The 88,752-nt window shown below is 73.5% G+C and carries 68 protein-coding genes and 1 pseudogene; 37 read left to right on the forward strand and 32 right to left on the reverse strand.

The window, feature by feature from the left end; genetic code table 11:
* Both AB0C99_RS24660 and AB0C99_RS24665 read left to right on the forward strand, forming a co-directional pair.
* Positions 1–423: pseudogene (locus AB0C99_RS24660) on the forward strand (glycosyl transferase); the annotation flags it as partial.
* 3 nt (positions 424–426) lie between these two features.
* Positions 427–1,650 carry a PP2C family protein-serine/threonine phosphatase gene (locus AB0C99_RS24665; RefSeq protein ID WP_362478848.1) on the forward strand — a complete coding sequence of 408 codons (1,224 nt, stop codon included), beginning with the start codon at positions 427–429 and terminating at the stop codon, positions 1,648–1,650.
* Between the two features lie 16 nt (positions 1,651–1,666).
* On the opposite strand, the gene AB0C99_RS24670 is transcribed toward AB0C99_RS24665, so the two are convergent.
* Positions 1,667–2,809, reverse strand: coding sequence for a PP2C family protein-serine/threonine phosphatase (locus AB0C99_RS24670; RefSeq protein ID WP_362478851.1), 1,143 nt, complete (start codon positions 2,807–2,809; stop codon positions 1,667–1,669).
* A gap of 182 nt (positions 2,810–2,991) precedes the next feature.
* On the opposite strand from AB0C99_RS24670, the gene AB0C99_RS24675 reads away from it, so the two are divergent.
* Positions 2,992–3,270 (forward strand): hypothetical protein, encoded by a 279-nt coding sequence (locus tag AB0C99_RS24675; RefSeq protein WP_362478854.1) that lies wholly within the window; start codon positions 2,992–2,994, stop codon positions 3,268–3,270.
* 184 nt (positions 3,271–3,454) lie between these two features.
* Positions 3,455–4,558 carry a hypothetical protein gene (locus AB0C99_RS24680; protein WP_362478856.1) on the forward strand — a complete coding sequence of 368 codons (1,104 nt, stop codon included), beginning with the start codon at positions 3,455–3,457 and terminating at the stop codon, positions 4,556–4,558.
* Here AB0C99_RS24680 and AB0C99_RS24685 read toward each other — a convergent pair.
* Together AB0C99_RS24685 and AB0C99_RS24690 are read right to left on the reverse strand one after the other, a co-directional pair.
* Positions 4,527–5,297: a GNAT family N-acetyltransferase gene (locus tag AB0C99_RS24685; protein ID WP_362478859.1), complete on the reverse strand. Its 771-nt coding sequence runs from the start codon at positions 5,295–5,297 to the stop codon at positions 4,527–4,529. The two genes, AB0C99_RS24680 and AB0C99_RS24685, sit on opposite strands and share 32 nt — an antisense overlap.
* A 42-nt stretch (positions 5,298–5,339) precedes the next feature.
* Positions 5,340–6,185 carry a class I SAM-dependent methyltransferase gene (locus AB0C99_RS24690; RefSeq protein ID WP_362478861.1) on the reverse strand — a complete coding sequence of 282 codons (846 nt, stop codon included), beginning with the start codon at positions 6,183–6,185 and terminating at the stop codon, positions 5,340–5,342.
* A gap of 168 nt (positions 6,186–6,353) precedes the next feature.
* On the opposite strand from AB0C99_RS24690, the gene AB0C99_RS24695 reads away from it, so the two are divergent.
* Positions 6,354–7,832 carry a N,N-dimethylformamidase beta subunit family domain-containing protein gene (locus AB0C99_RS24695; protein WP_362478863.1) on the forward strand — a complete coding sequence of 493 codons (1,479 nt, stop codon included), beginning with the start codon at positions 6,354–6,356 and terminating at the stop codon, positions 7,830–7,832.
* On the opposite strand, the gene AB0C99_RS24700 is transcribed toward AB0C99_RS24695, so the two are convergent.
* A complete protein-coding gene (locus AB0C99_RS24700; protein WP_362478865.1) occupies positions 7,783–8,559 on the reverse strand; it encodes an HAD family hydrolase in 777 nt (258 codons plus the stop codon). The genes AB0C99_RS24695 and AB0C99_RS24700 overlap by 50 nt on opposite strands.
* Before the next feature lie 9 nt (positions 8,560–8,568).
* Positions 8,569–9,744, reverse strand: a complete 1,176-nt coding sequence (locus tag AB0C99_RS24705; protein ID WP_362478867.1) for a serine/threonine protein kinase — start codon at positions 9,742–9,744, stop codon at positions 8,569–8,571.
* A gap of 196 nt (positions 9,745–9,940) precedes the next feature.
* Here AB0C99_RS24705 and AB0C99_RS24710 point away from each other — a divergent pair, with 196 nt between their 5' ends.
* The 4 genes from AB0C99_RS24710 (at position 9,941) to AB0C99_RS24725 (ending at position 14,125) form a co-directional block, all read left to right on the forward strand.
* Positions 9,941–11,239 carry an extracellular solute-binding protein gene (locus AB0C99_RS24710; protein WP_362478868.1) on the forward strand — a complete coding sequence of 433 codons (1,299 nt, stop codon included), beginning with the start codon at positions 9,941–9,943 and terminating at the stop codon, positions 11,237–11,239.
* Positions 11,229–12,143: a sugar ABC transporter permease gene (locus AB0C99_RS24715; protein WP_362478870.1), complete on the forward strand. Its 915-nt coding sequence runs from the start codon at positions 11,229–11,231 to the stop codon at positions 12,141–12,143. The genes AB0C99_RS24710 and AB0C99_RS24715 overlap by 11 nt, the downstream gene beginning before the upstream one ends.
* The gene (locus AB0C99_RS24720; protein WP_362478873.1) at positions 12,140–12,964 is read left to right on the forward strand and encodes a carbohydrate ABC transporter permease; all 825 of its coding nucleotides are present in this window, start codon (positions 12,140–12,142) and stop codon (positions 12,962–12,964) included. The genes AB0C99_RS24715 and AB0C99_RS24720 overlap by 4 nt, the downstream gene beginning before the upstream one ends.
* A gap of 63 nt (positions 12,965–13,027) precedes the next feature.
* A complete protein-coding gene (locus tag AB0C99_RS24725) occupies positions 13,028–14,125 on the forward strand; it encodes a radical SAM protein (protein ID WP_362478875.1) in 1,098 nt (365 codons plus the stop codon).
* Positions 14,126–14,138: 13 nt separating this feature from the next.
* On the opposite strand, the gene AB0C99_RS24730 is transcribed toward AB0C99_RS24725, so the two are convergent.
* The 3 genes from AB0C99_RS24730 to AB0C99_RS24740 are packed head-to-tail and all read right to left on the reverse strand — an operon-like array spanning position 14,139 to position 16,749.
* Positions 14,139–15,131: a galactokinase gene (locus AB0C99_RS24730; RefSeq protein ID WP_362478878.1), complete on the reverse strand. Its 993-nt coding sequence runs from the start codon at positions 15,129–15,131 to the stop codon at positions 14,139–14,141.
* Positions 15,128–15,622: an NUDIX domain-containing protein gene (locus AB0C99_RS24735; RefSeq protein ID WP_362478880.1), complete on the reverse strand. Its 495-nt coding sequence runs from the start codon at positions 15,620–15,622 to the stop codon at positions 15,128–15,130. Before AB0C99_RS24735 ends, AB0C99_RS24730 begins: the two co-directional genes overlap by 4 nt.
* A 59-nt stretch (positions 15,623–15,681) precedes the next feature.
* The gene (locus AB0C99_RS24740) at positions 15,682–16,749 is read right to left on the reverse strand and encodes an NAD-dependent epimerase/dehydratase family protein (protein ID WP_362478882.1); all 1,068 of its coding nucleotides are present in this window, start codon (positions 16,747–16,749) and stop codon (positions 15,682–15,684) included.
* A 337-nt stretch (positions 16,750–17,086) separates the two neighbouring features.
* On the opposite strand from AB0C99_RS24740, the gene AB0C99_RS24745 reads away from it, so the two are divergent.
* The 12 genes from AB0C99_RS24745 (at position 17,087) to AB0C99_RS24800 (ending at position 37,380) form a co-directional block, all read left to right on the forward strand.
* Positions 17,087–18,823 (forward strand): hypothetical protein, encoded by a 1,737-nt coding sequence (locus tag AB0C99_RS24745; RefSeq protein WP_362478885.1) that lies wholly within the window; start codon positions 17,087–17,089, stop codon positions 18,821–18,823.
* A gap of 59 nt (positions 18,824–18,882) precedes the next feature.
* Positions 18,883–19,758: a glycosyltransferase gene (locus tag AB0C99_RS24750; protein ID WP_362478887.1), complete on the forward strand. Its 876-nt coding sequence runs from the start codon at positions 18,883–18,885 to the stop codon at positions 19,756–19,758.
* A gap of 66 nt (positions 19,759–19,824) precedes the next feature.
* Positions 19,825–20,397 carry a dihydrofolate reductase family protein gene (locus AB0C99_RS24755; RefSeq protein WP_362478890.1) on the forward strand — a complete coding sequence of 191 codons (573 nt, stop codon included), beginning with the start codon at positions 19,825–19,827 and terminating at the stop codon, positions 20,395–20,397.
* A gap of 91 nt (positions 20,398–20,488) precedes the next feature.
* On the forward strand, positions 20,489–21,499 hold the full coding sequence (locus tag AB0C99_RS24760) for a LacI family DNA-binding transcriptional regulator (RefSeq protein WP_362478892.1): 1,011 nt from the start codon (positions 20,489–20,491) through the stop codon (positions 21,497–21,499).
* Positions 21,500–21,728: 229 nt separating this feature from the next.
* Positions 21,729–25,094, forward strand: a complete 3,366-nt coding sequence (locus tag AB0C99_RS24765; RefSeq protein WP_362478895.1) for a CARDB domain-containing protein — start codon at positions 21,729–21,731, stop codon at positions 25,092–25,094.
* Between the two features lie 204 nt (positions 25,095–25,298).
* Complete coding sequence (locus AB0C99_RS24770) at positions 25,299–29,585, forward strand: discoidin domain-containing protein (RefSeq protein ID WP_362478898.1); 4,287 nt, start codon at positions 25,299–25,301, stop codon at positions 29,583–29,585.
* A 121-nt stretch (positions 29,586–29,706) separates the two neighbouring features.
* A complete protein-coding gene (locus tag AB0C99_RS24775) occupies positions 29,707–31,125 on the forward strand; it encodes an extracellular solute-binding protein (RefSeq protein WP_362478901.1) in 1,419 nt (472 codons plus the stop codon).
* Between the two features lie 82 nt (positions 31,126–31,207).
* The gene (locus AB0C99_RS24780; protein WP_362478904.1) at positions 31,208–32,086 is read left to right on the forward strand and encodes a sugar ABC transporter permease; all 879 of its coding nucleotides are present in this window, start codon (positions 31,208–31,210) and stop codon (positions 32,084–32,086) included.
* An 18-nt stretch (positions 32,087–32,104) separates the two neighbouring features.
* Complete coding sequence (locus AB0C99_RS24785) at positions 32,105–32,980, forward strand: carbohydrate ABC transporter permease (RefSeq protein WP_362478907.1); 876 nt, start codon at positions 32,105–32,107, stop codon at positions 32,978–32,980.
* A gap of 94 nt (positions 32,981–33,074) precedes the next feature.
* Complete coding sequence (locus AB0C99_RS24790; RefSeq protein ID WP_362478909.1) at positions 33,075–34,685, forward strand: glycoside hydrolase family 13 protein; 1,611 nt, start codon at positions 33,075–33,077, stop codon at positions 34,683–34,685.
* Positions 34,686–34,744: 59 nt separating this feature from the next.
* Positions 34,745–36,766: a glycosyl hydrolase family 28-related protein gene (locus AB0C99_RS24795; RefSeq protein WP_362478912.1), complete on the forward strand. Its 2,022-nt coding sequence runs from the start codon at positions 34,745–34,747 to the stop codon at positions 36,764–36,766.
* Between the two features lie 194 nt (positions 36,767–36,960).
* On the forward strand, positions 36,961–37,380 hold the full coding sequence (locus tag AB0C99_RS24800) for a TOBE domain-containing protein (protein ID WP_362478914.1): 420 nt from the start codon (positions 36,961–36,963) through the stop codon (positions 37,378–37,380).
* Positions 37,381–37,424: 44 nt separating this feature from the next.
* Here AB0C99_RS24800 and AB0C99_RS24805 read toward each other — a convergent pair whose 3' ends face one another.
* From AB0C99_RS24805 to modA, 3 genes are all read right to left on the reverse strand, one after another.
* Positions 37,425–38,096: a pyridoxal 5'-phosphate synthase gene (locus AB0C99_RS24805; RefSeq protein ID WP_362478917.1), complete on the reverse strand. Its 672-nt coding sequence runs from the start codon at positions 38,094–38,096 to the stop codon at positions 37,425–37,427.
* 56 nt (positions 38,097–38,152) lie between these two features.
* Complete coding sequence (locus AB0C99_RS24810) at positions 38,153–40,096, reverse strand: ABC transporter permease (RefSeq protein ID WP_362478920.1); 1,944 nt, start codon at positions 40,094–40,096, stop codon at positions 38,153–38,155.
* 81 nt (positions 40,097–40,177) lie between these two features.
* Positions 40,178–40,990, reverse strand: a complete 813-nt coding sequence (gene modA, locus AB0C99_RS24815; protein ID WP_362478923.1) for a molybdate ABC transporter substrate-binding protein — start codon at positions 40,988–40,990, stop codon at positions 40,178–40,180.
* Between the two features lie 361 nt (positions 40,991–41,351).
* Here modA and AB0C99_RS24820 point away from each other — a divergent pair, with 361 nt between their 5' ends.
* Complete coding sequence (locus AB0C99_RS24820) at positions 41,352–43,019, forward strand: PucR family transcriptional regulator (RefSeq protein WP_362478925.1); 1,668 nt, start codon at positions 41,352–41,354, stop codon at positions 43,017–43,019.
* A gap of 52 nt (positions 43,020–43,071) precedes the next feature.
* Here the strand turns inward: AB0C99_RS24820 and AB0C99_RS24825 are convergent, their stop codons facing one another.
* A complete protein-coding gene (locus AB0C99_RS24825; RefSeq protein ID WP_362478928.1) occupies positions 43,072–43,470 on the reverse strand; it encodes a helix-turn-helix transcriptional regulator in 399 nt (132 codons plus the stop codon).
* Between the two features lie 92 nt (positions 43,471–43,562).
* Between AB0C99_RS24825 and AB0C99_RS24830 the strand changes: the two genes are divergently transcribed.
* Positions 43,563–44,363 (forward strand): DUF4239 domain-containing protein, encoded by an 801-nt coding sequence (locus tag AB0C99_RS24830; protein WP_362478931.1) that lies wholly within the window; start codon positions 43,563–43,565, stop codon positions 44,361–44,363.
* 18 nt (positions 44,364–44,381) lie between these two features.
* Here the strand turns inward: AB0C99_RS24830 and AB0C99_RS24835 are convergent, their stop codons facing one another.
* Positions 44,382–45,677, reverse strand: coding sequence for an MFS transporter (locus AB0C99_RS24835; RefSeq protein ID WP_362478934.1), 1,296 nt, complete (start codon positions 45,675–45,677; stop codon positions 44,382–44,384).
* Positions 45,674–47,059 (reverse strand): GH1 family beta-glucosidase, encoded by a 1,386-nt coding sequence (locus tag AB0C99_RS24840; RefSeq protein ID WP_362478937.1) that lies wholly within the window; start codon positions 47,057–47,059, stop codon positions 45,674–45,676. The genes AB0C99_RS24835 and AB0C99_RS24840 overlap by 4 nt, the downstream gene beginning before the upstream one ends.
* A gap of 223 nt (positions 47,060–47,282) precedes the next feature.
* Between AB0C99_RS24840 and AB0C99_RS24845 the strand changes: the two genes are divergently transcribed.
* Positions 47,283–47,939: a hypothetical protein gene (locus tag AB0C99_RS24845; protein ID WP_362478940.1), complete on the forward strand. Its 657-nt coding sequence runs from the start codon at positions 47,283–47,285 to the stop codon at positions 47,937–47,939.
* Between the two features lie 103 nt (positions 47,940–48,042).
* On the opposite strand, the gene AB0C99_RS24850 is transcribed toward AB0C99_RS24845, so the two are convergent.
* Together AB0C99_RS24850 and AB0C99_RS24855 are read right to left on the reverse strand one after the other, a co-directional pair.
* The gene (locus AB0C99_RS24850) at positions 48,043–48,828 is read right to left on the reverse strand and encodes a TetR/AcrR family transcriptional regulator (protein WP_362478943.1); all 786 of its coding nucleotides are present in this window, start codon (positions 48,826–48,828) and stop codon (positions 48,043–48,045) included.
* Positions 48,825–49,871 (reverse strand): LacI family DNA-binding transcriptional regulator, encoded by a 1,047-nt coding sequence (locus AB0C99_RS24855; RefSeq protein WP_362478946.1) that lies wholly within the window; start codon positions 49,869–49,871, stop codon positions 48,825–48,827. The genes AB0C99_RS24850 and AB0C99_RS24855 overlap by 4 nt, the downstream gene beginning before the upstream one ends.
* 232 nt (positions 49,872–50,103) lie before the next feature.
* On the opposite strand from AB0C99_RS24855, the gene AB0C99_RS24860 reads away from it, so the two are divergent.
* Together AB0C99_RS24860 and AB0C99_RS24865 are read left to right on the forward strand one after the other, a co-directional pair.
* Positions 50,104–52,368 (forward strand): RICIN domain-containing protein, encoded by a 2,265-nt coding sequence (locus AB0C99_RS24860; RefSeq protein WP_362478949.1) that lies wholly within the window; start codon positions 50,104–50,106, stop codon positions 52,366–52,368.
* Positions 52,369–52,510: 142 nt separating this feature from the next.
* Positions 52,511–53,770 (forward strand): NAD(P)/FAD-dependent oxidoreductase, encoded by a 1,260-nt coding sequence (locus AB0C99_RS24865; protein WP_362478952.1) that lies wholly within the window; start codon positions 52,511–52,513, stop codon positions 53,768–53,770.
* A gap of 48 nt (positions 53,771–53,818) precedes the next feature.
* Here AB0C99_RS24865 and AB0C99_RS24870 read toward each other — a convergent pair whose 3' ends face one another.
* The 5 genes from AB0C99_RS24870 to AB0C99_RS24890 form a co-directional block, all read right to left on the reverse strand.
* Entirely contained in the window at positions 53,819–55,369 is a 1,551-nt protein-coding gene (locus tag AB0C99_RS24870) for an SPFH domain-containing protein (protein WP_362478955.1), read from the reverse strand.
* Positions 55,370–55,441: 72 nt separating this feature from the next.
* Positions 55,442–55,948 (reverse strand): hypothetical protein, encoded by a 507-nt coding sequence (locus AB0C99_RS24875; protein WP_362478958.1) that lies wholly within the window; start codon positions 55,946–55,948, stop codon positions 55,442–55,444.
* A gap of 136 nt (positions 55,949–56,084) precedes the next feature.
* The gene (locus AB0C99_RS24880) at positions 56,085–57,167 is read right to left on the reverse strand and encodes a helix-turn-helix domain-containing protein (RefSeq protein ID WP_362478961.1); all 1,083 of its coding nucleotides are present in this window, start codon (positions 57,165–57,167) and stop codon (positions 56,085–56,087) included.
* Between the two features lie 212 nt (positions 57,168–57,379).
* The gene (locus tag AB0C99_RS24885; protein ID WP_362478964.1) at positions 57,380–57,598 is read right to left on the reverse strand and encodes a twin-arginine translocase TatA/TatE family subunit; all 219 of its coding nucleotides are present in this window, start codon (positions 57,596–57,598) and stop codon (positions 57,380–57,382) included.
* Between the two features lie 134 nt (positions 57,599–57,732).
* Complete coding sequence (locus tag AB0C99_RS24890) at positions 57,733–58,308, reverse strand: TerD family protein (RefSeq protein WP_362478967.1); 576 nt, start codon at positions 58,306–58,308, stop codon at positions 57,733–57,735.
* 348 nt (positions 58,309–58,656) lie between these two features.
* Between AB0C99_RS24890 and AB0C99_RS24895 the strand changes: the two genes are divergently transcribed.
* The 5 genes from AB0C99_RS24895 to AB0C99_RS24915 all read left to right on the forward strand — a co-directional run bounded on the left by AB0C99_RS24895 (position 58,657) and on the right by AB0C99_RS24915 (position 64,351).
* Positions 58,657–59,982, forward strand: a complete 1,326-nt coding sequence (locus AB0C99_RS24895; RefSeq protein WP_362478970.1) for a hemolysin family protein — start codon at positions 58,657–58,659, stop codon at positions 59,980–59,982.
* Entirely contained in the window at positions 59,979–60,998 is a 1,020-nt protein-coding gene (locus tag AB0C99_RS24900; protein ID WP_362478972.1) for a hemolysin family protein, read from the forward strand. The genes AB0C99_RS24895 and AB0C99_RS24900 overlap by 4 nt, the downstream gene beginning before the upstream one ends.
* Positions 60,999–61,070: 72 nt before the next feature.
* Complete coding sequence (locus AB0C99_RS24905; protein ID WP_362478975.1) at positions 61,071–61,430, forward strand: metalloregulator ArsR/SmtB family transcription factor; 360 nt, start codon at positions 61,071–61,073, stop codon at positions 61,428–61,430.
* A gap of 85 nt (positions 61,431–61,515) precedes the next feature.
* A complete protein-coding gene (locus tag AB0C99_RS24910) occupies positions 61,516–62,901 on the forward strand; it encodes an MFS transporter (protein WP_362478978.1) in 1,386 nt (461 codons plus the stop codon).
* Positions 62,902–62,911: 10 nt separating this feature from the next.
* The gene (locus AB0C99_RS24915; protein WP_362478981.1) at positions 62,912–64,351 is read left to right on the forward strand and encodes a DUF1775 domain-containing protein; all 1,440 of its coding nucleotides are present in this window, start codon (positions 62,912–62,914) and stop codon (positions 64,349–64,351) included.
* A gap of 87 nt (positions 64,352–64,438) precedes the next feature.
* Here the strand turns inward: AB0C99_RS24915 and AB0C99_RS24920 are convergent, their stop codons facing one another.
* The 3 genes from AB0C99_RS24920 to AB0C99_RS24930 form a co-directional block, all read right to left on the reverse strand.
* A complete protein-coding gene (locus AB0C99_RS24920) occupies positions 64,439–65,716 on the reverse strand; it encodes an MFS transporter (protein ID WP_362478984.1) in 1,278 nt (425 codons plus the stop codon).
* Between the two features lie 130 nt (positions 65,717–65,846).
* Positions 65,847–66,704 (reverse strand): hypothetical protein, encoded by an 858-nt coding sequence (locus AB0C99_RS24925; protein ID WP_362478987.1) that lies wholly within the window; start codon positions 66,702–66,704, stop codon positions 65,847–65,849.
* A 187-nt stretch (positions 66,705–66,891) separates the two neighbouring features.
* Positions 66,892–68,370, reverse strand: a complete 1,479-nt coding sequence (locus tag AB0C99_RS24930; protein ID WP_362478989.1) for a catalase — start codon at positions 68,368–68,370, stop codon at positions 66,892–66,894.
* Positions 68,371–68,541: 171 nt separating this feature from the next.
* Between AB0C99_RS24930 and AB0C99_RS24935 the strand changes: the two genes are divergently transcribed.
* Positions 68,542–69,084 (forward strand): SMI1/KNR4 family protein, encoded by a 543-nt coding sequence (locus tag AB0C99_RS24935; RefSeq protein WP_362478992.1) that lies wholly within the window; start codon positions 68,542–68,544, stop codon positions 69,082–69,084.
* A gap of 72 nt (positions 69,085–69,156) precedes the next feature.
* Here the strand turns inward: AB0C99_RS24935 and AB0C99_RS24940 are convergent, their stop codons facing one another.
* The 3 genes from AB0C99_RS24940 to AB0C99_RS24950 form a co-directional block, all read right to left on the reverse strand.
* Complete coding sequence (locus AB0C99_RS24940) at positions 69,157–73,620, reverse strand: hypothetical protein (protein ID WP_362478995.1); 4,464 nt, start codon at positions 73,618–73,620, stop codon at positions 69,157–69,159.
* A 44-nt stretch (positions 73,621–73,664) separates the two neighbouring features.
* Positions 73,665–74,609, reverse strand: coding sequence for a hypothetical protein (locus tag AB0C99_RS24945; protein ID WP_362478998.1), 945 nt, complete (start codon positions 74,607–74,609; stop codon positions 73,665–73,667).
* Between the two features lie 701 nt (positions 74,610–75,310).
* The gene (locus AB0C99_RS24950; protein WP_362479001.1) at positions 75,311–76,447 is read right to left on the reverse strand and encodes a magnesium and cobalt transport protein CorA; all 1,137 of its coding nucleotides are present in this window, start codon (positions 76,445–76,447) and stop codon (positions 75,311–75,313) included.
* A 148-nt stretch (positions 76,448–76,595) separates the two neighbouring features.
* Here AB0C99_RS24950 and AB0C99_RS24955 point away from each other — a divergent pair, with 148 nt between their 5' ends.
* The gene (locus AB0C99_RS24955) at positions 76,596–77,729 is read left to right on the forward strand and encodes a winged helix DNA-binding domain-containing protein (RefSeq protein ID WP_362479004.1); all 1,134 of its coding nucleotides are present in this window, start codon (positions 76,596–76,598) and stop codon (positions 77,727–77,729) included.
* Between the two features lie 19 nt (positions 77,730–77,748).
* Here the strand turns inward: AB0C99_RS24955 and AB0C99_RS24960 are convergent, their stop codons facing one another.
* Positions 77,749–78,570, reverse strand: coding sequence for a helix-turn-helix transcriptional regulator (locus tag AB0C99_RS24960; protein WP_362479007.1), 822 nt, complete (start codon positions 78,568–78,570; stop codon positions 77,749–77,751).
* A gap of 108 nt (positions 78,571–78,678) precedes the next feature.
* On the opposite strand from AB0C99_RS24960, the gene AB0C99_RS24965 reads away from it, so the two are divergent.
* Together AB0C99_RS24965 and AB0C99_RS24970 are read left to right on the forward strand one after the other, a co-directional pair.
* Positions 78,679–80,397 carry an AMP-binding protein gene (locus tag AB0C99_RS24965; RefSeq protein ID WP_362479010.1) on the forward strand — a complete coding sequence of 573 codons (1,719 nt, stop codon included), beginning with the start codon at positions 78,679–78,681 and terminating at the stop codon, positions 80,395–80,397.
* Positions 80,394–81,983 (forward strand): AMP-binding protein, encoded by a 1,590-nt coding sequence (locus tag AB0C99_RS24970; RefSeq protein WP_362479013.1) that lies wholly within the window; start codon positions 80,394–80,396, stop codon positions 81,981–81,983. The genes AB0C99_RS24965 and AB0C99_RS24970 overlap by 4 nt, the downstream gene beginning before the upstream one ends.
* Here AB0C99_RS24970 and AB0C99_RS24975 read toward each other — a convergent pair.
* The 3 genes from AB0C99_RS24975 to AB0C99_RS24985 all read right to left on the reverse strand — a co-directional run bounded on the left by AB0C99_RS24975 (position 81,968) and on the right by AB0C99_RS24985 (position 84,519).
* Positions 81,968–82,537 carry a GNAT family N-acetyltransferase gene (locus tag AB0C99_RS24975; protein ID WP_362479016.1) on the reverse strand — a complete coding sequence of 190 codons (570 nt, stop codon included), beginning with the start codon at positions 82,535–82,537 and terminating at the stop codon, positions 81,968–81,970. The genes AB0C99_RS24970 and AB0C99_RS24975 overlap by 16 nt on opposite strands.
* A gap of 52 nt (positions 82,538–82,589) precedes the next feature.
* Entirely contained in the window at positions 82,590–83,378 is a 789-nt protein-coding gene (locus tag AB0C99_RS24980; protein ID WP_362479019.1) for a TIGR04222 domain-containing membrane protein, read from the reverse strand.
* Between the two features lie 103 nt (positions 83,379–83,481).
* Complete coding sequence (locus tag AB0C99_RS24985) at positions 83,482–84,519, reverse strand: hypothetical protein (RefSeq protein WP_362479021.1); 1,038 nt, start codon at positions 84,517–84,519, stop codon at positions 83,482–83,484.
* Positions 84,520–84,766: 247 nt separating this feature from the next.
* Between AB0C99_RS24985 and gcl the strand changes: the two genes are divergently transcribed.
* The gene (gene gcl, locus AB0C99_RS24990) at positions 84,767–86,554 is read left to right on the forward strand and encodes a glyoxylate carboligase (protein ID WP_362479023.1); all 1,788 of its coding nucleotides are present in this window, start codon (positions 84,767–84,769) and stop codon (positions 86,552–86,554) included.
* 40 nt (positions 86,555–86,594) lie between these two features.
* Here gcl and AB0C99_RS24995 read toward each other — a convergent pair whose 3' ends face one another.
* Entirely contained in the window at positions 86,595–87,626 is a 1,032-nt protein-coding gene (locus tag AB0C99_RS24995; RefSeq protein WP_362479025.1) for a DUF5937 family protein, read from the reverse strand.
* A 78-nt stretch (positions 87,627–87,704) separates the two neighbouring features.
* On the opposite strand from AB0C99_RS24995, the gene AB0C99_RS25000 reads away from it, so the two are divergent.
* The coding region (locus tag AB0C99_RS25000) for an MFS transporter (protein WP_362479027.1) at positions 87,705–88,752 on the forward strand (1,048 nt) is incomplete at its 3' end.

An 88,752-nucleotide genomic window follows, 5' to 3' on the forward strand; every position in this document is an offset into this window, starting at 1 on the left:
CGCTACACCGGCCGCATCATCGGCTCCCGCCACTACAAGGCATCCGGAGTCCTCGAATCCCTCTACACCTTCTTCCAGCCCATCGCCCACCTCGCCACCCTGGTCCTGACCGCGATCATGGCCGGCGCGTTCGTCGTCGCCGGGGCCGCGCTGATCGCCTTCTGGCCGATCGCGCTCACCCTCGCCCTGCTGTCGATCGTGCCCTTCGTCCTGTGGGGCCCGGTCTACCGCCGCGAGTTCGCCCCCGAGCGCTCCCGCCTGACCGGGGTGCTGTGGGGCCTGGCGCAGTGGCTGTACGCCTACCACCTGTTCATCGTCTCCGCCCGCGGCTTCGTCCGGCTCCTTCGTGGCCGTACCGGCTGGGCGAAGACCCGCCGCAACGCCGAGACCGCCGGCGTCGGCCCCACAGCGACGGAGCGCTGACCGATGTCCCGCACCCGCGTGAACCCCCGACCGTCCCTGTCCGCCCTGGCGGACTCCAGGGGCCTGAGCCTGCTGCTCGCGACGGCCCTGCTCGACGTCGTCCTCGGCGAGGCGGCCGTCCTGCTGCCGCTGTACGCCGCCGGACCGGCCATGGCCGCGGCGCGGGCCGTTCCGAGCGCCGTCGTCGGGACCGGCCTCGTGGCACTGCTGCTCGGGGTGCTCCTCGCCTATGACGACGACCTGCTCGGCTCCCGCCGGGGTGCCGCGTCCTTGCTCGGGATCGGCTGCGTCACCGTGTTCTCGACGCTCGCGGCCCGGCGACGGGTCCGCCAGGAGCGGCGGCTCGCGACGGCCCGGGACGTCGCGACGGCCGCCCAGCGGGCGATCGCCCCACCCCTGCCGCCCGTCGAGGGTCCGGTCCGCATCGCCTCCTCGTACGAGTCGGCCGCGACGGGCGCGGTGGTCGGCGGCGACTTCCACGAGGTCGTGCCGATCAGCGGCGGCGTACGGGTCGTGATGGGCGACATCCAGGGCAAGGGGCTCGGCGCGGTCGGCCTGGGCGCCGCCCTGCTCGGTGCCTTCCGCGAGAGCGCGGCGTCCGAGGAGTGCCTCGCCGACGTCGGGGTGCGCATGTCCTGCGCCCTGCACCGCAGGCCGGACGAGGAACGTTTCGCCACGCTGGTCCTCGCCGAACTGACCGACGGGGGAGAGCTGACCGTGCTCAACTACGGTCACCCCAGCCCGCTCGTCGTCCGGGCCGGGGGCTCCGTCCACTGGGCCGACCCGGAGTGCCCCGGGCTCCCGCTGGGCCTGGCCGCGCTCGCGGACGCCGTGCCGGGCCGCCATCGCTGCCTCCTCCACCCGGGGGACCGGCTGCTCCTGGTCACCGACGGGCTGACCGAGGCGCGGGACGAGTCGGACGCGTTCTATCCGCTGGAGCGCCGGTCCGGGCTGCTGTGCGGCGGACGCGCGGCCGAGGCGCTGAAGCGGCTGCGGACGGACGTGCGCGAGCACACGGCCCGTGACCAAGACGACTCCGCGCTGCTGCTGCTCGAATACACCGGCCGGTCCGGCGACGGGACGTTCCGCGGCCGTACCGGCAGCGGGCGGCGCCACACGCCGCGGTCCCTGGGCTGCCATGTCTGCGCGGTCGTCGACTGCCCGGTGCTGGCCACGCTCGCGAGCCCGGAGCAGAACACCGCCGACCGGCTCGGCGGTGCGCTGTGACACCGGACGCCCCCGGCTACCTCGGCGCCCGCCCGCGCGGCCGGTGGGCGGCGAGGAGCGCCATGTCGTCCGTCGCCTGCCCGTCCGTGAACTGCTTGACGTCGCCGACCAGGGTGCCGAGCAGCCGCGCGGGAGAGGAGAAGACCTGGCCGTCCAGCCGGGCCGCCGGGTCGTAGAAGGCGCCGTTCTCGTCCCGCGCCTCGCACAGCCCGTCCGTGTACAGCAGCAGGGTCGCCCCGGCGGGGAACTCCCACTCGTCCGGCTCCGGAGGCTCGGGCGCCAGGTCCGAGAGGCCCAGCGGCACGCTGAAGGACCGGGGCGCGAGGGTGTCCACGGCGCCGTCCGGCAGGAGCAGCAGCGGCGGCGGATGGCCCAGGTTCAGGGTCCGCAGCACGGCGGCACCGGCCGGGACCTCGACCAGCACGCAGGTCGCGAAGCCCTCGGCGTCCGCGAAGGCGCTGCGCCCCGCCGCCTCCCTGGCCAGCGCGCGCTCCAGGCCGCTGGCCAGCCCGGTCAGCGTGCCGGCGCGGTCGGCCGCCTCCCAGAAGGCACCCAGGATGACGGAGACCGTCTCGATCGCGCCGAGCCCCTTGCCCCGTACGTCCCCGATGACGAGCCGCACCCCGTACGGCGTCGCCCGCGCCGCGTACAGGTCGCCGCCGATCAGCGTGTCCCGCTCGGCGGCCTCGTAATGGCTGGCGAGCCGCAGTCCGTCGATCCGCTCCGGGGGCGTCGGCAGCACCGCGCGCTGGGCGGCCTCCGCCACCCCGCGCGCCGCGGCGAGCTGTTCCTGGCTGCGGTGCACGACCTGGTTGAGGAGCGCGGCCATGGCGGTGGCGAAGGCGATGGTGGCGAGCTCGGTCAGCAGGTCCAGGGCGGCGGCGGACTCCCACACCGACCCGGCGACCAGATGGAGCAGCGCGGCGGTGGCGAGGCCCGAGGCGCCGAACGCGAGGGTCCCGATCCAGGAGTAGAGCGGGGCGGCCGTGAGCGGGGCGGCCACGAAGAACGGGCTGCCGGTGAGCTGGGCGGGTGTGATCAGCTGGAAGACCACACCGCAGACGATGAGCGCCAGGGGCATCCCGCGGGACAGGGTCAGGGCCGTGCGCACCCGCCCGTCCGCCGGACCGCCGGGCGGACCCGTCGGTCTGCTGTCCACGCCCACCTCCCGCCTGTCCGAACAGGACATTCCGGTCACTAGCTGAATTATCGCCCCAGTCGGGCGCCGGAGGCCGTGTGGCTGGGGCGGACGGCGGCCGGCCTGTCCGGAACAGGCCGTCACACCGGCCCCGCCCGTCCCGTTGACTGCTGGAAGCACGGGGGCGGGTCGAGGGAGGCGCGGTGGGCAGAGCCGGGTGGCTGGTGGCGGGCGGGGCCGGGGCGGTCCTGACGGCCGGTGTGGTGGCGGCCGTGCACGGCGGCGGACGGCCGCCGCTGGCGGTGGCCCTGTGGGCGGACGCCCTGCTCGCGCTGGGCTGGTGCTGGGCGGGCGCCGCCTGGGCCCGCCGCCGCCGGGGCGGCGCGGCCCGCCCCGGCGGGCCGTCCGGCACCGGGGCCCGGCACCGGGCGGAGGGCGAGCCGCTGGCGCGGGACCGCTGGGGCAACCGGCACCGGCGCTGACCCGGCCCGTCCGGGGCGGGCCGGAACCGGCCAACGTCGGCACCGGGCGCCCCGCCCGGGCGCGGCTTCTGCCACGATGACCGCGGATTCCCTGGAGTACGGCGGAAGCGCGACGGAAGTACGGCGGAAGTACGGCGGAAGCGCGACCGGTGTACGGCGGAAGCACGGCGGAGGGAGAGCGGCGGTGCCGACGGTGCGCCTGAGTTCGGTGGTCATGACCCATCCCGTACGCCTGGAGCAGGCCCGTGAGCTGGCCGGCCGGCTCCGGCTGGACGGGCTCGCGCTCGACCCCGCGCCCGACGGCCCGCCCTCGGCGCTGCGCACGGCCCTGGTCGCCTGGGCCGCGGCGGCCCCCGGGGCGAGCCACCACCTGGTGGTGCAGGACGACGTGTCCGCCCCCGAGGAGCTGACGGCGCTCGTCGGGCGCGCCGCCGGGCGCTTCCCCGCCGAGGCCCTCGTCTTCTACACCAACTGGCACGCCCGCAACGGCGGCGCGGCCCGGCTCGCCGCGCTCGCCGGGGCGGGCTGGGTGCGGGCGGTGCCCGACGAGTTCACGCCGTCCCTCGCCGTCTGCCTGCCCGTCGCGACGGCCGCGGAGTTCCGGCGATTCGCCGAGGGCAGCGCCGAGCGGCACGACGACGAACTGCTCTCCGTCTTCTTCCGCGCCCGCGGCCCGATGAGCCTGATCGCCGTGCCCAACGTGGTCGAGCACATCGGCACCAGCAGCATCAACGGCCACGCCGCCCAGGGCATCCGGCTCGCCGTCTGCCCCCTGGACGCGGCCGACGCCGGGCCCGTCCTGGAGCACGGCCCGGTCCTGGAGGAGCCGGGCTGGATCCCGTACATGCGCTACGGGGAGGGGTATGTGCGGCTCGTCGGGCAGGAGCGGGCGCCGGACGGGGGCCGCGGCCACCACCCGTGGCGCGAGGCCCTGCCGCACACCGGGATCGGCGCAGAGGACGTGCGCGGCGCGGTCGCGGACGCGATGCCGAAGGAGCTCGCGGACGAGGTCGCGCACCGCTTCGGGCGGGCCTTCGCCGAGGAGCTGTGGATCCACTGCCTGCTGCTCGGCCGGCAGGCCGCCGGGGCCGCCCGCCGGCTCGGCGGCGCCCCCGGCGGCGTCCCGGCGGACGCCCTCGCCCGGATGCGGGAGGCCGCGGTCGCCACCGCGGGCCCCGCCGGACTGCCCCCGGAGCGGCGCCCCGAGGCCGGTCCGGACGAGGTGCGGCTCATGGCCGCCTTCGCGGGGACCGCCGTCAGCGCGGCGGAGCTGCTTCCTCCGGCGTGACCGGGTGGGTGATCCAGACCCCCGGCTCCCAGTACGAGCCGAGGTCCCGCGAGTGCTCCACCACCAGCGGCGACAGCCCGCCCGGGAAGACGTACGAGCCGTCCTCGGGGAAGGCGAGGCCCGTCCAGCCCTCCCACTCGGCGACCGTCCCGGTGATCCGCGAGGAGCGCTCCGAGGTGCCGGCGACCGTGCCGCCCGCCGCGACCTGGGTGCGGATCCACGGGTCGAGCGGGCTGCCGTCCTCCCGGGTCCAGGTCGCGTACCGGCCGATCGGCACCAGCGGGTAGCGGTCCTTCCAGGTGGGCCGCACCGGCACCAGGACCGTCGGCAGCCCGGCCCGCCGCGCCACCGTGCGCATCGCGCCCAGCAGCACTGAGGACAGGCCGCGGCGCTGGTAGTCCTCCGCCACCTCGATGCCCAGGGCGCACAGCGCGCCCGGCGCCCGGCCCGCCGCGCGGTCCGCGAACGCGCGGGCGATGGAGTCGTCGAGCCCCGGGCCCAGGTCCACGGCGGAGCCGTCCCAGCCGCGCGGCAGCGACCGGCCCGCCCCGGCGACCTCCTCGCGCTCCTCGTCGTAGAGCACGAACTGGTACGCGGGGAACTCGTCGAACAGGCGTTTCCAGTAGGTGTCGTTGACGTCGCCGTGCAGGTTGTACTCCGGCACCACCCCCGCGAACCGCTCGGGCATCCGCTCCCACAGCTCGGGGCGCTCCTCGTGGGTCACCACCACCAGGGCCATCCGGCCACTCCTCTCTTCTCCGGGCCTTCTCCGGCGGACGGGCTACGCGGGGACCTCGACGTCCCAGACGACGACGATCGGCAGGTCCCGCCAGGCGGCCAGGGCCGCGTCGGCGATGAACTCCTCGTACCCGCCGGGCGCCAGCCGCCCGTTGAACAGCGGCTCGTGACAGGCGCGGACCCGGAGCCCGGCCGCCGCGAACGCCGCGAGGTAGGCGCCCGGCAGGTGCACGTGGTTGCGGACGAAGGCCAGCCGGTCCTCGCCGTCCACGAAGACGCACTGGCCCTGGAGCGCGATGACGAACGGGTGCAGGTCCGACACGAGGATCCGGCCGCCCGGCCGGACCACCCGGGCCAGCTCCGCCACGCCCGCCGTCAGGTCCGGCAGATGGGTCAGGGCCAGCGAGCAGACGGCGACGTCGACGGAGTCCTCGTCCAGTGGCAGCGCCTCCAGGTGCCCGGTGCGGAACGTGCCGCCCGGCACCCGCTCCCGCGCCCTCGCCAGCATCCTGTCCGACTGGTCCACCCCGATCACCCGGTGCCCGCGCGCGGCGAGGGCGGCCGACTGGCGTCCGGTGCCGCAGGCGGCGTCGAGGGCGGTGCCCGGCGGGAGACCGTCGAGGATCCCGTGCAGCACCGGCTCCTCGACCTCGATGTACGAGCTGGGCAGCGAGTCGTACCGCGCCGACCAGGAGGCGTAGCCCGCCGCCGCGTCGAGCTCGCTCACCTCGGCGCCGCCGTCGGGCAGCGGCTCGTCGCCGGAGACGAACCGCCGGATCTCCTCCACGCGCTCCTTCAGGAACTTCTCGTCGCCGTCCAGGGAATGGCGCAGAAGTGCCAGTCCCTCGATTCCCAGGATCAGTTCCCGTACGCGGAATTCACCGCTCATGCGAGCCCCTTGTCTGTGGTGTCGATAGCGGGGTGTGACGGGTGGTTCCGCACTACCCGGCTTCTCCCGGGCGGATTCCACCGCCCCGCGCCCTGTCCGAAAGGGGGCCTGGAATGGCCGGTTCGCGGCACCATTGCCCAGAATTCCCGAGGTGCCTAGCCTGGCGCGATGATCGAAGGATATCTGGGCAGCGAAAGCGTCCGGCCCGGCGGGGAACTGACCCTCCATGTCTCCACCGACGCGCCGGGATTCCGGCCGCGCTTCTACCGGCTGGGAAAGGAATTACGCCACCTCGGCGCCGGGGAGCGGATACCCGGGGCCGAACACCGGCCGCCCGCGCACCCCGACGGCGTCCCCGGCCGCGCCTCGCCCGCCGAGGACTGGGACTGGCCGGCGCACACCCTGCGCGTCCCCGAGGAGTGGACACCCGGGATGTACCTCGTCGAATTCGTCGAGGACCGGGCCGACGGCACCGCGCCGCCGCCCCTCGACACCGCCGGGATCGAGGGCCACGGACGCGAGTTCTTCGTGGTCAGGCCCCGGCGGGCGGGCAGCCGCTCCCGCATCCTCTACAAGAAGTCCACCTTCACCCGGCACGCCTACAACCGCGCCGACCGGCCCGGCGGCGATCGCCCCGGAGCCGACCGAGGGGCCAGCCTCTACGACCACCCCGTGTACCGCGACGGCACGGCCGCCGCCCCGCGCGGCCACCAGGTCAGCCTGCGCCGCCCCGGCGGAGTGATCGACCTCGCCTACTGGGACGCCCCTTTCATCGGCTGGCTGGAACGCCACGGCTATCCCGTCGAATTCTGCACCGACCTCGATCTGCACGAGGACCCCGAACTGCTCTCCTCCTACGACCTGCTGCTCAGCGTCGGGCACGACGAATACTGGAGCGAGGCGATGCGCGACCACGCCGAGGCATTCGTCCGCGACGGCGGGAACATCGCCTTTCTCAGCGCCAACACCTGCTGGTGGCGGGTGCATCCGACCGACCGGAACACCGCCTTCGTCTCCGATACCGACCACCATGTCGGAGACGTCTATCCGCACCTTCCCGCGACCGACCAGTGGTGGCCGCCCCGGCCCGAGGGGGCGGGCCGCCCCGAGAACTCCCTGACCGGCGTCAGTTTCCGCACCGGCGGAATGTGGCCGAGCACCGAATGGCCCGGCGACCGGCCCCGCCCCGGCTACACCGTCCAGCACGCCGACCACTGGATCTGGGCCGGCACCGGACTGCGCGACGGCTCCGACGGCGGGCCGCCGGACCGGCTCGGCGCCGGGACCCCGCTCATCGGCTACGAGTGCGACGGCACCGACCTCGCGTTCGACGAGCACGGCACCGCCCGCGCGACCGGCGCCGACGGCACCCCCGACGGCTTCCTCGTCCTCGGCCTCCACCTCCTGGAGCCGTTCCACGACGACTTCCACGCCTTCAAGTGGGGCCACTGGAACGGCCCGGCCCGCGAACCGCACCTGACCGGCCCCCGCGCCGCCACCATGGGCCTGTACACGGCGGGCGGCACCGTCTTCACCGCCGGCACCACCGACTGGCCCGTGGTCTGCGGCCGCGAGGAGGACCCGGGCGTCGTCCGGGTCACCCGCAATCTGCTGGACCGGCTGCGGCACCGGGCCCCGGCCCCCTGAGCGGCTCCCCGAGGATCCCCCCGAGGAGCTCGCCGAGCCCGCGGATCCGGACCGCCCCGGCCGGCAGGGGCGGCTCCGGACCGGTCACCGCCGGGTCCGGCCGGCACAGGTGCGCCGCCCGCATCCCGGCCGCCAGCGGACCGCGCACGTCCGGCGCCCACATGTCGCCGACGAACAGCACCTCCGCCGGGGCCGCCCCGCACCGGGCCAGCAGCTCCCGGTAGATCAGCGGATGCGGCTTGCGCGCCCCCGCCCGGGCCGAGCCGACCACCACGTCCACCAGGCCGGCCAGCCCGGCGGCGGCCACGCACTCCTCCAGGTTCCAGAACCAGTTGGAGCAGATCCCGACCAGCAGCCCCCGGGCCCGGAGCTCCCCGAGGACGCCGGTGACGTCCGCGAAGAGCTCCAGCCGGACCGCCTTCATCGCCGCGTCGATCTCCTCGACCAGGCCGTCCAGCGCCGCCTCCGGCACCCCGCAGCCCCGCGCCCGGCGCCGCAGCCGGGCACGCTCCCACCGGGTGTACGCCGCCTCGCTCACCGAGTGCGCCGCGTGCTCCTCGCCCTCGGCCGGGCCCACCGCCCACCGGTCGCCCCAGCGGGCGCCCTGGGCGGCGAGCCCGTGACGTACGAAGATCTCCCGGTGGTCCGGCGGCAGCGGCTCCACCATCCGCGTCAGCGTCCCGTAGAAGTCGAAGACGACGGCCCGGACCCGCGGCTCCCGCGACACGGCCCGGCCTCAGTAACGCCCGTACCGGCGCGGGAAGTAGTCCTGGAGGGTGCCGTCCCGCTCGATGTCCACCGTCGCGCAGTGCAGCCCGCCGCCGAACGGGCCCACGGCCCGGAACGGCACCGGCACGATCTCGAAGCCGTACGAGGCCAGCTGCTCGGAGAGCCGCACCTCGTTCTCCTCGACGCACAGCGTGTTCTCGTCCAGGTTCAGCATGTTCCCGGCCAGCCACGGGCTGCAGAACGACAGCTTCGGCGGATGGTCCCAGCTCGCCGGCTGCACCGCCTCCACGATCTCCCAGTCGTTGAGCTTGAAGAACTCCATCAGCTCGGCGTCCGCCAGCCGCTCCCCGCAGTGCAGCACCAGCCCCGGACGCAGCGGCACCCACGTCGCGTCGATGTGCAGCGGATGCGTGTTGGTCGAGGTCACCGCGTGCACCCGGTGGTCCGGGAAGTGCCGCCTGAGCCACTGGTAGCCGCTCTTGTTCGTCACGAACGACAGCTGCACGAACAGGTCCTTGCCGAAGCGCGCCACGTCGGCCGCGTCGAACAGCGGCTCCGCCTCGGTCAGCACCAGGTCGTAGTCCCGCACCCGGGCCAGCTGCTCCTCGGTGGACAGCTCGTTGTACGTGTCCCAGAAGCCCACGTTGTACGAGGCGTCCGTGAGCCGAGGCTTCGGCGCCGCCTCCCAGCGCATCCGCTCGTCGGAGTCGAACAGGTCCTGGAGCAGCGGCCGGTAGCACAGGTACTCGTGCCAGCGGCTGCGGTACGACATCGTGGCCTCCAGGACCTCGTTGCCGACGGTCAGCAGCAGGTCGCGCGGCGGCATGCAGCCGAACATCGAGTCGTGCGTCCACTCGGGCGTGCCCACCGGCCGGTCGAAGGCGACCGGGGTCGGGCGGTCCACCCGCACGCCGCGCCGCCGCAGCATCGCGGCGAAGGCGTCCAGCTGCTCGTCGGCCTCCGCGACCATGTCCTCGGGCATCGGCCCGAAAGTGCCCAGCGGGAAGCCGTCGTCCGGATAGTCCCGGCGCACCGCGTGCTCCGGCGCCTGGACCACCGTGCCCTCGGCCCGCCCGACGATCACATGCCGCAGCGGGTCCCAGCCGTTCCAGGAGTTGACCCGTACCGGCCGCGCCGAGGTGTCGGGGGTGGCGCCGGACGCGGTCGTCGTCTGCTCGGTCACGTACAAGCCCTTCGATCGGGGTCGTGTGGGTGACGCAGAGGCCCAACCTGAGGGTGCGGTGCCGGGGGCGTCAAGGTCGCCCTCCGTTCGCGGGACAGCGAGCGGCTTCTTCCGGCCGAATGTCCGTGTCCTCGCGAGTCACCCGTGTCCGCGGGGTAGGCAGGACACCGTCCCCGAAGCCCGCACGGAGGAATCCATGGCCAAACGCATGTCCCGCAGGCCCGTCGTCCTGGCGCTGCTCCTGTCCCTGGCCGCCGCCGGATGCGGGTCCGGGGGAGCGGGCTCGGGAGGAGCGGACCCCGGGAAGGGCGGGAAGCTGACGGTCTGGCTCGCCGTGGACGCCAAGGAGAGCTGGCCGGAGCTCGTCGACGACGTCAACAAGCGCTTCGCCGCGGCCCACCCGGGCGTCGAGGTCGCCGTCCAGTACCAGCAGTGGACGACGAAGAACCAGAAGCTGGACGCCGTCCTCGCCGGGAACAACGTCCCCGACGTGGTGGAGATGGGCAACAGCGAGACCACCAACTACATCGTCAACCGCGCCTTCGCCCCGCTCGAACCGACCGCCTTCGAGCAGTCCGACCGCTGGCTCCCGGCGCTCGCCGACGCCTGCCGCGACGGCGGCCGGACCTACTGCGTGCCCTACTACGCGGGCGCCCGCGTCGGCGTCTACCGCACCGACTACTTCACCCGCGCCGGCGTCGCCGGGCCGCCCCGCAGCTACCCCGAGCTGATCGCCGCGCTCGACCGGCTGAAGGCCACCCTCGGCGCGAAGGACCCGAACTTCTCCGCCCTCTACCTGCCCGGCCGGTACTGGTCCGCCGCCATGGCCTTCGTGAAGGACGCGGGCGGCGAGATGGCCGTCAAGGACGGCGACCGCTGGAAGGGCGCGCTGTCCTCGCCCCGCTCCGTCGCCGGGCTCACCACCTGGAAGGGCCTCATCGACGCGTACTACGTCGGCGACCGCGCCAAGGACAACGGCGACCAGCCGGCCGTCATCGGCCAGGGCCGCGTCGGCGTCTTCTACGGCAACACCTGGGAGGCGGAGGCCGCCGCCGACGCCCGCTCCGGCGGCGACCCCAAGCTGAAGGGGAAGTTCGGCACCTTCGCCTTCCCCGGCCCCTCCGGACAGGTCCTGCCGCCCTTCCTCGGCGGCTCCACCCTCGCCGTCCCCGCCAAATCGGACCGCAAGGAGCTGGCCACGGCCTGGATCAAGCTCTTCACCGACCGGCGCTCCCAGGAGGCGCTGATCAAGGCCAACACGCTGCCCAACAACACCGCGCAGCTCGCCGACGTCGCCGCCGGCGGCATCAACGGGCCCGCCGCCCAGGCCGCCGCCCGCGGCTGGGTCACCCCGCTCGCCCCCGGCTGGACCTCGGTGGAGAAGTCCAACGTGCTCCCCGAGATGCTCGAACGCATCGCCACCGGCAAGGCGTCCGTGGCGGACGCGGCCAAGGAGGCGGACCGGCGGATCGACGAAGTGATCAATGAGCGCTGACCGGGCGCGGCGGAGGTCGCCGATCCTCCTGCCGTACCTGCTCATCGGCCCCACCGTCCTCGCGCTCGTCCTCGTCCTCGGCTACCCGCTCGTCGACATGGTCGCGCTCGCCTTCCAGGACATGACCCGCGAGCAGCTCTTCAGCGGCACCGCGCCGCCCTGGGCCGGGCTCGACCAGTTCGAACGGATCCTCGGCGACGGCTTCTTCTGGACGGTCGTCGCCCGCACGGTCCTCTTCACCGCCGTCTGCGTCGTCCTCACCATGCTCAGCGGACTCTTCACCGCGCTGCTCATGCACCGGGTCCGCCCCTGGGTGCGCACCGTCATGTCCGTCGTCCTCGTCACCGTGTGGGCGATGCCCGTGATGGTGGCCGGCTCGATCTTCCGCTGGCTCTTCGACGCCGACTACGGGGTGGTGAACTGGACCCTCTCCACGCTGCCCGGCGTCGACCTGGAGCGGCACAACTGGTTCACCGACCCCTGGCAGGGTTTCGCCGTCATCGTCGCCGTCGTCGTCTGGGGCTCGCTGCCCTTCGTCGCCATCACCCTGCGCGCCGCGCTCGCCCAGGTCCCGCCCGAGCTGGAGGAGTCCGCCGTCCTCGACGGCGCCCGGCCGCTGCAGATCCTGCGGCGCATCACCCTCCCGGTGATCAAACCCGTCTTCCTCCTCGTCACCACCCTCACCGCCATCTGGGACTTCGGCGTCTTCAACCAGATCTGGATGATGCGCGGCGGCCAGCCCGAGCGGGAGTACTACCTCCTCGGCGTCTACTCCTTCATCGAGTCCTTCGCCGTCAACCGCTACAGCACCGGCGCCGCCATCGCGCTCGTCACCGTCGTGCTGCTGCTCGCCGGATCCGTCGTCTACCTGCGCCAGATGCTGCGGACGGGAGAGATCGAGTGAGGCGACGGCCGGCCCTCCGCCACGACCTGCTCGGCCTGCTCGTCGCCGCCGTGACCGGATTCCCCGTCTACTGGATGGTGCTCACCGCCTTCCGGCCGGCCACCGACATCCTCAGCCTGCCCCCCGCGTTCTGGCCCACCCGGCCCACCCTCGACAACTTCGCCCGCGCCCTGTCCAGCGACACCTTCTGGGCCAACGTGCGCTCCAGCGTCGTCATCGGACTCGGCACCGTCGCCGTCTCCCTCGTCGTCGGCGTCCTCGCCGCCTACGCCCTCGCCCGCTTCCGCTTCGCCGGGCGCAAGGCGTTCGTCCTGGTCCTGCTCACCGTCCAGATGATCCCGCTCGCCGCCCTGATCATCCCGGTGTACCTGCTCCTCAACGACGCCGGGATGACCGACAGCCTCACCGGGGTCGTCCTCGTCTACCTCGTCTTCACCCTGCCGTTCACGGTGTGGATGCTGCACGGCTTCGTCGTCGCCGTCCCCGTCGAACTGGAGGAGGCCGCCCTGGTCGACGGCTGCGGCAGGCTCGGCGCCTTCTGCCGGGTCACCCTGCCGCTGCTCGCCCCCGGCCTCGTCGCCACCTCCGTCTTCGCCCTCGTGCAGGCGTGGAACGAGTACGTCCTCGTCTACGTCCTGCTGTCCACGCCGGAGAAGCAGACCGTCAGCATCTGGCTGGTGTCCTTCCAGACCGGCTTCGGCACCGACTACGGCGGGCTCATGGCGGGCGCCACCCTGACCGCCCTGCCCGTCGTGGTCTTCTTCCTCGCCGTCCAGCGCAGGATCGCCTCCGGCCTCGCCGTCGGCGCGGTCAAGGGCTGAGCCCGACCGCAGGAGGCGTCCGGCCGCCCGGCGGCACCCTTCCCATGTCCTCAGGAGGATCCCGTGACGCACGACCGCCTCGACCTCGTCTCCAAGCTGTACCAGCCGGCCGGCTGGCCCCGCGTCCTGCAGGCCGCCTCCGGCGCCCCGTCCGGCGCCCCGCTCGTCGTGGACCTCGACCCGACCACCTTCTGCGACCTCGCCTGCCCCGAGTGCATCAGCGGCAAGCTCCTCAACCAGGGCCGCTTCACCCCCGACCGGCTCGCCGCCCTCGCCGAGGAGATCGTCGCCATGGGCGTCCGCGCCGTCGTCCTCATCGGCGGCGGCGAACCCCTCGCCCACCGCGGCACCCGCAGGGTCTTACGCATCCTCGGAGAGGCCGGACTGGCCGTCGGGGTCGTCACCAACGGCACGATGATCCGCCAGAACCTCTCCGAACTCGCTCAGTACGCCTCCTGGGTCCGGGTCTCCGTCGACGCCGGCACCGCCGCCACGTACGGGCGGTTCCGGCCCGACCGCAAGGGCCGCAGCGTCTTCGACAAGGTCATCGAGAACATGCGGCTGCTCGCCGCCGAGAAACGCGGCGCCCTCGGCTACTCGTTCCTCGTCATGTCCCGCCAGGAGCCCGACGGCAGCACCGTCACCAACCACCACGAGGTGCTGACCGCCGCCGAACTCGCCCACGACATCGGCTGCGACTACTTCGAGACCAAGGCCATGTTCGACGACGACCACCACATCGTGCAGGTCCCCGGCGAACTCCTGGCCTCCGTCGACGCGCAGCTCGCCCAGGCCGCCCGGCTGGAGAGCGAGCGCTTCCAGCTCGTCAACTCCTCCACGCTCACCTCGCTGCGCAGCGACGCCGGAGCCGTCCAGCCCAAGGCGTACGACCGCTGCCGGGTCGCCGAACTGCGCACCCTCATCACCCCGTCCGGGGTGTACGTCTGCGCCTACCACCGCGGCAACCCGCTCGCCCGCATCGGCGACGCCGTCACCGACGACCTCGCCACCCTCTGGGAGAACTCCGACCGGGGCATCGTCGACCCGAGCCGGGACTGCCGGTTCCACTGCGCCCGCCACCGCTCCAACCTGGAGCTCGAACGCATCGGCCGCGGAACCGGCGAGCTCCCGCCCGTCGCCGACTACGACCCCTTCCTGTAGGAGTCGCTAGCCGCTAGCCGCCCGGGACCGGCAGCGGTCCGCCGGTCCGCCGGGTCCCGGGCGCCGCCGTCGTCGGCAGCACCCGGGCGCCCGGGAAGGACCGGCCGAGCGCCCGGCCCAGCCGCTCCACCGTCTCCGCCAGCGCGTCCGCCCGGCAGACCCCGACCAGGGCGCCCCCTCCGCCGGCCCCGCTCAGCTTCAGCGGCAGGCCGGCGGAGAGCGCCGCCGCGCGCCGCAGCTCCTCCAGGAGCGGTGTCGACATGCCCTGGTGGTCCCGCATCGCCGCGTGCGCCTCGCCCATCGCCGCCCCGAGCCCCGGCAGGTCCCGGCCGCGCAGCGCCTCCCACACTCGCCCCGACGCCCCGTCGGCCGCCCGCCGGTACGCCGCGAGCGCCCGGTCGCCGGCCGCGAGCCGCGCCCGCACGTCCCGGATGTGGTTCCGGGTGTCCTTGCGGGTGCCCGAGTCCACCACGACCACCCGCCACTCGGGCGGCAGCTCCAGCCGCTCCCGCACCACCGGCAGCCCCCGCTCCCGCCCGTCGAGCAGCAGCGCGCCGCCCTCGACGACGGCCAGGTGGTCCATCCCGCCCCCGTTGAACCGGGCGAACTCGAACTCGTACGCCCAACGGGCCAGCGTACGGTCCGAGGGCGGCCTGCGGCCCGGCGCGCCCGCCGTCGCGAACGCCCCGAACAGCGCCACGATCAGCGCCGTCGACGAGGAGAGCCCGCTCGCCTGGGGCGCCTCGCTGCGCACCCGGACCGGCGGCGGCACCGGCCCGAGCCCCGGCAGCCGGCCGCGCAGGAACGCCCACACCTCGCCCCGCCAGCCGCCCGGCGGCTCCGGGGGACCGGCCGCCGGGGACGCCCGCGGCAGCACCTCCACCGTCGTCGGCAGGCCCAGCGCGAGGCTGACCGAACGCCCCCCGCCCAGCCAGTCCAGATCCTCTCCCGACAGACACGCCCGGCACGGCACCACCGCGCGTATCGCCTGCGGTTCTCCGCTCATCTCGCCTGGAACCTCCCGTCCCGGTGGAACGCCTGATACATCGCCAGCACCACCCGCGTCGGCGGGTGCAGCGGGCCCGGCGGCTCGTCCAGCGGCCGGAACTCCGCCCGGCGCACCTCGTCCGCGCCGGGCGCGAGCTCCCCGGACCAGCGCCGGGCCACGAAGCAGAGCGCGAAGCAGTGCGTGACGTCCCCGTTCGGGTACGTCAGGGTGTGCACGGCCGGGTCGGACAGCGAGCCGAAGGCCACCAGGTCCGCGCGGTCCACCCGCAGCCCGGTCTCCTCCGCCACCTCCCGCACCGCCGCGTCCGCGAAGTCGCCGTCCTCCTCGCAGGCGCCCGCGGGCAGCTCCCACACCCCCGTGTCGGCCCGCTGCTGGAACAGCCCCCGGCCCGCCGCGTCCAGCAGCAGCACCTGCGCCCCGGGCACGAGCAGCTTCCGCCGGCCCACCCGCTGCCGCAGCTCCCAGATGTACGACCCGACATAGCCCATGCCCGCACCGCCTCCCGTGCCGTCCGCCGCGCCCGGCGCGGCCAAGGAGCCGCAGGGTGTCACGCGCGGTCCTCCACCAGCCAGCGCGGCATCGCCTCCGGCGTGGCGAGCAGCCAGCGCACATACCGCTCCACGCCCTCCGCCACGTCCACCCGGGCCCGCCAGCGCAGCAGCTCCTCGGCGCGCGCGGTGTCGGCGTAGCCGCCCAGCGGGTCGCCCTCGGGGCGCGGGGTGACGATCCGGCGGGCCCCGGGGAAGTGGCGCTGGACCAGGTCCGCGACCTCCCGGACCGAGGTCGGCACGCCCGTCCCCACGTTCACGGTCCGCTCCGCCATCCCCTCCTCCACCAGCGCCAGCGCCGTCGCCTCGGCCACGTCCTCGACGTGCACCAGGTCGCGGACCTGGACCCCGCCCCCGTTCAGCCGCATCGGCCGGCCCAGCCGCGCCTGGAGCGACAGCCAGGGCACCATCCACGAGTGGCTGCCCGGCTTGGGGATCTGCGGCTCCCCGTACACCGAGAAGTAGCGCACGATCGCGTACTCGCAGCCCGAGTCCGCCCCGAGCATCAGCCGCGTCTGGTGCTCCGCCCACAGCTTGCCGTTCGCGTACACCGACAGCGGGAACAGCGGCTGGTCCTCGTGGAACACGTGCGGGCCGGGGGAGTCGGCGGGCCCGTCGCCGTACACCGACGCCGAGGACACCAGCACCAGCCGCCGCACCCGCGCCCGCGCCGCCTCCTCCAGGACGGTCTGGGTGCCCTCCACATTGGCCCGGAAGGCGATGTCGGGGCGCCGGGTGCAGGCCGCCACGTCCGCGTAGGCGGCGGCGTGCACCACGAAGTCGGCGTCCGTGAGCAGCCCGGCGACCGCCGCCCGGTCGCAGACGTCGCCCACCACCAGCCGGGCGCCGGTGCGGGCCGTGCCGAAGGTGGTGTGGGCGGACTCCGGATACGCGTCCATCCGGTCCAGGACGGCCACCTCGGCGCCGGCCCGGCACAGCAGGGCGACGAGGCGGCTGCCCACCAGGCCCCCGCCGCCGGTCACGACGACCCGGGCGTCGCGGAGCTTCTCCAGCCGGGACTCGACCGAGTCCGCGAGGGCGGCTCCCGTTCCGTGCGTGCCGTTCATACCAGGCGTGCCGTTCATTCCGTGCGTGCCGTTCGTGCCGTTCGATAACGCGTGCGATCCAGCGGACATGAACGTCCCTTCCGGGGTCGACGACGAACTCGTGGGGCGAGCGGACGCGCCCGGGGGGTCCCCGAACGGAGATCGGCCCCAGGCGCGTCTGGTCAGCATCCGTGGCCCTCCCGGCACTCCGCCAGAGGGCGGATTCGGCACTCTTGCGGGGCCTTCGGGCCCTCCGTACTGTCCGGATCCGGCGGTCCCGGAGCCCCGGTCACGCCGCCGAACTCCCCCTGGGAAGCCCCGGAACCACCGGATCCGTCTGCGGAAGAGGAGAGACCGCGTGACCCGTCATCGGCTCAGCGGGGTCGTCATGACCCACCCCAAGCGTCGTCGAGCCGCAGAGAGGACGGCCGAGGCCGCCCCGCCGGGCGCCCTGCGCGTGGTGATGGACCCCGACCCGACGGGCACCCCCTCGGTGCTGCGTACCGCGCTCGCCGCGTGGGAGTCGATCGAGGAAGGCGCCACACATCAACTGGTGGTCCAGGACGACATGGTGTTGTCCGAAACGTTCTTCGCGCGGGTGCGGCTCGCGGTGGACGCGATGCCGGACGCCGCCCTCGCCCTCTTCGCCCTCTGGGACTCCCGCAACGGGGCCGCCGTCCGCTTCGGCGCGCTGACGGGAGCCCGCTGGGTGGGCGCGGTCAACGAGTACTTCCCCTGCGTGGCGATCGTCCTGCCGAGGGCCGTCGCCGAGGGCTTCGTCGGCTACGGCCGGGCGCGGCTCGGCGGCTGGCCCGACGACATCCTCATGCACCGCTACCTGAAGGAGGAGGGCGTCCCCCGCTACGTCTCCGTGCCCAGCCTCGCCGAGCACGAGGACCGCGGCTCGATCTCCGGCAACGCCTTCCGGGGGCCCCGCCGTTCGGTCTGCTTCCTGCCCGGCGACCGGCCCGGCGACGAGGAGCGGCGGCTGACCGGCCTGCGGGTGCTGCCCTTCTTCAAGCACGGCGTGGCCCGCTGCGCGGTACGGGTCCCGGGCCCCGGCCCCGAGCGCTGGCTGCACCTGGACGCCGAGCAGCACCTGCGCGGCCTGGGCCTGCCCGAGGCGCTGCTGGCGCCCCCCAGGCCGGGCGGCGCCGCCCCCGACGTCCGGGGCACCTGGCTGACCGCCCTGGCCATGGGCCACGAGGCCGCCCGGCTCGCCCCTGGGACCGCGCTCCGCCCCGAGGCGGCGGCCGAGGCGCTGGCCACGATCGGGCCCGGCGGCATCAGCGACTCCAGCACCGAGGAGCGGATCGCCGCCCGCCGCGACGCTCTCGCGGCGGTGGCCCGCCGGGCGTTCGACGCGGGACGCGAGGCCGCCGCCGCCCCGGTCCGGCGGCGCGCCGCGGCGCCCGCGCCGGGCCCGGGGCTCGTCGTGCGCGGCGGCGCCTCCCCGCTCGGCGAGCACCTGGCGCGCCGGCTCGCCGACCTGACGGCCGGGGACGCGGCCCCGGACGCCGTGGTGGACCTGCGGGGCCTGCGCGAGGGGGCCCCGGAGCGGGCGCTCACCGTCACCCCGGGCGGGGTGGGGCGCCCGTACACCCTGCGGGTGGGGGAGGTGTACGGGCCGGGGTGTTCGCGCCACACACCGATCGGCCGGATGGTGTGGGACGCCCTGCGCAGCCGGCCCGTGACGGTGCCGGGCGACCCGGAGCGCGAGGAGTTCCCCGTGAACCCTGTGAACCCCGTGAATCGCGTGAACCCCGTCTACCCCGTCTACGTCGACGACCTGGCCGACGCCGTGCTGGCGGTGCTCCGGGAGCGGCCCGCCGCACACGTGCTGACCGTGGCGGGGGAGAAGCCGACCACCCTGGGCGCGCTGGCGCGGGCCGTGTGCTCCGCCGTCCGCCCCGTGCCGGTGCGCGAGGACCCGGCGGCGGCCACCGGCAAGTCCGCCGGGGGGCCCTGCCCGGGGCCCGGGTTCGCGGACGGTCCCCGGCCGCCGGGCTGGGCCCCGGCGACCGACGAGCGCAAGGGGCTGCACGCCTTCGCGCAGTGGCTGGCCTACGAGGGGGTGCTGCTGACGGCCGAGTGAGGGGACGGCTCCGCGCGGCGCTAGCATCGGCACTCCGCCGACAACTGGAGTTCACCGCCATGTCCTTGCCGCGCATCGGAGTCGTCATCGTCACCATGGGCAACCGCCCGCGGGAGCTGGAGGCGCTGCTCGCTTCGGTGGAGAAGCAGGACGTGCCCGCGGAGCGGGTGGTCCTGGTGGGCAACGCGACCCCGCTGACCGACGTCGCCACGGACGCCACGAAGATCCCGCTGACGGAGAACCTGGGCTGCCCCGGGGGCCGCAACGTCGGCCTGGAGCTGCTGCGCGACTCGGGCGAGGTCGACGTCGTCGTCGAACTGGACGACGACGGGCTGCTCATCGCCGACGACGTGTTCCGGCGGGTGCGGGACCTGTTCGCGGCGGACCCGGGGCTGGGCATCGTCGGCTTCCGGGTCGCCGACGAGCACGGCCACACCGAGCGGCGGTGGATCCCCCGGCTGCGCGCGGACGACCCGATGCGCGGCGGCGAGGTGACCGCCTTCCTCGGCGGCGGCCACGCCTTCTCCATGCCGATGCTCCGTCAGACGGGGCTGTGGCCCGGGGAGTTCTTTTTCACGCACGAGGAGTCCGACCTGGCCTGGCGGGCCCTGGACGCCGGCTGGCGGATCGTCTACGAGCCGGAGCTGGTCCTCCAGCACCCGAGGACCTCCCCGGCCCGGCACGCCGTCTACTTCCGCAACACCGCCCGCAACCGGGTCTGGCTGGCCCGCCGCCGCCTCCCGCTCCCGCTGATCCCGGTCTACCTGGGGGTGTGGATCCTCATCACCCTGCTGCGCACCCGCGACGCGGCGGGCCTGCGGGCCTGGTGGGGCGGGTTCTTCGCGGGCCTGCGCACCTCCTGCGGCGAGCGGCGCCCGATGCGCTGGCGCACGGTCTGGCGGATGACCCGCCTGGGGCGCCCGCCGATCCTCTGAGGGGACCGGCGTGGTACGGATGTCCCGTACGACCGAGCACCACTGTGAACCGGAGGAATCGAGTACATGCGCACCCTGATCAGCACCGCCTTCGTCTCGCTCGACGGGGTCGTGGAGGGCCCGGGCGGCGAGCCCGGCTACCGGAACTCGGGGTGGACCTTCAAGCACACCGAGTTCCTTCCCGAGTCCTTCGAGATCAAGGGCCGGGAGCAGCGGGAGGCCGCCGCCGTGCTGCTGGGCCGGGTCAGCTACCAGGCGTTCAGCCCGGTGTGGCCGGGCATGGCGGAGTTCGCCGACTACAAGGAGATGCCGAAGTACGTCGTCTCCACCACGCTCACCGAGGACGACCTGGTCGCCGACTGGGGCGAGACGACGATCCTGCGCTCGCTCGACGAGGTCGCCGCGCTCAAGGAGACCGAGGGCGGACCGATCATCGTGCACGGCAGCGCGACGCTGAACCAGGCGCTGTCCGACGCGGGCCTGATCGACCGTTACCACCTGCTCGTCTTCCCGCTGCTGCTCGGCGCGGGCAAGCGGCTGTTCAGCGCCACGGACAAGGACGTCCAGAAGCTGCGGCTGGTCGAGAGCGAGGCTTACCCGAACGGGCTGCAGAAGCAGGTCTTCGACGTCGTCCGCTGACACCGGTGCCGGGCCCCGGGCCCGGCACCGTTTGCGCTGGGACCGCAATCGACTGTCAAAGTCTTGCGGTCCTTGCGCTAGTCTTGCGTGTATGACGCGACGACTTGCTCAGGTGGCGAAGAAGGTGGGGGTCAGCGAGGCGACGGTCAGCCGGGTCCTCAACGGCAAGCCGGGAGTCTCCGAGGCCACCCGGCAGTCCGTGCTCACCGCCCTGGACGTGCTCGGCTACGAGCGGCCCACCCAGCTGCGCGGCGAGCGCGCCCGGCTCGTCGGCCTGGTCCTGCCCGAGCTGCAGAACCCCATCTTCCCCGCCTTCGCCGAGGTCATCGGCGGCGCCCTCGCCCAGCAGGGGCTCACCCCCGTGCTGTGCACCCAGACCAAGGGCGGCGTCTCCGAGGCCGACTACGTCGAGCTGCTGCTCCAGCAGCACGTCTCCGGCGTGGTCTTCGCGGGCGGGCTCTTCGCGCAGGCCGACGCCCCGCACGAGCACTACCACCAGCTCGCCGAGCGGAACATCCCGGTGGTCCTGGTCAACGCCTCCATCGAGGGCCTCGACTTCCCCTGCGTCGCCTGCGACGACGCCGTCGCCGTCGAGCAGGCGTGGCGCCATCTGTCCTCGCTCGGCCACGAGCGGATCGGGCTGCTCCTCGGCCCCGCCGACCACGTGCCCTCCCGGCGCAAGCTCCGGGCCGCCCGCGCCGCGGCCGAGGCGGCCGGCACCCCGCTGCCCGAGGAGCGGATCGTCCGCTCGATCTTCTCCCTCGAAGGCGGCCAAGCCGCCGCCAACACCCTGCTCGAACAGGGGGTCACCGGCATCGTCTGCGCCAGCGACCCGCTCGCCCTCGGCGCGATCCGGGCCGCCCGGCGGCGCGGGCTGAGCGTCCCCGGCGACGTCTCCGTCCTCGGCTTCGACGACTCCGCCTTCATGAACTGCACCGAGCCGCCGCTCTCCACGGTCCGCCAGCCGATCGAGGCGATGGGCCGGGCCGCCGTCGACCTGCTCTGCTCCCAGATCCAGGGCCTCCACTCGCACCCGGGCGAGCTCCTCTTCGAGCCCGAGCTCGTGGTGCGCGGCTCCACCGCCCCGCCGCCCGCCCGCTAGCGGGCACCCCGGGCCGTTCCGGGCGCTCCCGGGCCCACTCCGGGCCCGGGAGCGCCCGAACCGCTTCCTCCGCATAGGCACCGTTTCCTACCGTCCTCGGACGGCTCCGGAAGCGGTGCCTTTGTCATTTCCCTGTCAGTTCCGTTGACACGGTCGTCATCCGGTAGAAATCTGTGCCCCCAGAATCCGCAAAACATTGACTGTATTACTCAAAAGATTGCGAGTCACTGTGTACGGACGTCTGCTCGGACCGCTCAGAGGGCTGCTGATCGTGGCCCTCGTCGCCCTCGGCCTGCTGCCCCCGCCCGCCTCGGCCGCCACGGCCGCCGACACCGACCTCGCGCGCGGCAGACCGGTCACCGCCTCCGGAGCCCTCGGCGGCTATCCGGCGGCCAACCTCACCGACGGCAGCCAGGCCAGCTACTGGGAGGGCCCGGCCGGAGCCTTCCCGCAGTGGGCCCAGGTCGACCTCGGCGCCGCCGTCCGCGTCGACCGCGTCGTCCTCAAGCTGCCCACCGGCTGGGAGGCCCGCGACCAGAACCTCGCCGTCCTCGGCTCCACCGACGGCAGCGCCTTCACCACCCTCGCCCCGGCCCAGGCCCGCCGCTTCGACCCGGCCGCCGCCAACGCCGTCACCGTCACCCTGAGCGGCCCCCAGGTCCGCCACCTGCGCGTCCAGATCGGATCCAACTCCGGCTGGAACGCCGCCCAGCTCTCCGCCCTGGAGGTCTACGGCGAGGCCGGCCCGGGCGAACCGCCCGTCGGCGGCACCAACCTGGCCCGGGGCAAGCCGGTCGAGGCGACCTCGGTCACCCAGAACTACCAGGCCGCCAACGCCGTCGACGACTCCACCGCCAGCTACTGGGAGTCCGCCGGCCTGCCCGCGAGCCTCACCGTGAAGCTGGGCGCGGACGCCGACCTCGCCGGTGTCGCCGTCAAGCTCAACCCCGACCCGGCCTGGGGCCCGCGCACCCAGTCCTTCGAGATCCAGGCCCGGCCCGCCGGAGCCACCGCCTTCACCACCCTCAAGGCCCGCGCCGACTACGCCTTCAGCCCCTCCTCCGGGCAGAACACCGTGACCGTCCCCGTCACCGGCCGCTTCGCCGACGTCCGGCTCACCTTCCACGCCAACACCGGAGCCCCCGGCGCCCAGGTCGCCGAACTCCAGGTCCTCGGCACCGCCGCCCCCGCCCCCGACCTCGTCGTCACCGACCTCACCTGGACCCCGGCCGCCCCCACCGAGACCGACCCGGTCACCGTGCGGGCCACCGTCCGCAACGCGGGCACCGCGACGGCCGCCGCGTCCGCCGTCGCCGTCAGCGTCGAGGGCGCCGTCGCGGGCACCGGCCAGGTCGCCGCCCTCCCGGCCGGGTCCTCCGCCACGGTCGACGTCCCCGTCGGGCGCCGCCCGGTCGGCGCGTACACCGTCTCGGCCGCCGCCGACCCGGCGAACGCGGTCCCGGAGCTCGACGACTCCAACAACAGCCGCACCGCCGCCGCCAAGCTGACCGTCGGCCAGAGCCCCGGCCCGGACCTGATGATCACCGGGATCACCGCCAACCCCTCGGCCCCCGCGGTCGGCGCCCCCGTCTCCTTCACCGTCGCCGTGCTCAACCGGGGCACCACCGCCGTCCCGGCGGGCACGGTCACCCGGCTCACCGCCGGGACCACCACCCTCAACGGCACGACCGGCGCCGTCGGCGCCGGCCAGACCGTCACCGTCGCCGTCCCCGGCACCTGGACCGCCGCCGCGGGCGCCGTCACCCTGACCGCGACCGCCGACGCGACCGGCACCCTCGCCGAGACCGACGAGACCAACAACGTCTTCAGCCGCTCCCTGGTGGTCGGCCGGGGCGCCGCCGTCCCGTACACCGAGTACGAGGCGGAGAACGCCCGCTACCAGGGCACCCTGCTCACCGCCGACCGGCTGCGCACCTTCGGGCACACCAACTTCGCCACCGAGTCCTCGGGCCGCAGCTCCGTCCGGCTCGACACCGGCGGGCAGTACGTCGAGTTCACCTCGGTCAACCAGGCCAACGCCCTCACCGTCCGCAACTCCATCCCCGACGCCGCCGCCGGAGGCGGCCAGGAGGCCACCCTCAGCCTCTACGTGAACGACGTCTTCCTCCGGAAGCTGACGCTCTCCTCCAAGCACAGCTGGCTCTACGGCACCACCGACGACCCCGAGGGCCTGACCAACCGCCCCGGCGGCGACGCCCGCCGGCTCTTCGACGAGTCGCACACGCTGCTCGCCCAGTCCTACCCGCCGGGCACCCGCTTCCGGCTCCAGCGCGACAGCGACGACCGGGCCGCGTACTACGTCCTCGACCTCGTCGACCTGGAGCAGGTGGCCCCGCCGACGCCCCAGCCGGCCGGCTGCGTCTCCATCACCGAGTACGGGGCGGTGCCCAACGACGGCATCGACGACACCGACGCCCTCCAGCGGGCCGTGACCGCCGACCAGAAGGGCGAGATCGGCTGCGTCTGGATCCCGGCCGGACAGTGGCGCCAGGAGCAGAAGATCCTGACCGACGACCCGCTGAACCGGGGGCAGTACAACCAGGTCGGCATCCGGGACGTCACCATCCGCGGCGCCGGCATGTGGCACTCCCAGCTCTACACGCTGACCCCGCCGCAGAACGCGGGCGGCATCAACCACCCGCACGAGGGCAACTTCGGCTTCGACATCGACACCAACACCCGGATCTCCGACATCGCCATCTTCGGCTCGGGCACCATCCGGGGCGGCGACGGCAACGCCGAGGGCGGGGTCGGGCTCAACGGGCGCTTCGGCAAGGGCACGAAGATCAGCAACGTCTGGATCGAGCACGCCAACGTCGGCGTCTGGGTCGGCCGCGACTACTCCAACATCCCCGAGCTGTGGGGTCCGGGCGACGGCCTGGAGTTCACCGGGATGCGGATCCGCAACACGTACGCCGACGGCATCAACTTCGCCAACGGCACCCGCAACTCGACCGTCTCCGACTCCTCCTTCCGCAACACCGGCGACGACGCCCTGGCCGTCTGGTCCAGCAAGTACGTCAAGGACACCTCGGTGGACATCGGCCACGACAACCACTTCCGCAACAACACGATCCAGCTGCCCTGGCGGGCCAACGGCATCGCGGTCTACGGCGGCTACGGCAACACCATCGAGAGCAACGTCATCTCCGACACCATGAACTACCCGGGGATCATGCTGGCAACCGACCACGACCCGCTGCCCTTCACCGGGCAGACCCTGATCGCCGACAACGCCCTCCATCGCACCGGCGGCGCCTTCTGGAACGAGGACCAGGAGTTCGGCGCCATCACCCTCTTCGCGCAGGGCCAGAACATCCCCGGCGTCACCATCCGGGACACCGACATCCTCGACTCCACCTACGACGGCATCCAGTTCAAGACCGGCGGCGGGGTCATGCCCGACGTGCGGATCAGCAACGTCCGCGTCGACGGCACCGTCAACGGCTCCGGGCTGCTCGCCATGAGCGGGGCCAGGGGCAGCGCCACCCTCACCGGGGTGACCTTCGCGCGCACGGCCGAGGGCGACGTACTCGTCGAACCCGGCTCGCAGTTCGTCGTGAACCGGGGCTGACCAGGCCCCTCCGGACGGCGGCCCGCCCTCGGCGGTCCGCCGTTCCGGCACGCCCCTGACCAGGGAAAACACGTCTCAACTCGCCGTGCCCAAGCGGTAGACGGTGCCTCGATCCTCTGCAACTCTCTGAGCGTCCCGCGCAAAGAACCGACATTCAAGCGCGATTTCTGGACGCCCCCCCACACGAGTGAGAACAGAGGAGCGATGAGCATCCGCAACTGGAGATCACGGGGCCTCAGCGCCGCGATCGTCACGAGCCTGCTGGCACTCGGCGGTCCCGCGCTGACCGCCCACGCCGCCGGCGGCCCCAACCTCGCCCTGGGCGACCCCACCGCGGCGAGCAGCGCGCTCGCCGGCTACGGCACCGCCAACATCACCGACGGCGACCAGGGCACCTACTGGCAGAGCTCCGGCTCCGCCCTGCCGCAGTGGGTGCAGGCCGACCTCGGCACCGCCACCCGCGTCGACGAGGTCGTGCTCAAGCTGCCCGCGGGCTGGGAGAGCCGCAACCAGACGCTCTCCGTCCAGGGCAGCGCCGACGGCACCTCCTTCACCACCCTGAAGTCCTCCGCGAGCTACGCCTTCACCCCCGGCGCCGGGAACACCGTCACCATCGCCTTCCCGGCCGCCCAGACCCGCTTCGTCCGGGTGGACATCACCGCCAACACCGGCTGGAGCGCCGCCCAGCTCTCCGAACTGGAGGTGCACGGCGCCGACACCGCCTCCCCGAACCTGGCCGCCGGGAAGACCCTCACCGCCAGCAGCAGCACCCAGACCTACGCCCCCGCCAACGCCAACGACGGCAACCGCGCCAGCTACTGGGAGAGCACCGGCGGCGCCTTCCCGCAGTGGCTCCAGGCCGACCTCGGCGCCGCCCTCCGCGTCGACCGGGTCGCGCTGCGGCTGCCCGCCACCTGGGAGGCGCGCAGCCAGACCCTGAAGATCCAGGGCAGCACCGACGGCAGCTCCTTCACCGACCTGACCGCCGCCCAGTCGTACGCCTTCGACGCGGCGAGCGGGCGCAGCGCGACGATCACCTTCGGCGCCACCACCACCCGCTACGTGCGGGTCGTCGTCACCGCCAACACCGTGCAGAACGCCGCCCAGTTCTCCGAGTTCGAGATCTACGGGCCGACGAGCGGCGACACCCAGGCGCCCAGCGCGCCCGCCAACCTCGCCTACACCGAGCCCGGCTCCGGCCAGATCCGCCTCACCTGGACCGCCTCCACCGACAACACCGGCGTCACCGGCTACGACATCTACGCCAACGGCACCCTGCTGACCGGCGTCGCCGGGAACGTCACCACCTTCACCGACACCCGCCCGGCCAACCAGACGGTGTCCTACACGGTCCGCGCCAAGGACGCCGCCGGGAACCAGTCCGGCGACTCCAACACCGTCACCCGGATCGGCGACGCCGGAGACACCCAGGCGCCGACCGCCCCGGCGAGCCTCGCCTACACCGAGCCCGGCTCCGGCCAGATCCGGCTGACCTGGACCGCCTCCACCGACAACACCGGCGTCACCGGCTACGACGTCTACGCCAACAACGTCCTGCGTGCCTCCGTCGCCGGGAACGTCACCACCTACACCGACACCCAGCCCGCCTCCGCCACCGTCACCTACACGGTCCGTGCCAAGGACGCCGCCGGGAACCAGTCCGGCGCCAGCAACGGCGTGACCCGCAACGGCACCGGCGGCAGCGGCTCCAACCTGGCCGTGGGCAAGGCGATCAGCGCCTCCTCCAGCGTCTTCACCTTCGTCGCCGCCAACGCCAACGACAACGACCCGGCCACCTACTGGGAGGGCGCGGGCGGCAGCTACCCGAACACCCTCACCGTCAAGCTCGGCGCCGACGCCGACCTCGACCGGCTCGTGCTGCGGCTCAACCCCGACACCGCCTGGGGCGCCCGCTCCCAGACCGTCGAGGTCCTCGGCCGAGGCCAGAACGCCACCGGCTTCACCGGGCTCGTCGCCGCCAAGAGCTACGCCTTCGACCCCGGCAGCGGCAACCAGGTGACGATCCCGCTCACCGCCCGCGTCGCCGACGTGCAGCTCCGCTTCACCGCCAACACCGGCGCCCCGGCCGGACAGCTCGCCGAGCTCCAGGCGATCGGCGTCCCGGCGCCCAACCCGGACCTGCGGGTCACCGGGCTCACCGTCTCGCCCGCCGCGCCCGTCGAGTCGGACCAGGTCACGGTCAGCGCGACGGTCCGCAACGACGGCACCGCCGCCGCCGGGGCCAGCAGCGTGGCCGTGCGGCTCGGCGGCAGCAAGGTCGCCTCGGCCGCCGTCGGCGCGCTCGCCGCGGGGGCGCAGACCACGGTGACCGCCTCGATCGGGGCGCGCGACGCCGGTTCGTACGAGCTGAGCGCCGTCGCCGACGAGACCGACGCGGTCATCGAGCAGAACGAGACCAACAACACCTACACCAGCCCGACCGCGCTCGTGGTGCGGCCGGTGGACAGCTCGGACCCGGTCGTCGCCTCGGTGGCCACCACGCCGTCCAGCCCCTCGGCGGGCGACGCGGTCACCTTCAAGGCCGTGGTCCGCAACCAGGGCACGGTCGCCACCGCCACCGGCTCCCACCCGGTGACGCTGACGCTGCTGAACGCCCAGGGCGGCACGGTGAAGACCCTCACCGGCTCCTACTCCGGCGCGCTGGCGGCGGGGGCGCAGACCGAGGTGGCCCTCGGGCCCTGGACCGCCGCCGACGGCTCGTACACCGTCCGCACGGTCCTCGCCGACGACGCGAACGAGCTCCCGGTGAAGCGGCAGAACAACACCGCGAGCCAGCCGCTCTTCGTCGGGCGCGGCGCCAACATGCCGTACGCGATGTACGAGGCGGAGGACGGCGTCGCGGGCGGCGGCGCGACCGTCGTCGGGCCCAACCGCACGGTCGGCGACATCGCGGGCGAGGCGTCCGGCCGCAAGGCCGTCAACCTGGACGCGACCGGCGAGTACGTCGAGTTCACCACCCGGGCCGCCACCAACACCCTGGTCACCCGCTTCTCCATCCCGGACGCCCCGGGCGGCGGCGGCATCGACGTGACGCTCGACGTCTACGTCGACGGGGTCCTCAAGAAGGCCATGCCGCTGACCTCGAAGTACGCCTGGCTGTACGGCTCCGAGACCGCGCCCGGCAACTCCCCGGGGGCGGGCGGTCCGCGGCACATCTACGACGAGGCCCAGCTGATGTTCGGGGAGACCATCCCGGCCGGCAGCCGGATCCGGCTCCAGAAGGACGCGGCGAACACCACCTCGTACGCGATCGACTTCGTCAACCTGGAGCAGGTCGCGCCGGTCGCGAACCCCGACCCGGCCGCGTACGCGGTCCCGGCGGGCTTCGGCCAGCAGGACGTGCAGAACGCGCTGGACCGGGTCCGGATGGACTCCACGGGCACCCTGGTGGGCGTCTACCTGCCGGCCGGCGACTACCAGACGTCCAGCAAGTTCCAGGTGTACGGCAAGGCGGTCAAGGTGGTCGGGGCCGGGCCCTGGTTCACCCGCTTCCACGCCCCCTCGACGCAGGACAACACGGACGTCGGCTTCCGCGCGGAGGCGGCCGCGAAGGGCTCGCTCTTCAAGGGCTTCGCCTACTTCGGCAACTACACCTCGCGGATCGACGGCCCCGGCAAGGTCTTCGACTTCGCCAACGTGACGGACATCGTCATCGACGACATCTGGAACGAGCACTTCGTCTGCCTCTACTGGGGCGCCAACACCGACCGGATCACGATCAAGAACTCGCGGATCCGGAACCTGTTCGCCGACGGGGTCAACATGACCAACGGCTCGACGGACAACCTGGTGACCAACAACGACGCCCGGGCCACCGGCGACGACAGCTTCGCGCTCTTCTCCGCGATCGACGCGGGCGGCGCGGACATGAAGAACAACGTCTACGAGAACCTGACCAGCACCCTCACCTGGCGGGCGGCGGGTGTGGCCGTCTACGGCGGCTACGACAACACCTTCCGCAACATCCACATCGCCGACACCCTGGTCTACTCCGGCATCACCATCTCCTCGCTGGACTTCGGCTATCCGATGAACGGATTCGGAACCGGTCCGACGACCTTCGAGAACATCTCCATCGTCCGCGCCGGCGGGCACTTCTGGGGCGCGCAGACCTTCCCCGGCATCTGGGTCTTCTCCGCCTCGAAGGTCTTCCAGGGCATCCGGGTCAACCACGTCGACATCGTCGACCCCACCTACAGCGGGGTGATGTTCCAGACGAACTACGTGGGCGGCCAGCCGCAGTTCCCCATCAAGGACACCGTCTTCAGCGACATCTCCATCACGGGGGCGCGCAAGAGCGGTGACGCCTTCGAGGCCAAGTCAGGCTTCGGCCTGTGGGCCAACGAGCTGCCGGAGGCGGGCCAGGGCCCGGCGGTGGGCGAGGTGACCTTCAACGGGCTGCGGATGAGCGGCAACGCCGTCGACGTCCGCAACACCACCAGCACGTTCAGGATCAACGTCAACCCGTAATTCCCTAGCGCTGTCGTAGATTTGCGAAATCAGCGCGATATCTTGCGTTCATCTGTCGCGGGTGGTTGAGTGTGGCGCACCCCGCTCACCCACCCGCGCATCGCCCGAAGGGGACCCACCCATGAGAAGTGCCAGGCTCCGCCGTACCCGCAGACCCGCCGCCGTCGCCCTCGTCTCCGCGCTCGCGCTGACCGCCCTCGCCGCCTGCGGCACGAGCAGCAGCGCGGGCGGCGACGACAACGGCGGAGCCGGCGCGGGGTCCTCCGACCCCTCCGCGCCGCTCGACCCCAAGACCAAGGTCACCCTGACCATCGACTGCATGCCGCCCGCCGCCAAGGCCGCCGAGCTCAAGGAGTGGAAGGAGGACGTCGCCGCCTTCAACAAGACCTACCCGAACGTCACCGTCGAGGGCCGCTCCACCGCCGGCCAGTGCCTCGAACCCCCGCGCTTCACCGCGATGCTCAAGGCCAAGTCGCAGCCCGACGTCTTCTACACCTACTTCACCGACCTGCCCCAGGTCCTCTCCGAGGACGGCGCCGCCGACATCAGCGCCTACGTCAACGACAAGACCGTCCCGGCGCTGGCGGACATCGACCCCAACGTCCTCGGCTCCCTCAAGCAGGACGGCAAGCTCTACGGCCTGCCCACCAGCAACTACACAATGGGCCTGCTGATCAACCGCAAGCTCTTCAAGGACGCCGGCCTCGACCCCGACAGCCCGCCGCGCACCTGGGAGGAGGTCCGCGCCGCGGCCAAGAAGATCGCCGGACTCGGCGGCGGCGTGGCGGGCTTCGGCGAGTACAGCGCCGGCAACACCGGCGGCTGGCACTTCACCGCCCAGATGTACAGCCTCGGCGGCGACGTCGTCGACGCGAGCGGCAAGAAGGCCGCCTTCAACAACGACCTCGGCAAGCAGGTCGCGAAGAACCTCCACGCCATGCGCTGGCAGGACGACAGCATGGGCAAGACCCAGCTGCTCAAGTGGGGCGACCTCCAGAAGCAGATCGCCACCGACAAGCTCGGCATGTTCCTCGCCGCCCCCGACGACATCGCGTACATGGTCCAGCAGCTCGGCGCCAAGTACGAGAACTTCGGCATGGGCCCGATACCCGGCGGCAAGAACACGCTCGCCGGCGGCAACAACTACATGGTCAAGAAGGGCATCTCCGGCGACAAGATCAAGGCCGCCGTCGCCTGGCTCAACTTCAAGAACCTCACCGTCGGCAAGGGCCAGTTCGACTGGGCCCGCTCCAAGGCCGACGGCCTCCCGGTCGGCGTCCCGCAGCCCAACTTCTGGCTGAACGACTCCAAGGCCAAGGACGACGCGAGCCGCGTCCAGAACGCCACCATGCCCGTCGCCAACTTCAAGGCGTTCATGGACAACCCGGTCGCCGGCAAGGCCGAGCCGCCGAAGGCCCAGGAGGTCTACAAGGTCCTCGACAACGTGATGTCCGGGCTCCTCACCGACAAGAACGCCGACGTCGACAAGCTCCTCGCCACCGCCGAGGCCCAGGTCAACCAGGTCCTGTCCCACCAGTGAGCCGACCGGGCGGCGGCGGACCCCACCCGGTCCGCCCCGCCCGTCACACCCTCGACAGCGGCACCAGCGTCAAGGAGCGACGATGCCGGCCCTCCGTACCACCCTGCGGCGCAACCTGACCGCCCACGGCTTCCTCATCGGCGCCGTCCTCTGCTTCGCCCTGTTCTCCTGGTACCCCATGGTCCGCGAGGTCCTCCTCGCCTTCCAGCGCACCGAGAACGGCCGGACCACCTGGACCGGCCTCGACAACTTCCGCACCGTCGCCGACGACCCCGCCTTCTGGCAGGCGTGGGGCAACACCCTCCTCTTCACCGCCCTCGCCCTCGTCCTCGGCTTCGCCGTCCCGTTCGTCGCCGCCCTCGTCATCAACGAGTTCCGGCACGCCCAGGGCTACCTCCGGCTCCTCGTCTACCTGCCGGTCATGCTCCCCCCGGTCGCCGCGGTCCTCCTCTTCAAGTACCTCTACGACCCCGGCTACGGACTCCTCAACGAACTCCTCGGCCTCCTCGGACTCCCCGCCCAGCAGTGGCTCCAGGACCCCGACCTCTCCATGCTCTCCGTCGTCCTCGCCGCCACCTGGATGAACATGGGCGGCGCCACCCTGATCTACCTCGCCGCCCTCCAGTCCATCCCCGGCGAGCTCTACGAGGCCGCCGAACTCGACGGCGCGGGACTGTTCCGCAAGATCTGGCACGTCACCATCCCGCAGACCCGCCTCGTGCTCTCGCTGATGCTCCTCATGCAGGTCATCGCCACCATGCAGGTCTTCGTCGAGCCGTTCCTGCTCACCGGCGGCGCCGGACCCCAGGGCTCCACCACCACCGTCGTGTACCTCATCTACCAGTACGCCTTCAGCTTCAACGACTACGGCGCCGCCGCCGCGCTCGGCCTCATGCTGCTCGTACTCCTCGCCGGATTCTCGGCGGCGTACGCCCGGCTCAGCCGCGCCGAGGACGCGTAGCACCCGGGGGAGACGCACATGTCCACACGCACGCTCATCGCACCGGCCCGGCTCGCCCGGCCCCGCGGCAAGGCCGTCTACCGGATCGTCCTCGGCCTCGTCCTCGTCCTCTTCACCCTCGCCTTCCTCGGCCCCCTCTACTGGCTGGCCTCCAGCGGGCTCAAGGACGCCCAGGAGGTCGTCGCCACCCCGCCCACCCTGATCCCCGGCAGCTTCACCCCCGGCAACTACACCCGGGCCTGGGAGGTCATGGACCTCGCCACCCTCCTGCTCAACACCCTCTTCTACGCCTTCGGCGCCCTCGCCTTCCAGCTCGTCCTGGACGTCGCCGCCGCCTACTCCCTCTCCAAGCTCCGCCCCGTGCTCGGCAAGGCCGTCCTCGGCATGATGCTCGCCACCCTGATGATCCCGGCGACCGTCCTCATCGTGCCCCAGTACCTCACCGTGCTCGACGTGCCGCTCGTCCAGCGCAACCTGCTCAACAGCCCCTGGGCGATCTGGCTGCCCTCCGTCGCCAACGCCTTCAACATCTTCCTGCTGAAGCGGTTCTTCGACTCCATCCCCAGCGAGCTCCTGCACGCCGCCGCCATCGACGGCGCGGGCCCCCTGCGGATCCTCTGGTCGATCGTCCTGCCCATCTCCCGGCCGATCCTCGGCGTCGTCTCGATCTTCGCGGTCGTCGGCGTCTGGAAGGACTTCCTCTGGCCGCTCCTCACCCTCCCCGACCCCGCCAAGCAGACCCTCAACGTGGGCATCTACTCGCTCTCCAACGGCGTCCCGGTCAACGTCCTCATCGCCGCCCTCACCATCGCCTCGCTGCCCACCCTCATCGTGTTCCTGATCTTCCAGCGGAACATCATGGGCGGCCTCACCGCCGGCGGCCTCAAGGGCTGATCACCGCGCCGCCCCTCCCCGCGCCGCCCTTCCCCGCGCCGCGGGCCCTCCCCGCACCACCACCGCACCCGTCCCTGCCCGAAAGGACCCTCACGTGGCAGCCCCCAACCCGACCCGAGACGCCGACTGGTGGCGCGACGCCGTCATCTACCAGGTCTACCCGCGCAGCTTCGCCGACGGCGACGGCGACGGCACCGGCGACCTCGCGGGCGTCCGGGCGCGCCTGCCCCACCTCGCCGCCCTCGGCGTCGACGCCGTCTGGTTCACCCCCTGGTACGCCTCCCCGATGGTCGACGGCGGCTACGACGTCGCCGACTACCGCGCCATCGACCCCGCCTTCGGCACCCTCGACGAGGCCGAGAAGCTCATCGCCGAAGCCGCCTCCCTCGGCCTGCGCGTCATCGTCGACATCGTCCCCAACCACGTCTCCGACCGGCACGCCTGGTTCACCGCCGCCCTCGCCGCCGGCCCCGGCAGCCCCGAACGGGCCCGCTTCCACTTCCGCCCCGGCCGCGGCGCCGACGGCGAACTCCCGCCCAACGACTGGCCCTCCCAGTTCTCCGGCGACACCTGGACCCGCGTCCCCGACGGCGAGTGGTACCTCCACCTCTTCACCCCCGAACAGCCCGACCTCAACTGGTCCCACCCCGACGTCCGCCGCGAACACGAGGACGTCCTGCGCTTCTGGTTCGACCGAGGCGTCGCCGGCGTCCGCATCGACTCCGCCGCCCTGCTCACCAAGGACCCCGAACTCCGCGACTTCGTCGAGGGCGTCGACCCCCACCCGTACATCGACCAGGACGAGATCCACGACGTCTACCGCTCCTGGCGGGCCGTCGCCGACACCTACGGCGGCGTCTTCGTCGGCGAGGTCTGGCTCCCCGACGCCGAACGCTTCGCCCGCTACCTGCGCCCCGACGAACTCCACACCGCCTTCAACTTCAACTTCCTCGCCTGCCCCTGGGAACCCGGCCGGCTCCGCCGCACCATCGACGACACCCTCGCCGAACACGCCCCCGTCCACGCCCCCGCCACCTGGGTCCTCTGCAACCACGACGTCACCCGCACCGCCACCCGCTACGGACGCGCCGACACCGCCTTCGACTTCGCCGCCAAACGCTTCGGCACCCCCACCGACCTGGAGCTCGGCACCCGCCGCGCCCGCGCCGCCGCCCTCCTCACCCTCGCCCTGCCCGGCTCCGTCTACCTCTACCAGGGCGAGGAACTCGGCCTGCCCGAGGCCGACATCCCCCGCGACCGCATCCAGGACCCCATGCACTTCCGCTCCGGCGGCACCGACCCCGGCCGCGACGGCTGCCGGGTCCCCCTCCCCTGGGAGGCCGAGGCCCCCGCGTACGGCTTCGGCTCCGACAGCCGCGACACCTGGCTGCCCCAGCCCGCCGACTGGGCCCGCTACGCCGTCGACCGGCAGAGCGCCGACCCCGGCTCCATGCTCAGCCTCTACCGCGAGGCCCTCGCCCTGCGCCGCACCGTGCCCGGCTTCGGCGACGGCCCGCTGCGCTGGCTCCCCGCGCCCGACGGCGTCCTCGCCTTCACCCGCGACCACGGCCTGAGCTGCCTCGTCAACCTCGCCGCCGCCCCCGTCCCGCTCCCCGACGGGGCCGAACTCCTCCTCGCCAGCGGCCCGCTCGGCCCCGACGGGACCCTGCCGCCCGACACCGCGGCCTGGCTCCGCACCGCCTGACCCTCCCCGTACCCCCTCCCCGCCGCCGCCCGCGCCCCACCCGAGAGAAACGAGGCCCCATGGCCCGCCCGCACGGCAGGGCGCAGGCGCTCGCCGCCGCCCTCCTCGCCCTCGGCACCACCCTCACCGCGCTCACCGGCACCGCCGTCGCCGCCCCACCGGGCGCGCCCCCCGGCCCGGCGCCCGCCGTCACCCGCGCCGGGCTCGACCCCGCCCTCACCGCCGGGCGCGGCGCGGACGTCGCCTTCGACGAGCAGGAGGCCGAGAACGCCCGTACCGACGGCACCGTCATCGGCCCGGACCGCACCCCGTACACCCTCCCCTCGGAGGCGTCCGGCCGGAAGGCGGTGCGGCTCACGCCGGGGCAGTACGTGGAGTTCACCCTGCCCCGCGCCGCCAACGCCCTCACCGTGCGCTACAGCATCCCCGACGCCCCCGGCGGCGGCGGGACCACCGCCCCGCTCGCCGTCTCCGTCGGCGGACGCCACCAGGACACCCTCACGCTGACCTCGGCGTACTCCTGGCTGTACAACCAGTACCCGTTCACCAACGACCCCGGCGCCGACCTGCTCCACCCGGACTGGTGGCTCGCCGAATGCTCCTGCGTCCCGGCCGCCACCACCCCCGCCCCCGTCCTCACCAAGCCCTTCCGCCCCACCCACTTCTACGACGAGCAGCGCCTGCTCCTCCGCTCCACCCACCGGGCCGGCGAACGCGTCCGCCTCACCGTCCCCGCCGGCAGCCCCGCCGCCTGGACCGTGATCGACCTCCTTGACACCGAGCGGGTCGCCCCGCCGCACGTGGAGCGCGGCGGGCTCGACATCCGCGCCTTCGGCGCCGACCCCACCGGCCGCCGCGACGCGGCCCCCGCCATCGAACGCGCCATCGCCGCGGCCCGCCGCGCCGACCGGCCCGTCTACCTGCCGCCGGGCACCTTCCGCGTCGACCGCCACATCACCGTCGACGACGTCGCCCTCGTCGGCGCGGGCAACTGGCACACCGTCCTCAAGGGCCGCGAGGTCGCCCTCCCCGTCCCCGCGCCCGACGGCTCCACGCACACCGGCGTCGGGCTGTACGGCAGGAGCGCCGCCGAGGGCGGCAGCCGCCACGTACGCCTCTCCGGCTTCGCCATCGAGGGCGACGTCCGCGCACGCGTCGACACCGACCAGGTCAACGCCATCGGCGGCGCCTTCAGCGACTCCACCATCTCCGGCCTCTACCTGCACCACACCAAGGTCGGCATCTGGCTCGACGGCCCCATGAGCCGCGTCCGGATCACCGACAACATCATCACCGACCAGATCGCCGACGCCCTCAACTTCCACACCGGCGTCACCGACTCGCTCGTCCGGAACAACTTCGTCCGCAACACCGGCGACGACGGCATCGCCCTCTGGTCCGAGAAGACCGCCGACGCCCGCAACACCATCGCCCGCAACACCGTCCAGTCGCCCACCCTCGCCAACGGCATCGCCGTCTACGGCGGCACCGACACCACCGTCGAGGGCAACCTCGTCGCCGACCCCGTCCGCGAGGGCAGCGGACTGCACGCCGGCTCCCGCTTCGGCGCCGAACCCTTCTCCGGCGCCCTCCACTTCACCGGCAACACCACGGTCCGGGCCGGCGGCCTCGACCTCAACTGGCGAATCGGCCTCGGCGCGCTCTGGCTCTACGCCCTGGACCGCTCCATCGACGCGGACATCCGCGTCACCGGCGACCACTACCTGGACTCCACCCACAACGCGATCATGCTGGTCAGCGAGTACGGCGTGAAGGACCGCTACGACATCCCGGCCGTCCACTTCAAGGACATCCGCGTCGACGGCACCGGCAACTCCGTGCTGAGCGCCCGCACCAAGGGCTCCGCCACCTTCGAGAACGTCGACGCCCGCAACGTCGGAGCCGTCGGCGTCAACAACTGCGGCTCCTTCAACTTCCCCGCCACCGGCTCCGAGTTCTCCCTCGCCGACCTCGGCGGCAACGACGGCGGCTGGCTCGCCCCCTGGCTCCTGCCCAACACGATCACCTGCGACGACCGCCCGCCGGTCGTCCCGCCCCCGGCCCCCGCGCCCTGGTCCTGACCCCGGGGCGCGCGCCCTGGTCCTGACCCCGGGGCGCGGGACCCCCGCGCGGCATTTCACAGGAATCACCCGCGTTTCGCCTGGTGCCTGCGACGCGTCGCGCGGAGGGCCGTCCGCCGTCCGGTAGTTTCGGAAGAACCGCAGGTCACAGAAGTGACGACTGCTCCTTCCCGGCTATGTGAGGCGCGTTCACCATGACCCTGTCCATCCGTAACCAGCTCCCCGGCACCGTCACCTCCGTCACCGCGGGCGAGGCCATGGCCTCGGTGAAGGTGACCCTCGCCGGCGGCCAGGACATCACCGCCGCCATCACCACCGAGGCGGTCAAGGACCTCGGCCTGGCCGCCGGCTCCTCGGTCAAGGCCCTGGTGAAGTCGACCGAGGTCGTCCTCGCCACCGGCCCGGTCGAGGGCATCTCGATCCGCAACCAGCTCCCCGGCTCCGTGACCGAGGTGGCCACCGGCGGCGCCATGGGCTCCGTCAAGGTCTCGGTCCAGGGCGGCGAGCTCACCGCGGCCATCACCAAGGAGGCCGTGGAGGAGCTCGGCCTGAGTGCCGGGACCTCCGTCGTCGCGCTGATCAAGTCGACCGAGATCTCGCTCGCCTCGGCCTGACCCGCCCCCGCCCGACCCGCCCCCGCGCGGCCTTCGACGGCCGGTCAGGGCCAGAGCCGCCGCCGCTGCCAGCCCCCGCCCTCCCGCTCGTACCGCAGCCGGACGTGGGAGCGGTCGGCGGTCGCCTGCCAGAACTCGACGACCTCCGGCACGAGCGCCCACAGCGTCCAGGCGGGCTCGACGAGGCCGGGGTCGGCCGCGATCCCGGCCAGGCTCCGGGCGAGCGCGCGCTCGCGCTCGTCCGGGTCGCCGAGGTAGCGGCTCTGACGCCCCAGGACCGCCTCGGCCCGCGCGCTGTCGGAGCGCGCCAGGAAGTCCGCCGCCGAGCGGGCGGCCGACTCCCGCCGGACCGCGCCCCGCACCCGCACCTGGCGGCCGAACTCCGCCCAGTAGAAGGTCAGCGCCGCGCGCGGAGCGCCGCCGAGCTGGACCCCCTTGGGGCTGGTGGCGTGCCCCGCGAAGAGGAAGCCCCCGGCGTCCCCGACGTCCTTCAGGATCAGCACCCGGGCGTCGGGGTCGCCGGCCTCGTCCACCGTGGACAGCGTCATGGCGTGCGGGTCGGGCACCCCGGCCGCCACCGCCTCCCGCAGCCAGCCGAGGAAGAGCTCCACGGGACCGTCCGGGGCGAGCTCGGGACGGAAGGCGGGCAGCGGCCGGTCGAAGACCTCGATGCCGCGCAGCCAGTCGCGCACGGCGGAGGGCCCGTTCTCGGTCATATCGTCCTCACTCCTTGTCGGTCACTCGGCACCGGCCCGCCCGGCGGGGGCGCCGGTCACAGCACGACGACGGTCACCTCGGTCGCCTTCACACCCGCCCACACCGACACCCCGTCCGCGAGCCCGAGCTCGGCGGCGGCCCCCGGGGTGATCTCCGCGACCAGGTCCGGCGTCTCCCCGGACGTCACGAGCACCCGCAGCCGGCTGCCGCTCGCCGTGATCTCGCGTACGGTCCCGGGCCAGACGTTACGGGGACTCCCGGCCGGCTTCTCGCGGTGCAGCGACACCGCCTCGGGCGCGACGATCGCCAGCGCCCGGGTCCCGGCGGGCGGCGGCTCGGCCGCGACCAGGGCGCCGCCGCCGTCGAGCGCGAGCCCCTCGGGGGCGGCGGTCCCGGGCCAGGCGTTGCGGCCGAGCATCCGGGCCACCCAGGGGGAGCGCGGATTCCGGGTCACCTCGGCCGGGGCCGCGTCCTGCAGCGCCCGCCCGTCCTCCAGCACCAGCACCCGGTCGGCCAGCGACACGGCCTCCACGGGATCGTGGGTGACGATCAGACAGACGCCGCCGAACCCCGCGAGGTGCCCGCGCAGGGTGTGCCGGACGTGCGCCCGGGTCGTCTGGTCGAGCGCGGCCAGCGGCTCGTCGAGCACCAGCAGCCGGGGGCGGGCGGCCAGCGCGCGGGCCAGCGCGACCCGCTGCGCCTGCCCGCCGGAGAGCTGCCCCGGGCGCCGGTGCGCCAGGTGCCCGACGCCGAGGCGGTCGAGCCAGAGCCGCGCCTCCCGGCGGGCCTCGGCCCGGCCGACACCCTGGGCGCGCAGCCCGTACGCGGTGTTGGCGAGCGCGGTCAGGTGCGGGAACAGGGCGCCGTCCTGCGGCACCCAGGCGACCCGCCGCCGGTGCGGGGGCAGCGCGGTGACGTCGGTGCCGCCCAGGGACAGGTCGGCGTGGGCGCGGGGGGTGAGCCCGAGCAGGGCCCGCAGCAGGGTGGTCTTCCCGGCGCCGTTCGGGCCCACCACGGCGATGGTCGTGCCGGGTTCGGCGTCCAGCGTCAGCCGGGTGAAGCCGGTGACCTCGGCGTGCAGCGCCCACCGCGCGTCGGGTGCGGCGGGTGTGCTGGGAGCGTCAGGCGTGGCGGGCGCGGTGTCCGGAGCGTCCGGGGCGTCCGGGGCGGGTGCCGGCGTGCGGGCCCGGTCGGCGGGGGTGCCGGTCCAGCGGCCCCGCAGCGCGATGAGCACGGCCATCGCGATGGCCAGGAGCAGCAGCGAGACCGAGGTGGCGGCCTCCGGCTCGTCCTGGAGCAGCAGATAGACCTGGAGCGGAAGGGTCTGGGTGGTGCCCGGCAGGTTCCCGGCGAAGGTGATCGTCGCGCCGAACTCGCCGAGCGCGCGGGCCCAGGTCAGGGCCGCGCCCGCGACGACGCCGGGCGCCACCATCGGCAGCGTGACGGTGAAGAAGACCCGGACCGGCGAGGCGCCGAGCGAGGCGGCCGTCTCCTCGTACCGGGGCCGCAGCCCGCCCAGCGCGCCCTCCAGGCTGATGACCAGGAACGGCATGGCGACGAAGGTGGCCGCGAGCACGGCGCCGGAGGTGTGGAACGGCAGCGTGATGCCGAAGGTGGACTCCAGCCAGGGCCCGAGGAGGCCGCGCCGCCCGAAGGCGAGCAGCAGGGCGACGCCGCCGACGGTCGGCGGGAGGACCATCGGCAGCAGGACCAGCGAGCGGACGAACGCCTTGCCGGGGAAGGGCACCCGGGCCAGCAGCCAGGCGAGCGGCACGCCGAGGAGCAGGGAGAGGCCGAGGGCCCAGAAGGACACCAGGAGCGACAGCTTCAGCGCCTCGACGGTGCCGGGGGCGGTGAGGTGGCCGGCGAGCTCGCTCCACTCGGTCCGCACCAGGATGCCGAGGAGGGGAAGGGAGAGGAAGGCCACGGCCGCCAGCGCGGGCAGCGCGAGCAGCAGGGGCGGCCGGGCACCGGAGGCGCGGGGGCCTGCTCGTTTCATCGAAGATCCCGAGGGCGGGGGAGTGGGGCGGAGGGGCCGTCCGTTCCCCCGGGACGGACGGCCCCGCGTGCTGGCTCGGGGTTACGGCTTCTGGAAGCCGGCGTCCTGGAGGATCTTCTGGGCTTCGGGGGTGCTGAGCCAGGCGACGAAGGCGGTGGCGGCGTCGGTGTTCTTGCTGTTCTTGAGGGCGGCGGCGGGGTATTCGGCGATGGCGTTCTGGTCGTCGGGGATCTCGATGGCGTCGACCTTGTCCTTGGCGCTTTCGGCGTCGGTCTTGTAGACGAGTCCGGCGTCGGCTTCGCCGAGTTCGACCTTGCTGAGGACGGCGCGGACGTTCGGCTCCTGGGAGACGGGCTTCACGGTGATCTTCTGGGTGTCGAGGATCTTGGCGCTGTATTTGCCGGCGGGGACTTCGGGGGCGGCGAGGACGACCTTGAGCTTGGGGTCGGCGAGGTCCTTGAGGGTGCCGATCTTGTGGGGGTTGCCTTCGCCGGTGGCGATGACGAGGCGGTTCTTGGCGATGACGACGGGGGTGGCGGTGTCGTTCTTGACCTTGTCCATGGACTTGGTGTCGGCGGTGACGAGGGCGTCGGCGGGGGCGCCTTGTGCGACCTGGGCGACGAGTTCCTGGGAGCCGGCGAAGGAGAAGGTGATGGTGGTGCCGGGGTGGGTCTTCTCGTAGGCGGCGCCGGCGGTCTTGAAGACGTCGGTGAGGGAGGCGGCGGCGAGGACGGTGAGCTGGGCCTTGGGGGCGGCGCTGGTGGTGGGGGTGGAGCCGCTGGTGTCCTTCTTGGTGTCGTCGCTGCTGGAGCAGGCGGCGAGGGGGACGAGCAGGGCGGCGGTGAGCGCGGCGGCGGCGGTGCGGCGTCTGGCCGGGGAGAGGGCGAAGGACATGACGGTACGACTCCTTGGGCATGACGGGGAAAGTGCGGGAGTACTGCGTGGGGCTCAGGTGTCAGGTGCGGCCGACTTCCCCTCCCGGCAGGACTGCATGTGCGACACCGTAGGACGGCCCGGCTCTCATCTGCAACAAACATGGAGGACCCTCCATCGCGAATGAGAGGAGCCCTGGAGGAACGACCGAGAACCCCGGACGGCCCCCGGCGAAGCTCCAGCTCCGGCGGCCCCGCCCTGTGTGTTCGAACGAGAGGCGTTTCCGCACTCTGACATGGCATCTACGATGGAACGTCTCGTATTCACCTTGCGCATGTGAGGTGGAGGCGTGCGCAATTCATCAGGGGGCAAGGAGTTCCGTATGCAGGTCGACCATCTTCTCCGCCTCGACCGTCTCGACCTCTCCCTGGTCTGGGGGGACCGGGCGCTCCTCGGCCAGGAGGTCGGCGGCGTCACCGCCACCGACCTGGAGGACCCGGCCCGGTTCCTGGAGGCCGGCGAGATCGTGCTGAGCGGACTGGTCTGGTGGAACAGGGCGGACGACCCGGCCAAGGCCGACCGCTTCGTCTCCGCGCTCAGCGGCGCGGGCGCGGTCGCGCTGCTGGCCGGCGAGGAGACCCACGGCGGGGTGCCGAGGGAGGTCGTCGACGCCTGCCGCCGGCACCGCGTCGCCCTGCTCGCCGTCCCCGCGCACACCAGCTTCCGGGCCGTCACCGAGGCCGTCTACCTCCGCCAGTGGGGCGAGCTCAGCCGCCGCCCCACCGACCACTACGCGCTGCCGGAGAACGTCCGCGCCGACCTCGACCGCGCCCTCGAACGCGGCGCCTCGGTCGCCGAGTTGCTCGACCGGGCCTTCGCCCACCTCGGCACCCCCGACTGCCATCTGCTCACCGGCAGCGGCCGTACGGTTGCCCGGACCGCGGGCGCGCCCGGGCTGCCGGCCCCCCGGGCGGCGGAGCTGCTGCGCGGGGTGCGCGGGACGACGGTCCGCGTCGAGGCCGACGAGGACACCGCCTTCGACGCCTGGCATCTGCACCTGCCCGAGGAGGGCCAGGTCCCGCCCCGGGTCCTGCACGAGATCGCCGAACTCCTCGGCCGCCACCGGCGCCGCGAGGACCGCCGCCGCGCGGCCCGGGCCGCCGCCGCGCGGGAGCTGACGGCCGCGGTGGGCGCCGCCTACCCCGACCCGGCCCGCGTCCAGGCCGCCCTGACCGCCTGCGGGGTGGGCGAGGGCCGCGCGTACACGGTGCTCGTGGCCCACCTCGACCAGCGCGGCCACGCGACGGCCGGAGGGCGCCCCGGCGGGCCGGGGGCCGGTCCCGGCCTCGGGGGAGCCCGCAGGACCGGCGACGCCGGGGCCGCCGCCGGGGCCGGCGCCGGGGCCGGCCCCGGGTCCGGGGACACCGGCGCCGCCGACGGGGCCGCCGCGCTCGCCGAGGCGCTCGGGCACCTGCCGCCCGGCCGGGTCGCCGTCGCCGTCGCCGAGCGCCCCGGCGGCGAGGCGATGGCCGTCCTCGCCCACGACGAGGACGCCGGGCCGGAGCTGCGCGCGCTGCTCGCCGAGGTGTGGCCGCTGGTGCACGCCTGCCGCCCCGGCACCGCCCTGCACGCCGGGATCAGCGAGCCCGTGGCCGCCGCCGCGGGGCTCGACTCCGCGCTCGCGCAGGCCCGTTACGCGCTCGCCGGCGCGCGGGCCGACGCGCCCGCCCGGCAGCGGGTGGCGGGCCTCGGCGACCTGCGCGGCCTCGACTCCCTGGTGGCCGGCATCCCCGCCGAGGTGCGGGAGGTCTACCGCGAGACCGTCCTCGGCCCGCTGCTGGGCCCCGGCCGCGCCTCGCACGCCACCCTCCTGGAGACCCTGGAGGTCTTCCTCGCGCACAACTGCTCCTGGGCCAGGACCGCCGAGGCCCTGCACCTGCACGTCAACACGGTCCACTACCGCATCGAACGCGTCGAGGCCCTCACCGGCCGCGACCTGTCCCGGCTCGACCACAAACTCGACCTGCGGGCCGCCCTGTTGTGCCGCTGAGGGCCGGGGGCCGAGGGCCGGGGGGCTGAGGGCCGAGGGCCGCTCGGCCCGGTCAGGGCAGGTCGACGTGCACGCTCGTCGACTTCACCCGCGCGGTGACCGTCACCCCGACCGCCAGCTTCAGCTCCTCGACCGCCTCCCGGGTCACCAGCGACACCAGCCGGTGCGGCCCCGACTGCACCTCGACCTGCGCGGCCACGTCGTCCACCCGTACCGCCGTCACGATCCCCACGAAGGAGTTCCGCACCGAGGTCGGCACGGCGTCCTCCGGCACCGCGTGCAGCCCGGCCCCGCGCTCCACGGCGAAGCGGGCCAGGTCGGCGCCGTCGACGACCCGGGCCCCCGCGCCGTCCCTGGCCACCCGGAGCCGGCCGGCGTCCGCCCAGCGGCGCACGGTCTCCGGGCTGACGCCGAGCAGCTTCGCGGCCTGCCCCATGCTGTACGACGGCACTGCGGCACCCTCTCACTCGATGGTGTGGAAAGCGGCCAGATGGCGCCTTTCCGGTCCCGACCCAGGAATGTTGAACCCTAGACTTCCCGCACATGTCGCTCTGGCTGCTCAATCATTTCAGCACCCTCACCCTTACCGTGGTCACCGTGGGCGGTACGGTCCTGCTCGCCGTCGTCGGCAGCGTGCTGGCCCGCCGCCGCTACCCCTCGCTCGTCCGGGGCGAGCACAACGACATGGTGGGCGTGACCCTGGGCATGTTCGGCGCGATCTACGGGATCATCCTCGCCTTCGTCATCGTCGCCCTCTGGACGCAGCTCGACACCACCCAGACGATCGTCTCCACCGAGGCCACCGACATCGCGCTCATCGCCCGGGACGCCGCCGCCTTCCCGCCGCCCGTCCGCGCCGACGTCGACGCGGCGCTCAGCGGCTACGTCCACGCGATCGTGGACGACCAGTGGCCCCGGATGCGCGCCGGGCAGCCCAGCTACGGGGTCACCGCCGAGAAGCTCCAGGACGTCTTCGACGCGCTCCAGGCGTACGAGCCGAAGACCTCCCGCGAGGAGGTCTTCTACGAGGAGGCCGTCGGGCGCCTCAACGACGTGGCCGGCCAGCGCCGCGCCCGCCTGAACATGGCGGAGCAGGAACTCCCGCCGCTGCTCCAGGCGCTGGCCTTCGGCGGCGCGCTCGTCCTCATCCCGCTCACCTTCCTGTACGGGGTGCGCCGGCTGCGGATCCAGCTCCTCTTCGTCGGCGCCGTCGCCGGGCTCGTCGGCTTCAGCCTGCTGCTGGTCTTCGTCCTCGACCGCCCCTTCGCCGGCGACCTGAGCGTGAGCCCCGCCCCGTACAAGGAGGGCGCGCTGGCCCGCTACTGGGGCGGCGGGCCGGGCTGACCGGGCGCCCGGCCCGGGTCACGCCACGCCGCGGATGCGGGTGACGAGGAGCCCGCCGAGCAGGATGACCAGGGCCGCGGCGGCGTACAGGCCGGTGTAGCCGCCGAGATGGGCGATGACCGGCGCGGCGAGCGCGGGGGCCAGCACCTGGGGGCCGGAGTTGGCGATGTTGATGACGCCGAGGTCCTTGGCCCGGTCGGCGGCGCGCGGCAGCACCTGGGTCACCAGCGCCTGGTCGACGGCGAGGTAGATCCCGTACCCGGCGCCCAGCACCGCCGCGGCGAGCAGCGCCGAGGGCCAGGTGTGCAGCAGGGCCAGCAGCAGCGCGGCGGCGGCCATGACCAGCGAGCACACCACGACGAAGGTCCGGCGCCGCCCGGCCCGGTCCGAGAGCCGGCCGACGGGGATCGCGGTGGCCGCGGCGCTGAGCGTGTAGACCCCAGTGAGGATCAGCACCCCGGTGCCGGGGTCGGCGTACCGCACGGCGTCGGCGAGGAAGTAGAAGAGGTACAGGGTGCCCAGCGCGTTGCCCAGGTTGATCAGGAAGCGGCTGAGCCAGGCCCAGCCGAAGTCCGGGTGCCGCCGCGGGCTCACCCAGAAGCTCCGCGCGAAGGCGCGGGCGTCGAAGGCGGGGCGCAGCTCCCGGGGGAGCGCGGGCTCCGTGTGGCGCAGCGTGAACGGCAGGGCGAGGGCGACGGTCAGCACGGCGAGGGTGACGTAGCCGGAGCCGACGCCGGTGACGAGCAGGGTGGTGATCAGCGCGCCGAGGACGAGGCCGATGGACTGCATCAGGCCCGTCCAGCCGGAGACCTGGGCGCGCTGGCTCAGCGGCACCCGGTCGGCGACCGGGGTGGTCACCCCGGCGAGCATCGCGTTCAGGCCCGCCTGCGCCAGGCACCAGCCGACGGCGACCCCGGCGACGGTGTGCTGGACGGCGGTGAACGCCAGCCCGGCCGCCCCGGCGAGGGCGCCGCCGAGGATCCAGGGGCGGCGGCGTCCGAACCGGCTGGTGGTGCGGTCCGACCAGGCGCCCGCGAGCGGGTTGACGAGGACGGCGACGAGGGCGCCGAGGCCGGTGACGAGCGAGAGCGCGGCGCTCTTGTCCTGCGGGGCGATCCGTTCGAGCTGGAGCGGCAGCAGGATCTGGATCGGGGTCATGAAGGCCATGAAGACGGCGAGGGTGGCCAGCGAGAGCCCGGTGGTCCAGCCGGGCCCGACCGGGACGGTGGGCTCGTCGAGCAGCGCGGCGGCGGACGCGGGGCCCGTGGGGGAGGGGGAGGGGGAGGCCGGTTCGGCGGCGGACGCGCCGCTCATGAGCGGTGGGCGGCGATCAGCGCGCGGTACCACTCGAAGCTCGCGCGGGGGGTGCGGAGCCCGGTGGCGAAGTCGACCTCCACCAGGCCGAAGCGCTGGTGGTAGCCCTCGGCCCACTCGAAGTTGTCGAGCAGCGACCAGGTGAAGTAGCCGCGCACGTCCACCCCGCGCTCGACGGCCCGCGCCACGGCCGCGAGGTGCCCGGCGAGGTAGTCGATCCGCGCCGGGTCCTCGGTCCCGGCGGGCTGTGAGCAGCCGTTCTCGGTGATCCAGACCGGCGGGAGGGCGGCCCCGTAGCGCTCCTTGAGGCCGGTGAGCAGCTCGGTGAGGCCCTCGGGGACGACCGGCCAGCCGAACGAGGTCCGCTCGTACGCCTCTTCGGGCTCGGCCAGGTCGAAGGGCAGGCCGAGCTCCGGCGCGGCGGGGGCGGTGATCCAGGTGGGGTTGTAGTAGTTGATCCCGAGGCCGTCCAGCGGCGCCGCGATGGTGGCGAGGTCGCCGTCGCGCACGACGCCGCCCCAGGCCGGGTCCGGCATCCCGTACGCCGAGAGGTCGGGGTACGCGCCGTGCAGCAGCGGGTCGTTGAAGAGGCGGTTGTGCAGCACGTCGTACGCCTCGGCGGCCGTCGCGTCCGCGTCGGCGCGCGCGTCGGAGCGCAGCCGGACCGGGGTGCAGTTGTTGGCGATCAGGACCCGCGCGTCCGGGACGGCGGCCCGCACGGCGGCGGTCGCCAGCCCGTGGCCGAGGAGCTGGTGGTGGGCGACGGGCAGCGCGTCCAGCATGAGGGTGCGGCCGGGGGCGTGCACGCCGAAGGCGTAGCCGAACGACAGGTGCACGAAAGGCTCGTTGAGGGTGATCCACCGCTTGACCCGGTCGCCGAGCCGCTCGGCGACGACGCCCGCGTACGCGCCGAAGCGCTCGGCGGTGTCCCGGTTCAGCCAGCCGCCCTCGTCCTCCAGGGCCTGCGGCAGGTCCCAGTGGAAGAGGGTGGGGGTGGGCTCGATCCCGGCGGCCAGCAGGGCGTCGACCAGCCGGTCGTAGAAGTCGAGCCCGCGCGGCTCGACCTTCCCGGACCCGGCCGGCAGCACGCGCGGCCAGGAGACCGAGAAGCGGTACGCGTCTAGGCCGAGCCGCCGCATCAACTCCACGTCCTCGGCGAACCGGTGGTAGTGGTCGCAGGCCACCTCGCCGGTGTGCCCGTCGCGGACGGCGCCGGGGCGGCGGACGAAGGTGTCCCAGATCGACGCGCCCTTGCCGTCCTCGTCGGCCGCGCCCTCGATCTGGTACGCGGCGGTGGACGCGCCCCAGACGAAGTCGGCGGGGAGGGAGGGGAGTCGGGTGGGACCGGTGGGGCTGGTGGGGCTGCTCGGAGTCACGGGCACCTGCCTTGTCGCCTGATCGCGCTGCTGCGGAATCGCACACGTGCGGCCGCCGGGCTGCGCGGCGGCGGCAACATAACATGAACTCTTGTTCATGTTCTATGGGTGGGAAGGGTGGGAGGGGGCTTCAATCGCCGCCCGGGACGGCGGTGTTGTGAACCGGTCCGCCTTCGGGCGGTGCTAATCTGAACGCGTTCAAGAAGGTGTGCGGATACGGGGGCGAACCATGGACGAGGACCGCGTGCGGCCGGGGGCGGGCGGCGCCTGGACGGTCGCGGCGGCCGTCGCGGCGGGGGTCGCGGCGCTGCTGGGGCTGGTGATCGGGCCTCTGCTGGGCGCGCTCTTCGTGATCTCCGCGCTCGCGGCCGTACCGCCGCTGCTGCTGCGCGGGCACCCGAAGGCCCGTGCGCGAGCGAGCCTGGGACTGGGGGTCGGGCTGCTCGCCTGGTCGCTGACCGGCGCCGTCATCGGCATGTTCCTGTTCCTGCCGGCGGCCCTGCTCCTGATCGTCGCCGCTTTCGCGGACCGCCGCCACCGGCCGGGCGCCCTGCTCGCCGTCCTCGCGCCGCTCGCCGCGGCGGCGGTCCTCGTCCTGAACCTCACGCCCGGCGAAGACCCGGGCCAGGAGCCGCCGCCCTACTTCCGCGCGACCCTGGACTCCATGGACCGCGGGCGCGACCAGCGCTTCCAGGAGGGCGTGGACCGGCTCTGGTACTACGGGGCCACCCGGACCGAGGTCTACGAGCTCGCCGGGCGGCTCATGCTGGACGTGGAGATGCCGCGCGACTTCACCGGCCGGGACACCGAGGAGGGCCTGCGGCGCGGGGTCACCGTCCTCCCCGGGGTCGTCGACGTCCGGCGCTGCACCTTCCACACCTGCTGAGACCGGCGGGACCGGCGGGACCGGCGAGACCGCCGAGGTCGGCGAGACCGCCGAGGTCGGCGAGCCCGGCGCCTCTCCACGAGACCGCCGAGACCGGCGGGCGCTACGGCCGGGCCGTCTCCGCCAGGCGGGCGCGCAGGTCCGCCCAGTAGAGGTCCAGCATCCGCTTCAGCTCCGCCACGGTCTCCGGGTCCGGCTCCCCCTCGCCCTTGCACACCTCGTGCAGCACGGCGTTGGCCGCCCACACCACCATCCGGGTCGCCCGCCGCGCCCGCTCCCCGCCCGGCCCGCCGGTCAGGTGCTCCACGATCCGCCGCAGCCCGTCCGCGACCAGCGCGTTGCTCGCCTCGTCGGCGCGCGCCAGCTCGGGGCTGAGGTGCCGGCCCGCCCAGAGGGTCATGCCGCCCGGCTGGGAGCGGAACAGACCGGCGTAGACGTCGACCATCGTGCCGACCAGATCGGGGAGTTCGTCCGCCAGCGCCCGCTCGACGAGCTCGTCGATGGTCCGCTCGAACGCCTCCAGATAGCGCCGCCCGAGCGCGTCCACCACGGCGCCCTTGTCGGCGTAGAACTGGTAGATGCTGCCGACCGGCGCGCCCGACTCCTCCGCGATCCGGCGCATGGTCAGGGCCTCGTACCCCTCGCCCGCCAGGATGCGGTCGGCCGCCGCCAGGATCGCCTCGACCCGGGCCCGGCTGCGGGCCTGGCGGGGCTGCCGGGCCTGGCGAGACCGGCGGGGTGGTCCGGGCGTCTCCGGCGCCTCCGCCTTGCCGGTCGCCTCCGCCGTGTCCGTCGCGTCCGTCGCCTCCGCCGTGCCCGCCGCCTCCGCCGCGTCCGTCGTCTCCCTCGTCTCCCTCGTCTCCGTCGTCTCCGTCGTCTCCGTCGTCACGAGTGTCCGGTCCTCCCTCGGGGCGGCGGTGCCGTGCTCGCGCGCACGACGAGGCGGGGGGCGACCGAGCGCGGCTCCGGCAGGGCGCCGGGGGCCGCGACGCGGCGCAGCAGGTCGGTGACGGCCTGGGCGCCGATCTCCTCGAAGGGCTGGGCGACCGTGGTCAGCGACGGCGAGCAGTACTCGGCCAGCTCGATGTCGTCGAAGCCGATCACCGACACGTCGCCGGGCACCCGCAGCCCCGCCTCGTGCAGCGCGCGTACCACGCCGAACGCCATCTCGTCGCTGGCCACGAACACGGCCGTGACGTCCGGGATCCGGGCCAGCACCAGGCCGTTGCGGTACCCCGAGCCGGGGGTCCAGTCGCCGTCGAGCGGCGGCGGGACGGCGCGCCCCGCGGCCTCCAGGGCCGACCGCCAGCCGTCCCGGCGCAGCCCCGCCTCCAGCCACTCGGCAGGACCCGCGAGGTGCCAGACCGTCTCGTGGCCGAGGCCCAGCAGGTGCCGGGTGGCCATCCGCGCGGCCTCGGCCTGGTCCAGGGCGACGACCGCCGTGGCGTCGGTGCGGGAGCCGTCGATGGTGAGGGTGGGCGTGGTGCGGGTCAGCTGCTCGATCCGGGGGCTGCTGTGGATCAGCGGCACCGACAGGATGATCCCCTCGACGTCCTGTTCGGTGAGCCGGGACAGCGCGTCCTCGATGGCGAAGGTGTCGAGCGAGGTGGTGGTGGCGGTGCTGACGGCGTACCCGGCCGCGTGGGCCGCGTTCTCGATGCCGGTCGTGACGGCCGCGCGGGAGTAGAAGTTGGTCTGGAGCGTGACGACGCCCAGGGTGCGGCTGCGGCCCGAGGAGAGCGCGCGGGCCGCGTTGTTGCGCCGGTAGCCGAGCTGCTCGACGGCCGCCAGGACCTTCGCCCGGGTCCGCTCCTGCACATGGGGGTGCCCGGCCAGGGCCCGCGAGACCGTCTGCGCCGAGACCCCGGCGACCCGGGCCACGTCCGCCATCCCCGGTTGGCGCCCGCCCTCGGCCGTGCTCCGCCTGCCCATCGTCCCCTCCCCGCCCGTCGCCGCCGATGGTAGCGCCCTCCTCCTGGCGGAACGGTCGGAACGGTTGGCATCGATAACATCCTCTGCCATAGTTTCGGCCGTCACCCGGAAGGCCACACCTTCCCCAGGCTCAACTACCGCGCAGCGCAACGGCAATGAGAGAGTCCGGGAATCCTCCTCTCGCGCCCTCTCGTCCCTGTCATCGATAACAGTCCTCACCTGAGGAGTACGCGTGAAAGCTCCGCGCAGCAGACTGGTGGGCGCGCTCGCCGCGGCGGCCCTGGCCCTCGCCGTCGGCGGCCCGCTCGCGGCCCCCGCCGCCTCGGCGGCCCCGGCCCCGGCACCCGCTCCCGCACCGGCCGCCGCGGCGGCGGCCACGTACACCGTCACCGTCGGCGCGAAGGGCACCTGGAACCGCCCCGACGACACCCCGGCGAGCCCGTACCTGGACAAGGACGGCACGTTCTACTACCAGCAGGCGCACGCCCTGTACGGCGCCAACGACGGCCGGAGCTGGACCTTCTACACCGGCACCGACTTCGACACCGCCAACCGCTCCGGCGCGATCAGCGACGCGGTGAACCCCGCCAACACCAACGACCGCAACAACGACACCACCTGGCGCTGCAACAACAGCCCCACCGGCGTCGAGTCCACCCAGGCCCCCGCCGGCAGCGGCTACGCCCACCGCAACTACTGCGACCTCACCGGCCTGTGGGTGGACCCCGACACCGGCGACTGGTACGGCCTCGTGCACAACGAGTTCACCCCGCAGCCCTTCGGCGACGGCCTCCACTACGACTCCATCGACTACGCGGTCTCCAAGGACCAGGGGAGGACCTGGACCATCAAGGGCCACGTCATCACCTCGCCGTACAGCACCAATCGCGGCGACACGGCGGCCTTCCCGCAGCAGACCTACCACTACGGCACCGGCGACCCGCGCCTCTTCGTCGACACCGCCTCCGGCTACTTCTACGTCTTCTACGGCTCCCGGATCGTCGACAAGGGCGGCAGCTGGCGCGCCTTCTACGGGCACGTCGCCCGCGCCCCGCTCGCCGGCAAGATGGCCCCCGACTCCTGGAAGAAGTGGTACGGCGGCTCCTGGAGCCAGCCCGGCGTCGGCGGCCGGGAGAGCACCATGGTCCCGGTCGGCGCGGGCAGCACCACCGGCTACGTCCCGACCGGCAAGGAGTACAGCCCCGCGAACACCGGCACCGTCGCCCAGCAGGTCGCGGCGGGCCTGACCCCCGCCACCTCCCCGCTGTTCGTCATGGACATCACCTACAACGCGCACCTCGGGCTCTACATCGGCGAGCCGCAGGGCGTCGACCAGAGCGGCAACGCCCCGCAGGAGCTGTACGCCACCGACGACCTGACCACCCAGAAGTGGTTCCGGCTCGGCGACACCGGCTCGTACAAGACCGCCTCCTGGTACCGCTGGTTCCTCGACAGCGGCAGCAGGACCGGCTCCGGCATCACCGGCAAGGACCTCCGCGCCTACTGCTCCTTCGGCTGCTCCGGCGGCGCGAGCGCCGAGTACGTGAACCTGAGCCTCGGTACGAGCGCCCCCGCCGCCCCCGTCGACACCACGAAGACCTATCGGATCGGCAGCTCCGCCGGGCGGGTCCTCGCCCAGGTCCAGGGCGGCTCCGACACCACCTCGACGGCCGCCCCGACCGGCTCCGCCCTCGAATCGTGGACCTTCACCGCGAAGGGCGACGGCTCCTACCGGATCGTTAACGCCTCCACCGGCCGGCTGCTCGGCGTCCCCGCCACCGCCCCGTCCGGCCGCGCCTGGGGCACCCGGCCGACCGTCACCCCCGCCGCCTCCGGCCCCGCGCAGGACTGGTTCGTCATCCGGGGCACCGCCGCCGCCGACAACGCGCCCACCGGCACGTACAAGCTGGTCAACCGCTACAGCGGGCTCGTGATCGGCCTCACCGCCGACACCGCCCGCCCGGCCGAGACCACCCCCGTCCGGGCCTGGACCGACACCACCGGCGGGCCCGTCGGCGGCGGCCGGTCGGCCGCCGAGCAGAGCCTGACGCTCACCGCGACCGGCGACACGCCCGGCGGCGGCTCCCTCGACGGGGTCCACACCCTCACCACCGGCGGCAAGGCGCTCGACGACCCCGACAGCAGCACCGCCGACGGCACCCGGCTCGTCACCTGGACCCCCAACGGCGGCGCCAACCAGAAGTGGACCTTCACCCGGCAGGGCGACGGGAGTTACGAGCTGCGCAACGGGCACTCCGGCAAGTGCGCCGACGTCGAGGGCGGGACGAGCGCCGGGGCCGGGGCCCGCATCATCCAGTGGACCTGCCACGGCGGGGCCAACCAGCGCTGGAACGTCACCCGCCTGGCGAGCGGCGCGTACACCCTCGCCTCGGCCGGCAGCGGCCTGCTGCTGACCACGGCCTCCGCCGCCGACGGCGCCGCCGTCACCCAGCAGGCGGACACGGGGAGCACGCGCCAGCAGTGGACCCTCGGCTGAGCGGAACCAATGGAGCCTCCACGGAGGTGAACTGATTTTTCGTCACCTCCGTTCCGGCTCCCTGTAGGTTGGGCATGTGCCTGACACGTGCGGCAGGCCCGCCGCGCGTGCCGGGCGCCCACCCGAAGGGAGCGACCAGCGCATGACCAGCCCTGAGAGCGCGGGACCCGGCTACGACGTCGTCATCGTCGGCGCCAGCCTGGCCGGCAGCGCCGCCGCGGTCCTGCTCGCCCGGCGCGGAGCCCGCGTCGCGCTGCTGGAACGCCGCTCGGACCCCGACGCGTACAAGGTGCTCTGCACCCACTCCCTCACCGCCAACGCCTATCCGGTGCTGGCCGAACTCGGCCTCGTGCCCGCCCTGGAGAAGGCCGGGGCGGTACGCAACGAGGCCCGCTGGTACACCCGTTGGGGCTGGATCACGCCGAAGGCCGCGCCGGGCGGGCCGGAGCTGCCGTACGCGTACAACGTCCGGCGCAGCGTCCTCGACCCGCTGATCCGCCGCCGCGCCGCCGAGACGCCCGGCGTGGACCTGCTCCCCGGGCGCCGGGTCACCGGGCTGCTCACCGAGGGCGGGCGCACCGCAGGGGTGCGCGCGGCCGGGCCCGACGGCGAACGCGAGCTCAGGGCCCGGCTGGTGGTCGGCGCCGACGGCAGGGACTCCGCCGTCGCGAAGCTCGCCGGGATACCCGCACGCACCCACCGCAACGCCCGCTTCGGCTACCTCGCCCACTTCCGCGACCTCCCGCTGGCGGGCGGCATCGGCCAGACCTGGTTCCTGGAGCCGGACATGGCCTACGCGTTCCCGAACGACGACGGGGTGACCGTCCTCGCGGTCCTCCCGGACAAGAAGCGCCTCCCGGCGTTCCGGGCGGACCTGGAGGGGGCCTTCCTCTCCTTCGTCCGCGCCCTGCCGGACGCGCCGCCGGTCGACGCGGCCCGCCGCGTCTCGAAGATCGTCGGCCATCTCGACTACCCGCTGCACACCCGCCGCCCGACCGCCCCGGGCCTCGCGCTCGTCGGCGACGCGGCCCTCACCGGCGACCCGCTGTGGGGCGTCGGCTGCGGCTGGGCCCTGCAGTCGGCGCGCTGGCTGACGGAGGCCGTCGGCCCCGCGGCGGCCGGCCACGGCGACCTCGACAGGGCGCTCGCCTCCTACGCCCGCGTCCACCAGCGGCGGCTCCGCGGCCACCAGCTGCTGGCCGCGGACTTCGCGGGCTCCCGCCCCTTCAACCCAATGGAGCGCCTGGTCTTCTCGGCGGCGGCCCGCGACGAGGCGATGGCCCGCCACATGTACCTCTTCGCCTCCCGCCTGATCGGCCCCTTCCGCTTCCTCAGCCCCCCGGCGGTGGCGAAGGCGGTCGCCATCAACCTCCGGCACCGGAGGGCGGGGGCGGGGTCCTGAACCGACGAGGGGCCCGGTCCACGTGGACCGGGCCCCTCGCGCCGTCCGCTAGTCGGTCACCTCGATGACCCCGTCCCCGGCGGAGCGGGAGGGGACGCCGGCCTTGTCCGCCGACGCCTGGCCCGGCACGGACGCCTTCCCGGCCACGTTCTGGAGCATCGACGCGAGGTCCATCCCGGTGGTCGCCGAGAGCAGTTCCATGCCCTGGGCGACGTTGTCCGTGACGGTACGGGCCAGCCGGCCCGCGCCGTCCGTGGAGATGACCGTCATCTTGTCCACGGCCGCCAGCGGCTCCGCCGCCTTCGCGACGATCTGCGGCAGCGCCTCGACCACCATCTGGAGCATGGCCGCGTCGCCGTACCGCTCGTACGCCTCCGCCTGCTTCTGCATCGCCTCGGCCTGCGCCGCGCCCTTCGCCGCGATCGCCGCGGCCTCCGCGTCGCCCTCCAGCCTCACCGCGTCCGCGATGGCCGCACGGCGGGCCCGCTCGGCCTCACCGCGCTTGGCGCCCTCGATGGCCTCCGCCTCGGCGAGGGCCTGACGGCGCTGCTTCTCGCCCTCACCGGTCAGCCGCGCGCGCTCCGCCTCCGCCTGGGCCGCGGCGATCGCCGCCAGCCGCTCGGCCTCGGCCTGCTTCACGCGGGCCACCCGCTGCGCCTCGGCCTGCTGCTCCGCCTCGTACCGCTTGGCGTCGGCCGGCTTGCGGACCTGCGTGTCGAGCTGCCGGTCCGTCAGGGCGGCCTGCCGCTCGGCGACCTTCTCCTGCTCGGCGAGGATCTGCTGCTGCCGGTCCGCCTCGGCCAGCGGCCCGGCGGCGTTCGCCTGCGCGGCGGCGGCGTCGGTCTCGGCCTTGATCTCGGCCTGGCGCAGGTACAGCGTGCGCTGGGCGACCGCGATCTCCTCCTCGGCCTTCAGCCGCGCCTGCTCGGCGGCCCGGCGGGCGCTCGCCTCGGCGATGTCGGCCTCCTGCTTGGCGCGGGCGGCCTCCGGGCGCCCGAGGTCCTCCAGGTAGGAGCCCTCGGTGGTGATGTCCTGGATCTGGAAGGCGTCCAGGACCAGGCCCTGCCCGGACAGGCTGGCCTCGGCCTCCTCGGCGACCTGCCCGGCGAAGGCGGCCCGGTCGCGGATGATGTCCTCGACCGACATCCGGCCGACGATCGACCGCAGCGCGCCGGACAGCACCTCCTGGGTGAAGCCGACGATGCCCTCCTGCTGCATCAGGAAACGCTGGGCCGCGGCGCGGATCGAGTCCTCGGTGCCGCCGACCTTGACGATGGCGACGCCGTCCAGGTTGGCCTTGACGCCCCGCAGGGTGACGGCGCCGCGGACGGCGATCGGGATGTGCCGGCTGGACAGGTCCAGGCTGAACTTCTGCTGCACGAACGGGATGACGAAGACCCCGCCGCCCACCACGACCTTCTGGCCGCTGTTGTCGGTGAACACCTGGCCGGTATCGGGGTCGGTGGACCTCTTGCCCCGGCGGCCGGTGACGATGAACGCCTCGCTGGGACCGGCGACCTTGTACCGGGTGACGACGACGAGACCGAGCAGCACGAACAGGACGACGATGCCCAGGACGGCCAGGAGGACAGGGCTCATGACGAGACCCCCTTCGACGGAACGGAACAGAACACGGGCCGGGCGCGGCGACGGGCCGCGCGTCCGGCGCGGTCAGCGTTCGACGGGACGGACGCTGACGGAGGTCGGCGAGAGCACGCCCTCGACCCAGACCTCGGTGCCGCGGGCGACGGGCGCGTCGGCCTTCGCGGCGTACTTCACCGGCTGGCCGGCGAGGTGCAGCAGCACCTCGCCGTAGCCGCCGGAGGGAATGGCGGTGACGACGGAGCCGGAACGTCCCGGCAGGTCCTCGCCCCGGGGTGCGGACGCGGCCCCGTCACGCATCAGGGCCCGGCTGAACGTGCCCGTCAGCCAGCCCACGCCGATGCCCGCGACCGCGCCCGCCCCCGTGGCGGCCCCCGCCCCCACGCCGGTGGTCCCGAGCACGATCGCCCCCGTGAACCCGAGCGCCGACACGAAACCGGCGATCACCGGCAGCGACAGCACCCCGTCCAGCCCGGCGCCGAGTCCGTCGAGGACCCCCTCCAGCACTCCGTCGAGGACCAGGCTCAGCACGAGCAGGACGAGTCCGGCGATGCCGAGACCGAGAAACCATGCCATGTGCCCGTCCCTTCGGTCGCGGCGTGCCGTCCGCCGTCAGGGGAATCGTTTCATCGGGGCAGCGCGCGGCGCATTGCCGGACTCCGGCAATCTTTACGCGCTCTTGATGCCGTCCGCGCCCGGCCGCCGGTGCGCCTCAGAGCTCCCGCTCCGGCCAGCCCAGCAGCCGGGCGCCGATGACGGCGGTCTGGAGGGTGTAGCGCTGGGTCGGGTCGGCGGGGTCGGACCCGGTCAGCCGGTGGATCCGCTCCAGCCGGTATGTGACGGCCCGCACGCTCAGCGAGAGCCGGCGGGCCGTCTCGGTGGTGACGCAGCCGCTGTCGAAGTAGGCGGTCAGGGTGTCGAGGAGCGGCCGGGCGCCGCCCCGGGCCTGCCGCGCCGGCCCGAGCACGGAGCTCACCAGGTCCGCCATGGCCTGCCGGTCGCGGCTGAGGACCGGGTAGACCAGCAGGTCCGCCGCGTACAGCACCGGCCCCTCCAGGGCCATCCGGTCCGCCAGGTCGAGGGCGTTGAGCGCCTCCTCGTACGAGTGGACGACCCCGCCCGCGCCCGGGTGCCCGCGCCCGATGGCGACCCGGCCGCCGTCGGTCACCGCGTACGCCTGCTTGGCGAAGTGCTGGAGCACCTCGGGCTCGTCGGCGGGCGCCACGCAGATCAGCAGCCCGTCCTTGGTGGTCAGCAGGATCCGCCGGTCGCCGAACCGGGCCAGCAGCGAGGACTCGACGGCCCGGGAGACCGGGAAGCCGTCCGAGTACGGCTCCGGCCCCCGGGCGACCGCCACCGCGTGCGCGCGGGAGAGCAGCAGCCCGAAGCGCTCGGCCCGCTGCGCCAGCCGGCCCAGGTCGCTGCGCCCGTACAGCAGGTCGTCGACGAACTCCCGGCGCGCGGCCTCCTCCCGCCGTACGGCCAGGGTCTGGGCCCGCTCGTGGCCCTCGGCGAAGGCGTCGACGGCCTGCTCGACCGCGGCCAGCAGCCGGTCGGCGTCGGCCCGGGTCCCGGCGGGGCGGATCAGCCGCGCGGCGGCGAGGTGGGCCCGCACCAGCGACCGCAGCCCGAGCCCGGCCTCCGCGGCCCGCTCGCCGCGCTCCCGCAGCCCTTCGAGCTCCTCGCGGGTCAGCCGCCTGCCCGTGGCGCAGACGCCGGTCAGCACCTCGGCGTACCCCGCCAGATGCTCCTCGTACGCCTCCACGTACGCCTCCACCGCTGTCCCTTCCGCCATGACCCCTCCCGTGCCTGCCGCGCGCCCTGGACGACCCCTCGGTTCCGGGGGCGTTCCTGACGGGCTCCCGACGAGTTCCTGACGAGTTCCTGACGCGCGGTGAACCAGGGTGGCACGACGAAGGCGGGCACCCCGTGTGCGGGGTGCCCGCCGCCGGAAATGCGGCCTTGCGGCCGGGGAACCGGGGTCTTACGGCCGGGGGGACGCGGGTCCTACGGCCGGGAGGCGGGTCCGTCCTCGCGCGGGGGCGTCGGGCGGACCTGGTAGACGGCCTGCGGCGCGGGCGCGTCGTCGCCCTTCATGGCCCGCGACTCGCTCTTGAGGATGCGGGCCGCCTTGCCCGCGCTGCGCGCGAGTTCGGGCAGCTTCTTGGCGCCGAGGAGGAGGATGAGGACGATCAGGACGAGCGCGAGCTCACCGATGCCGAACAAGGTCGTGCTCCTTCGGTGTCGTGGGTCCGGGGGCGGAAGCGGGGGCCGTGCCGTGGATCAGTGGATCGGACTCAGTGGATCAGACTCAGTGGGTCGGACTCGTGGGTCGGACTCAGTGGATCGGACTCGGTGGATCAGACGTTGACGCCGAAGTCGGCGGCGATGCCCGCGAGCCCGGAGGCGTAGCCCTGGCCGACGGCCCGGAACTTCCAGTCGGCGCCGTGGCGGTAGAGCTCGCCGAAGATCATCGCCGTCTCGGTGGCGGCGTCCTCGGACAGGTCGTAGCGCGCCAGCTCGACGCCGTCGGCCTGGTTGACGACGCGGATGAACGCGTTGCGCACCTGGCCGAAGCTCTGGCCGCGGTTGTCCGCGTCGTGGATGGAGACGGGGAAGACGATCCGGGCGATCTCGGCCGGGACGGCCGCCAGATTCACCTTGACGCTCTCGTCGTCGCCGTCGCCCTCGCCGGTGAGGTTGTCGCCGGTGTGCTCGACCGAGCCGTCCGGGCTGGTCAGGTTGTTGTAGAAGACGAAGTGCCGGTCGGAGACGACCTTGCCCGCGTCGGAGAGGAGCAGCGCGCTGGCGTCGAGGTCGTAGGCGGCGCCGGTGGTGGTCCGCACGTCCCAGCCGAGCCCGACCACCACGGCGGTCAGCCCCGGCGCCTCCTTGCTCAGCGAGACGTTGCCGCCCTTGGCCAGACTCACACCCATGCCCGTTCCTCTCCTCGCGGCCCCGCGTCCTCGTGCCGGGGCCGTTCTCCTCGGCCGTACGCCGATCTCATCGTACGGGGACAATCTACAGCCATGTAGAAGCGTCCGGTAGGATCGTCTGAACTCACCGTGGCCGACTGCGGCGGCCGGTGGCGGCGCGGCGATCCGGCGGCCACGGCAGGCCCGGCGACACAGGGAGCGCGCGGCCGTCCCGGCGGCCCCGTGCGGCAGGATGCGGTGAGACCCGCACCTCCCTCCCGGGAGCCCCCGTGGGGAGCCCCGCGGGGGTGTCCCCGTAAGGAGCCGCTTCTTGTCCGCCAGACCGACGTCCACCGACGCCTCGAAGGGGTGCGGTCGATGAACGCCGCTCTCGGCCTGCTGGCCGTGCTCGTCCTGACCGCCGGCACCGGCTACTTCGTGGCCCAGGAGTTCGCCTACGTCGCCGCCGACCGCCTCGCCCTGGCCCGCGAGGCCGAGGCCGGCGACCGGCGCGCCGCCCGCGCCCTCACGGTCCTCGGACGCCTCTCGTTCATGCTCTCCGGCGCCCAGCTCGGCATCACCGTCACCGGCCTCGTCGTCGGCTTCCTCGCCGAACCCTCCATGTCGGCGCTGCTCAAGCCCCTCCTCGACGGCACCGGACTCTCCGAGGGGGCCGTGTCCGCGATCTCCGTGGTGCTCGCCTTCACCGTCGCCACCGTCCTGCAGATGGTGCTCGGCGAACTCGCCCCGAAGAACCTGGCCCTGGCCGTCCCCGAGCGCCTCGCCAAGGCGCTCGCCCCCTCCACGCTCCTCTACCTCAAGGTCGTCGGCCCCGTCGTCCACGTCTTCGACGGCGCCGCCAACCGGCTGCTGCGCAAGGTCGGCATCGAACCCGTCGAGGAACTGCACCACGGCGCCACCCTCGAAGAGCTCGGCCACCTCATCGGCGAGTCCCACGAACAGGGCCGCCTGCCGCTCGCCACCGCCGAGCTCCTCGACCACGCCCTGGAGTTCTCCGAGCGGACCATGGACGAGGTGATGGTCCCGCGCGCCGACGCCGTCTTCGTACGCAAGGACGCCACCCTCGCCGAGGCCGTCGAGCTCATCGCCCGCCACGGCCACTCCAACTACCCCGTCCTCGGCGACCACCCCGACGACATCGTGGGCGTCCTCGGCGTGAGCGAGCTCGTCCGGGTGCCCGCCGGCCAGTTCGGCGAGCTGACCGCGGGGGAGCGGGCCCGGCCGCCGCTGCTGCTCCCCGACACGCTGCCCTCGCCGCGCGCGGTGGCGCGGATGCGGGAGCACGACGACGAGTTCGCCGTGGTCCTGGACGAGCACGGCGGCGTCGCCGGGATCGTCACGTACGAGGACATCGCCGAGGAGCTCGTCGGCGACATCGCGGACGAGAGCGACACGGTCGTCGCGCCGGCCGTGCCCGACGGGGCGGGGTGGCGCGTCGACGCCGGGCGCAGGCTCGACGAGATCGAGGAGGCCACCGGCATCGCCCTGCCCGAGGACGACGACTACGACACCGTCGCCGGCCTGATCATCGACCGCCTCGGCCGCTTCCCGACCATCGGCGACGCGCTGACCGTCGACGACGTCCGGATCGAGGTCCTGAGCCTCGACCGGCACGTTCCCGAACGGGTCCGCGTCGAGCGGGTCGCCCCCGCGGCCGAGGAGGCCCAGGCATGAGCTTTCCCATGGCCCTGTTCGTCACCGTCCTGCTGCTGATCGGCAGCGGCTTCTTCGTCGCCGCCGAGTTCGCGCTCGTCGCCGCCCGGCGGCACCGTGTCGAGAAGGCCGTCGCCGAGGGGCGGCGCGGCGCCAAGGCGGCCCTCGCCGGGATGCGCGAGCTGTCCCTGATGCTCGCGGGCGCGCAGCTCGGCATCACCGTCTGCACCCTCGGCCTCGGCTCGATCTCCAAGCCCGCGATCTCGCACCGCCTCGACCCGCTCCTCGTCGACCTCGGGCTGCCCACCGGGCTCAGCTACGGCATCGCCTTCGCCGTCGCCATGATCGTCGTGGTCTTCCTGCACATGGTCGTCGGCGAGATGGCCCCGAAGTCCTGGGCCATCGCCCACCCCGAGCGCTCCGCCATGCTGCTCACACCCGCCTTCCGGGCCGTCGTCAAGGCCGTCCGCCCGCTGCTCTGGGTGCTCAACCAGGTCAGCAACGCGCTGGTCCGGCTCTGCCGGGTGCAGCCCCGCGACGAACTGACCGCCGTCCACAACCGCGAGCAGCTCACCCACCTCGTCGCCGAGTCCGAGCGCCTCGGCCTCATCGACCGCACCGACTCCCAGCTCATCACCCGCTCCCTCACCGAGCCCCAGACCCCGGTCGCCGGGCTCGGCACCCCGGCCGCCGACATCGTCGCCGTCCCGGCGGACGCGGACCTGGACGCGCTCCTCGGGTGCGCCGCGCGGGCCGGCCGCTCCCGGCTGCTGGTCCGCGACGGCGACCGCTACCTCGGCGCGGTGCACGCCCGCGACGCCCTCGTCGCCGCCACCCGAGGCCGCCGCGCCACGGCCCGCGACCTGGTCCGCCCGGTGCCCGAACTGACCCCGGGCACCACGGTGTCCGAGGCGGTCGAGCACCTGCGGCAGCGCCGCTCCTCGCTGGCGGTGGTACGGGACGCGGGCGGCGAGGTCACGGCCCTGGTGAGCCTGGACGACCTGCTGGTCCACCTGATGGGCCCGCAGACGGGGTGAGGGGCTGACGGGCCGGCCGGCCGAGTCGCGGGCCCGGAGCGCGGCGCGGGCGGCGTGCCTACGATGGCGGGTATGTCTTCGAGCGACACGTCCTCAGCTGCGGGCCCTGTGCACCAGCGCACGCCCGGCTCCCGCGAGCTGGTGGCGGCGGCGGGAGTCTTCGCGCTCCTCGCCGACCCCACCCGGCTGCACCTGGTCTGGGTGCTCGCGCGGGCCGAGTCGGACGTGACCGCGCTGGCCGCGGCGGTCGGGGCGGCCCGCCCCGCGGTCAGCCAGCACCTGGCCAAACTGCGGCTCGGCGGGCTCGTGGAGTCCCGCAAGGACGGCCGGCGGGTCGTGTACTCGCTGCCCGACGGGCACATGAGACGACTCGTCGTGGAGGCGATCAGCCACGCCGACCACCAGGTGACGGGCGAACCCTGGCACGACTGAGGGCGACCGGGGACAATTCAACACGTGCGCACTCATGCACATGTCGGCTACGGTGAAGACCCGCAGCCGACCGAGGGGTGCCGCGATGCCGTCCGTCCTGAGGAACCGCACCTACCGCCGCCTGTTCACCGCCCAGGTCGTGGCCCTCGTCGGCACGGGCCTCGCGACGGTCGCGCTCAGCCTCCTCGCGTACGACATCGCCGGGGGCGACGCGGCGGCCGTCCTCGGGACGGCGCTGGCGGTCAAGATGGTGGCGTACGTGGGGATCGCGCCCCTGGCCGGCGCCTTCGCCGACCGCGTCCCGCGCCGGGCGCTGCTCGTCTCCATGGACCTGGTCCGGGCCTGCGTCGCGCTGAGCCTGCCGTTCGTGACCCAGGTCTGGCAGGTGTACGTCCTGGTCTTCCTGCTCCAGGCCGCCTCCGCCTGCTTCACCCCCGCCTTCCAGGCCACCATCCCCGAAGTCCTCCCGGAGGAACGGGACTACACCCGCGCCCTGTCGCTCTCCCGCCTGGCCTACGACCTGGAGAGCCTGTTCAGCCCGGTCCTGGCCGCCGCGCTGCTCTCCTTCGTCCCGTACGGCAGGCTCTTCACCGGCACCGCCGCGGGCTTCGCCGCCTCCGCCGTCCTGGTCGCCTCCGTCCTGCTGCCCGCGCCCCGACCGGCCCCGCGCGAGGGCGGCGCCTACGCGAAGATCGCCTTCGGCGCCAGGCTCTTCCTGGCCACTCCGCGCCTGCGCGCCCTGCTCGCGCTCGACCTCGTGGTCGCCGCCGTCGGCGCGCTCGTCCTCGTCGGCACCGTCGGCCTGGTCCGCGACACCCTCGGGCGCCCCGCCGGGGACGTCCCGCTCGCCCTCGGCGCGTACGGGGCGGGGTCGATGGCGGTCGCCCTGTCGCTGCCCCGGCTGCTGGACCGGCTGGACGACCGGGCCCTGATGCTCCCGGCGGCGGGCGTCCTCACCGGCACCCTCGCCGTCGTCGCGCTCGGCCTGGCGACGGCGGGCCCCGGCGCCGCCTGGCGGTGGCCCGCGCTGCTGGCCGCGTGGGCCCTGACCGGGGCGGCGACCTCGGCGGTGCTCACCCCCGGCGGACGCCTCGTGCGCCGCTCGGCCGGGACGCCGGACCTGCCGGCGGCGTTCGCGGCCCGGTTCTCCCTCACGCACGCCTGCTGGCTGCTCACCTACCCGCTGGCCGGGGTCCTCGCCGCCGGGCCGGGACCGGCCGTCGCGGCGGGCGCGCTGACCGCCGTCGCGCTGGCCGGAACATGGGCGGCGGTACGGCTCTGGCCCCGCGAGGACCCGGCCGCGCTCGACCACGTCCACCCGGAACTGCCCCGGGACCACCCGCACTTGGCGGGCCTCGGCCCGGGCCACCGGCACGACTTCCACATCGACGTCCTGCACCCGCGCTGGCCCGCGACGGCCCGCGGGACGGCATCGGGCCCTGTGTACGGGCGGGGTGCGGCTGGTTCATGATGGGCGCGCCATGCCGTGGACGAGCCGCACCCGATCCGCGCGTCGCCCCGGCGCGGGACCGGACGGCGGCGCGGCCGGACGCGTGGCGCGGGCGGGCGTGTTCAGCTGTGTCGGCACGGTCCTCGCGGCCACCGCCCACCACCTGGCCTCGGGCCACGCCCCGGCGTGGGGCGCCGCGCCGACCGGCGCCGCCCTCCTGTTCCCGCCCGCCCTCGTCCTCGTACACAGGCCCCGGGCGTTCCCCACCGTGGCGGCGGCGACCCTGGCCGCCCAGGCCCTGCTGCACACCTGGTTCGCGGCGCCGCACACGGCGCACGGGCCGCACGGGCCGCACGGGGCCGCGCACGGCGGCTGGGGCGGAGCCATGGCAGCGGCGCACGCGCTCGCCGCGCTGGCGGTGGCGTGGCTGATGCAACGGGCGGACACGGCGGTACGGGCGGCGGACCGGGCGGTACGGGAGACCCGGGCGGCGCTGGCGGCACTGCGCGCCGGGGCGCCGGGGCGCCCGGTCCCCCCGCTCCCGCCGGACGACGGGCGGCGGTCACCCCCGCCGCCCCCGCGCCGCCGGACGGGAACCGTCCCCCTGAAAAACCCGATGGCGAGAAGAGGCCCCCCGTGGAGGGCCCGTCGACTCCCCGGGCCCGCGCGGCACATCACGATCGGCCGCCGGTCGCCCACCCGTCACCGTCCAGCCTTCATCCTCCACGGAGCCACCATGTCCCGAACCACCCGCCGGGCGCGCGTCCCGCTCGTCGCCGCGGCGACGCTCGCGGCGTCCATCGCGCTCGCCACCCCCGCCTCGGCCCACGTCGAGGTCGAGGCGAAGGGCGCCCGCGCGCTCGCCGAGAACGTCGAACTCTCCTTCAACGCCGAGTCGGAGTCGACCTCGTCCGGCATCACCAAGCTGGAGGTCGTCCTCCCCGAGGGCCTCAAGCCCGCGGACATCGCGTACAAGAGCGGCCCGTCGGGCTGGCGGCTCACCCCGACCGCGCGCGGCTACGCGGTGTCCGGCCCGGCGGTCGCGGTGGGCGAACCGGCCGCGTACAAGGTGCTCGTGCGCAAGCTGCCGGACGCCAGGTCGCTGGCGTTCAAGACGCTCCAGACCTACGGGGACGGGCGCGTGGACCGCTGGATCGAGGTGGAGAAGGCCCACGAGACGGACGGCCACGCGGGCAACCCGGCCCCGACCCTGAACCTGGGCCCGGCGGCGACCACGCCCCCGGCCACCACCCCGCCGCCGACACCGACGGCCACGACCGCCCCCACGACCGAGCCGCCGTCGCCCACCACGGCGACCCCGGCACCGCCGAAGACATCGGCCGAGGAGCCCCCGGCCGACGACACGTCCGCCCCGGCGAAGGCGCTGACGGTCGCGGGCGTGATCGTCCTCCTGGCGGCCCTGGCCGGCGCCTGGTGGTGGCACCGCCGCAGGGGCCGCGCGGAGAACTGACGGGAAGACGGGAAGGGACGGTCGCGGACGGCCCGGCGGCGAGAATCACGCCGCCGGGCCGTCCGCGAGCCCCAGGTTGTCAGGCGGTCACGCGGCCTTGGTGAGGGTGGACCGGTCCGTACGGGGTGCCCGCGGGGCGGGCGCGGCGAGGGCGGCGGCCGGTGCGGTGCGCGCCTCGTGCCGCGGCCACAGGACGAGGGCGCCGATCGTCCCGGCCACCGCGAGGACGGCGAGGACGGACCAGGTGACGGTGAAGCCGACGGCGCTGCCGAGCCAGCCCGCCACGGGGTAGGTGACCAGCCAGGCCAGGTGCGACAGGGAGAACTGGGCGGCGAACGCCTCGGGAAGCGCGTCGCGGGCCACGGAGGCGCGCAGGACCTTGCCGGTCGGGGTGATGACGAGCGCCATGCCGACGCCGATCGCGCCCCAGACGACGGCCGTGCCGGTCCAGGTGAGGAGGCCGGTCGCGGTGAGCGCGACGGCGGCGACCGTGGCCCCGGCGAGGACGGCGGCGCCGGCCGTCATGACGGTGCGGGGGGCGGCCCGGTCGAGGACGCGGGGCAGGGCGAGGGCGGTCAGGAGGGTGCCGGTGCCGGAGGCGGCGAGCATCCAGGCGACGTCCGACTGGGTGCCGCCGAGGGTGTCGCGGACGTGGTTGACGGTGTTGACGACGACGATCGAACCGGCCGCGGCCACCACGAGGTTGAGCGCGAGGACGCCGCGCAGCCGCGGCGTCCGGAGGAACGTCCGGATCCCGGCCGCCGCCCGGTCCCACGCGCCGGTGCGGCCGCTGGGGCGGGCCTGCGGGATGCGGGTCGACAGGACGAGCGCGGCGGAGAGCAGGAACCCGGCCGAGGTGCCGAGGAACAGCCGGTCGAAGCTCAGGAACGTCAGGGCGACGGCCGCGAGCACGGGGCTGAGCAGGCTCTCCATGGTGGAGGCGACCTGGGAGGCGGACAGGGCCCGCGTGTAGTCGGCCTCGTCGGTGACGATGTCGGGGATGACGGCCTGGAACGTCGGCGTGAACGCGGCGGAGGCGGCCTGGAGCACCCCGATCAGCACGTAGACGTGCCACACCTCGGTGACCAGCGGCAGGGCCAGGACCACGAGGCCGCGGACCGCGTCGAGGAGGAAGAGGAAGGTCCTTCTGGGGAGCCGGTCGACGTACGCGGCGGCGAGCGGCGCGATGGCCACGTACATGACCATCTTGACGGTCAGCGCCGTGCTGAGCACGGCTCCGGCGCGCGCACCGGCGAGGTCGTAGGCGAGGAGTCCGAGGGCCACCGTGGTCAGCCCGGTCCCGAACAGGGCGATGACCTGGGCGCCGAACAGGCGGCGGTAGTCGCGGAGGGCGAAGAGGCGCATGGCGGGTTCCTTCCGTGTCCATGCGGCGGGGCGCGACCCCGGGGCGGGGGCCGGGCCCCGCGGTTACAGGCGGGGGAATCGGATGGGGGCGGGGCCGGACAGCTCATGACGCTCCTTCTGGGACGGGCTCTCAGTGGTGACCGTGGTGGCCGTGGTGGCCGTGGTGCTCGTCGTGGTTCTCGTCGTGCGCCGGGGCGGCCTCGGCGGTGTGGACGGTGAACTCGGCGGTCCGGACCCGGCCTTCGTGCTGGAAGTCCAGGTAGAGCCGGTAGGCGCCGGCCGTGGGCGCGACCGCCATGAAGCTGATCGCGGGCCCGGGCGCGGTGACGCCGTCGCCGGGGTGGCCCTCCGGGTGGACGTGGAGGTAGCCCAGGTCGCCGACGCGCAGGGCCACGAGGTGCCCGTAGGCGGCCAGGTAGGGCTCCAGGTCGGTGACGGGCCGGCCGTCCCGGCCGACGGTGAGGGTCAGCTCGCTCGCCTCGCCGGGCACCAGCGTGCCGTCGAGGGTGACGGCGTACGCGTCGACGTGCGCGGTACGGGCGGCCTCGGGGAGCGGCCGGGGGTCGTACGCCCCCGGGACCGCGACGTCGACGCCCAGCGTCAGCGTCCCGTCGTGGCCGGCCGGGTGGATGTCGGTGAAGAACCTCCAGTCCCCGGGCTCCAGGTCCAGCGTGGTGTGCCAGTGCCCCTTGTCGTCCCGCACCGGGTGCACGTGCTGGAACCCGGCCGTGTCCCGACGTACGGCGATGAAGTGGAGCTCCTTCTCGTGCTCGGCGACGAACTCGGTGACCGGCTGCCCGTCGGGCCCGGTCACCGTGAACCCGACGTGCTGCCGCGGCCCGGCGGCGAGGATCGTGGAGTCGACTTCGAGGGTGAACCCGTCGGCGGAGACGGCGAGCCCGCCGGCCTGGCCGTGTGCGCCGTGGCCGGTGTGACCCTCGTGGCCGCCGTGACCCTCGTGACCCTCGTGGCCGGTGTGGTTCTGCATGGTGACTCCCCGGGTGTCGTGCCGCGCCGTGGCGCCTCGTCCGCTCTGGACGATGATCAGAACCATATACCCCCTGGGGGTATTCCCGCGAGGGGGAATCACGCCGGGGAGGAAGAGGCGGCGGCACGCCCCGAGACCGGAGGCGCCGCCCCGGAGGGCGGCGCCTCGAACCCGTACCCGCCTGCCGCTACGCCCCCTGCCCCTGCCCCTGCCCCCGCCCATTCCGCACGCCGTCCTCGACGCGTCGGCCGATGCCCGGGTCGATGGAGGTCCAGTATGTGAAGGCGCGCTCCAGGACCGGCTCGCTCACGCCGTCCAGGAGGTGGCCGACCACGTTCTCCACGAGCCGGTCGCGCGCCGCGTCGTCGAGGACCTCGCGGACGAGGGTGCCGGCCTGCCCCCAGTCGTCGTCCTCGGCGTGCGCGACGTACGCCGCCCGGGTGATCTCACCCTCGACGGCCCAGCTCGGCGGGGTGCCGTAGTGCTCGGTGTCGGCGGCGGGACCGCCCTTGGAGTTGGGGGCGTAGACCGGATCCGACGTCCTGCGGAAGGCCATGGCGCCGTCCTTCGAGTACGTACGGACGTCGACGACGGGGGCGTTCACCGGAAGCTGCTGGTAGTTGGTGCCGATCCGGGCCCGGTGGGCGTCCGGGTACGAGAACAGCCGGCCCAGCAGCATCCGGTCCGGGCTCGGGCCGATCCCGGGGACGAAGCCGCTCGGCTGGAACGCGGCCTGCTCGATCTCGGCGTGGTTGTCGGTGGGGTTGCGGTCCAGCGTCATCCGCCCCACCGGGACGAGCGGGTAGTCGCCGTGCGGCCACACCTTGGTGAGGTCGAACGGGTTGAACCGGTAGCCCGCCGCCTCCTCGTACGGCATCACCTGCACGTACAGCGTCCAGGACGGGAAGTCGCCGTCCCGGATGTGCTCGAACAGGTCCCGCACGTGGCAGTCGGTGTCGACACCAGCCATCCGGTCGGCCTCGGCCTGCGTGAGGAACTCGATGCCCTGGTCCGTCTTGAAGTGGTACTTCACCCAGAAGCGCTCGCCGGCGGCGTTGATCCACATGTACGTGTGCGAGGTGTAGCCGTTCATGTGCCGCCAGGTCCGGGGCACCCCGCGGTCGCCCATCAGCCAGGTGACCTGGTGCGCGGACTCGGGGGAGAGCGTCCAGAAGTCCCACTGCATGTCGTGGTCGCGCAGATTGCTGTCCGCGCGGCGCTTCTGGGACCGGATGAAGTGCTGGAACTTCATCGGATCCTTGATGAAGAACACCGGCGTGTTGTTGCCGACCATGTCGTAGTTGCCCTCGGACGTGTAGAACTTCACCGCGAACCCACGCGGATCCCGCCACGTGTCCGGGCTCCCGCGCTCGCCGGCCACCGTGGAGAACCGGGCCACCAGGTCGGTGCGCGCCCCCGGCTGGAACAGCGCGGCCCTGGTGTAGCGGCTGACATCGTGCGTGACCTCGAACCGCCCGAACGCCCCACTGCCCTTCGCGTGCGGCTGGCGCTCCGGGATGCGCTCCCGGTTGAACTGCGCCATCTGCTCGATCAGGTAGGCGTCCTGGAGGAGGACGGGCCCCGCGGGCCCCGCGGTGAGCGAATGCTCGTCGCTCTCCACCGGCGCCCCGGAGTCGGTCGTCGTGGCGGGTCGGCTCTCACTCATCACACAGCCCTTCGTCGTCGCACACACCTCCCTCGACCCTCACCCGTCCCGCCGTCCTCCGCGACTCGGGAGCCGTCCGGGGTGGAACGGCCCGCCCGCCGTGCCGTCCGGCTACAGTGAGCGGGCCCGTCGGGTGGACTGGCGAATTCGTGCGGAGAGGGGCAGCGGGGAATGAGTGCGGTGGAGAGCTGGTCCCGCGTCATGGATCTCCTCCGGGAGCACGCTCCGGCCGATCACGCGGACCTGCCCGGCCCGGCCTCGGAGCGGATGCTCGCGGACGCCGAGGAGCGCATGGGCGTCTCCTTGCCCGAGGACCTGCGGGCGTGGCTGCTGCGGAACAACCTGGATCTTCCCGAGGACGAGGTGGACGACGACGTCGCCTGCTGCGGTTACGCCGGGTTCCCGGACGAGGGAAGCTTCTTCCTGGGCATCCGGGCGATGGAGCGGCTCCACGCGAACCACCCCTTGTCCGGTGGGGGCGACTGGCGCGAGGAGTGGATCCCGTTCCTGTCGGATCAGGACGGCTGGACGGGCAAGTTCGTCGACGCGAAGGACGGACGTGTCGGCAGGTGGTTCGTGGGTGAGCCCACGACCACCGGCGAGTACGCGTCGTTGGCCCACTACTTCGACTCCGTCGCGGAGACGCTGGCGAGGGTCGGCGCGGGGCAGCATCCGGTCTGTTCCGTCGCCGAGGGGCGACTTGTCTGGCTGTGAGGCCGCGACGCCGTGAGACGGAGGTGCCCCCCGGAACCGAGGAACGGCCGGGGGGCACTTCTCATGGTCCGGTCACGGAGTGGGCGCGGTGAATCCTGCGAGGTCGACCCAGTAGCCGTCGTCCTCCATCAAGCGCTGTTCCTTGATGAAGTCGCCGAACGGCCGCATCGACTGGGTGTTCTGCCAGTTCGACATCGAGGACCGGCCACACGGCTCCTTCCACGTGGGTGCCGTGGCACTCGGGCGCAGGCGGAGCGTCATGGTGCCGTCGGGGTTGCGCGCGAGGTAGGTCTGTATGCACTCCGCGCCGCTGTAACCGACCGGGTTGGGGCCCGCCGAGTTCCCGGCGCTCTGGGCGGCGTTGGCGAACACGAACTCGTCACAGCTCTTCGAGTCGGTGCGCGGCTCCCCCGCTTCCAGGGACCACTTGTCGCTGAACAGACCGGTGCCGCTGTACGCCTTCCACTTCCTGCCGCAGATGAGCTGACGGTTGCGATCCGACTGGATCTTGCCCGAGCCGTCGACGGACATCTTGTTGCCCAGGTAGGTGAGAGACTTGTTGCTGCTGCGCTGACCCCACTTGATGGTGGTCTTGCGCCACATCATGTCGATGTGTGCCGCGGCCCCGGGGAACTTCTTGGAGTTCATGACATACGTCGGCTTGTAGCCGGGGAACACACAGCCGGTGCCCCCGCCGGAGACCTCGGTGTCACAGCGGATGATCAGCTGGCCGCTCTCGAACTCGGACGGGTTGATGACCGAGGTGGTGTTGACCTTGCCGCCGAGGGACAGGTACGGGGTGATCGAGTTCCTGGTGGCGCCGCTGGGCGACCACTTGAACCGCGTGACGACGGTCCGCCGGAGCGTGTCGCCCTTGGCGAAGGTCTTCGACCCGTTCCAGTCGACGCTGGTGACGTCGCAGTAGCCCCGGCACTTGGCCGCGAAGTCCAGGGTGGCGGAGTTCACCGAACCGTCCATCGACTTCAGCCGGATCTCGGCTACCTGCGAGAACTCGCCACTCTTCGTGTCGAGGAAGTACGTCGCGTAGACGTCGAATGCCGCGCTTCCGAGCGCGACGGGGGGGACGGTGTTCGAGTACTCCGTCATCCCGTAGTCACTGTGGATGCAGGCGGTGGTGCGCTTGCGGGAGAGGTTGTGGTTGACCGTCGAGCACGACGCGGTGCCCAGGGACGCCATCGGCGCCACCGCGGCGGTCTTCGACGGGAGGCCGCGGGCCGCGGCGAAGGAGCCGTTGGTGATGTCCTCGTCCGGCTCGACCGGCGCCGGCTCCGGAGCGGTCGGGTCGGCCGTCATGCTGCCGGTCAGCGCCTCACCTTCGTACGTGCCCGGTACGAACGCCACCGCGTCGAAGGCGATGTCCGCCGCCCCCGTGCCGCCGTTGAAGTTGTCGAGCCGCACCTCGGGGATCTGGTCACCGAACTCGTAGGCGCCCAGGTCCACCCACTTGTTGCTCTGGTTCGCCGTCTGCGAGATCGTGGCCTCCTCTTCCCCGTCGGGCATCTGGATCCGGTACACGGCGTTGCCGGTCTGCGCCCCGTGGTCGGGTATGTGCGCGAAGATCTTCGCCTGGCGCGTGGTGTTGGTCAGCGGAGCGTTCAGCTTCCACGTGCCCGTCACCTTCAGCCGCTCGGCGTCGGCCGGGTTCGCCTCGGGCGAGCGGGTGTGCGTGAACCAGAAGTGGTTGCCGTAGCCCGCGCCGATCTGATGCGTGTCGATCTTGCCCGGGTACGTGGTGACGGTGGTCGGGTTGTCCGTACCGTCGTCGGTGAGATCCATCTGGGTGTCCCACGGGCTGTACGTGAAGGCGAAGGTGCCGCTCGACGTCACCGCCCCGCATCCCCGCTTGGCGTCCACACCGGCGGGTACGGTCCCGTTCGGCAGGTCGTCGACCACCAGGGCGCCGGCGGGCAGACCCGTGGTGGAGCAGTTCGGCGGGTAGGACCCGGCGTCCGGCTGCTCGCCGTAGGACGTCGTGAAGCGGTGCACGGCGTTGCCGCACTTGGCCCCCGTGGTGCAGTTCTTCCACTGCGCCTCGGTGACCGGCTGGTTCCACCAGCAGTGCAGCCAGTGCGGGTTGGTCTTGCTGTCGCCCGCGTCCAGGGCGCAGGCACCCATGCCCTGGTCGTTGGAGTCGTTGTCGCCGATCTTGGCCGGGTTGCAGTTGTTCGACGCGTTGCAGAACAGGTCGATCGGAGGCTTGGCGTTCGCGCGGTCCGCGTTGGAGGTCCACCAGGCGGCGCGATAGCCCGCCTGGAAGTCACCCGGAGCGAACATCGCCGAGATCGGGCGCGCCGCCCAGCCGATCACCTTCTCCTCGTACGGCCAGTCCTGCGGGTGCGCGGCGTGGCTGTAGTCGTCCTTGGAGGAGTCGGTGGCGTTCTGCAGGAACGGCACCCGGTTGGCCTTCCACAGGGGGTTGGCCGGGTTGTTCGTCCAGCCCACGCCCGAGTGTCCCGCGGAGTCCGCGGTGCCGTAGAAGCCCGAGTTGTACGCCCAGAGGGCGAAGAACCAGTTCTCGATCCACTTGGGGTGGCCGCCGTTGATCTTCATGCCGGCGTTGTAGGTCTGGTTCCACTTCTCGGACAGGATGCGCACCCCGGCGGCGATGTTCGCCGTGTAGTCGAGGGCGACGGCTTCCTGGGCGACCGTGGGCAGGGCGGTCTCGCCCGGCTTGGTCTTGCCCGCCAGCCGCATGCCGTCGGTGGCCTGGGTGATGCCGTAACCGCAGTCGGCGTGGGCCCAGTCGACCCGCCACGGGTCGAGCTGCTCGCCGGAGGCGGCGTAGCCGACGCCGTAGTAGTTGCCGATCAGGGAGTTGGCCGTGACACCGGGGACGGCGAAGCGGGTGGCCTGCCACATGTTCGACTCCTGCGCGGTGATGCCGAGCATCACCTGCGCGGGAATGTGCCACTTGTCGGTGACGGCCGGGTCCTCGTTGTCGAGGGTGCCGTTGGGGTCACCGGCCAGGACGGTCGGCGGGAACAGGCCCTGGGGCTGGTAACCGCCGGCGATCCCGGTGTTCTTCCAGTTGCTGTCGCGGTAGAAGTTCAGCGAGCCGACGACCGCCTGGTCCACGGCCCACTCGACCTGCCGCGGTGTGGGCTGGAACGCCTGCTTCTTCGGGTCGTTGCGGGCCACCGCGCAGTAGCGTTCCCCGGTGCCTTCGCTCGGGTTGTCGGCCTGCGCGGTGAGGGCCAGGGTACGGGCGGTCCGCGTGGACGGGCCGTCCGTGCTCTTCTTGCCCGTGTCCGCTGCGGAGCCGACCTGGCCGCCGGTGCGCAGCGCGGGGGACAGCGCGTGCCCCTGTGCCCCGTCGCCCACGCGGTCCGCGCCGGGGCGCAGGTCGAGGGTGACGGACCGGCCCGAGTCCAGCATGCGCAGGGCGGTACGGGCGGGGCGCGGCTTGGCGGCGTCCTCCGGGTTGACCAGGGTGGTCCTGCCGTCGGACCAGGTGGTGGTCAGGGCCGCCTGGGCGTGGCTGGAGATCGCGGCGCCCTTGGGGAGCCCGCCGGGGTTGTGCACCCGCTTGGACGGGGTCCTGGACGTGGCCTCGCCGGTGACGAACACCTCGCCGCGTGCCGAGCGGGTCAGGTCCCAGGCGTGCAGCCCGCCGGAGGCGACGGTGACGGGCTCGGTCTTCCTGCCCTGCCGCACCTTCGCACGGTCCAGGTGCTTGGCCCAGGAGACCGGCTCGTCGGACGCTGTCTTGTCCAGCTGGCGGTCGATGAAGGTGATGCCGCCGTCGGCGTCCGCGGTGACCTGGAACGGCACCGTGGTGGTGGACGCGAGCGTCTTCTCGGCCGTGCCGTCGATCCGTACCAGCTTGTTGCCGTGGGCGGCGACGATGCCCTCGCGGGTGGGGATCGCCGAGGTGACCTGGCCGGGGAGCGTGACCGGCTTCGACTCCTTGCCGGTGGCCGCGTCGACGGTGATCAGACGGGTCTGCTGCTTCTTGTCGCCGTCATGGGTGAGCTGGGTGAACACCGCCTGATCGCCCTGGCCGCAGCCGGGCGAGAAGTAGGCGAGCGAGGACTGGAACGGCAGCTTGGTGGCCTTGCCCGAGGCCAGGTCGACCACCGCGGTGAAGGCGCCGCGCACCATCAGCTCGGGCTTGTTGGTGAACATCCGCGGCGCGTACGAGACGGCGGCGTACCTGCCCGACTCGGTGACGCAGTGGTTGCCGATCCAGGTGTCCGAGGCGAAGCCGTCCTCGAACAGACTGGCCACCGTGCGGAGTTGGTAGCCGTCCTTCTCCTTGCCGGAGAGGAGGTGGAAGCCGGTGCCGTCACCGGTCGTGGTGACCGCGGTGTCCGCGGACGTCTCGTAGCCCTTGCCGAGCAGGGCGGCGCGGTCCTTCGCGGGGATCGCGGAGGGCGCCGGGGAGGGCTTCCCCTGCTTCTGGCCGGTGTCGCTCCACCCCTGCGCCGCGCCCTTGGGCGGCGTTGGCTGCTCGGCCTGTGCGGGCAGGCTCAGTGGTATCGCCAGCGCGGTGGTCACCGCAAGGGTGACCGGCACGCGCAGACGTATGCGTAATTTTCGCAACTCGATTCCCTCTCTGTTTACTTGACGGCCTTGGCGGCCGCGAGGACCTCGCCCATGCGCTTCTTGACGGCGGCGAGCTGGTCCTTGTTCTGCTCGATCAGCCGCTTCTGGACGGCCGACTCCTCCTTGAACCAGACCTCGATCAGACGGGTCTGCTCCTTGCAGTCGATGTCGTCCAGTGCGAGCTCGATCGCGTTCTTGGTGGTGCCGTCGCCGTCGGCGTAGCCCTGCTCCGTCGCCCGGTACGGATCGGCGGCCTCGCGGCCCTTGTCCTTCATGCAGGCCGACCAGCTCTTGAGGGCCTGCTCGACCGGCTTCAGCGGCCGGGACTCGGAGAGGCTGGTCGAGGCGAGTCCGGAGACGAAGCCCTCATCCCCCTCGTTCACCTTGAGCCGCCGCTTCGACCAGCCGGCGCAGCCGCCCTCGTGCAGCTTCTTCCCGTTGTGCTCGGCGTGCGCGGGCTCCGGGGTCGCACCGAAGTGGCCGACGCCGCCCTTGGTGCCCTCGGGCGGGGTGAACTCGGTCTTCTTCCGCCCGGTCAGGACCTCCACCTCGACGCCCGAAAGCCCTTCCTCGACGGATACGAGGCTCCCGGTCAGCTCCTTCGGCAGCCCGTACCCGTACTTCCGCGCCTGCGCGCGGTCGCTGATCCCGTAACGTCGCTCGATCGAGAGGGCGTTGCTGTAGGGCGGGGGGTTCGCGCCGGGGCGTGGCAGGTCGACGGCGGTCAGCCCGTACTCGGACATGCACCGCGTCTGCAGGGTGCGCAGCGCGGTGTCGACGGCGACCTGGTTCGCATAGGAGGGCAGGTAGGACTCAAGGGGCAGCTCCAGTCCCTTGACCAGTCCGGAAGTGGGCACCTCCGAGGGCCAGTTGGACCGGTCGACCGGGGCCTCGTCCTTCGCCGGACCGGGGGGCGATCCGGGCGAGGAGCAGGCACCGAGCAGGATTGCCGTGATCATGACAGTAGAGGTGACGGTCGTTCGCCTGAGGACGTGCATGGTCTTCCTTCTCTGCGTGACGTGAGGTGGTCCACGTGCGCGGCGCAGGCCGGCCGCGCTCCTTGCGCTCAGCGGCGCGGTGTCTCTACCGGCGTGACGCGGGGAGCTCTCCAGGTCGGCCGCCGGGCCGGTTGCCGGGCCGAATCACCGATCTGGACAGCGGGCCACGCGCTCGGGGCGCTGCGGTATAGCGGCACTCGACTCCGCCAGAACGTCTCGTACGGAGAATTGCCTGACGGGTAAAGACCGAACGGCCGTAAGGAATCGACCTGAAAGGCAGGTGAACGGCTTCCTTTGATTTCACCCGAGCCGAAGGGGATCGTGCGCATCTGGGCGATAGCGGCACGGTGAGCGTCAACGCTTGCGCAAGTTGAGATACAGGCCGCACGAGCCCCCCCTGGGCCTGCTGAAATCCATGTGGGTCCACCCTACACTCCGGGGCGACCAATTCAAGATTAATAAAGCTGACCTGTCGTGCGATCAAGGGCATACGGGATGCCGCTGTTTTTGCTCGCCTTTATGGGCCCTAGACTGCGAATTCACGAACCGATCAGTTCTGAGACGATTTGAGTCGCAGCGGGCCCGTTGCCCGGTAGGAACGTGAGATGCAGAGCCGTAGCGCCCCGGCCCTGTGCTGTCGCGTCTCGTGTTCCGGGGCTCCGCTACAGCCAGTCCTTCTTCTTGAAGACCACGTACAGGCTCACGCACACCGCCGCCATCAGCAGCACGGCGAAGGGGTAACCCGCCGTCCAGTGCAGCTCCGGCATGTTGTCGAAGTTCATGCCGTAGATCGTGCCGACCAGGGTGGGTGCGAACAGGATGGCCGCCCACGACGAGATCTTCTTGATCTCCTCGTTCTGTTCGAAGCCCGCCTCCGCCAAGGCGCGCATCTCCGCGTTCTGTTGTTGGGTGACCAGGGTCGCGTTGACCGTCAGGATCTCCGTCAGGGCCTGGCGGAAGCCGTCGACGCGTTCGCTCGTGTGGGTCACGTGGTCGGCTACGTCGCGCAGGTAGCGCTGGAGTTCCTCGTCCGTGCCGTACTTGGCGAAGCCCGCCATCAGGGCGTGCAGCATGCCCACCAGGGGGCGGGTGGCGCGCTGGAACTCGACCATCTCGCGGGAGAGTTCGTAGATGCGGCGCGACACCGCCGGGTCGCCGCCGAAGACCTCGGTCTCGATCTCGTCGATGTCGTTCTGGACACCCGCCACCACCGGCGCGTACCCGTCCACCACCGCGTCCAGGATCGCGTACAGCACCGCCTCCGGGCCCAGCGCCAGCAGGTCCGGGTCCGCCTCCATGCGCCGCCGCACCGCCGACAGGTCCGGGGCGGCGCCGTGCCGGACCGTGATCACGAAGTCCGGGCCGACGAAGACGTGGAGTTCGCCGAAGTCCACCTCCTCCTGCGCGTCCAGGTAGCGGGCCGCCCGCAACACCACGAACAGCGTGTCCCCGTACCGCTCCAGCTTCGGGCGCTGGTGGGCGTCCCTGGCGTCCTCCACGGCCAGTTCGTGCAGATCGAACTCGGCGGCCAGTGAATGGAGTTCGCGTTCCGTCGGGCGGTGCAGGCCGATCCACGCCATGCCGTCCGGGTGCTCCCTCAGCCTGCGGAACGTCTCCGCCAGCGTGGCCGGCGAGGCGACGCGCCGGCCCTCCCGGTACAGCGCCGCCTGGACCACGCTCCGCCCCCCGGCCTCCTCCGCCACCGGCGCGGGCGGCTCCGGAGTGCTCCGGTCGGGGGGACTCGCGCCCGGCCGCTCCGGCCGGCGGCGCCAGGCCGCGCGGGGGCGGCGGTCCGACATCTGTCCTCGTCTCCTCGGGTGCGGGGGTGGGTGTGGGCAGTGGTGGTGTTTTCGGCAGGATATCGGCGGCAATGTTCTTCGGCTCGGTGCGGAGACCAGGAGTCATTGCGGACCGTATCTGTCCTCAATGGTCGTTAGCTTGGTTCCCATGGCCCCCACCACCGCGCCCCCGCTCCTCAGCCCCCGCGCCCTCAACCGCGCCACCCTCGACCGGCAGCTCCTGCTCCGGCGCTCCCCGCTCGGCGCCGAGCAGGCCGTGCGGCACCTCGTCGGGCTCCAGGCCCAGAACACCAAGCCGCCCTACCACGCCCTCGCCGCCCGCCTCGACGGGTTCCGACCCGAGGAGCTGTCCGGGCTCATGGAGTCCCGCGCCGTGGCCCGGATCGTCTCCCTCCGCTCCACCGTCCACACCCACACCGCCGAGGACGCCGTCGTCCTGCGCCGCCTCGTCCAGGCCGGCGCCATCGACCGCGAGCTGCGCATGTTCCGCAAGGGCCTCGACGGCGTCGACCTCGACCGGCTCGCCGGCCTCGCCACCGCCTACGTCGAGGAGCGGCCCCGCACCCCCAAGGAGCTCCGCGGCCACCTGCTGGAGGTCTGGCCCGACGCCGACCCGCAGGCGCTCACCATCGCCGCCCGCTGCCTGCTCCTGATGGTGCAGGTCACCCCGCGCGGGCTCTGGCGGCGCAGCGGGCAGGTCGCCCTCACCACCGCCGCCGCCTGGTTCGGCGACCGCGGCCCCCTCGACACCGCCGTCGACGACACCACCCTCGACGCGACCGTGCTCCGCTACCTCGGCGCCTTCGGGCCCGCCTCCGTCCAGGACATGCAGACCTGGTGCGGGCTCACCCGGCTGCGCCCCGCCTTCGAACGGCTCCGGTCCGACCTGCTCGTCTTCCGCGACGAACGCGGCACCGAGCTCTTCGACCTCCCTGACGCGCCCCGGCCCGACGAGGACACCCCGGCTCCGCCGCGCCTGCTGCCCGAGTTCGACAACCTGCTGCTCTCGCACGCCGACCGCACCCGCGTCGTGCCCGCCGATCTCCGGGGCCGCACCTGGACCGGCAACCAGTCCCACCCCGTCTTCCTCCTCGACGGCTTCCTCGCCGGGCTCTGGCGCCTTGAGGAGGCCAGGACCCGCACCACGCTCGTCCTCGAACCCTTCCGCCCGCTCACCCGCCCCCAGCGCACCGCCCTCCTCGCCGAGGCCGAGTACACGCTGAGCCTGCTCGGGCCGGAGGGCGTGCCCTACGAGATCGTTCTTTCGGAGGGCGAGAGGTGACGGGCGGCGGCCCCGCGCCTCACGGCAGTGCCCCCGCCCGCCTCGCCGCCACCACCGCCTCCCACCTCGTGTGCGCCCCCAGCTTCCGCATCGCCGAGCGCAGGTAGCCCTTCACCGTCTCCGGGCGCAGGCCCAGCCGCCGGGCCGCCGACGCGTTCGTGGCGCCCGAGGCGACCGCCGCCAGGACGTCCCGCTCGCGCGGTGTCAGCGACACCGCCGGGCCCGCCCCGGGCGGCGCGCCCGCCGCCGACTCCAGGCGCCCGCACACCGTGAGCAGCCGGGCCCGCAGCTCCGGGTCGGCCACCTTCGGCGCCAGCTCGCGCAGCTCCCCGTACGCCTGCCGGACCTCCTCCCAGGACGGGCCCGGGGCCGTCGTGCGCGCCTGCAGCTCCCGCACCTCGTCCCGTACCGCGAACGCCTGCTCCACGTCCCGGGCCGCCGCCACCGCCGCGTCGAAGACCCGCTCCCCGATCGGCAGCGACTCCCGCAGCGCCCCGTACAACACCCCGCGCACCGTGCGGCGCACCACCAGGGGCACCGCGATCACCGAGCGCAGCCCCTCCGCCGAGACCGGGCCGTCGTACTCGTGCGTGATGTGCCGGGCGGAGGCGTAGTCCGTCACCGCGCACGGCCGCGACAGGGCCAGGCACTTCCCGCCGAGGCCCGAGCCGGTCGAGATGGTGAGCCCGCGCAGCGCCGGGGTCACCGCCCCGTTCAGCTCCGCGATCCGCATCGCCCGGCCGTCGTGCAGCAGCCCCCCGAACACCACCTGGAGCCCCGTGGCGCGGCGCAGCCGCAGCAGGGCGCCCCGCAGCTCCACCGATTCGACGTGCTCGGGCACCGTGCGCTCCTTCCGCCCAGTCCGCGCCATCACCCCCGAACGGGGGTAGTGAGACCTGGGTCACCGATTACACGATGTCCGGGACCGGTCCCGCAACGAGGAGGGCACATGACGGCAGCGAGCGAGACGGACGCGACGAGGGGGTTCCGGGCCGCCCGGGACTTCCTGCTCCGCCACCGGGAGGACTACGAGACGGCGTACGAGGGCTTCGCCTGGCCCCGGCCGGACCGTTTCAACTGGGCGCTCGAATGGTTCGACGTCATCGCCGCCGGGAACGACCGGACCGCCCTGCACATCGTCGAGGAGGACGGCACCGAGACGCGGCTGAGCTTCGCCGAGATGTCGGCCCGCTCCAACCGCGTCGCCAACTGGCTGCGCGCCCGGGGCGTGCGCCCCGGCGACCGGATCGTCGTCATGCTCGGCAACCAGGCCGAGCTGTGGGAGACCATGCTCGCCGCGATGAAGCTGCGCGCCGTCGTCATCCCCGCCACCCCCCTCCTCGGCCCCGCCGACCTGCGCGACCGGGTGGACCGCGGCCAGGCCCGGCACGTGCTGGTCCGCGCCGAGGACACCGCCAAGTTCGACGACGTGCCCGGCGACTACACCCGGATCGCCGTCGGTGCCGACCGCGCCGACAGCGGCCGTGGCGGTCGCGCGGGGTGGCTCTCGTACGCGGACGCCTCCCGCGAGTCCGACGCGTTCGCCCCCGACGGCGACACCCTCGCCGACGACACCCTCATGCTCTACTTCACCTCCGGCACCACCGCCCGCCCCAAGCTCGTCGAGCAGACCCACACCTCGTACCCCGTCGGCCACCTGGCCACCATGTACTGGATCGGTCTCCGGCCCGGCGACGTGCACCTCAACATCTCCTCGCCCGGCTGGGCCAAGCACGCCTGGTCCAACCTCTTCGCCCCCTGGAACGCCGAGGCGACCGTCTTCATCCACAACTACAGCCGCTTCGACCCCGCCCGCCTCATGGCCGAGATGGACAAGCACGGCGTCACCAGCTTCTGCGCGCCGCCCACCGTCTGGCGGATGCTCATCCAGGCCGACCTCGGACAGCTCGCCACCCCGCCGCGCGAGGTCGTCGCCGCAGGCGAACCCCTCAACCCCGAGGTCATCGAGTCCGTCCGGCGCGCCTGGGGCGTCACCATCCGCGACGGCTTCGGCCAGACCGAGACCGCCGTGCAGGTCTCCAACAGCCCCGGGCAGCGCCTCAAGGAAGGCTCCATGGGGCGGCCCAGCCCCGGCTACCGGGTCACCCTCGTCGATCCGGTCAGCGGGCGGGCCGACGTGGCCGAGGGCGAGATCTGCCTCGACCTGTCCGCCCGCCCGGTGGGCCTGATGACCGGCTACCACGGCGATCCGGAGCGTACGGCCGAGGCGATGGCCGGCGGCTACTACCGCACCGGCGACATCGGCTCCCGCGACGCCGACGGCTACATCACCTACGTCGGCCGCGCGGACGACGTCTTCAAGGCCAGCGACTACAAGATCTCGCCCTTCGAGCTGGAGAGCGCCCTCCTGGAGCACGAGGCCGTCGCCGAGGCCGCCGTCGTGCCCGCCCCCGACCCCCTGCGGCTCGCCGTGCCCAAGGCGTACGTCGTCCTCGCGGCGGGCTGGGAGCCGGGCGAGGCGACCGCGAAGGCCCTGTTCGCCCACTCGCGCGCGGTCCTCGCCCCGTACAAGCGGATCCGCCGCATCGAGTTCGCCGACCTGCCCAAGACCGTCTCCGGCAAGATCCGGCGGGTCGAGCTGCGCCGCCTCACGGCCGAGGGCGGCGGCACGGAGTACACCGAGCGGGCGGCGGGGGACTCCGCATGAACCCCTCCTACTCCCACGGCGCCTCCACCACCGCGCTCCTCGGCGACACCATCGGCGCCAACCTCGACCGGGCCGTCGCCGCCTGGCCCGAACGGGAGGCCCTCGTCGAGGTGGCGACCGGACGCCGCTGGACGTACGCCGCGTTCGGCGCCGACGTCGACCGGCTCGCGGACGCCCTGCTCGGCAGCGGGGTCCGCAAGGGCGACCGGGTCGGGATCTGGGCGGTCAACTGCGCCGAGTGGGTGCTGGTGCAGTACGCCACCGCCCGCCTCGGCGCCGTCATGGTCACCATCAACCCGGCCTACCGGCCGCACGAGTTGGCGTACGTGCTCCGCCAGTCCGGCATCTCGCTGCTCTTCGCCACGCTCGCCCACAAGACCAGCGACTACCGGGCCATGGTCGACGAAGTGCGCGCCGAATGCCCGGAGTTGCGCGAGGCCGTCTACTTCGGCGACGCGAGCTGGGACGCGCTGCTCGCCCGGACCGCCGGGGAGGCGCGCCCCGAGCCGCTCTCCTGCGACGAGCCCGTCAACATCCAGTACACCTCGGGGACGACCGGCTTCCCGAAGGGCGCCACCCTCTCCCACCACAACATCCTCAACAACGGTTACTTCGTCGGGGAGATGATCGGCTACAGCGAGCGGGACCGGATCTGCGTGCCGGTGCCGTTCTACCACTGCTTCGGCATGGTCATGGGCAATCTCGCCGCCACCTCGCACGGCGCCTGCGTCGTCATCCCGGCCCCCTCCTTCGACCCCGCCGCCACCCTGCGCGCGGTGCAGGAGGAGCGCTGCACCTCGCTCTACGGGGTGCCGACGATGTTCATCGCGGAGCTGGCGCTGCCCGACTTCGCCTCGTACGACCTCTCCACCCTCCGCACCGGGATCATGGCGGGCTCGCCGTGCCCGGTGGAGGTGATGAAGCGGGTGGTCGCCGAGATGAACATGGCCGAGGTGTCCATCTGCTACGGCATGACCGAGACCTCCCCGGTCTCCACCCAGACCCGCCGCGACGACGACCTGGAACGGCGCACCGGCACGGTCGGCCGGGTGCTGCCGCACGTCGAGGTCAAGGTCGTGGACCCCGGCACCGGCATCACCGTCCCGCGCGGCACCGCCGGCGAGCTGTGCACCCGCGGCTACAGCGTGATGCTCGGCTACTGGGACGAGCCCGGGAAGACCGCCGAGGCGATCGACCCGGGCCGCTGGATGCACACCGGCGACCTCGCCGTGCTGCGCGAGGACGGCTACGTCCAGATCGTCGGCCGGATCAAGGACATGATCATCCGGGGCGGCGAGAACGTGTACCCGCGCGAGATCGAGGAGTTCCTCTACGCCCACCCCAAGATCGCGGACGTGCAGGTCGTCGGCGTCCCCGATCCGCGGTACGGCGAGGAGATCCTGGCCTGCGTGGTCCCGCGCGACCCGGCCGACCCGCCCACCCTGGGGGAGCTCACCGCCTTCTGCCGGGGCTGCCTCGCGCACTACAAGGTCCCGCGGCGGCTGGAGGTGCTGGACGCGTTCCCGATGACGGTGAGCGGGAAGGTGCGGAAGGTGGAGCTCCGGGAGCGTTACGGGGCGGGCTGACCGGCCCGTTCCCCGGGCACCTGGTCCCGGGCCGGCCGCGCCGCCACCTCGCGGCGCATGCAGACCCGGGGCCAGGCGGCCAGCCCGTGCGCCGCCTCGGCCCGGCTGATCTCCCGCAGGCCCTCGCCGAGCGCCGGATCGCCCTCCTCCAGGCGCCGGAAGCCGAGCCGGGCGTAGTACGGGGCGTTCCACGGGACCTCGGTGAAGGTCGTCAGGGTCAGCGCGCTGAGGCCCTGCTCCCCGGCGGCCGTCGCGAGGTGCTCGATCAGCTCCCGGCCGACGCCCCGGCGGGCGGCGTCCGGGTGCACCGAGACCTGCTCGATGTGGGCGGCGCCGTCCACGGTGTCGCTCAGCAGATAGCCGACGGGATGGTCGGCCGCGTCCACCGCGACCCAGGCCCGGCCCGCGAGACGGTAGCCCTCCAGGACCTCCAGCGGGAGTGGCTCGTCGTCGGCGATGTCACCCATGCCCAGGGGGCGGAATGCCTCGCCCGCGGCCCGTTCGATGTCCTGCAGCAGGGGGAGTTCGGCCGGTTCGGCCGCTCGGATGCGCATACGACAGTATGGCCCCGGCGGGCTGTGGAAGGCGTGGAGGGGGGCGCCGCCCTCAGTCGGGGGTGCCGCCCGTGCAGGCCGCGCCGTTGTCCCGGTTCCAGCCGCGGCCCGTCGGGGGGCCGCCCTCCCGGCCGCCGCGCCGCCGCAGCAGGCCGCCGTCGCGGGAGAAGTGCGGCAGGAACAGGGCCAGGGCGGGGTCGCCGTACAGCGCCACGTACAGCAGGACGTCCCGGCCGTCGACGACCTCGCGGCGGTACGCCGGCAGCGGGTGCCGCTCGCGCAGGCCCGCCAGCAGGCGGCGCGCGGCACGGGTCGTGGGCGGTACGCAGAGCAGCGCCGCGGCGGCCAGCACCGGCCCCGCGCCGAGCAGCAGCGCCGGACCGGTGAACCCCGTCACGAGCAGCCCGGCGCCCACCGTCACCGGCACGCCCGCCAGCATCAGGCGGGCCGCCCGGAGCCGCCCGGGCGGGCGCAGCAGCCCGGTCCCGCCGAGCTCCGCGCGGAGCCCGTCGAGCGCCTGGCGGGCCTTGGGGCGGCTCGCCAGCACCCGCAGGGCCAGCGCCCGCTGGAGCGAGCGGTGGACGCCGAGCTGGAGCGGGTCGCGGGTCCGGCCGGCCCCGCCGTTGGCGCGAATCGTGCCCCGGCGCCCGGCCGCGACGGCCCCGCGCTGGTGCAGCGCGACCAGCGCCACGATCACCGCCGCCCTGGGCCCGCCGCGCAGCAACGCCAGTGCCTGCGGCGGCAGTTCGGGCCGCGCTCCGCTGCGGGTACGCAACAGGGCGACCGCCAGCGCCAGTTGCCCGAGCGACACTCCGAAGAACCACCACGTCCCCGTCGTCATGGTGTTCACCCCCCGAGGGTGTTGTGCCCGGGGGAGGGCCGCTCGTCACCCGCGAATGGCCGGAAATGTCAGTCGGTGTCGGCGAGGCGGCGGGGCGGTGAGGCTAGGCGGCTCCGGTGGCGATGAGGGCGTCGGCCGGGCCGTTGACGGGCTGCGGGGTGCCGGTGAGGTCGAGCACGAAGAGCGGGATGCCGAGGCCCTCGGCCCGCTCGTGGGCCTCGGGGGTGTAGCCGGCCAGGGAGAAGCAGATGCCGGCCGCCCCGTTGCTCAGGCCGTTGAGCCAGAGGCACTCCACGGCCCGCAGCCCGGTCGGCCGGGTGCTCGGGTCGACCTGCGCGACCAGTCCGGGCCCGCGCAGGTCCACGGCGGTGGCGGACCGCTCCTCCGGCTGGACGACGTCCCGGAAGCCGAGCCACCGCAGGTACCCGGCCGAGGCCGCCACCGCGTCCCGCGCCGTCCGGATGGTCACGGGCCGGAACGCGGGCCGCGCGGCCGGGAAGGATCCGGGGCCGTCGCCGGGCCCGCCGCCGAGCGGAGCGTCCGGCTGCGCGGGATGGCGCTGGGCGAAGGCGGGGTACGTGTCGGGGGCGGGGCCGGGGGTGGGGACGGGGCCCGGGAGCGGACCCGTGGTGGCGGGCGCCGGGGGTGCGGGCGGCGCGGGCGGCTCGGGTGTCCTCGGGGGCGTCACGGTGTCCGGAATCTCCGGCGGGACAGCCGGAGTGGTCGGAGTGGTCGGAGTGGTCGGGATGGCCGGAGTGGCCGGAGCGGTCGGGATAGCCGGAGTGATCTGAGCGGCCGGAGCGGCCGACGTGGCGGGCGGGGCGGCGGGTGTGACGGGCGGGGCGTGAGGGGCGTCCGCGGCGCGCGGAGCATGCGGGTCGCTCCCCCTCACCGCCACCCGCAGCACCGCCCCGCACGCGCACCCCAGCTCGGGGTGGGGCCAGTCGGAGGGGCGGGCGCAGGTGGGGCACAGGACGGTGACCCACTCCTCCGACCAGTTGCGGTGCGTGACCTGCTCGGCGGGGGCGTCGTCGAGCACCGGGGGCGTGATCGGGGTGCCGCAGGCACAGGGGAAGGCGGGCGGCGCGTACCGCTGCGTGCGGAGGCATTCAGGGCAGCGCACCCGTACCGATTCACCCACACCGAACCTCCTCTGCTCGCCCACCCATCGTCCACCCATCCGGCCGTCCGAGGGGGGCACTTCGGCCAGCTCGGGGGTCCGCTCCGCGGATCGTCTCTTGACGCCTCTCCGCCAGCCCACCTACATTGCTTCCGTATAGCAGAACAGTACTTCCGCATTATGGAAACAGAGCGCTGAAGGATCCCGCCGGAGCCCCGTCGGACCCCTGGCGTCCTCGTCTCCCCCTGGCCGAAGCAGGAGCACTCCCATGCCTCGTATGACCGCCGCCGCAGCGGCCGTTGAGATCCTCAAGCGCGAAGGCGTCACCAACGCGTTCGGTGTGCCCGGCGCGGCCATCAACCCCTTCTACCGGGAGCTCAAGAACGTGGGCGGCGTCGCCCACACCCTCGCCCGGCACGTCGAGGGCGCCTCCCACATGGCGGAGGGCTACACCCGCGCCAAGCCCGGCAACATCGGCGTCTGCATCGGCACCTCCGGCCCGGCCGGCACCGACATGATCACGGGCCTGTACTCGGCGATCGCCGACTCGATCCCGATCCTCTGCATCACCGGCCAGGCGCCGGTCTCGAAGCTCCACAAGGAGGACTTCCAGGCCGTCGACATCGCGACCATCGCCAAGCCGGTCACCAAGGCGGCGACGACCGTCCTGGAGGCCGCGCAGGTCCCCGGCGTCTTCCAGCAGGCGTTCCACCTGATGCGCTCCGGCCGCCCCGGCCCGGTCCTCATCGACCTGCCGATCGACGTCCAGCTCACCGAGATCGAGTTCGACCCGGAGACCTACGAGCCGCTGCCGGTCTACAAGCCGGCCGCGACCCGCGCCCAGGCCGTGAAGGCGCTGAGCTTCCTGCTGGAGGCCGAGCGCCCGCTGATCGTCGCCGGCGGCGGCATCATCAACGCCGACGCCACCGACCTGCTGGTCGAGTTCGCCGAGCTCACCAACATCCCGGTCATCTCCACCCTCATGGGCTGGGGCACCATTCCGGACGACCACGAGCTCGCCGCCGGCATGGTCGGCGTCCAGACCGCGCACCGCTACGGCAACGCGACCTTCCTGGAGTCCGACACCGTCATCGGCATCGGCAACCGCTGGGCCAACCGCCACACCGGGTACAACCTGGAGGCGTACACCAAGGGCCGCAAGTTCGTCCACGTCGACATCGAGCCCACTCAGCTCGGCAAGATCTTCGCCCCGGACTACGGCATCGCCTCCGACGCCAAGGCCGCCCTGGAGCTCTTCATCGAGATCGCCAAGGAGCTCAAGGCCGAGGGCAAGCTGCCGGACTTCAGCGCCTGGGCCGCCTCCGCGCAGGAGCGCAAGGCCACCCTCCAGCGCCGCACGCACTTCGACAACATCCCGATGAAGCCGCAGCGCGTCTACGAGGAGATGAACAGGGCCTTCGGCCCGGACACGCGCTACGTCACCACCATCGGCCTCTCCCAGATCGCGGCCGCGCAGTTCCTGCACGTCTACAAGCCGCGCCACTGGATCAACTGCGGCCAGGCCGGCCCGCTCGGCTGGACCATCCCGGCCGCGATCGGCGCCGCCACCGCGGACCCGGAGACCCCGGTCGTCGCGCTCTCCGGCGACTACGACTTCCAGTTCATGATCGAGGAGCTGGCGGTCGCCGCCCAGCACAAGGTCCCCTACGTCCACGTCCTCGTGAACAACGCGTACCTGGGCCTGATCCGCCAGGCGCAGGGCGGCCTCGGCATCAACTTCGAGGTCAACCTCGAGTTCGAGAACATCAACACCCCGGAGATCGGCGTCTACGGCGTCGACCACGTCAAGGTCGCCGAGGGCCTCGGCGTCAAGGCGATCCGCGTCACCGACCCCGACAAGCTGGGCGAGGCGCTGGAGCAGGCCAAGAAGCTGGCCGTCGAGTTCCAGGTCCCGGTCGTCGTCGAGGCGATCCTGGAGCGCATCACCAACATCGCGATGAGCAAGACCGTCGACATGAGCGACGTCACCGAGTTCGAGGACCTGGCCACCGAGCCCGGCCACGCGCCCACCGCGATCAAGGCCCTCAAGGTCTGATCAAGCCCTCAAGGCCCGGCCCCACCGGGTCCGGGTCCGATCAGGGAGCCTCACCCAGGCCCCCGCCCCGACGAGCACCGGGGCGGGGGCCTTCCCGCGTCCCCGCCTGGGCCCGGACCAGGACCGCGCCCGCCTCCGTCCAGTCGTACAGCACCGAACGGCCCGCCCTCCGGCGCCGTACCAGCCCGGCGTCCAGCAGCACCCTCAGGTGCCGTCCCACCGAGCCGAGGCCCTGGCCGGTCAGCGCCACCAGCTGGCTGGTCGACTTGGGGGCTTCGAGGCGGACGAGGACCCCGGCCCGGGCGGTGCCCAGCAGCGCCCCCAGGGCCTCGGGAACGGCCGGGCCGCCCGTGTCGGCCAGGGTGCCGGAGCACGCGTACACGATCGCCGACCGCTCCGTCCCCGCCCACGACACCCAGCCCTGGGCCGGTGTCACCGGCACGAACAGCAGTCGGCCGCCGTCGAGCCGTCTCGGCGGATAGGCGCGGGGGTTGACCTGGAGGCGGCCGTCGCCCAGCCAGCGCACCTTGCCGGGGCACAGCTCGTCGAGCGCCGCCGCCCAGCCTCCCTGCCCCAGCCGCGCCGTCCTGGCCACCACGTCGGCCTCCAGGACCCGCCTGCGGCGTGCCCAGTCGGGCAGCACCGTCTCCCGCCACACCCACTCCAGGACCCCCGCCATCCGCCGCGGCAGGTCGCCCGCCGAGCGCAGCGCGGCCGGTACGGGGCCGCCCACCGCCACCTCCAACTGCGGGACGGCGTCGCCCGGTTCGGCCGCCCGGACCGCCTCGACCTCCTCCTCGAAGGTCTGCTCGCCCTCGCCCAGCGGCGTCGGCGTCAGGAAGTCGGCGTTCCACGTCCGGCCGAGGGCGGCCCGGACGAGCAGGGCGTCGAGCGGCTCGGCCGCGAGGCGGGCCCGGTACGCCGGGAGCCGGCCGGCCAGCCAGGCGCGCTCGCCCGGGTGGGCGCCGGCCGCCGCGTGCAGGGTCTTCAGCGCGGCCACGGTCTCGGCCAGCGGGGAGATGACGAACCGCCCCCGGGCCAGCGAGTCCGCGCCGAGCCGCCACCAGCCCACCCGACCTCACCCCGCTCTCGTTTCGCCCCCGCGCGAAACGATATCGGCCCGCCCGGGCCCGCCCCGAGACTCCCCGGCATGGCCCAGGACCCCCGCTACCGCGACCTCTTCCGCACCCCCGAGTTCCCCGCCCTCTTCCTCGGCGGCGCCGCGCAGACCGCCGCCCAGACCGTGTCGGGGCTCGGCCTCGCCACCCTCGTCTTCCGCGCGACCGGCTCGCCGCTGCTGTCCGCGCTCGCCCTGTTCGGGCCGGCCCTCGCGCAGCTCGTCGGCGCCACCACGCTGCTGTCCGCCGCCGACCGGCTGCCGCCGCGCGCGGCGCTGGCCGGGGTCGCCCTCGTCCTCGCGGCGGGCACGGCGCTCCAGACCGTCCCCGGGCTGCCCGTCGGCGCCGTCTTCGCGGTCCTCTTCCTCCAGGGGCTCGCCGGCTCCCTGGGCGGGGGCGTGCGCTACGGGCTGCTGCGCGAGGTCCTGCCGCCGCACGCCTTCCTGCTGGGGCGGTCGGTGCTCAACGTGTCGGTGGGCGTCTGCCAGATCGCCGGCTTCGCCGCGGGCGGCCTGCTGCTCGCCCTGCTCTCGGCCCGGGGCACGCTGGCGACCGGCGCGCTCCTCTACGTCCTGGCAGCCCTGACCGCCCGCCTCGGGCTGTCCCGGCGGGCGCCGCGCGCGTCCGGGCGGGCCACGGTCGCGGAGACCTGGCGGACGAACGCCCTGCTGTGGTCCCTGCCCGCCCGCCGCCGCGCCTATCTGGCGCTGTGGGTGCCCAACGGCCTGATCGTGGGCTGCGAGTCGCTGTTCGTGCCGTACGCCCCCGAGCGCGCGGGCCTGCTCTTCGCCTGCGCCGCGCTCGGGATGCTGGCCGGGGACGTCGGGGTCGGGCGGTTCCTGCCGGCGGGGCGGCGCGGCCGGGCGGCGGCCCCGCTCCAGGCGCTGCTGGCCGCCCCGTACCTGCTCTTCGCGTTCCGCCCGGGGCTGCCGTGGGCGGTCCTCGCGGTCACCGTGTCGGCGGTCGGCTACGGGGCGAGCCCGAGGGTGCGCGAGCTCGCCGTCGGCGCCGGCGCGGCCGTGGTCTTCCCGGAGTACGACCGCTCGCCCGAGCACCGCTACCCGGTGGCCCTGGAGCAGA

It is taken from the genome of Streptomyces sp. NPDC048659, from assembly GCF_040650575.1.
Lineage (GTDB): Bacteria > Actinomycetota > Actinomycetes > Streptomycetales > Streptomycetaceae > Streptomyces.

What these genes read in the sequence shown, in the direction of transcription:
- AB0C99_RS24665 (WP_362478848.1), top strand. Translation starts at nt 427, where the DNA reads ATGTCCCGCACCCGCGTGAACCCCCGACCGTCCCTGTCCGCCCTGGCG.
- AB0C99_RS24685 (WP_362478859.1), bottom strand. Translation starts at nt 5,297, where the DNA reads ATGGCCCTGGTGGTGGTGACCCACGAGGAGCGCCCCGAGCTGTGGGAG.
- AB0C99_RS24690 (WP_362478861.1), bottom strand. Translation starts at nt 6,185, where the DNA reads ATGAGCGGTGAATTCCGCGTACGGGAACTGATCCTGGGAATCGAGGGA.
- AB0C99_RS24695 (WP_362478863.1), top strand. Translation starts at nt 6,354, where the DNA reads ATGATCGAAGGATATCTGGGCAGCGAAAGCGTCCGGCCCGGCGGGGAA.
- AB0C99_RS24710 (WP_362478868.1), top strand. Translation starts at nt 9,941, where the DNA reads ATGGCCAAACGCATGTCCCGCAGGCCCGTCGTCCTGGCGCTGCTCCTG.
- AB0C99_RS24715 (WP_362478870.1), top strand. Translation starts at nt 11,229, where the DNA reads ATGAGCGCTGACCGGGCGCGGCGGAGGTCGCCGATCCTCCTGCCGTAC.
- AB0C99_RS24730 (WP_362478878.1), bottom strand. Translation starts at nt 15,131, where the DNA reads ATGAGCGGAGAACCGCAGGCGATACGCGCGGTGGTGCCGTGCCGGGCG.
- AB0C99_RS24735 (WP_362478880.1), bottom strand. Translation starts at nt 15,622, where the DNA reads ATGGGCTATGTCGGGTCGTACATCTGGGAGCTGCGGCAGCGGGTGGGC.
- AB0C99_RS24740 (WP_362478882.1), bottom strand. Translation starts at nt 16,749, where the DNA reads ATGAACGGCACGCACGGAACGGGAGCCGCCCTCGCGGACTCGGTCGAG.
- AB0C99_RS24750 (WP_362478887.1), top strand. Translation starts at nt 18,883, where the DNA reads ATGTCCTTGCCGCGCATCGGAGTCGTCATCGTCACCATGGGCAACCGC.
- AB0C99_RS24755 (WP_362478890.1), top strand. Translation starts at nt 19,825, where the DNA reads ATGCGCACCCTGATCAGCACCGCCTTCGTCTCGCTCGACGGGGTCGTG.
- AB0C99_RS24760 (WP_362478892.1), top strand. Translation starts at nt 20,489, where the DNA reads ATGACGCGACGACTTGCTCAGGTGGCGAAGAAGGTGGGGGTCAGCGAG.
- AB0C99_RS24770 (WP_362478898.1), top strand. Translation starts at nt 25,299, where the DNA reads ATGAGCATCCGCAACTGGAGATCACGGGGCCTCAGCGCCGCGATCGTC.
- AB0C99_RS24775 (WP_362478901.1), top strand. Translation starts at nt 29,707, where the DNA reads ATGAGAAGTGCCAGGCTCCGCCGTACCCGCAGACCCGCCGCCGTCGCC.
- AB0C99_RS24780 (WP_362478904.1), top strand. Translation starts at nt 31,208, where the DNA reads ATGCCGGCCCTCCGTACCACCCTGCGGCGCAACCTGACCGCCCACGGC.
- AB0C99_RS24785 (WP_362478907.1), top strand. Translation starts at nt 32,105, where the DNA reads ATGTCCACACGCACGCTCATCGCACCGGCCCGGCTCGCCCGGCCCCGC.
- AB0C99_RS24795 (WP_362478912.1), top strand. Translation starts at nt 34,745, where the DNA reads ATGGCCCGCCCGCACGGCAGGGCGCAGGCGCTCGCCGCCGCCCTCCTC.
- AB0C99_RS24800 (WP_362478914.1), top strand. Translation starts at nt 36,961, where the DNA reads ATGACCCTGTCCATCCGTAACCAGCTCCCCGGCACCGTCACCTCCGTC.
- AB0C99_RS24805 (WP_362478917.1), bottom strand. Translation starts at nt 38,096, where the DNA reads ATGACCGAGAACGGGCCCTCCGCCGTGCGCGACTGGCTGCGCGGCATC.
- AB0C99_RS24810 (WP_362478920.1), bottom strand. Translation starts at nt 40,096, where the DNA reads ATGAAACGAGCAGGCCCCCGCGCCTCCGGTGCCCGGCCGCCCCTGCTG.
- modA (WP_362478923.1), bottom strand. Translation starts at nt 40,990, where the DNA reads ATGTCCTTCGCCCTCTCCCCGGCCAGACGCCGCACCGCCGCCGCCGCG.
- AB0C99_RS24820 (WP_362478925.1), top strand. Translation starts at nt 41,352, where the DNA reads ATGCAGGTCGACCATCTTCTCCGCCTCGACCGTCTCGACCTCTCCCTG.
- AB0C99_RS24830 (WP_362478931.1), top strand. Translation starts at nt 43,563, where the DNA reads ATGTCGCTCTGGCTGCTCAATCATTTCAGCACCCTCACCCTTACCGTG.
- AB0C99_RS24835 (WP_362478934.1), bottom strand. Translation starts at nt 45,677, where the DNA reads ATGAGCGGCGCGTCCGCCGCCGAACCGGCCTCCCCCTCCCCCTCCCCC.
- AB0C99_RS24845 (WP_362478940.1), top strand. Translation starts at nt 47,283, where the DNA reads ATGGACGAGGACCGCGTGCGGCCGGGGGCGGGCGGCGCCTGGACGGTC.
- AB0C99_RS24855 (WP_362478946.1), bottom strand. Translation starts at nt 49,871, where the DNA reads ATGGGCAGGCGGAGCACGGCCGAGGGCGGGCGCCAACCGGGGATGGCG.
- AB0C99_RS24865 (WP_362478952.1), top strand. Translation starts at nt 52,511, where the DNA reads ATGACCAGCCCTGAGAGCGCGGGACCCGGCTACGACGTCGTCATCGTC.
- AB0C99_RS24870 (WP_362478955.1), bottom strand. Translation starts at nt 55,369, where the DNA reads ATGAGCCCTGTCCTCCTGGCCGTCCTGGGCATCGTCGTCCTGTTCGTG.
- AB0C99_RS24875 (WP_362478958.1), bottom strand. Translation starts at nt 55,948, where the DNA reads ATGGCATGGTTTCTCGGTCTCGGCATCGCCGGACTCGTCCTGCTCGTG.
- AB0C99_RS24880 (WP_362478961.1), bottom strand. Translation starts at nt 57,167, where the DNA reads ATGGCGGAAGGGACAGCGGTGGAGGCGTACGTGGAGGCGTACGAGGAG.
- AB0C99_RS24890 (WP_362478967.1), bottom strand. Translation starts at nt 58,308, where the DNA reads ATGGGTGTGAGTCTGGCCAAGGGCGGCAACGTCTCGCTGAGCAAGGAG.
- AB0C99_RS24900 (WP_362478972.1), top strand. Translation starts at nt 59,979, where the DNA reads ATGAGCTTTCCCATGGCCCTGTTCGTCACCGTCCTGCTGCTGATCGGC.
- AB0C99_RS24905 (WP_362478975.1), top strand. Translation starts at nt 61,071, where the DNA reads ATGTCTTCGAGCGACACGTCCTCAGCTGCGGGCCCTGTGCACCAGCGC.
- AB0C99_RS24910 (WP_362478978.1), top strand. Translation starts at nt 61,516, where the DNA reads ATGCCGTCCGTCCTGAGGAACCGCACCTACCGCCGCCTGTTCACCGCC.
- AB0C99_RS24915 (WP_362478981.1), top strand. Translation starts at nt 62,912, where the DNA reads ATGCCGTGGACGAGCCGCACCCGATCCGCGCGTCGCCCCGGCGCGGGA.
- AB0C99_RS24920 (WP_362478984.1), bottom strand. Translation starts at nt 65,716, where the DNA reads ATGCGCCTCTTCGCCCTCCGCGACTACCGCCGCCTGTTCGGCGCCCAG.
- AB0C99_RS24925 (WP_362478987.1), bottom strand. Translation starts at nt 66,704, where the DNA reads ATGCAGAACCACACCGGCCACGAGGGTCACGAGGGTCACGGCGGCCAC.
- AB0C99_RS24930 (WP_362478989.1), bottom strand. Translation starts at nt 68,370, where the DNA reads ATGAGTGAGAGCCGACCCGCCACGACGACCGACTCCGGGGCGCCGGTG.
- AB0C99_RS24935 (WP_362478992.1), top strand. Translation starts at nt 68,542, where the DNA reads ATGAGTGCGGTGGAGAGCTGGTCCCGCGTCATGGATCTCCTCCGGGAG.
- AB0C99_RS24945 (WP_362478998.1), bottom strand. Translation starts at nt 74,609, where the DNA reads ATGATCACGGCAATCCTGCTCGGTGCCTGCTCCTCGCCCGGATCGCCC.
- AB0C99_RS24950 (WP_362479001.1), bottom strand. Translation starts at nt 76,447, where the DNA reads ATGTCGGACCGCCGCCCCCGCGCGGCCTGGCGCCGCCGGCCGGAGCGG.
- AB0C99_RS24955 (WP_362479004.1), top strand. Translation starts at nt 76,596, where the DNA reads ATGGCCCCCACCACCGCGCCCCCGCTCCTCAGCCCCCGCGCCCTCAAC.
- AB0C99_RS24965 (WP_362479010.1), top strand. Translation starts at nt 78,679, where the DNA reads ATGACGGCAGCGAGCGAGACGGACGCGACGAGGGGGTTCCGGGCCGCC.
- AB0C99_RS24970 (WP_362479013.1), top strand. Translation starts at nt 80,394, where the DNA reads ATGAACCCCTCCTACTCCCACGGCGCCTCCACCACCGCGCTCCTCGGC.
- AB0C99_RS24975 (WP_362479016.1), bottom strand. Translation starts at nt 82,537, where the DNA reads ATGCGCATCCGAGCGGCCGAACCGGCCGAACTCCCCCTGCTGCAGGAC.
- AB0C99_RS24980 (WP_362479019.1), bottom strand. Translation starts at nt 83,378, where the DNA reads ATGACGACGGGGACGTGGTGGTTCTTCGGAGTGTCGCTCGGGCAACTG.
- gcl (WP_362479023.1), top strand. Translation starts at nt 84,767, where the DNA reads ATGCCTCGTATGACCGCCGCCGCAGCGGCCGTTGAGATCCTCAAGCGC.